We start from the raw sequence: 115,343 nt of genomic DNA, 5'->3' as shown, positions 1-115,343 counted from the left end.
AATCATCGTTTAAGGAGGTGATCCAGCGCCAGGTTCCCCTAGCGCTACCTTGTTACGACTTCACCCCAGTCATGAACCACAAAGTGGTAAGCGTCCTCCCGAAGGTTAAACTACCTACTTCTTTTGCAGCCCACTCCCATGGTGTGACGGGCGGTGTGTACAAGGCCCGGGAACGTATTCACCGTGGCATTCTGATCCACGATTACTAGCGATTCCGACTTCATGGAGTCGAGTTGCAGACTCCAATCCGGACTACGACGCACTTTTTGGGATTCGCTCACTATCGCTAGCTTGCTACCCTCTGTATGCGCCATTGTAGCACGTGTGTAGCCCTACTCGTAAGGGCCATGATGACTTGACGTCGTCCCCACCTTCCTCCGGTTTATCACCGGCAGTCTCCCTGGAGTTCCCGACATTACTCGCTGGCAAACAAGGATAAGGGTTGCGCTCGTTGCGGGACTTAACCCAACATTTCACAACACGAGCTGACGACAGCCATGCAGCACCTGTCTCAGAGTTCCCGAAGGCACCAATCCATCTCTGGAAAGTTCTCTGGATGTCAAGAGTAGGTAAGGTTCTTCGCGTTGCATCGAATTAAACCACATGCTCCACCGCTTGTGCGGGCCCCCGTCAATTCATTTGAGTTTTAATCTTGCGACCGTACTCCCCAGGCGGTCTACTTAACGCGTTAGCTCCGAAAGCCACGGCTCAAGGCCACAACCTCCAAGTAGACATCGTTTACGGCGTGGACTACCAGGGTATCTAATCCTGTTTGCTCCCCACGCTTTCGCATCTGAGTGTCAGTATCTGTCCAGGGGGCCGCCTTCGCCACCGGTATTCCTTCAGATCTCTACGCATTTCACCGCTACACCTGAAATTCTACCCCCCTCTACAGTACTCTAGTCTGCCAGTTTCAAATGCTATTCCGAGGTTGAGCCCCGGGCTTTCACATCTGACTTAACAAACCACCTGCATGCGCTTTACGCCCAGTAATTCCGATTAACGCTCGCACCCTCCGTATTACCGCGGCTGCTGGCACGGAGTTAGCCGGTGCTTCTTCTGTCGCTAACGTCAAATAATGCAGCTATTAACTACACTACCTTCCTCACAACTGAAAGTGCTTTACAACCCGAAGGCCTTCTTCACACACGCGGCATGGCTGCATCAGGCTTGCGCCCATTGTGCAATATTCCCCACTGCTGCCTCCCGTAGGAGTCTGGACCGTGTCTCAGTTCCAGTGTGGCTGATCATCCTCTCAGACCAGCTAGGGATCGTCGCCTTGGTGAGCCATTACCTCACCAACTAGCTAATCCCACCTAGGCATATCCTGACGCGAGAGGCCCGAAGGTCCCCCTCTTTGGCCCGTAGGCATTATGCGGTATTAGCCATCGTTTCCAATGGTTATCCCCCACATCAGGGCAATTTCCTAGGCATTACTCACCCGTCCGCCGCTCGACGCCGTTATCGTTCCCCGAAGGTTCAGATAACTCGTTTCCGCTCGACTTGCATGTGTTAGGCCTGCCGCCAGCGTTCAATCTGAGCCATGATCAAACTCTTCAATTTAAGATTTTGTTCGGCTCAATGAATACTGAACATTACATAATGTAATGTTTGAATTGACTGTGCTGAATCTTTCGATTCAATGGTCACTTCGTTTCATTGAAACCTAATTTGATACCGAAGTATCTAATTGGATTATCATCAACGAGTGCCCACACAGATTGATAGGTCTATATTGTTAAAGAGCTTTCCTATTGAGCTTTGCTCAAATCGGACGGCCATTTTAGCGAGTTAAAGTTTAGTGTCAATCACTTTTTTCAAACTTTTTTCAAGCGTTTCCGCTTGGCTAATTGGCTTGCTAACTTGGCTTTCGTTTCTTTCGAAGCGTTGCCGTGTCAGCGAGGTGGCATTATAGAGATTGCGATCACATTGGCAAGCCCTTTTTCTCGTTTTTTTTGATTTTTTTATCGTTTGAATGTTTTTTATTCTAAAAGGCGAGTTTTTGCTACTCTTCTCACCAGATATCACCGTTATTAACGCTTTATAAGGAGTAAAGATGAGTTCAATGAGAAGTTATAAAGGTATACGTCCTCAGTTGGGCGAACGTGTATATGTCGACTCAACCTCTGTTTTAGTCGGTGATATCCGAATTGGCGATGATTCTAGTATCTGGCCATTGGTCGCAGCTCGGGGGGATGTAAACCACATCCACATCGGAGAGCGAACCAACATTCAAGATGGCAGCGTACTTCATGTAACTCATAAGAACGCAGAAAATCCCAATGGCTACCCACTCCTCATTGGCAATGATGTCACCATAGGTCACAAAGTGATGTTGCATGGCTGCGAGATCCACGATCGCGTATTAGTCGGTATGGGCGCTATTGTCTTAGACAACGTGGTGGTGGAATCAGATGTGATGATTGGTGCAGGAAGTTTGGTGCCACCAGGGAAGGTATTAGAAAGTGGTTATTTATATGTTGGAAGCCCTGTTAAGCAAGCTCGCCCTCTATCAGATAAAGAACGAGCTTTCTTGCAAAAGTCTGCCAACAACTATGTGCAGAACAAAGACGACTACATGAACGAAGTAGAAGACATCAAAGAGTAGCCAGGAATCGTCAGCTAATCGATAATGATATGGCCTTCTTCATCGAAGGCTTCATCTTCTATTAGCTCTTCGGCGATTTCTTCTAGATCGAATCGGTAATCAGTAAACACTTTGATTGCCGCTTGCTCAGTTTCAATCAGAGAACCACTAAGCTTTTCTAGCTTTTGTTTTGTTACATAGCACTCAATCAACGCACCAGATTGCTGCGCAGCAAAATTTACCGATTGCGAGGCTTCATCCCAAGACTGCATGTCAGGGAATAGGATAGATTGATTCATTGATTACTGACCTTCAAGATTCTTTCTTAGTTCTCTGAGAATTTGTTTGGCACCAGGACGTAAGCCACGCCAGAGCATGAAGCTTTCTGCAGCCTGCCCAACTAGCATTCCAAGACCGTCATACGCATGAGCGGCACCATTTTCTCTTGCCCATAAGTTAAAGCTCGTCACCCCTTTTCCATAAATCATGTCATAACTTGTGCTGTTGGCGGCAAAGATAGAGGAAGAGATTGCAGGCAGTTCACCACTAAGAGAAGCGGAAGTGGAGTTAATGATGACATCATACTCTTCATCAATACTTTCCATCTCTCTCGCTACGATAGGGCCGTGAGAGACAAACAACTCTGCAAGCTCCTGTGCTTTACTAAAGGTACGGTTGGTAATGGTTAAAGAAGTCGGCTTTTGATCGAGTAGTGGCTTAATAACACCACGAGCAGCACCACCAGCACCAATAATTAGGATTCGTGCACCTTCCAATACAACTTGGTGTTGAAGCAGATCTTGCACTAGACCTGCCCCATCGGTGTTGTCACCAATGATTTCACCATCATCTAACTTCTTGAGAGTGTTCACTGCGCCCGCCAACTGAGCACGCTCAGTCAGACGGCTAGCAAATTGATAAGCGTCTTCTTTAAATGGCATGGTAATGTTGCACCCCTTGCCACCTTCAGCAAAAAACACCTTCGCTGCGTCAATAAAGCCATCAACAGGTGCACTTTCTGCGGTGTACACCAAAGACTGATTGGTTTGACGGGCAAACAAGGTGTGAATGAATGGCGACTTACTGTGTCCGATAGGGTTACCAAACACGGCATAGCGATCAATTTGCTGAGTCATTTCCTTACCTTTATTCCTTACTTATATAGAAAAAACAGGGCCACCTGATTACAGATGACCCTATCACTATCTATCTATATAGAAAAGGAGATTCAGCGCTTACCACTCTCGGGGCGTTAGGTATTGCTCGTAAAGCTCTGCCTCTGGTGAACCAGCTTGCGGCTCATAGCTGTATTCCCAACGCGCAAGTGGTGGCATCGACATTAGAATCGACTCGGTACGACCACCACTTTGCAAACCAAACAGAGTGCCACGGTCATACACTAGGTTGAACTCTACGTAACGACCACGTCGGTACAGTTGGAACTCGCGCTCACGCTCACCAAATTCAATGTCTTTACGACGAGAAACGATCGGAAGGTAAGCTTGACAGTATCCCTCACCAACCGCTTTGATGTAGTCAAAGCACTTATCAAATTCCCATTGGTTTAGGTCATCAAAGAACAGACCGCCGACACCGCGAGTTTCATTACGATGTGGTAGGAAGAAGTATTTGTCACACCACACTTTGTGCTCTGAGTAAACGTCGTCACCAAATGGTGCACAAAGCTGTTTTGCAGTGTCGTGCCATGATTGGCAATCTTCTTCAAATGGGTAGAAAGGCGTTAGATCAAAACCACCACCAAACCACCAAATTGGGTCTTCACCGTCTTTCTCTGCAATAAAGAAGCGGACATTAGCGTGCGAAGTCGGTACATAAGGGTTTTTAGGGTGAATAACCAAAGAAACCCCCATCGCTTCAAAACGACGACCCGCTAGCTCTGGACGATGTGCTGTCGCTGATGCTGGCATTTCATTACCTTCTACATGAGAGAAGTTCACTCCTCCTTGCTCGAAGATATGACCATCGCGCAATACGCGAGTACGGCCACCGCCACCAAGACGCTCTCCTTTTTCACGTTGCCAAGCATCTTCGACAAAGACGGCCTTTCCATCTTCTTGTTCTAGTTGCTGACAAATGGAATCCTGAAGTGACATCAAGAACTGCTTTACGGCGTGCTTATCGATTGCTGACATACGTGTAGTACCTATTGATTGCTGACTAGCAGGGTTAGCCCTGTCTTAATATTTGCGAGGTTTTAGCATCACGGATTTCACTAGGCTTGTCACGACCACTGGTTTCACCACGTAAGATCGCCACAAGTCGGTCACCTAACTGTTCTTCAACTTCTTCCGTCGTCATACAAGGAGGCAGACCAGTAAGATTCGCGCTGGTAGAGGTTAGCGGCTTTCCGAATGCATTACACATCTTTTGTACTAAAGGATGATCAGTCACACGTACTGCAATCGAATCAAATTGACCCGATACCCAGTGAGAGACTTTGTCACTCGCTGGCATGATCCACGTGTATGGCCCTGGCCACGTCGCATGGACTTTATCTAACTGCTCTTGAGTCAACTGAGATTCATCAACATAAGGCAAAAGCTGCTCGTAACTAGCCGCAATAAGTATGAGCCCCTTCTCTACTGGGCGCTGCTTTAGCTCTAGCAACTTTTGAATCGCTTCTGGGTTATCTGGATCACAGCCGACACCAAATACGCCTTCTGTTGGATAGGCAATCACTTCGCCTTTTTGTAGTGCTTCAAGCACCTGTTCAAAGTTATCCACCAATTACTTCCTGATAGTCTTATCTGTTGTGTTTGCACTAAGTGTACAAATATTCATTCTCAGAGACTAAATCAATTTGTTTATAAAATGTATCAATACCATTTACAAACACACGCAAACGTTTGCTTGAGGTAAAAATCCCCGTATAATGCGCACAAATTTATCAGCTCACCTAATTTTGCAGCTTGAAGGAGTTTGAGATGAAAGTCGGTATCATCATGGGTTCTAAATCAGATTGGCCAACCATGAAACTAGCAGCAGACATGCTGGATCAATTTGGCGTGTCTTACGAAACAAAGGTGGTGTCAGCTCACCGTACTCCTCAATTGTTGGCTGATTACGCAAGCAGCGCGAAAGAACGTGGCATTAAAGTCATCATTGCGGGTGCTGGCGGTGCCGCTCACCTACCAGGCATGGCAGCAGCGTTTACCAGCGTACCTGTACTTGGCGTTCCAGTTCAGTCTCGTGCACTGAAAGGCATGGATTCACTGCTTTCTATCGTACAAATGCCAAAGGGTATTGCGGTTGGTACATTGGCGATTGGCGAAGCAGGCGCAGCAAACGCTGGCATCCTAGCAGCTCAAATCCTTGGTACACATGATGAAGCGATCATGGCAAAAGTCGAAGCGTTCCGTAACGAACAAACGGAAACCGTATTGGCGAACCCAAACCCTGCTGAGGATTAATCAGATGCATGTACTGGTTCTTGGTGCGGGTCAACTAGCTCGTATGATGTCTCTGGCTGGTGCGCCACTGAATATTCAAATATCAGCTTACGATGTGGGCAGCGGTAACATCGTTCATCCACTGACTCAGCACGTACTAGGCAACGGCTTAGAGAATGCAATTGAACAAGTCGACGTCATTACTGCTGAGTTCGAGCATATCCCACATGACGTGCTCGATGTTTGCGAAGCGAGCGGTAAGTTCTTACCAAGTACGCAAGCCATCAAAGCAGGTGGTGATCGCCGCCTTGAAAAGGCATTGCTTGATGATGCTGACGTGCGTAACGCGAAATACTACGTAATCGAAACTCGTGAAGACTTTGACCGCGCAATTGAACACGTTGGTATGCCAATGGTTCTGAAAAGTGCATTAGGTGGTTACGATGGTAAAGGCCAGTGGCGCTTAAAAGAAACTTCTCACGTCGAAGACATTTGGGCTGAGATGGCAGAGTGCATTGCCGCAACACCAACTCAAGCGATTGTTGCTGAGGAATTTGTCCCTTTTAACCGCGAAGTTTCACTGGTTGGTGCCCGTGGTAAAGATGGCAGCGTTGAAGTATACCCTCTGGCAGAGAACGTCCACACCAATGGTGTATTGAGCCTTTCTACCGCGATTGATGCACCAGAGTTGCAAGAGCAAGCAAAACAGATGTTCACGGCCGTTGCCAACAGCTTGAATTACGTTGGTGTGCTAGCGCTGGAGTTCTTCGACGTTGACGGCACTTTGCTAGTTAATGAAATCGCACCACGCGTACACAACTCTGGTCACTGGACTCAACAAGGTGCAGAAACCTGTCAGTTTGAGAACCACCTACGCGCCGTGTGCGGCATGCCTTTGGGTAGCACTAAGCTGGTTCGTGAGACCTCGATGATTAATATCCTTGGTGAAGACACATTACCAGAAGCATTGCTAGCGATGGATGGTTGCCACATTCATTGGTACGGCAAAGAAAAACGTGCGGGTCGCAAGATGGGTCACATCAACGTATGTGGTGACTACACTGGCGAACTTAATCGCAAGCTTTGTGCATTAGCAGATGTTTTGGATGAACAGGCTTTCCCTGCCGTACATGAATTTGCCAAGCAGTGGCAAGCCTAGAAAAGCAGCGGAATAAATAGCAAAAGGGTCGCATGATGCGGCCCTTTTTAATTCGTACTGAAGGTTATTGTGATTGGGTATGCTGGCACTTACGACTCGCGCATTGTAGCTTAATCCCACTGGCCAGTTTCTTTTCTACCAACAAGGTAAATCCACATTCCTCGCAGCGACCCCTTACCGGTGGTAAGTTCACTGCAAACTTGCACTTCGGATAGTTATCACACGCGTAGAATGTTTTACCAAATCGGGTTTTACGCTCAACCAAATGCCCTTTACCACATTCAGGGCAAGCGTGTTGCTCTTTCGCTTGCTGCTCTGGCTCAGGTTGGTTAATCGACTCAATATGATGGCATGCTGGGTAATGGCTACAACCAACGAACATACCGAAGCGCCCTTGGCGGAGTACCAATTCATTGCCACACTCAGGGCAAGGCACACCCAACTCTTTCACGATGTGACCGTCATTGCTGTGTAGCGGCTTAATGTAATCGCAACTTGGGTATTGGCTACAACCTAAAAAAGGACCGTGTTTACCGTGCTTAAGCGAAACTTCCCCACCGCATTTAGGGCAAGGTTCGCGCTCAAGCGCATGCTCGTGTGCCGAGAAAAGGTTGTGATCGATTTTACTACTCATACTCACCGCTCAAGCGAAGATATTAATGAAGAATACCTTGTTCCTTGGTGTACAGCAGCTCTTCCATCAGCGTGTAGGCGTTTTCGTTGCCTGGAACATTAAACAGCACCATAAGGATGATCCATTTAAGGTCCTCAAGCTCAAACTCATTGGTTTCAAGCCCCATTACACGGTCGATAACCATCTCACGTGTTTCGGTGGTCAGAACATTGATTTGCTCTAGGAACAACAAGAACCCACGACATTCGAGGTCCAGTCGCTGCATCTCAGATGCGGTATAGATACGTGTCGATGCCGATGCAATGCAGGTTGAAATGGCTGAATGTTCATCGCTTTGTTGCAATGCCGCCAGCTCTTCTAACCAGACAAGGGCTTTGTAGATGTCTTTTTGCTGGAAGCCTGCACGAAGCAATTCATCTTCCAATTCGTCTTGTTCGACTTGTAACTCTGCATCGCTATGGATGTAGGTTTCGAATAGATACATAAGTATATCCATCATCATAGCTAGCCCCTCCCCTTTCGAATATAGCCACCGGATACTGCAACAACATGCCCTGAAAGCTCAAGCTCTAAGAGCTGCATCATGACTTCTTGGACAGGTATATTGGTCCTGCTTACAAGAATATCAACTGGTGTAGCCTCATTTCCTACGTTAGCTAACAGCTGAGGAAATGGCAATTCTTCTTCATCAATTGGCGCAGAAAATAAATCTAAGCTCTGATTAATAGACCAGTCGAGTAAAGACTGTATTTCATTCAGCACCTCTTGAGTATTTTGTACGAGGCAAGCTCCGTTACGAATCAATTGATTACCACCACTGGCGTTAGGAGCATTAATCGAAGCTGGCAGAGCGAAAACTTCTCGACCTTGCTCAAGGGCATAGCGAGCAGTGATTAAGGAACCACTTTTTTCAGCGGCTTCCACCACCAAAACACCCAGCGACAAACCACTGATAATTCGATTACGACGTGGGAAGTTTTCTGCGCGAGGTTTAGTATCAGGACGAAACTCAGAGACAAGCGCACCATTTTCCATCACTCGCTGCGCTAAACCTCGGTGTCTTGCTGGGTACACTTGTTCCAACCCAGAACCAAGCACTGCGATGGTTTTACCGCCAGCTAAAAGCGCGCCATCATGAGCATGACCATCAATACCTAATGCTAAACCACTGGTGACAATCAGATCGTGTTGTACCAAGTCTGATGCAAAGCCTCTTGCATGTTGTAGTCCATCCACGCTGGCATTACGACTGCCAACCATGGCTATTTGTGGCTGAGACAAGCAGCTCGCGTCTCCCTTTACGAATAATAAAGGAGGCGGTGCGACGGTTTGTTTGAGAAGTGGCGGATACAAAGCATCCGCAAAAGTAAGAATATGATGATGAGAAGATGCAGCAGCCCAAGTCAGACAAGCATCGACTTCTTTATCGACCTTCGACCACGCTTGCAGTTGTTTCGCCGTTAAACCTAAAAGCTGAAGCTGCTCCGTGGAATATTGGACAATATTACTCGGCGTGTCTTTGCTCAGTAGCTTACTCAGCTTGACCCCGCCAATACCTGGCAAGCAACTCAGCTTTAACCAGGCGGCGAGATCCGTATCATTGTGTGGTTTCATTGGTGGTTGATTCCTCTACCAGAGGAGAAACCACAGATACCTCTTTATTGATTGGTTTGGTGCTATTGGTGATCAAAGCAAGGCTGAAATATTTATAAGGGCGAATCACGAGTAACTCACCAACTTTACTCTGTGGCAAGGTGATCTTGGAATCGAGAAAGCCGTTGTCCTTGGCAAAGTCATCGCCATCTTTATAAACAGGATGCGCATCTTCTTTAAGATCGAACACACTGCCTTGGCGAAGTTCGTCCGATGTGCCTTTATCGATCACCACCACTTGGTTAGTCGAACTAAAACGAATGCCTTCAATATTCCCCAATAACTTAGCAGAACTGCCTTGCGGCGAAGGTAATGGATAGAAGGTGGCCGTGAAATCCCCGTTTTCTAATGCTTGAACCGGCAAAGCAATATCATTACGGATAATCTCTTGCAGTTGAGTGGTGATTTTCAGTCCTGAAAATTCATCCGACGCCTCGATCAACTCACCTTTGGCAATCAAACGTAATGCCGTGATTTGTTGTGATACATCATCTCGAGAGAAAGTTTCCACAGGTCGATAGATTGCCCAATCTGTCCATGCTTGCTTGCCACTGATATACAGCGTGTCTTCTGCGGTCAGGTATTTACTGCCTTTACTGCTACCCATCACCTTCGCCGCGTTTTCTAATGTCTCATCATCCACTAAGCGATCGGATTTTAAGTACGGCATCACCAAACCTTCGGCTACGGTAGGTACCGCTTTCTTTTCAGTGATGCGAGCTTTAGGGCTGAGTTTTTTGACGGGTTTTAAGCTCAAGACTGGCTGACCGTTAATCCACACCAGCGATAACTTGTCTCCCGGATAAATCAGGTGCGGGTTATCGATTTCTGGGTTCACTTGCCACAAACGAGGCCACAACCAAGGGCTATCAAGGTACATCGCTGAAATATCCCAAAGCGTATCACCTTTCACCACAACGTAAGTTTTGGGTGCATCATCTTTAACGGTAAGTGGTTGGGAGTCCGTATTTGCTACAACATTGAAAGAGAAAAGTAACGGCAACGTAATACGAGAAACGTTGCGGAAAATTCGATTCATGACCCTCGTCCTTGGTCTATTAGGCAGTTACCAGAATGGAAATTGGTATCAGGATGCTGTCATTTAGGTCATAAAATGTCTAGAATTGAGCCAACAAGGTTTGTGCTGTTACGGCACAGTTCAATATTTCGAGTGAATATGTCTGTATTACAAGTATTAACATTCCCAGATGATCGCCTGCGTACCGTTGCAAAACCTGTAGAAGAGGTGACACCTGAGATTCAAAAAATCGTCGATGACATGATTGAAACCATGTACGACGAAGAAGGTATTGGCTTGGCTGCAACGCAGGTTGATATCCACAAACGTATCGTAGTTATCGATATTTCAGAGACTCGCGATGAGCCGATGGTGCTTATCAACCCTGAGATTCTGGAAAAGCGTGGCGAAGACGGCATCGAAGAAGGCTGTCTATCGGTACCAGGTGCTCGCGCACTTGTGCCTCGCGCTGCTGAAGTTACGGTTAAAGCCCTAGATCGCGACGGCAAAGAATACACATTTGACGCTGACGATCTGCTAGCAATCTGCGTTCAACACGAACTAGACCACCTAATGGGTAAACTGTTCGTTGATTACCTATCGCCACTTAAGCGTAAGCGTATTCAAGACAAGCTAGCGAAAATCAAACGCTTTAACGAGAAACAGCAAAACGCTTAATCTCGATACAATTTAATTAGAAGGAAGCCTACCTTGAGTCAGTCTTTACGTATTGTCTTTGCAGGTACTCCGGATTTCGCCGCCCGTCACTTGGCGGCGTTGTTGTCTTCGGAGCACGAAGTAATTGCGGTATACACTCAACCAGACCGCCCAGCAGGTCGTGGTAAGAAGCTTACTGCCAGCCCAGTGAAAACCATCGCGCTTGAGCACGATATTCCGGTATACCAGCCAGAAAACTTCAAATCAGATGAAGCCAAGCAAGAGCTTGCTGATCTGAACGCCGACATCATGGTGGTTGTGGCTTACGGTCTATTGCTTCCACAAGTCGTGCTAGATACGCCTAAATTGGGCTGTATTAACGTGCACGGTTCGATTCTTCCTCGCTGGCGTGGTGCAGCTCCTATCCAACGCTCAATTTGGGCTGGTGATGCAGAAACAGGTGTAACCATCATGCAGATGGACATTGGCTTGGATACAGGTGACATGCTGAAAATCGCAACATTGCCGATTGAAGCAAGTGACACCAGCGCATCTATGTACGAAAAACTTGCAGGCTTAGGCCCTGATGCACTGATTGACTGCCTAGCAGACATCGCAACAGGTAAAGCTGAGCCAGTGAAGCAAGATGACGAGCTTGCAAACTACGCGAAGAAGCTAAGCAAAGAAGAAGCGCGCATTAATTGGAATGACGACGCGGCACACATTGAGCGTTGCGTTCGCGCATTCAACCCATGGCCAATGAGCCACTTTGAAGCGGCTGAAAACAGCATCAAAGTATGGCAAAGCCGTGTGGCGGAACAAACCAGTGACAAGCCAGCGGGCACTATTGTGCAAGCAGATAAAACTGGTATTTATGTTGCGACAGGCAATGGCACACTGGTACTGGAACAACTGCAAGTTCCGGGTAAAAAAGCCATGTCAGTTCAAGATATTCTGAACTCACGTGCATCTTGGTTTGAAGTTGGCACCCAACTGGTTTAAAAAGCCAGACAATAGTGTCAAAGACCAATAATACGAACTTTTAGAGGGCAGAGATGCCCTCCTTTACTTTAAGGTACTCATCATGAATGTTCGCGCTGCGGCTGCCAACGTCTTGTATCTTGTCGTCGACAAGGGCCACTCACTTTCAAGCGCTCTTCCAGCGGCTCAACAAAACGTACGACCACGTGACCACGCTCTTCTTCAAGAGATCTGTTACGGCGCTCTACGTTACCTCCCTCGCCTAGAAATGATTGCAAACCAGTTGATGGATAAGCCGCTAAAAGGCAAACAACGCGTTTTCCATCACCTTATTTTGGTAGGCATTTATCAGCTAAGCTTCATGCGTATTCCTGCGCACGCTGCAGTCGGTGAAACAGTTGAAGGTACTAAAGAGCTGAAAGGCCCTCGTCTGCGCGGTCTTATCAACGCGGTATTGCGTAACTACCAACGCAACCAAGAAGAACTAGACCAAATGGCGGTCAGCAACAATGCGGGCAAGTATGGCCACCCAAGCTGGTTACTTAAACTGCTGCAAGAAGCTTACCCAGAGCAGTGGGAAAGCATTGTTGAAGCCAACAACCAAAAAGCGCCAATGTGGCTGCGTGTAAACCACCAGCACCACACTCGTGATGAATACCTAACGCTACTCAAAAATGAAAACATTGATAGCACGCCACACACACAAGCAATGGACGCCCTAAAATTGGCCGCGCCATGCGATGTGATGAAACTGCCGGGCTTTGAAAAAGGTTGGGTATCGGTGCAAGATGCGGCAGCACAGCTGTCGATTAACTATCTTGAACCAAAAGATGGCGAACTGATCCTAGACTGCTGTGCAGCACCGGGCGGTAAGACGGCGCATATTCTTGAGCGTACGTCTGGCAGCGAAGTGGTAGCGATTGACTGCGACGACACACGTCTTAAGCGTGTGCACGAAAACCTGAAGCGTCTCAACCTTCAGGCAAAAGTGGTTTGCGGCGATGCGCGTAATCCTCAAGAATGGTGGCAAGGTGAACAATTTGATCGCATTTTGCTGGACGCACCATGTTCTGCAACGGGCGTAATTCGTCGTCATCCAGACATCAAATGGCTACGTCGTGCTGATGATATTGCCGCACTGGCGGAACTACAGAGCGAAATTTTTGATGCAATGTGGACGCAACTGAAACCGGGCGGCACCATGGTTTACGCGACTTGCTCAATCACACCACAAGAAAACGTGGAGCAAGTAAAAGCGTTCTTAGCACGTACTGCGAATGCGCAACTAGTGGACTCGGATCCCGAACAACCTGGTCGTCAAATTCTACCAGGTGAAGAAGATATGGATGGTTTCTACTACGCAGTGCTAACGAAAAAACACGCGTAACAGCATGCTAAATAGGGCGATTGAAGCGAATTCAATCGCCTTTTTCAGATAACGAGTAAAGAGTATGAAAATCATTATTCTTGGTGCTGGTCAGGTTGGCGGCACATTGGCAGAAAACCTCGTTGGTGAGAATAACGACATCACCATCGTCGACAAAAATGGCGACCGACTGCGAGAGTTGCAAGACAAGTACGATCTTCGTGTTGTTAATGGTCACGCGAGTCACCCAGATGTGTTGCGTGAAGCAGGTGCACAAGACGCCGACATGCTAGTTGCGGTGACCAACACCGATGAGACCAATATGGCCGCGTGTCAGGTTGCCTTCACTCTGTACAATACCCCAAACCGTGTTGCACGTATTCGTTCTCCAGAGTATCTGGCAGAAAAAGAAGCGCTATTCAAATCTGGTGCAATCCCTGTCGATCACCTTATCGCACCAGAAGAGCTGGTAACCAGCTACATCGAACGCCTCATTCAATACCCTGGCGCATTGCAAGTAGTCAGCTTTGCCGAGCAAAAAGTCAGCCTAGTCGCAGTAAAAGCCTACTATGGTGGCCCACTGGTTGGTAACGCTCTATCCGCTCTGCGTGAACACATGCCACACATCGATACTCGTGTTGCTGCAATTTTCCGTCAAGGTCGCCCTATTCGCCCACAAGGCACCACCATCATAGAAGCCGATGATGAAGTCTTCTTTGTTGCAGCAAGTAACCACATTCGCTCGGTAATGAGTGAACTTCAGCGCCTTGAGAAACCTTACCGCCGCATCATGATTGTCGGTGGTGGTAACATCGGTGCCAGCTTAGCAAAACGTCTTGAGCAAGCTTACAGTGTGAAGTTGATTGAGCGTAACTATCAGCGTGCAGAAAAACTGTCTGAGCAGCTAGAAAACACCATCGTCTTTTGTGGTGATGCCGCGGATCAAGAACTGCTGACCGAAGAAAACATCGACCAAGTAGATGTGTTCATCGCGTTAACCAACGAGGATGAAACCAACATCATGTCAGCGATGTTGGCAAAACGCATGGGCGCGAAGAAAGTGATGGTGCTGATCCAGCGCGGCGCTTATGTCGACCTAGTACAAGGCGGCGTGATTGATGTGGCGATCTCACCACAACAAGCGACGATTTCTGCTCTACTCACGCACGTTCGTCGTGCTGACATCGTTAACGTATCTTCTCTGCGTCGTGGCGCGGCAGAAGCCATCGAAGCCGTTGCGCACGGTGACGAAACCACATCGAAAGTGGTGGGTCGCGCGATTGGTGATATCAAACTCCCACCAGGAACCACCATTGGTGCTATCGTTCGTGGCGAAGAAGTTCTTATCGCACACGATCGTACCGTCATCGAACAAGATGACCACGTAGTGATGTTCCTGGTCGACAAAAAGTACGTACCAGACGTCGAAGCGCTGTTCCAGCCGAGTCCATTCTTCCTCTAGGATTTTCCTATGGTCAACTTACGTCCCGTACTGTTTGTTATCGGGCTGGTTTTATCCAAACTGGCCCTTTTTATGTACGTGCCGACTTTGGTCGCGTTTTTCACAGGTACGGGCGGATTCCTCGATTTCGCCCAAGCCGTTGTGATCACCCACCTAGCCGCTTTCATCTGTTTGACGATTGGCCGAACCGCCAAGTTCAAACTCAGTGTGCGTGATATGTTCCTTATCACCAGTTTGGTATGGACCATCGCCAGTGCGTTTGCTGCATTGCCGTTTGTGTTTATCAACCACATTAGTTTTACCGACGCCTATTTCGAAACCATGTCTGGCATCACCACCACAGGCTCTACTGTACTCAGTGGTTTAGACAACATGGCGCCGAGTATCTTGTTGTGGCGTTCCATCTTGCAATGGTTGGGTGGTATTGGCTTTATCGTGATGGCGGTAGCTATCCTACCAATGCTTAACGTTGGTGGTATGAAGCTGTTCCAAACCGAATCGTCTGATTGGTCTGATAAGAGCAGCCCGAGAGCCAAGACCGTCGCGAAGAACATCGTATTGGTGTATCTGATGCTGACAGGCTTGTGTATTGTGGGTTATTTGCTGACTGGCATGAACCTGTTTGAAGCAATCAACCACGCGTTTACAACCCTGTCTACGGGCGGATACTCAACGTCTGATGGTTCGATGAACCACTTCTCTAATGGTGCGCACTGGGTCGCAACCACCTTTATGTTTCTTGGTGGCCTGCCATTCCTGTTGTTTGTTGCCGCGCTACGCAAGCGCAGTGTCGAAGTATTGATAAGAGATGCTCAGGTACGCGGTTTTGCCTACCTGTTCTTATTCTCTAGCTTAGTGGTTTCTGCTTGGTTGGTGATTCGCGATGGTTACACCATTTTGGATGCACTGCGCGTTTCAATGTTCAACATCGTATCGGTGGTGACGACAACTGGGTTTGGTCTAGAAGACTTCACCGCATGGGGCGCTCTACCTACCACGCTGTTTGCTTTCTTAATGATGGCGGGCGCGTGTTCGGGCTCGACCTCCGGCGGGATTAAAATCTTCCGCTTCCAGATCGCGATGACGCTGCTTAACAAGCAAATCATGAAACTGATTCATCCATCTGGCGTGTTCGTTCAGCGCTACAACCAACGCCCAGTGAATGACGATATTGTTCGTTCAGTGGTGGCATTTGGTTTGATGTTCTTTATCACCATCATCTTTATCGCAGGCTGCTTAAGTGCACTTGGCCTAGATCCTGTGACCAGTATTTCTGGTTCCATTACCGCAGTAGCGAACGTGGGTCCGGGTATGGGCAGCGTGATTGGCCCAACTGGTAACTTTGCACCTTTACCAGACGCAGCTAAGTGGCTACTAAGCTTTGGTATGTTGATGGGCCGTTTGGAAATTCTGACTATTCTTGTACTGTTCTTCCCTGCGTTTTGGCGCCGTTAAACAGACTCAAATAAAAGGTATAACAATGAAAACATGGATCACTCTGGCGACCCTACTCGCCTCTTCATCGGTTTACGCAGCCGAAGTTGTGAAACTGGCGGATGGACGCGAAGTAAAACTGAACGACGACTTCACGTGGGAATATGTCGTGAAAAAGGCCACACCAAAAGCCGCAGAGACCACACTAGAGAAAGTTGAAGCAGTAGAAGCTGCGGCTGTCGTAGCCTCAACCACCGCCGTTGAAGCCGTGGCAACTTCAGCTTCTGCAACAACAGAGATGGCGACAATTCCAGTTGTGACCAAGAAAGTCGGTACCACCGTTGTTGTAAACGCGAAGAAGCCAACCATGCAGCTATCTGATTCAGGTGTGGATGTATTGATTGGCTCGGCAAGCTACGAGGATGGTGAACTGATCTTCCCTACTTCTATCACGAACCAAAGCTCACAATCGGTGATTCAGGTAGAAGTGGAAGTGCAGGTATTCGATATGTCCGGCAAACAATTGGCGAAAGAAAACATCACGGTTTGGCAATCTATCAAACGCATGGCAGATACCTACCTTCGCCCACAACAGGCCGAGCAAGGTAAAGCGATTAAACTGGCAGTACCACAGTCGCAGCAATACCAGTTCTCAGCAGAAGTATTAGAAGTGAAAACTCGCTAATACGATAAGACATGCTTTGTCGGGTTTATCTCTATCAGTTAGATAGGCTCGACAAAGTAATAAATCGCGAAGAAGTGACACACACAACCCGCCAACACAAATCCGTGCCAAATTGCGTGATTAAATGGGATTCGCTTGGCAACGTAGAAAATCACCCCGATCGAATACACCAACCCACCTGCAGCTAAAAGCGTCAAACCACCAATATCCAGATTTATCGCCAGTTGGTAAATCACGATCAACGATAACCACCCCATCACCAGATACGTCATCAAAGACAATTTTTTGAATCGATAGACAAACGCGACTTTCATGATGATGCCGATCAGCGCGATGGTCCAAATCACAATCATCAGCCCAATCGCCAATGGGGTGCGCAGGCTCACCAATAGAAACGGTGTGTAGCTACCCGCAATCAAAAGATAGATGGCGCAGTGGTCGAAGGTTTTCAGCCAACGCTTAGCTTTTGGATATGGGATCGCATGGTAGAGCGTAGAGGCCAGAAACAGGACAATCATGCTTAAACCATAGATCGCCATACTGGTAATGGTTAACGCGTCGGCTTGGTGATCGACGGCTTTAATCAATAGTAGTACCAAGCCAACAATACCGAAAATCATTCCGATACCATGGGTAATGGAGTTGGCCAGTTCTTCGCCCTGACTGTATTGTGCTTTCTGAGGTGAGGACATGAACGTGCCTATACTAGAGTTTTGAATATTCACTCTAGTATGGCACATTAAGCGTACACGTGTAAGCTTAAATTAAGACTCGTGTGCAGCCGTGGTTTGTTCGAGGTAATTCAGGATTAATGGACCAACGTCATCCAGTTTCGTGTTCACCGGAATGCTCAGTTCGCGTTTTAGTTTGCCACTCCCGAGTAAGCTCGCCAGCATGCCACTTGCTCCACTGCGGGTACGGTCTACTTCAAACCACAGTTTGAGGTTTTGCTCGTCGCGGTGAGCAACAAATTCCAACTCTCGCCATACGCCATGATATGGGCCATCGGTTGGCACCATTTCAAACTCTTGTACAAATGGTAGGTCGAAGCCTTTAACTTCTTCGCACTCTACTTGGCGAATGCGCAAACCTTGCGATTCAAAAGCAGACAAAACGGCATCCATAAGTGGGTCAGGTCTAACGGTGAGAATGTCTTTGTCGGTAGGATCGAGAGCCATCGCAACGTCCAAACCCGTTTCTAACCAGACTTTGGCATCACCGATGGTGACAGGGGTATTCCACGGCACATCGAGTTTAACTTCGAAGGTTCGATCTTCGCCGGGATGGATAGTAAATGCGTATGGGAGGTTCCACTTTGCCAGAACATGCGTTTGGGGTACGCGTCGCATGCTGTGCCCTTCTCTTGCTCCGCGATCGTCTGGCGCTTCCGCGATATAACGGCAACACAGCTTGAGATCGATGTTATCGATCGCTTGTTCGGTCGCTCCGCCATAAACGTGGATAGAAACATCCACACTCTGACCGGGAAACAGCACGTCTTGGTTTAGGATCGAATCGACCTTGGCACTGCCGATCCCAAAACTCGCAAGTGTCTTCTTCAAAAATGACATATGCACCTCCTTGGTAGAGATCTCATACTACTACTGCTGATCATGGGATCAAAACAAATTTTCGTCTCGAATTCGCACAGAAAACCATAAATTCCATACAATTCAACTGCTCAACTATCGACCAATTATGACAGGAGTGCTAACCTATACATGATATGCATGCATATCGTTATTCCTGATTCATTATTTGGATTGGCGAGAGCCAGAAGAGCCACCCTTCAAGCAGTTGAAGCTCAACTCATAGTGAGTTAGGCCATTACATTGGCAATGGATATGCCTGGCAGTTAGGTATCTAAATGCGCCCAACAACAGTCAGGTTCGCACATACAAATCGTAGTGCAATGCGCCGTCGCAGTGGTTTTACTACTGCGCCAAAGGCAAAACTAGTTGCGCCAGCAATGACTCTGGTTGAGAAGACAGCGATTGTGCCAAGTGTTCCAAACAAAGTTATCAAAGCAGCTTAATTAAAAAGCGCGGCAATCACCGCGCTTTTTTCTTTTCTCTCCGCCCTTTCCTATTTGGTGTTCGCCAAGCAATTTGATACCTTTAGTAGCAAATAACACCTATAAATTCTGTGGAGAAAGAAATGAAGTGTCATCGTATTGAAGAGCTGCTTGAGCTACTAGAGCCTGAGTGGCATAAAGACCAAGAAATGAACCTGCTACAGTTCATCATGAAACTGGCAAACGAAGCGGGTTACGAAGGTAAACTGGAAGATCTCACCGACGACGTGCTGATCTACCACCTAAAAATGCGCAACAGCGGCAAAGATGAAATGATCCCAGGTCTTAAGAAAGACCAAGAAGATGATTTCAAAACAGCGATCCTACGCGCACGCGGTATCATCAAGTAAGCCGCTCAACACCCAGCATTGATAAGCGACTCATTTGAGTCGCTTTTTTTATAACTAAATCAAACAGTTCAAAAAGGTATTTATAACTGTTCAGTCATTTATCAGGTTAACTGTACTGACTTTTGTTGTTAAACGTTGACTGCGTTAAAGAAACGGAATTGTTATTGATTGTATAATCGCCGTTCATCAGTATTTACTAAAATAATTATGTCCAGTCATGAATAATGATATGGGCGAAGCAGCAATGTCATCGAGTGACATCATTAGAAATGTCGCCGTACATTATAAGAAAGCCTAAAGAAGGATGAGTGCATGAGTCAGGATAAGATTGATATCAAAGATGTGACTCCAAAGACCTTTAACCCGAAAACCCACAAAGGGAACGGGGATCGTTTCAACCCAAGTAATCGAATCTATGTACGTGAGAGTAAAGGCACGTTCCAAAAGCTGCGTCGTTATGGCGGTTGGTTTTTGTTGCTGTTGTTTGCATTGGTTCCATGGATTCCTTACGGCGAGCGCCAAGCCATTTTGCTGGACATCGGTAACCAGCAGTTCAACTTTTTCGGCACAACGCTGTATCCACAGGACCTTACCCTACTCGCACTGCTGTTTGTAATCGCCGCGTTTGGGTTGTTCTTTATCACCACCTTCTTGGGGCGGGTTTGGTGCGGCTACTTGTGCCCGCAAACCGTGTGGACCTTCATTTATATTTGGTTTGAGGAAAAGCTCGAAGGCAGTGCTAATAAACGCCGTAAGCAAGACTCCAATAAGCTGACGGCCAATTTAGCGATGCGCAAAACCCTCAAGCACATAGCGTGGTTTGCGATAGCCCTCGCCACTGGCTTCACCTTTGTTGGTTATTTCGTGCCAATGAAGCAGCTGGTTATCGACTTCTTCACCTTTAATGCCAACTTCTGGCCAGTCTTCTGGGTGATGTTCTTTGCCATTTGTACCTACGGCAATGCAGGCTGGATGCGCTCTATCATGTGTATTCACATGTGTCCTTACGCGCGTTTCCAATCGGCGATGTTCGACAAAGACACCTTCATCGTGGGTTACGACACCAAACGTGGTGAAAAACGCGGCCCTCGTTCACGCAAAGCCGATCCAAAGCAGCTTGGTTTAGGTGACTGCATCGATTGTGACTTGTGTGTTCAGGTATGTCCGACCGGCATCGACATTCGTGATGGCTTGCAGTATGAGTGTATCAACTGCGGTGCATGTATTGATGCGTGTGACAACACCATGGAACGCATGGGTTACGAGAAAGGTCTTATCAACTACACCACGGAGCATCGTCTTTCAGGCAAGAGTACCAAGGTCATGCGTCCAAAACTGCTTGGTTATGGCGCAGTGCTCTTAGTCATGATTGGTCTGTTCTTCCTACAAATCGCATCGGTTGATCCAGCAGGCATGAGTGTTCTACGTGACCGTAACCAATTGTTCCGAGTGAACAGCTCTGGTGAAGTAGAAAACACCTATACCTTGAAAGTGATCAACAAGACCCAACAAGTTCAAGAGTACGACTTGAACGTCGAAGGTTTGAGTGATGTCAGCTGGTATGGCAAACAAACCATTCAAGTTGAACCAGGAGAAGTATTGAACTTACCAATGAGCCTTGGCGCAGATCCTGACAAGCTAGACTCTGCGATCACGACAATTCAGTTTATACTCACCGATAAGAGCAACGAATTCACCATTGAAGTGGAAAGCCGATTTATTAAGAAGCTATAACTTCGATGACCAATGGAAAAAGGCTCAGTAATGAGCCTTTTTATTTATATGTCCCAAGGTACTTTCAACTTTGATGCCCTCACACCTGACTTTATGTGGTACGCGCTAGAGAGCATCGGCATTCGAGCAGAATCGGGCTTTCTAGCACTCAACAGCTACGAAAACCGCGTTTACCAATTCACAGACGAAGAGCGTCAGCGCTACGTGGTGAAGTTCTACCGCCCTGAACGTTGGAGCAACGAGCAGATTCAAGAAGAGCATGATTTCACGCTTGAATTGATCGATAACGAAATTCCTGTCGCTCCACCCGTTCGCATTAATGGTCATACCTTGCATCATTATCAAGGTTATGGCTTTGCTTTGTTTGAGAGCGTGGGTGGCCGTCAGTATGAAGTCGACAACTTAGATCAGCTCGAAGGCGTAGGTCGTTTCCTTGGCCGCATCCACAAAGTCGGTAGCCGCCAAGCCTTCCAACACCGACCAACCATAGGCTTGCAAGAATACCTCTATCAACCAAGAGAGATTCTGCAAAACGCCAACATGATTCCGATGCATTTGGAGAACAGCTTCTTCAATGATTTGGATATGCTGATCAAGTCGATTGCAAGCCACTGGCAAGAAGGCTTCAACACCATTCGTCTGCACGGCGATTGCCACCCGGGTAACATCTTATGGCGCGATGGCCCAATGTTTGTCGATTTGGATGACTCACGTAACGGCCCAGCAGTACAAGACTTATGGATGCTGCTCAATGGCGAACGCCAAGACAAGCTAATGCAATTAGATATTGTTTTAGAAGGTTACCAAGAGTTTTGCGATTTTAACTCGGCAGAATTGAAACTAATCGAACCACTTCGCGGTCTACGAATGGTGCACTATATGGCATGGCTAGCAAAACGTTGGCACGACCCGGCATTTCCGCTCGCTTTTCCATGGTTTAATGAGCCAAAATACTGGGAAGGTCAGGTCCTGGCATTTAAAGAGCAGATTGCCAACTTAGAAGAAGCACCGCTATCTTTAATGCCTCAATGGTAAGTCAGGCCGAACAATTCAAAATGGAGATAATTAAATGAAAAAGCTGTTCGCACTGTTTTCTATGCTGATGCTAAGCCTTTCGGCACATGCAGCGCAATTCAAAGAAGGTGAACATTACAAAGTATTGGATCTAGAGGCATCGAAAAAGCCTGTAGTAACTGAGTTCTTCTCTTTCTACTGCCCACACTGTCATTCTTTCGAGCCGATCATTCAGCAACTGAAGAAGCAGCTACCTGAAGGTGTGAAACTGCAAAAGAACCATGTGTCATTCATGGGGGGCAATATGGGTCCTTCAATGAGCAAAGCATACGCGACCATGGTTGCGCTTAAAATTGAAGACAAGATGGTGCCTGTGATGTTTAACCGCATTCACAACATGCGTAAAGCACCACGTGACGATGCAGAACTTCGTCAAATCTTCCTAGATGAAGGCGTAGATGCGAAGAAATTCGATGCTGCATTCAAAGGCTTCGCGGTTGATTCAATGGTTCGCCGTATGGACAAGCAATTTGAAAACAGCGGCCTAACTGGTGTTCCAGCGGTTATCGTTAACAACAAATACCTAGTTCAAGCACAGGGTATTAAGTCTACTGACGAGTACTTTGCGCTAGTGAACTACTTGCTGACACTGAAGTAATTCAGACCATCATTAAAAAGGGGAGCACATTGCTCCCCTTTCTATTTATGAATCTCTTGCAGCACTTGGTCTTTCTCTTGCCAAACATCGCCTAACCATTGTTGAAACTGACGTTTGTACGGCTTGTCATTGAAATAATCACCCAACACTCGCTCATCGACTGGCAGAACCTTCACTCGCACCACAATTTTAGTCATACGCCCCATAAGCATATCTTTAAAGGGTTTATTGGTGTTTTCTGGGTACGCTAAGGTCACATCTATGATGTTCTCAAACTGATCCCCCATGGCCGCTAACGTATAAGCAATGCCACCAGATTTAGGTTGTAATAAATGTTGATAACCCGCTCGGCTCTTACGTTGCTTATCTTGGGTAAAGCGTGTGCCCTCTACATAGTTCACCACTGTGGTTGGCGTATGTTTAAACTTGGCACATGAACGGCGCGTGGTTTGCAGATCTTGCCCACGTTTGTCTGGATTACGAAGCAAATACTCTCGCGAATAGCGACGCATGAACGGCATATCTAACGCCCAACATGCCATTCCGATAAAAGGCACATATAATAGCTGCTGCTTTAGGAAAAATTTTGGCATCGGAATACGATCTTTAAACACGCAACACAGTACAACAATGTCAGTCCAACTAAGATGATTACTGATCAGTAAGTACCAGCCGTCTTTCTTTAGGTTTTCACCGCCTTGAACATCCCATTCAACGCGATTAGAGAGCGCAAGAATACCGGCGTTGACCGTTGCCCACACCCACATCATTTTGTTGGCAGCCTCGGTGCCTTTGGCTTTGAGCTTCGCAGTTGGAAGCAACAGCTTAAAAATGGCGATGATACAAATTGCGATGGAACAAACCGCAGAATTTATAATCACAAAAGAAGCGTTAAAAATGAGTAACAAATATGCCAACATGGTAACCAATCAGTAACTATAGCGCGTGAGTAATAAAACAGCGTGTAATTATACGAATCCGTTGCCACATTGAAACATTTGTAAGAATGGTCAGATTTGTTTCACTGTAAAACTGGACCAACGCTCAAATAACATCTTTCATTCGACAAACAAGGAGAAAGCGAATGAATCCAAGGCTAACCTTACTGCCTTTGGCCTTTATCGTCAGTTCAGCACAAGCTCAACTTGCAGAAACAGCAGGTTTTAGCGGTGAGATTTCGTTGAACGCAGGCTTCGTCTCATCAGAATCCAACTTCAATACAGACAGCAACAGCACGATCACATCATTGAATCAGCGTGCCGAAAGTGATGAATCTTTTATCGTCGCACCGCTAGGCAGCGCAGCGTATACCTTTGGTAACAAACTCAATCACCAAGTGTATGCCGGTACCACTCGTTCCGATATTGCGATCGGTACTCTCGCCTTCCAACTTGGTTACAAATACCAACTGGCTTCGGGCACTGTGCTCGACTTTTCCTACTTGCCAACCATCTTGGAGGGAGAAACTTGGCAAGATCCGTACTTAACGGGACAGTCGAGAAAAACCACCGATGAAGGCGGCAATGCGTTTCGTCTCCAAATCAATCGCTTCTTAGACGACAACTTTAATCTTGATTTGGCGTACGCAGATAAAGACGTAGAGAAAGATACCGTGACCGATTCATCTTTACTGCGTGATGCAAAGATCTACCACATCAAAGGCGACTACCGTATCCCGCTTAGCCGCACATCGATGCTGCAACCCGCATTTACTTATGTCTACCAAGATGCAGATGGCGAAGCGGAATCCTTCGACTCTTACCGATTCGAATTAAGCTGGTTCCAGTTCGTGAATCGCCATCGTTTTGCAGTTACAGCAGGCTACACGCTGAAAAACTACGAAGCAGCCAGTGACACATTCGATAAGACACGTGATGACGGTAAGCTCAGCTTGTTTGCGGCCTACGAGTACAAGAATGTATTCGATTGGCAAAACTGGTCACTCATATCTCTGGCAGGTTACGGGAACAACGACTCCAACATCACCTTCTACGATGAGAAAGAGTACCTACTGTCTGTCGGTTTGAACTACGACTTCTAGACACGTTAATCGCAGTGAGCAAAGCCGCTCACTGCGATTTCTTTATTCCTTATACCGCTTGAGCCGTCAACTGCTTGAGCAGCCTATCCATTGCTCGATAACCCAAAGCTTCTGCAAGATGCGTTCGCTCAATTTGCGGTGAGCCTTCCAGATCAGCAATAGTACGCGCGACTTTGATGATGCGATGGTAAGCACGAATCGATAATCCAAGGCGATGCAGCGCATTTTCTAAAAACTCAGCGTCGCTTTTTTGCAGCGGGCAAAAGGCTTCAATCTCTCGACTACCCAATAATGCGTTCACTTTACCACTGCGTTGCACCATGCTTTCTCTGGCCTGATTGACTCTTTGCTTAACCACAGCGGTAGGCTCTCCTCGATCGCCCCCTTCAGCAAGTGTGCCTTTTGGCAAAGCAGGAATCTCTAACGACATATCAAAGCGGTCAAGAAGCGGGCCTGATAACCGACCAAGGTAACGCAGGATGGCTTGCGGGTTTGTCCGAGCTTGATTGCCCTCGTAATACCCTGTCGGGCTTGGATTTAATGCGCCAACCAATTGGAATCGAGCTGGAAAGCGGGTTTTACCCTGCGCGCGAGAGATAATGATTTCACCAGACTCCAATGGCTCACGTAAAGAGTCGAGCACCTTACGGTCAAACTCAGGCATCTCATCGAGGAACAGTAACCCATTGTGCGCTAATGAAATCTCACCCGGCCTAGGCACAGAACCGCCCCCTACAAGCGCTGCCATTGAGCTTGAATGGTGCGGCGCGCGAAACGGTCGCGTCTTCCAGTTGTGCTCATTGATTTCACTTTGGGTTAGTGATGCCACAGAAGCCGTTTCCATTGCCTCTTCAACATTCATCTCAGGTAACAAGTCACACAGGCGTGATGCCAGCATGGTTTTCCCCGTACCAGGCGGGCCAAGAAATAATAGATTGTGATTGCCTGCTGCAGCGATTTCTAGAGCGCGTTTACCTTGCTGTTGGCCGATGATGTCTTGCAAATCTCGGCCGTGTTTTTTGATCTCTTTTTTCTTCGGGGTTTGATACAAATTCAATTGATGCTGACCACAAAGTTCGGCACACACCTCAAGCAGTGATTGGGCTGATTTATGCTGCTCTTTACCCACTAATGCCGCTTGATCACCATTGGCATGAGGCACCACTAAACGGCGCTGTTTTTTGTTCGCAGCCAACGCCGCTGGCAGCACGCCTTTTACAGCTCTTAGTCCACCTGAAAGGGCTAATTCACCAACAAATTCGTAGTTTTTGAGCTTATCTGTCGCGATTTGTTCTGAAGCTGCCAAAATCCCTAATGCAATCGGCAGATCGAAGCGTCCACCTTCTTTGGGCAGATCCGCAGGTGCCAAATTTACCGTAATTCGCTTGGCAGGGAATTGAAAGTTGGAATTGACGATCGCACTGCGGACGCGATCTTTGGATTCTTTTACTGTAGTTTCCGGTAGACCTACTAGCGTAAAGCCCGGCATCCCATTACTGATGTGGACTTCCACGCTTACCGACGGCGCTTGCACACCCACACTTGCTCGACTATGAATGATTGCCAGCCCCATAATTTCCTCAAATTTTTGTACGTTATATAACCAGATGTTTTCTATATGGATATGTTATATAGCCTGTCCAGATTGGTACTTAATGTGAAAAAAGAATGACTTTTTGCTTGTCATGCAGCAGATTTGTGTGTTACCACTAGTGACGCAAACATTTTCGTAGAACATTACACAATACTTATTAACGAAAACAGAACGACAGACAGATGAACTTATTCGCTCACATCAACTCACTGCTAGCCCTGATTATCGTGGTCATTATTGGCACCGCGCGGGGGATTGTGGGCGAAAAATAACCACAAATTACAAAAAACCCCCGCACTGAGAAGTCCGGGGGTTTTTTTACAACTACAAGTTGTCATCTGTCTAACCCTTAGACAGCTTAACGGGAAGAATGGGAGTGCACATGAAGTGCAAAACACATGGCGATAGCTACGAGCCACAACGTAGCAAAGGAGGTTTACGATGACCGGTGCAGAACTAGTCGTAGCCGCTTTAAGACAGCAAGGCATCGAGACGGTGTTTGGGTATCCTGGTGGAGCCATCATGCCAATCTACGATGCGTTGTATGACGGAGGTGTAGAACACATCTTATGCCGTCATGAGCAAGGGGCTGCAATGGCCGCCATCGGGATGGCTCGAGCGACGCAAGACGTTGCCGTTTGTATGGCCACTTCAGGCCCAGGCGCCACCAACCTTGTTACTGGCCTTGCCGACGCCTTCCTCGATTCCGTTCCTCTAGTAGCCATCACAGGTCAGGTTGCTAGCTCTCATATCGGTACCGACGCGTTCCAAGAAATGGATGTGATCGGAATGTCTCTAGCCTGTACCAAACACAGTTACCTAGTGACTGAGATTGAAGACCTTGCCCCAACGCTGGCCGAAGCGTTTGAAGTAGCAAAAACAGGTCGTCCTGGCCCGGTGATTGTTGATATCGCCAAAGACGTTCAGCTTGCTCAAGCACCAACCGAATTACTGCCTCCTTTTGTTCCACCAGTTGCACCTTTAGTCACTGATGCTGATATCCAGCGCGCTCATGAAGTGCTTGCCGCTTCAACTCGTCCAGTTTTATACGTCGGTGGTGGCGTACAGATTGCCAAAGCGACAGATTCAGTACGCGAGTTCCTACGTTTAAACCCAATGCCAGCGGTAAGCACGCTAAAAGGTTTGGGCACTATTGAACGTCACGACCCACACTACCTAGGTATGCTGGGCATGCATGGCACCAAAGCCGCAAACCTTGTGGTTCAAGAATGTGACCTTTTGATTGTAGTTGGGGCACGTTTTGATGACCGCGTGACCGGTAAGCTCGACACATTTGCGCCAAACGCGAAAGTCATTCATATCGACATCGATGCCGCTGAAATCCATAAGCTTCGCCACGCCAATGCACCTCTTCGTGGTGAGATCAGCAAGATTCTTCCTCAATTAGAGCTAACTCAAGATATCACCCCTTGGGTACATCACAGTGAAAGCCTGCGCAGCGGATTCAAATGGCGTTACGACCACCCGGGCGAGTTGATCTACGCTCCGCTGCTACTTAAACAGTTGTCAGACATGATGCCGGATAGCTCAATTGTCTCGACTGACGTCGGCCAGCATCAGATGTGGGCAGCACAACACATCCAACCGCGCGACCCGCAAAACTTCATCACTTCTGCTGGCCTTGGTACTATGGGCTTTGGCCTACCGGCGGCGATGGGCGCTGCAGTCGCACGTCCTGATGATCAGTCTATCCTTATTACAGGTGACGGTTCATTTATGATGAACGTGCAGGAATTGGGCACGCTGAAGCGTCGTCAGATTCCAGTGAAGATTGTCCTTCTTAATAACCAACGTCTTGGCATGGTTCGCCAATGGCAGTCATTGTTCTTTGACGGCCGCCACAGCGAAACCATTCTTGATGACAACCCAGACTTCGTGATGCTTGCCAAAGCGTTCGATATCCCGGGCAAAACCATCACCAAGAAAGAAGAAGTCGAACCGGCTCTCAAAGAGATGCTAGAAAGTAAGACTTCTTACATGCTTCACGTTTTAATCGACGAAGAAGAGAACGTGTGGCCACTTGTACCACCTGGTGCATCAAACAGTGATATGTTGGAAAACACTTAGGAGACAATCGCATGGACAGATATTTACTCGACATCAAAGCCGACGATAAACCGGTATTGTTGGAGCGCGTTCTTCGTGTGATTCGTCACCGAGGCTTTGTGATCAAACAAGTCGCGGCTACCCAAAACCACGAAAGCAAAGTAGCCAGCGTAGAGATCATCGTCGACAGCGATCGACCTATCTCGTTTTTGGTCAATCAAATTGAGAAGTTGTGGGACATTCGTACCGTTGAGGTACTTAAGATCCGCAACGATGAACTCCCAAATCACAACTTACAACAACACGTGAGTGCATAAGGAAGGCAATAAATGGCAACGAAAACTGCAGATTTCATTTGGTTTAATGGCGAGATGGTTCCGTGGGCAGAGGCGAACGTTCACGTTCTGACTCACGCAATGCACTACGGCACCTCTGTATTTGAAGGCGTACGCTGCTACAACACGCCAAAAGGACCAATTGTCTTCCGTCACCGTGAGCATGCACAACGTTTAAAAGACTCTGCCAAGATTTACCGCTTCCCGATTCCATACACAGTGGAAGAAATCATGGAAGCAACACGCGAAACACTGCGCCAGAACAAGCTCGACAGCGCTTACATTCGTCCATTGGGTTTTGTCGGTAATGTGGGCTTGGGCGTGTGCCCACCGGTTGGTACTGAGATGGACCTGATCATTGCCGCATTCCCTTGGGGCTCTTACCTCGGTGAAGAAGCGCTAGAAGCTGGCGTTGATGCCATGATCTCTAGTTGGAATCGAGCTGCGCCTAACACCATTCCAACTGCAGCTAAAGCAGGCGGTAACTACCTATCTTCACTGCTCGTTGGTGGTGAAGCCCGTCGTCACGGCTATGACGAAGGTATCGCATTGAGCGTAGATGGTTACCTATCGGAAGGCGCCGGTGAAAACATTTTTGTTATCAAAGACGGCGTGATCACGACACCACCAGCAACCAGCGCGATTCTGCCGGGCATCACTCGTGATTCGATCATGACTATTGCACGCGATAAAGGTTATGAAGTGCGTGAAGCCAATATTGCACGTGAAGCGCTTTACCTTGCCGATGAAGTCTTTATGACAGGTACCGCAGCTGAAGTTGTGCCAGTCGCAACCATCGACAAAATTGAAGTGGGCACCGGTAAACGCGGCCCAATCACTAAAGAACTACAAGCGGCCTACTTTGGCCTATTTAACGGCACCACGGAAGATAAGTGGGGCTGGTTAGACTATGTGTACCCAGAACAGAAGTAAGAAGGATTAGGAAATGCCAAAATATAGATCAGCAACCACAACACATGGTCGTAACATGGCGGGTGCACGAGCACTATGGCGTGCAACGGGTGTGAAAGAAGAAGACTTCGGTAAACCAATCATCGCCGTCGTAAACTCGTTTACTCAATTTGTTCCGGGTCACGTACACCTAAAAGACATGGGTCAGCTTGTAGCACGTGAAATCGAAAAAGCCGGCGGCATCGCAAAAGAATTCAACACCATCGCGGTTGATGATGGTATCGCAATGGGTCACGGCGGCATGCTGTACTCACTGCCTTCACGTGAACTGATCGCAGACTCAGTAGAATATATGGTCAACGCGCACTGTGCCGATGCCATGGTATGTATCTCTAACTGTGACAAAATCACTCCGGGAATGTTGATGGCATCTATGCGTCTTAACATCCCTGTTATCTTTGTTTCTGGTGGTCCAATGGAAGCGGGTAAAACCAAGCTTTCTGATCAGATCATCAAGCTAGACCTTGTTGATGCAATGATCCAAGGTGCGGATCCAAAAGTGTCTGACGAGCAAAGCGAGCAGATCGAACGTAGTGCATGTCCAACGTGTGGATCGTGTTCAGGCATGTTCACTGCAAACTCAATGAACTGTCTAACGGAAGCACTGGGTCTTTCTCAACCGGGTAACGGTTCTATGCTGGCAACACACGCTGACCGTGAACAACTGTTCCTCAATGCAGGTCGTCGTATCGTTGAACTGACTCGTCGTTACTACGAGCAAGATGACGAATCAGCACTACCTCGCAACATCGCTACGTTTGATGCGTTCGAAAACGCAATGGCGCTGGATATTGCAATGGGTGGCTCGACCAACACCATTTTGCACCTATTGGCTGCAGCGCAAGAAGGCGAAGTGGATTTCGATATGGAAGATATCGATCGCCTGTCTCGCCAAGTACCACACTTGTGTAAAGTGGCACCATCTACCCAGAAATATCACATGGAAGACGTACACCGCGCTGGTGGCGTAATGGCGATTCTTGGTGAGCTTGACCGTGCAGGTCTACTGCACAATGATGCGCGCACCGTACTTGGTCTTTCGATGAAAGAGCAGCTAGCAAAATACGACATCATCCAAACTGAAGACGAAGACGTACTGAAGTTCTACCGCGCAGGCCCTGCGGGTATTCGTACTACTCAAGCGTTCTCACAAGATTGCCGCTGGGATCGCCTTGATGACGACCGTGCAGAAGGTTGTATTCGCACCAAAGAAAATGCCTTTAGCCAAGAAGGTGGCCTAGCCGTTCTATCAGGCAACATCGCACTGGATGGTTGTATCGTTAAGACAGCTGGTGTTGATGAGAGCATTCATAAGTTCACTGGCCCAGCCGTAGTATTTGAAAGCCAAGAAGACGCCGTAGAAGGCATCTTGGGTGGCAAAGTAAAAGCTGGCGACGTGGTAATTATCCGCTACGAAGGTCCTAAAGGTGGCCCGGGCATGCAAGAAATGCTGTACCCAACCACTTACCTAAAATCGATGGGCCTTGGCAAAGAGTGTGCACTTCTGACTGACGGCCGTTTCTCTGGCGGTACATCTGGCCTGTCTATCGGCCACGCCTCTCCTGAAGCAGCAAACGGCGGTGCGATTGGCTTGGTGAAGCAAGGCGACATTATTGCGATTGATATTCCAAACCGTTCAATTTCACTTCAAGTGTCTGAACAAGAACTTGCAGAGCGCCGTGCGAAACAAGATGAGTTAGGCTGGAAACCGGTAGACCGCCAACGCGAAGTTTCATTTGCACTCAAAGCTTACGCAAGTATGGCGACCAGTGCTGACAAAGGTGCAGTACGAGACAAATCTAAGCTCGAGGGCTAGCTTTATGAGTCAACCCTTTCCCTTAAAACAGGAAAACCAATCTGGTGCAGATTATCTGCGCCAGATCTTGCGTGCTCCTGTATATGAAGTCGCGACTGTCACACCTTTGCAAGAGATGCCTCGTCTTGCTGCTCGTATTGGCAACAATGTGCAAATTAAGCGCGAAGATCGCCAACCCGTGCACTCGTTCAAATTGCGCGGTGCATACAACATGGTGGCAAGCCTATCTGAAGAGCAAAAAGCCGCAGGTGTCATCGCTGCATCCGCAGGTAACCACGCTCAAGGCATGGCGCTTTCTGGTACTAAGTTGGGCATCAAGACCACTATCGTGATGCCAAAAACCACACCAGACATCAAAGTCGATGCGGTACGTGGCTTTGGTGGCAACGTGGTGCTGCACGGCAGTAACTTTGATGAGGCCAAAGCCGAGGCTGAGCGCCTATCCGAGTTAAACGGGTACACCTTTGTCCCTCCCTTCGATCATCCACTGGTGATTGCAGGTCAAGGCACCATCGGCATGGAAATGCTACAGCAAAATGGTCACCTGGATTACATCTTCGTACCTGTTGGTGGTGGCGGTTTAGCCGCAGGCGTAGCGGTGCTTGTGAAGCAGTTAATGCCAGAAATCAAAGTAATTGCGGTCGAGCCAGAAGATTCGTCATGCTTAAAAGCAGCATTGGATGCTGGTGAGCCAGTGGTACTAGACCAAGTCAGTATGTTTGCCGATGGCGTCGCTGTAAAACGCATTGGCGAAGAGACTTTCCGTCTGTGCCAGAAGTACATTGATGGCCATATTGCGGTCTCTAGCGATGAAATCTGCGCAGCAGTAAAAGACATCTTTGAAGACACTCGCGCAATTGCTGAGCCTTCGGGTGCGCTTGCTCTGGCGGGTTTGAAGAAGTTTGCTGAGCAAAACAAACTGCAAGGCAAGAATCTAGGTACTGTACTGTCTGGTGCCAATACTAACTTCCATGGCTTACGTTATGTTTCTGAGCGTTGCGAGCTTGGTGAGAAACGTGAAGGTTTGCTTGCTGTCACCATTCCTGAGCGTCAAGGTGCCTTCTTTGAGTTCTGCAACCTCATTGGCGGCCGCGCCGTAACGGAGTTTAACTATCGTTACAATGATGACGCCCTGGCGAATATCTTTGTCGGTGTTCGTTTGCAAGGCGGTCAGGAAGAGCTAGAAAACATCATTCATGATTTACGTGATGGTGGCTACCCTGTGGTTGACCTGTCTGATGATGAAATGGCGAAACTGCACGTGCGCTACATGATTGGTGGTAAGCCGTCTAAGCCGCTTAAAGAGCGCCTCTACAGCTTTGAATTCCCAGAATATCCGGGAGCGCTACTTAAGTTCTTAAGCACACTCGGTACTCATTGGAATATCAGCTTGTTCAACTACCGTAACCACGGCGCTGACTACGGACGCGTTTTATGTGGTTTCGAGTTAGATGAAAGCGACTTAGCTCAGTTTTCTGCGCATTTGCGCGAACTTGGCTATCAATGCAAAGACGAAACAGACAACCCGTCTTACAAGTTCTTCTTGTCGTAACCAGTATCATGCAATAAAAAATCCCTCGTTTGACGAGGGATTTTTTTTATCAACTTTGAATCAACGCAATCTCTGCGGTTTCCGGCTCTGGCGCCTTGAACTCACTGTATTGCTGATAGTTGACGACACGGTCTCGGCCTTGGTCTTTCGCAAGGTACAGCGCCTTATCCGCCATCTTCACCAGTCCCTCAATATCCGAAGCCGGTTCTGGATACGTTGCAACACCAATCGACACACTTAACTGCCCTAACGACAAACCTTTGTGCTCAAGATGCAACGCTCTAATCTGGTCAACAATGTTTTGCGCATAATCGGTCGCAGACGCCATATCGCAATGCGGTAGAATCACGGCTAGCTCTTCCCCACCGAGACGACACGCCGTTTCATCTTCTGACACAGTACGCTTCAGCAATGCACTGATCTCTTTCAGCACGTAATCACCGGCATCATGGCCGAAATTGTCGTTAAATCGCTTGAAATGGTCGAGATCGAGCATCAATAGAGACATATCTTCTGTACTGGTTGCCGAGTTGTTCACGTGTTCAGTCAGCTTCTGCTCGAAGAAGCGACGATTGTACAAACCTGTCAACGGATCGCTCAGTGCTTGCGAGCGCAGTTTTTCTTGCAGACTCAAGTTAGCCAATGCCAAACCAAGGTGCTCCGCTACACTATAAGCAAGCTGCATGGTCATCTCATCAACTTTGATATCACCTTGGCCAAAGTACAAATGCATAATGCCAATAGTGTTACCATGTGCTGTCAGAGGAATACACAACGTCTGGTTATTCTCAACCGATGCCATGTGCTCACACGTTAGGTTATGGAAAGATTCAATCGACAAGTGACTGCGACCTTTGCGCAATGACCAGCATTCATCCGGAGCGAAAGAACGACTGCCCGGCCAACTCTCTCCCCAATCAAGTTGAGTAACCAACTGGTTGCGCGAAGAGCGCATCAGGGAAATACTGCCATTCACTTTACCGAGGATACGCGGCACTATGTCTTCCACCACCATTTGCGCTTCGACTAGGTTATTACAAGCTGCCAGCATATTCGCTAGGCGATGCATCAGCTCAATTTCTAGAGTGCGTTGACGAATACGCTCGTCCTGCTTTTTCTGCTCTTCAGAGACTTTATGGATAATTTGGCGGTGACTGAAGATCGAGGTCGCAATAAGAAAACCAATACTCAACACAACCATCACACCTAAGATTGCCATTAACTCCGAAGTCATGGTTTTAAGGTGATGCATCGGTACGGACAACACGACCACAAATTCCTGAGCATCAAATTCAATCTTGCGTGAAACGTAGAATAGGTCGACCGACAGCACTTCACTAAAGCGCACATCGTAGCCAGATCCGTTTTCCCAAGCCTGAATAAACTCAGGGCGATCACTGTGACTCTCCAAGCCAATCAGAGCACGATCAGAAAGTGCGGTATCGCCTACCACCGTCCCTTGCTGATCTATCACTTGAATACGAGCGTCCGCATCCGCTTGCGTGAGATCGCCAATGTAGTCGTCGATATCCGACTCACTAGCAAAGTGAGGGTTGTCTTCCTTAATTTCATAAATAACGTCAGTGAGCAATGACTCGGTAGTGCGCTGAACTGAATCATGCACAGAACGCTCAAGCGTCATATAAAAACCGTAAAGCCCCACCAACATAAACACAGACAATGCAATGATCGGTAAGATTTGCCATTTTCGATCCACTAGCTTTGACATAATCCTTCATCCTAAATTTACCGAACTTTGTTTTGATTGTTAATAAATTGACCATGTTGTCAACAGGTGTTTAAAGCAATTTCCATTTTTATGAATGTTGTAGCCAATCTCGATGTAGTTGACTTGACGAACCAAGATAATCCACCATCCATTGAATCAACTTGTGATTATCGTCTTTACGCCATACCAAGCAGCATTGGCTCAATGGCTTATCATCCTGCAGAACTTTTTCCACCAGCACGCCTTCATGAATAAGAGGCATCGCAATATGGCGTGGCATGTAACCCACTCCGACTCCGTTTTTTAGACATTCAATTGCGCTGTACCAGTTAGGCAGCAATAAGCGTCTCTGTTTGGGGTAGTGCCCTGTGTGACGTTTTGGCAACACGTTAGAGGTATCATCGAGGCAGATCGCCGGAAATTGACTGACAAACTCTTCTGTTAGGGTTTGTTGGCGAACACAAGGATGTGCAGGAGACATTACAAATGCCCAGTCCAACATCCCCATATCTTTGACTTCAAAATCACCGCCTACCGGGATGGCTGACGTGGCTCCAACAACAATATCAGCACGCCCTTGAGCAATCGCTTCCCAAGAGCCGTTAAACACTTCCATATTGATTTGTAGCTCTGCAAATTCAAATTCTCGATAGAAATCCTCAACCAGAGGCTTGAGCTTATCGAGCTTAACCACGTTATCCAGTGTGAGCTTGAGTGTTGATTGCCAACCATGTGCCGCGCGGCGAGTTTGCGCTTTTACTTCCGCCATTTGCCTGAGCAATAAACGCGCCTCTTCGATAAACAACTCACCTGCCGGCGTCAATTCAACCTTTCTCGGTAATCGACGAAACAAAACCACATCTAACTCTTGCTCGACTTGGCGCACACCATAGCTGATTGCAGAAGGCACTTTATGCAGCACCTCTGCTGCCGCAGTAAAACTACCCAAACGAGCAACGGTATCGAGCATTTCCAGTGAAGACTTGGAGAACATGATGTCGACCTTTCAAAAAATTTGATTGATAACCAACAATTTTAGCGTTTTATTTTCTCAAAATCGAAAAATAGAATGGCGAGGTAAATAAATCAGGGTTGGCGCCAACTGATACTGAACAAAAAATGATTAAATAATTTGATTGGTTGAATCATGAAAATATCAAAACTACAGCTTGTTTATCTAGCAGCCCTATCTATGCTCGGCTTTATCGCCACCGATATGTACTTACCTGCCTTCAAAGCGATGGAAATCGACTTTGCTACAGGTCCAGAACAAATCGCACTTTCTCTGACCGTCTTTCTTGTTGGTATGGCTTTTGGTCAGTTGATGTGGGGTCTGGCTTCAGACAAATTTGGTCATCGTAATACCCTAGCCGCAGGTTTAGCGCTGTTTACTGTTGCTTCATTCGGTCTCGCATTCAGTGAGCAAGTATGGCAATTATTAGCACTGCGCTTTGTACAGGCTATCGGTGTATGTGCACCAGCCGTTATTTGGCAAGCGATGGTAATCAAACGCCACTCTAGCCAAAGCCAACAAATCTTTGCCACTATCATGCCGCTTGTAGCACTGTCTCCAGCACTAGCCCCTCAGCTAGGTGTGTTGTTGGCAAACAACTTCGGTTGGCACAGTATTTTTGTTGCATTGACGCTGATGGGCGTACTGCTTGTCGTTGCGACAATGGCGCAAAAAGATGAAAAAGTAGAAGTGAAACAAACCAGTATGTCTTCAGACATAAAATCACTACTAGGTTCTAAAACTTACCTAGGTAATGTGTTTATGTTTGCTACTGCGTCTGCGGCTTTCTTTGCTTACCTAACTGGTATGCCAGAGATCATGTCTCAACTCGGCTATGAAGCAAAAGACATCGGTTTGAGCTTTATCCCACAAACTATTGCTTTCATGGTTGGTGGCTACTTAGGTAAGGTTGGCGTTCGTAAATATGGTGATGAAAAGATTCTGCGTCAGTTGATTGGCCTATTTAGTGTTGCTGCACTGCTTATCTTCGCAGCGTCACAATGGCAATTGACCTCGATCTGGCCAATCCTAGCACCATTCTGTTTGATTGCAGTTGCTAACGGTGCTCTTTACCCAATCGTAGTAAACCGCGCATTAGCAAGTGCTCAGCAAAGTCCAGCGACGGCTGCAGGCCTACAAAACAGTCTACAGATTACCGTGAGCAGCCTATCAAGCGCACTGGTTGCAGCAATGGCGAGCCAAGCGCAAATGGTGACAGGTGTTGCGATTGTGATTTGTATGGGTGGTCTGTGGATGGGTTACATTCTATCTAACCGTGAACTGTCTCAGCACTTCACAACACCTGACAATGCTCGAGTGGTAAGTGAAGACGAGCTTTAAGCTCAGTCTAAAAAACAATAAACAAAGAGCCGCACTATGCGGCTCTTTGTTTTTTTAGGATAGCGATGAATAAGAGCTTACATACTCTTCAAACCCCATTTTTCAGCGGTTTGCTTAAAGAAGCCTTGAGTCTTCTTAAGCTCAACCCAGTGGTTGATGTAGTTAATCCATACTTGATCATCTTGCGGCAAAAGCATCGCAATTGGAGTTGGTTTACGCGGCTCTTTAACTGGAACAATCGCCAACTGTTTAAACTTCTCCACCAGCGTAGCCGCTTCTACGTTTGATGTAACCGATACGTCGGCACGGCGAGCTAGCAATTCTTGGAAGTCACGGGCTGGCGCTTCAATCACAATATGCTGCGCAGATGGAAAGAAATCTTTGACCAACTTCTCTTGAACCGTTCCCAGCGTTGCCGCTACTTTCACATCTGGCTTATCGAAATCAGCCCAATCAGAGAATTTTGCTAGGTCTTTCTTTTGCACCACAGGTACAAACGCTAGATAGAAATACGGTTGGCTATAACCTGCTACTTTTGCACGTGACATGTTCAATGATGCGCTACCAGTAATATCGTATTTGTTGGCCGTAATACCGTTGACCAGTGTTTTCCAATCGGTCGCAACGAATTCCACCTTAACGCCCAGATCTTTAGCAAGCTCAGTGGTGACATCGATATCAAAACCACGATAACTATTGGTCGCAGGATCTTTCATCGTCATCGGGTTCCAATCCCCTGTCGTCCCGACACGCAACACACCTTTATCCAAGATCTCTTGTAGACGACTTTCTGCGTGAGCGACTTGAGTCATCGCAAGCAGACACATTCCTAGCGCAAACAACGTTTTTTTCATTTTCTATTCCCTTAAAAGAATGACGGTAGGAGATATTCCCTTTAATTATTAACCATTAGTACAGCTTCATTGATAACATAGCAGCAACAAAGGAAGTTTTTTAGTCAGTTCAGGGAGTAAATGTGAACTATCGACATCTATGCCTCGTTTCATTGCTTTTTCTCACCGGTTGCTCCGACTACCAATGGGGCTGGTATGTTCTTGATCCATCGACTGAGCAAGGGCTAACAAACATCAAGTTTCTGATCGCCGGTTTTAATGACACGATCCAAGTATCACTGCTAAGTATGCTCTTTGCGATGACGATTGGTTTGATCATTACCCTACCAGCCCTTTCAGACTCTCCAGTGCTCAAGTGGATCAACCGTGTTTATGTGGAAGTGATCCGCTCCATTCCTGTCTTGGTATTGCTGCTTTGGGTATATTACGGAATGCCAACGCTACTCGATGTGTCCCTAAACCACTTTTGGGCAGGTGTGATTGCGCTAACCATTGCAGAGAGTGCCTTTATGGCGGAAGTCTTTAGAGGGGGAATCCAAGCCATCAGTCGTGGACAACACGAAGCAGCGGAGTCACTCGGGTTGAACTACTGGCAAAAAATGCGCTTAGTTATTCTTCCCCAAGCATTTCGCCAAATCTTGCCGCCGCTGGGGAATCAATTCGTTTATATCCTTAAGATGAGTTCGTTGGTCAGCGTGATAGGTTTAAGTGACTTAACGAGACGAGCGAATGAGTTAGTCGTGAATGAGTACTTACCATTAGAGATCTATACATTTCTCGTCTTAGAGTATTTGGTGTTGATTCTTTTGGTCTCTCAAGCGGTGCGCTGGCTAGAGAAGCGCATAGCGATCCCAAGTCACTAAACTCTCTCTTTCACAGCACTAGATACAACAAAGCCGCTCATCTGAGCGGCTTTGGTTTATTTCGGTTAAAGGCTTACTTTTGTTTTACCGGGCGTTGCCAACCGGTAATTTTGCGCTCTTTCGCGCGAGTAATCACAAGCTCACCTTCTGCAACGTCTTTGGTTAATGTCGTACCAGCACCAATCGTTGCACCATCAGCAATCGTCACTGGCGCAACAAGCTGGCTATCTGAGCCAACGAAGACGTCGTTACCAATGATGGTCTTAAACTTGTTCGCACCATCGTAGTTACAAGTGATGGTACCTGCACCGATGTTAGTACGTTGACCGATCTCAGCATCACCTAGGTAAGTCAGATGGTTCGCTTTAGAGCCTTCGCCGATACGTGCGTTTTTCACTTCTACGAAGTTACCTACGTGAGAATCGTTACGCATTTCTGCGCCAGGGCGTAGGCGTGTGAATGGACCAACTGTACATTCTTCACCAACTGTTGCACCTTCAATCACACTGTAAGGACGAACCACCGTGTTATCATCGATTTCACAGTCTTTCAGTACGCAACCAGCACCGATTACGACGTTATCACCCAGTGATACTTTACCTTCGATGATCACGTTTGCATCGATTTCACAATCCATACCGCATTGCAGTTCACCGCGTAGGTCGAAACGTGCTGGATCACGCAGCATTACGCCTTGCTCTAATAGCTTCTGTGCTTGCATTGATTGGAATGCACGCTCAAGACGAGCCAGTTGAGCACGGTCGTTAACGCCTTCTACTTCAATCGCGTTTACTGGGTGCACAGCCTCAACCGCGCGACCTTCATCGTGTGCTGCCGCGATAACGTCTGTTAAGTAGTATTCGCCTTGTGCGTTTTCATTATTTAGACCAGCAAGCCAGCGTTTCAGGTCACCACCTGTCGCCACCAGCACACCGGTATTACATTCTTTGATGAGCTTCTGCTCTTCTGTTGCGTCTTTTTGCTCGACGATCGCCACTACTGGACCATTTTTGCGAATGATACGACCGTAACCCATTGGGTTGTCTAGCATCACTGTTAGTAGTGCAATACCGCCTGTTGGTTGTGCATCTAATAGGTTTTCAATCGTTTCAGCTGAAATCAGTGGAACATCACCGTAAAGCACCAGTACTTTTTCATCGTCTTCAAACTTCGGAGACGCTTGATCAACCGCGTGACCTGTACCTAGTTGCTCCGCTTGCAGTACCCAATTAACCGGCTCTTCTGCTAGCGTTTGCTGCATTTGATCACCACCGTGACCATATACTAGGTGGATGTTTTGTGCACCAAGACCTGTACATGTATCGATAACATGTTTTGCCATTGGCTTCCCTGCCAAAGTGTGTAGCACTTTAGGCATGTTTGAATACATACGGGTACCTTTACCCGCAGCAAGGATCACAGCACTGAATTTCATTAATAACCTATTGACGTTCTATTTTAATTGGGCGTTATTTTAAACACCTTGGAAGGATTAGTTAATGGTGAGATGTAAATTTCCAACTAAAATTAATCAAAAAGGCGACCAATTGGCCGCCTTTTTTCATGCAACGTTGCTAATTGAGCTTAGCGACGCTTTTTGGTCAGCTCGATAACTCGTAGCTGAGCAATGGCTTTAGCCAGTTCACTGGCCGCTTGTGCGAAGTCCATGTCACCATGCTGATTCTGGATTTGCTCCTCAGCGCGGCGCTTGGCTTCTTCTGCCTTCGCTGCGTCTAGATCTTCACCACGAATCGCAGTATCAGCCAGTACTGTAGCAGTACCAGGCTGAACTTCGACCATACCACCAGAGACATAAATGAACTCTTCGTGGCCGTGCTGTTTCACAATACGCACCATACCAGGCTTAATAGCGGACAGCAGCGGAGTGTGACCGTGGAAAATACCCAGTTCACCTTCGCTACCGGTCACCTGAAACGTTTCTACACGACCAGAGAAAATACGTTTCTCAGCGCTTACTACGTCTAGGTGAAAGGTTATTGGTGCCATATCGCCTCCTAGTTAGCCTTATAGCTTCTTCGCATTCTCGATAGCATCGTCAATCGTACCGCAGTACATGAACGCTTGCTCTGGAATGTCATCGTATTCACCAGCTAGTAGACCTTTGAAGCCACGTAGTGTCTCTTTAAGAGGTACGTAAACGCCTGGGTCACCTGTAAATACTTCCGCTACGTGGTAAGGCTGAGTTAGGAAACGCTCAATCTTACGTGCACGAGATACAACTTGCTTATCTTCTTCAGATAGCTCGTCCATACCTAGAATCGCGATGATATCTTTCAGCTCTTTGTAGCGCTGAAGTGTCTGCTGAACGCCACGAGCTGTGTCGTAGTGCTCTTGACCAACTACTAGTGGGTCTAGCTGACGAGAAGTCGAATCTAGTGGGTCGATCGCTGGGTATAGACCCATAGCTGCGATGTTACGGTTAAGTACAACCGTTGCATCCAAGTGCGCGAACGTTGTTGCTGGAGACGGGTCAGTCAAGTCATCCGCAGGTACGTATACCGCCTGTACAGACGTGATAGAACCTTGCTTAGTTGACGTGATACGCTCCTGTAGTACACCCATCTCTTCTGCAAGAGTTGGCTGGTAACCTACCGCAGAAGGCATACGACCTAGAAGTGCTGATACCTCAGTACCTGCAAGCGTGTAACGGTAGATGTTATCAACGAACAGAAGTACGTCACGACCTTCGTCACGGAAACGTTCTGCCATTGTTAGGCCAGTCAGTGCAACACGTAGACGGTTACCTGGTGGCTCGTTCATCTGACCGTAAACCATCGCTACTTTAGATTCTTCAGGCTTCTCAACGTTTACAACGCCCGCTTCCTGCATCTCGAAGTAGAAATCGTTACCTTCACGAGTACGTTCACCAACACCAGCAAATACTGATAGACCTGAGTGTTGAAGTGCGATGTTGTTGATAAGTTCCATCATGTTAACGGTCTTACCTACACCTGCACCACCGAATAGACCGATTTTACCACCCTTAGCGAATGGACAAACCAAGTCGATTACTTTAACACCAGTTTCTAGAAGTGCTGTTTCGTTTGATTGCTCTTCGTAGCTTGGTGCTTCACGGTGAATAGAGTAAACCTCTTCTGCACCGATCTCACCACGCTCATCAATCGCGTCACCTAGGACGTTCATGATACGACCTAGAGTTTTAGTACCTACTGGTACTGAAATTGGAGCGCCAGTGTTAACCACTTCAACGCCACGACGTAAACCATCAGAGCTACCCATTACGATACAACGAACTACGCCACCGCCTAGCTGTTGTTGAACCTCAAGAACTAGACGCTCTTTAGATTCTGTAACGTTTAGAGCGTCATATACACTTGGTACTTCGCTCTGTGGGAACTCTACGTCGACTACCGCACCGATGATCTGTACGATCTTACCTGTAGCCATCGTTAATCCTCTAAACTATTTCGTTTTACCTAAGCTTAAACCGCAGATGCACCACCAACGATTTCCGATAGTTCTTGTGTGATCGCAGCCTGACGGGCTTTGTTGTACACAAGTTCTAAATCTTCAATCAAGTTGGTTGCGTTATCCGTTGCAGCCTTCATCGCAATCATTCGAGCCGCTTGCTCACAAGCAAGGTTCTCAACCACACCTTGGTATACCTGAGACTCTACGTAACGCACTAGAAGTGTGTCTAATAGAGGTTTTGGCTCAGGCTCATAGATGTAGTCCCATGAGTGCTCACGCTGCATCTCTTCGCTGTCCGATTTAGGCAAAGGTAGCAATTGATCGATCGTTGGTTGCTGAATCATAGTGTTCACAAACTTGTTGAACACCACATATAGACGATCCAGTTCACCTTCATCGTATTTCTTAAGCATTACGCCAACAGAACCGATTAGGTCTTCTAGGCTTGGGCTATCACCCAGACCAGAAACCTGTGCCGCAACTTTTGCGCCACCATGTTTGAAGAAAGCTGTTGCTTTTGAACCAATTACAGCCAGTTCAACTTCAGCACCTTTCTCTTTCCATGATTGCATGTCTGTAACGGCTTTTTTGAACACGTTAATGTTCAAACCACCACACAGACCACGGTCTGTCGAAACGATGATGTAACCAACACGTTTAGCTTCACGCTCTTCTAGGTACGGATGACGGTACTCTAGATTTGCATTAGCCACATGACCGATCACTTTACGCATTGTTTCAGCGTATGGACGAGAAGCTTCCATTGCGTCTTGAGAACGACGCATTTTTGAAGCTGCTACCATTTCCATCGCTTTCGTAATTTTCTGAGTGCTTTTAACACTACCGATTTTATTACGTATCTCTTTTGCGCCGGCCATCGTTACTCTCCGTTAGTTGGTGGCAGAAGCTGCCACCGACCTAATTACCAAGTTTGGGTTGCTACGAAGTCGTCAGTCAGTTTCTTCAACTGAGCTTCAACTTCATCGTTGTATGCACCCGTCTTGTCGATCTCAGCTGCGAATTCAGCGTATTGACCGCGAGCGTACGATAGTAGAGACGCTTCGAAATCTAGCAGTTTGCTTAGTTCAACATCTGCTAAATAGCCGCGCTCTGCCGCGAAGATTACTAGTGCTTGGTCAAATACAGACATTGGAGCGTACTGCTTCTGCTTCATTAGTTCTGTAACTTTTTGACCATGGTCTAGCTGTTTCTTCGTCGCTTCATCAAGGTCAGACGAGAACTGTGCGAATGCCGCTAGTTCACGGTACTGAGCTAGTGCAGTACGGATACCGCCAGATAGCTTCTTGATGATTTTCGTCTGAGCTGAACCACCTACACGAGATACTGAGATACCTGGGTCAACCGCTGGACGTACGCCCGCGTTGAATAGCTCAGTTTGTAGGAAGATCTGACCATCGGTAATCGAGATTACGTTAGTCGGTACGAATGCTGAAACGTCACCTGCTTGAGTTTCGATGATAGGAAGAGCAGTTAGAGAACCAGTCTTACCTTTCACTTCACCGTTAGTGAAACGCTCTACGTACTCTTCGTTTACACGAGCTGCACGCTCTAGTAGACGCGAGTGTAGGTAGAATACGTCACCTGGGAATGCCTCACGGCCTGGTGGACGTTTTAGTAGTAGAGAGATCTGACGGTAAGCTACCGCTTGCTTAGATAGATCATCGTAAACAATCAGTGCGTCTTCACCGCGATCGCGGAAGTATTCACCCATCGCACAACCTGCGTATGGCGCTAGGTATTGTAGCGCTGCAGATTCAGAAGCCGATGCAACAACAACGATAGTGTTAGCTAGCGCGCCGTGCTCTTCTAGTTTGCGAACTACGTTAGCGATAGTCGATGCTTTCTGACCGATTGCTACGTAGATTGAGAAAATACCAGAGTCTTTCTGGTTGATAATCGCGTCGATCGCCATTGCTGTTTTACCAGTCTGACGGTCACCGATTACAAGCTCACGCTGACCACGACCGATTGGGATCATTGAGTCAACTGATTTGTAGCCAGTTTGTACAGGTTGGTCTACCGATTTACGGTCGATTACACCTGGTGCGATTACTTCTACAGGCGAAGTCAATTTAGCTTCGATTGGACCTTTACCATCGATAGGCTCACCTAGTGTGTTCACTACGCGACCTAGAAGTTCTGGACCAACTGGCACTTCAAGAATGCGGCCAGTACCTGTAACTTTCATGCCTTCCTTAAGGTCAGCATATGGGCCCATTACTACCGCACCAACCGAGTCACGCTCAAGGTTAAGTGCTAGTGCATAACGGCCACCCGGTAATTCAATCATTTCACCTTGCATCACGTCCGCTAGGCCGTGGATGCGGATGATACCATCGCTTACCGATACGATAGTACCCTCGTTGCGAGCTTCACTAACAACGTCGAAAGATTCGATACGCTGTTTGATTAGATCGCTAATTTCCGTGGAATTAAGTTGCATGCTCCAATCCCCATTAAGACTGCAATGCATCGCTCAGGCGGTTCAAACGACCTCGCGCTGAGTCATCGATGACTAGGTCTCCGGCTCGAATAATAACCCCACCAAGTAGGGTCTCATCTACGCTGCAATTCAGCTTCACTTTGCGTTCAAGACGCACTTCAAGTTTGCTGCCAATGTTTGCTAGCTGTTCATCAGAAAGTTCGCTTGCTGAAATGACTTCAACATCGATTTCTTTCTCATGTTCTTTCTTCAATAAGAAGAATTGCTCACAAACATCTGGAAGGGCCGTTAGACGACCATTCTCAGCCATAACCTTAATCAGGTTTTGACCGTGTGCATCAACTTGTTCACCACAAACTGCAACAAAAATCTCCGCCAACTTGTCAGCAGAGACAGAACCCGTTAGAAGTTCATTCATTTGTTCGTTTTTGGCAACTTCAGTAGCGAAAGACAACATTTGGCCCCATTGGTCCAATTGGTCTTTGTCTACAGCAAAGTCAAAAGCTGCTTTAGCATAGGGGCGTGCGATTGTAGTCATATCAGACATATGCGCCCCCAGACTTAAAGTTTTGCAGTAATGTTGTCGAGAATATCTTTCTGAGCGTCTTTATCGATAGTACGCTCAAGGATTTTCTCGGCACCAGCTACAGCCAGAGTAGCAACTTGTTTGCGCAGCTCATCGCGTGCACGATTACGTTCAGCTTCAAGTTCTGCTTCCGCTTGCGCTAGGATTTTCTGGCGTTCTGCCTGAGCTTCCTCGCGAGCTTCATCAATAATTTGAGACTTACGCTTGTTCGCTTGGTCGATGATCTCAGTTGCTGTGCGCTTCGCTTCTTTCATCTGATCAGAAGCGTTGGCTTGTGCTAGATCCAAGTCTTTTGCAGCACGTTCTGCTGCTTGAAGACCGTCAGCAATTTTCTTCTGACGTTCTTCGATCGCTTGCATCAACGGTGGCCATACATACTTCATGCAGAACCACACAAATAGTGCGAACGAGATTGCTTGACCTAGCAGAGTTGCGTTTATATTCACAACAGCTACTCCCTTTTAAGAATCAACTACAAAAATACAATTAACAGAGTTGTTAATTAGCCTGCTAGTTGACCCACAAATGGGTTTGCGAAAGTGAATAGTAGCGCGATTACGATACCGATCATTGGAACCGCATCAAGTAGACCTGCGATGATGAACATCTTAACTTGTAGCATAGGAGCCATTTCTGGTTGACGTGCTGCACCTTCTAGGAATTTACCACCTAGTAGTGCGAAACCAATCGCTGTACCAAGAGAAGCAAGACCGACGATAATACCTACGGCGATTGCAGAAAAGCTCAGTAAAGTTTCCATTACTATCTCCAATTTATAGTTGTTGGCTTAGTGCCCAAATAAAAAGCTTAAAAAATTAATGATCAGCGTCTTCGTGTGCCATTGACAGGTAAACAATTGTCAACATCATGAATACGAAGGCTTGAATCGTAATAACCAAGATATGGAAGATTGCCCACGGTAGTGAACCCATCCATTGTAAGTACCATGGTAGCATTGCCGCACAAAGAATGAATACAACCTCACCCGCGAACATGTTACCGAATAGACGCATACCAAGAGAAAGAGGTTTCGCTAGTAGCGATACCACTTCGATCAGTAGGTTAAACGGAATCATTAGTGGGTGATTGAATGGATGTAGTGCAAGTTCTTTTGCGAATCCACCTAGACCTTTCACTTTGATGCTGTAGTAAATCATCAATGCGAAAACGCCTAGAGCCATAGCCATGGTGATATTCACATCAGCAGACGGTACAACCTTAAGATAAGGGATACCTAGCCAATGCTCTGCTGGGTAAGGTAAGAAGTCGATCGGGACTAAGTCCATCACGTTCATCAAAAATACCCAACAAAAGATAGTCAGTGCTAAAGGCGCGATCAGTGGGTTGCGTCCATGGAACGTGTCTTTGACGTTTTCCGCGACAAATTCAACGATCATTTCTACAGCACACTGAAGCTTACCCGGTACACCCGCTGTTGTTCTCTTCGCTACTTTGTAAAAAATTCCGAGGAAGATTAAACCAGTAAACCAAGAAAAAAACAGGCTATCGATATGTACGTTCCAGAAACTTGCTTCATCCGCTACCAAGCCTAACTTAGCTAAAGAAAGGTTTGATAAGTGGTGGGCAATGTAACCGGACGATGTTAGCGCTTCACCTGGCGCAGCCATAACTCATCCTATTTTTTGTTGTTAATGAATAGCACTGGTGCACAGATATTAATACCTAGTACCAGCAAATAGGTTAGTTTGAGGGGAACAAGTTCCACCTGCATATACATGTAGGCTACGTAGAACAACACAACCGTGATGAGGATTTTCAGAACTTCGCCTGTATAGAAAGACGCCGCGATACGCTTGGCAGCGCGAGCCCCACTAAACATAAAAGCACATAGCGCAAAGACAGCATTGGCAACAACAAAGATGCCTCCACCTACCAGCGCTGAAATTCCCCATTCAGGATTCACGGCTATCGCCATTCCTGCAGCCACAAAAATAACCGCGCCAGACTGGATCATTAACAATTGCTTTGCGAGCTCTCGTCCTGGTCTAGCTAACGCAGCTACCATGTATTCGTACCTCTAGTAATATCCACTTTGCACTAAACTCTCTGTGCAGGGAAATTGGCGAAAATTATACGGTGCGAACAATTGAATGCAATTATATTGCATCAAAAACTTACAGTTTTGTTTACAATCCGACAACTTTCACACAAAATTCGATTATTTTAATTAATTGACCTAAATCAATTATCTCATTTAGGCCTCTAGCTTGGCAATCAGTTGATCCAATTTGTGAGGCTCATCAAGACTTATCGTCACTTTCGCTTTGCCGTTTGCAGAACGGACCAAAGAAACCTTAGCATCAAGCAGTTGACTCAATTTATGCGACATTTGCTCCGCTTCGGTATCTTCTTGTTGAGCTTTTTGCTCATTTTGTGGGGCTAAGCACTTTTTTACTAACTGTTCGGTTTGGCGAACGGTCATTTGCTTCTTAGCCACTTGTTGAGCCACTTCAACCTGCTGCTCGCCTTCCAAGGCTAACAGAGCTCGAGCATGACCCATTTCTAATTTTTTGTCTGCAACCAGACCTTTTACATCAATTTCTAACTGATTTAGACGTAATAGGTTACTTACTGTGGTTCTTGATTTACCAATCACATCGGCTACTTGCTGATGCGTTAGCGTGAATTCATCCTGTAGACGCTCAAGCGCTTGAGCTTCTTCAATCACATTCAAATCTTCACGTTGAATGTTCTCGATAAGAGCCATCGCAATAGCGGCACGGTCTTCGACCTTTTTCACCAAACAAGGTACTCGTTTTAGACCGGCTTGCTTTGCTGCGCGCCAACGGCGTTCACCAGCGATGATTTCAAACTGACCACTTGCAACTTGGCGAACCACGATCGGCTGAATGATGCCTTGCGATTGAATTGAAGCTGCGAGTTCTTCTAGCGCTTCTGGCGCCATATCTTTACGCGGTTGGTAAACACCTGGCTGCAATTGACCAATCGCCAAATCAGTCAGTTCACCGTCTGCCGATAATGCTTGGCTTTGCGATGCAATGTGCTGTTTTTCACGAGCCAACGAACTGGTCGACAACAACGCATCCAGTCCTTTTCCTAGACCACGCTTAGACATAGGAGGAATTCCTTAGGTTAGAGAGTTAAACTGGGATTTCTTCGCGGCGGAGCATTTCGCCCGCTAGAGCAAGATACGCTTTGGCGCCCGCAGAGTACTTGTCATAGTACATTGCAGGTTTACCGTGGCTCGGCGCTTCGGCCAAACGCACATTACGTGGGATCACAGTACGGTAAACTTTACTACCAAAGTGTTTTTTAAGTTGATCGGATACTTCATTAGACAGGCGGTTACGTGGATCGTACATGGTACGCAGTAAACCTTCGATTTTGAGGTTTTCATTGACCACGGCCGCTAACTTGCTGATTGTATCCATAAGAGCAGTTAAACCTTCTAACGCAAAGTATTCACATTGCATCGGCACCAGCACAGAGTCGGCTGCGGCCATAGCATTGATTGTAAGAAGGTTTAGAGAAGGAGGACAATCAATAAAGATGAAATCATAGTTATCGCGAACTGACGCAAGGGCGTTTTTCAGACGCACCTCGCGCGCGAATACTTCCATCAGTTTGATTTCTGCAGCAGTGACGTCGCCGTTCGCTGCAATCAGATCGTATTTCCCTGTGGTTTCAGTACAAACCACTTGATCAAACGGGGTATCTTCAACCAGAAGATCATACGCCGTCGCGTCAACCATGTACTTGTCGACGCCACTGGCCATCGTAGCATTGCCTTGAGGGTCGAGATCGATCACCAAAACCTTGCGCTTTGTTGCCGCCATCGAAGCTGCTAAGTTAATGCACGTTGTTGTTTTGCCGACCCCACCTTTCTGGTTGGCGATTGCTACAATTTTACCCACGATTACCTCGCTAATTTTCCTTGCGCGATAAGATTACTAGATGACGATCACCTTCCAACTCAGGAACAGCTAAAGATATGATCTCCGTCACACTACACCATTCAGGAAGCAGATCTATTTCATCTTTAGGGTGAAGACCTTTCAAAGCCAAGAACACCCCAGAATCTTGTTTAGGCAGATGATGACACCATTCCACCATGTCCGTCATTGAAGCAAAAGCTCGACTCAAAACGCCATCAAATTTTTCTTCTGGCTGGAATTCTTCGACGCGACTTTGAATTGCCGTCACATTTTTCAGCCCTAGCGTGTGCACAACTTGCTTGATAAAGCGGATGCGTTTGCCAAGGCTATCGAGCAAGAAGAAGGTCTTCTCTGGATTCATGATCGCCAATGGAATTCCTGGCAAACCTGGTCCTGTGCCAACATCGATAAAACGCTCACCTGGTAAGTGAGTGCTAACGACGATGCTATCAAGGATATGTTTCACTAGCATCTCAAGTGGGTCACGAACCGACGTTAGGTTGTATGCTTTGTTCCACTTGTCGAGCAGTTCGACGTAACCGACTAACTGCTCGCGTTGTTTTTCAGACACTTCCAAATCAGTTTGGGCGATCAGAGCATCCAATCTTGTGCGTAAAGCGCTCATTACTCTTCCTCACCTTTTTTCAGCAAGCCGTGCTTCTTCAGGTGAACAAGCAGAATCGAAATCGCAGCCGGCGTAATACCAGAAATACGTGATGCAATACCGATGCTTTCTGGTTTCGCTTCTGTCAGCTTAGCGACTACTTCGTTGGATAGACCTTTCACGTCTTTGTAATCCAAATCCGCAGGGAGCTTAGTGTGCTCATGGCGCAGTGATTTTTCGATCTCTTCTTGCTGACGCTTGATGTAACCATCGTACTTGACTTGAATTTCAACTTGCTCTGATGCTTGTTGATCTTCTAGAGCAGGAGCAAAAGCATCCAGTTGCGTCAATTGTGAGTATGAGATCTCTGGACGACGAAGAAGATCTTCACCGCTTGCTTCACGTGCCATTGGTGTTTTCAATAGCTTGTTCAGCTCATCGATACCCGCAGAGTTCGGGTTCATCCACGTCGATTTCAGACGTTGACGCTCGGTTTCCATGTTATCGATTTTTTCGTTGAAACGTGCCCAACGAGCATCATCAATCAAACCTAGTTCACGCGCTTTTTCCGTTAAACGTAGATCGGCGTTATCTTCACGCAGCAACAGACGGTATTCAGCACGAGATGTGAACATACGGTACGGTTCTTTGGTCCCCATGGTCGACAAGTCGTCAATCAGCACACCCATGTAAGCTTGGTCACGGCGTGGGCTCCAGCCTTCTTTGCCTTGACTGTGCAAACTTGCGTTCAAGCCTGCCATCAAACCTTGTGCTGCCGCTTCTTCGTAGCCAGTTGTACCGTTGATTTGACCCGCGAAGAACAGACCGCTGATGAACTTGGTCTCGTAAGTTTGCTTCAAATCACGTGGGTCGAAGAAATCGTACTCAATCGCGTAACCTGGGCGAACGATGTGTGCGTTTTCAAAACCTTTCATTGAACGAACGATTTGTACTTGCACGTCAAACGGCAAGCTGGTGGAAATACCATTCGGGTATAACTCGTGCGTGGTTAGGCCTTCTGGCTCAATGAAGATTTGGTGACTGTTTTTATCCGCAAAACGCATCACTTTGTCTTCGATAGACGGGCAGTAGCGCGGACCAATACCTTCGATCACGCCTGCATACATTGGGCTGCGATCAAGGTTATTGCGGATCACATCATGAGTTTGCTCATTGGTGTGAGTAATAAAACATGGGATTTGACGCGGCTGATGCTCACGTTTACCCATGAATGAGAATACTGGTGTTGGGTTGTCACCGTGCTGTGCTTCTAACACAGAGAAATCGACACTGCGAGCATCGATACGTGGTGGTGTACCCGTTTTCAGACGATCCACACGGAATGGAAGTTCACGTAATCGATCCGCCAATGCGATCGATGGTGGATCCCCAGCGCGACCACCTGAAGAGCTTTCCATACCAATGTGGATCTTACCGCCAAGGAATGTACCTACGGTTAAAACCACAGCTTTTGCATGGAATTTCAGACCCATTTGAGTCACAACGCCAACCACACGATCTTGGTCAACAATCAGATCATCAACCGATTGTTGGAACAGAGTTAGGTTTGGAGCGTTTTCTAGCGCGTTGCGTACGTACGCCTTGTACAATGCACGGTCAGCCTGCGCGCGAGTTGCACGAACTGCTGGACCTTTAGAGGCATTTAGCGTTCGGAATTGAATACCCGCATGGTCAATGGCTTCTGCCATCAGACCGCCCATAGCATCCACTTCTTTTACTAAGTGACCTTTACCGATACCACCAATCGCCGGATTACATGACATCTGGCCTAATGTATCGATGTTATGGGTAAGAAGGAGTGTTTTTTGTCCTGTGCGTGCAGATGCGAGCGCGGCTTCCGTTCCTGCGTGTCCGCCACCGACAACAATGACGTCAAAGTTTTCGTGATAAAGCATGAACTGACCTCAGGTATTCAAAGGATTTAATGGACAGATAAAAAAGAGCGGTATTTTACCTTTTTTCTCTGTGAGAGAGAATCGTTTTCTCGCTTTTCAAATTTTAGTCCCTAAGACTATATATATAAGATCTATATATATGATCTTTTATTGGATCTATTATTAGGATCGACCGTTTCTGTGGATAACTAGAAAATGATCAACAAGATCATGGATCTTCTTTGGATCACATCTTGTGATCATGACTTGATCAGATCGAGGATTTCCTGAGATCAAAATGCGGGGTTATGCACAGGGGGTAAAACGGATCAAAGTTGTTATTGGGATAACTAAAGGAAAGTCACCGGATCTTACCTTACTTATCCACAGCGAGTTTGGGTGTTTTTTGAGCGGTTGAACAAAAAGTTTTGTGGGAAGTTATTCACAAAGAGGAGAAACAGAGCCGCGATGCGACTCTGTAAGAGAGGTATTAAGCGGTAAAGCGTGCCAGATTCTCCTTCAACCACACCTCTGCGGCGTCTTCAGGTACATCATGGCTGAGTACATCAATCTTCAAGCAGTCTGTGATAGGCGTTGCACCAATGTCTTCTAACAGGTCATAAGCATGCTGACCTGCAGCGCAGAATGTATCGTAGCTTGAATCTCCAATCGCAATCACCGCGAACTTCACATCGGCCATCTTAGGCGGTGTGTTTTGTAATGCAGCAATAAAAGGTTGGATATTATCTGGGTATTCACCTGCGCCGTGAGTTGAAGTGATCACTAGCCAAGTGCCTTGGTTCCCGATCGATGACAACTCTGGTTGGTTGTGGATCGTCGTTTCTAAACCGTTTTCATTGAGCAGATCACTCAGGTGATCACCTACGTATTCTGCGCCACCTAACGTACTACCTGTAATAATGTGGATCATGTGTCTTCCTTTATTGAGCCATACTCACGCCTTGGGTAACCACTGTGCGTCAGTACAAAAAGAAACGCGGCGTTAAACTTATGCTTAACACCGCGCGTTTTGATTATTTACCGATACAGAATGAGGAGAAGATTCTGCCGAGGAGGTCATCAGAGTTGAACTCGCCAGTAATCTCATTCAAGTGCTGCTGAGTAATACGCAGCTCTTCTGCCAAGATTTCCCCCGCCATATAGCCTTCAAGCTGTTCTTGGCCGATTTGAAGATGCTGAGCAGCACGTTCTAGCGCATCTAGGTGACGACGACGAGCCATAAAGCCGCCTTCGGTATTGCCTGAGAAGCCCATGCACTCTTTTAAGTGAGTACGTAAAGCATCCACACCTGCGCCGGTTTTTGCAGAAAGGCGAATCAGTGTCGGATCGTTTACATGGCAGATCCCCATATCTTCGCCCGTTTGATCCGCTTTGTTGCGGATCACCGTCATGCCAATACTGTTTGGCAAGCGATCAACGAAGTCTGGCCAAATGTCTTTTGGATCCGTTGCGTCAGTTGTGGTGCCATCAACCATAAACAGAACACGGTCTGCTTGGGCGATTTCATCCCATGCACGCTCGATACCGATTTTCTCTACTTCATCAGAAGCATCACGCAGACCAGCGGTATCGATGATGTGTAAAGGCATACCGTCGATATGGATGTGTTCACGCAATACGTCACGCGTAGTACCGGCGATATCTGTAACGATAGCGGATTCTTTGCCAGATAGAGCGTTCAATAGGCTTGATTTACCAGCATTAGGTCGGCCTGCAATCACGACTTTCATGCCTTCACGCATGATCGCGCCTTGGTTGGCTTCTTTACGTACTGCATCGAGGTTATCGATGATTGTTTGTAGGTCACCAGACACTTTACCATCGGCCAAAAAGTCGATTTCTTCTTCTGGAAAGTCAATGGCCGCTTCCACATAGATACGCAAGTGGATCAGAGATTCCACCAGCGTTTGGATGCGTTGTGAGAACTGGCCTTGCAATGATTGCAGTGCTGATTTTGCTGCTTCTTCTGAGCTGGCATCAATCAGGTCGGCAATCGCTTCTGCTTGAGTTAGGTCCATCTTGTCGTTTAAGAAGGCGCGTTCTGAGAACTCACCAGGTCGAGCGGCACGTACGCCGTCGATACCCAAGATACGCTTAATCAGCATATCCATTACCACAGGGCCACCGTGGCCTTGCAGTTCAAGTACGTCTTCGCCTGTAAACGAATGTGGGTTAGGGAAGTACAGGGCAATGCCTTGGTCTAGCACGGTGCCATCTTCCGCTTGAAATGGCAGATACTCTGCGTAGCGAGGCTTTAGCGTCTTACCTGTGACTTCTAGCGCCACTTGATTGGCCTTAGGGCCAGAAACACGAATAATGCCGACACCACCACGACCGGGTGCGGTAGCCTGAGCGACAATCGTATCTGTAGTCATAATCTTGCCTTTTGAGCTGGGCTATAGGGTTTACACCCCTAGGGAGCCAGAACCAATTAATTAGCTGAATTGTAATCAGCCAAAAACAAAAAGGCGACCTTTTGGCCGCCTTTCTTATGCTTTTCTATCAAGGTTACTTAGTGTGTAAGCCTTTTTTCTCCAGCGCTTTGTAAATCAACGTTTGCTGGATAAGCGTAACGATGTTCGACACCAACCAGTATAGAACTAGGCCTGATGGGAAGAACAAGAAGAAGAAGGTAAACATAACCGGCATAAAGGTCATGATCTTCTGCTGCATTGGATCCGTTACTGTTGTTGGGCTCATCTTCTGGATTAGGAACATTGACGCACCCATCAGTAGAGGCAGGATGTAGTAAGGGTCCTGCGCTGAAAGGTCATGAATCCAACCGAAGAATGGAGAGTGACGTAGCTCAACCGATTCCATTAGTGCCCAGTAAAGCGCGATGAAGATAGGCATCTGTAGGATAAGAGGTAGACAGCCACCCAGTGGGTTCACTTTCTCTTTCTTGTACAGTTCCATCATTTCTTGGCTCATGCGCTGACGGTCATCACCGATGCGCTCACGCATAGCTTGCAGCTTAGGCTGTAGCATACGCATTTTCGCCATAGACGTGTATTGCGCTTTCGTTAGTGGGTACATTGCACCACGAACGATGAAGGTCAAACAGATGATTGCCACACCCCAGTTACCCACGAAGCTTTGGATGAAAGCAAGCAATGAGTGAAGTGGTTTAGCGATGAACCATAGCCAGCCGTAGTCCACTACTAGGTCTAGGTTTGGTGCTACTGCAGCCATTTCTTTTTGTAGCTTAGGACCAACCCATAGTGTTGCTTCAAACTTCGCTTGGTCACCCGTTGCGATAGTTTTGTTTGGCATACGTACGCCGATGTCACCTAGGTTACCAATCACGCGAGTGTACAGGTTAGTACCTGGTTCGTTGCGTGGGATCCAAGCTGCAGCGAAGTAGTGTTGGATCATTGCTGCCCAACCTTGGCCATCTGCTAGGTTGATAGACAGGTTACGATCCTGCATATCTTCAAAGCTGTATTTCTTGTAACGAACGTCTTCTGTTGAGTAAGCACCGCCACGGTAAGTCGGCATTGTGATGCTACCACCAGCGTCCATTAGGTTTTGACGCAAGTGAGCGTACATACCAAATGTTGCGTTGTTACCAGAGTTGTTCACAACATCGTATTCCACGTTCAGCGCGTAGCTGCCACGTTTGAATACGTAAGTTTTGATGTATTCGATACCGTTTGCAGTGAATGTCATTGGAACGCGTAGTTCGTCTTGACCGTCAGCTAGAGTAAAGCTGTCTGCGCTCACGTTGTAGTGAGGACGGTTAGTGCTGCTAAGGTCGATACCTTGAGGACCCACTAGACCGCTTTGTGCGATGAACTGGTGGCCTTTAGTGTCTTTTAGCAGAACGAATGGGTCTGATGAATCAAGTTCAGCAGCGTATTTGTTCAGGTCGGCATGTACCACATCGCCACCAACGGTGTCGATCGACAGAGTTAAAACATCAGTCGTTACTGTGATAGTTTTTGCAGAAGCTTGCTGTTGGCCAGGAACTGGATCCAAGTCATCAGCAAAAGATGGTGCAGGTAGAGTACTGCTTGATTGAGCCTGTTCAACCGCTTGAGGTGCTGGATTCTTTGCTACTTGCCATTGTTGAAACAGCAAGAAAGAAACCAGTGCCAGAGCGATAAGCAGGATATTACGTTGAGAATCCATCGTTAGTTATCTCTGTCTTGTTTTTGGACTGGTGGAACGGGGTCATACCCCCCTTCATTCAAAGGGTGGCATTTTAATAGACGTTTGCCTGATAACCAACATCCTTTTACAAAACCGTGAGCTCTCAAAGCTTCTAGCGCGTAAGTGGAACAAGTTGGAGTGAACCGGCAACGAGGACCAATCAGAGGGCTGATAAACCAGCGATATAGATTAATGAGCCCAATGGCTATCCACGTGAAGGGCGAGACAGGCGATGCCATAGCTTATCAAACAACTTAAATAATTCCTCATTGCTTAAATCTTGCGCGCTTTTCTTCGCAATCACAACAAAATCTTTATTTGGAAGTTGATGTTGATTGTTACGAAAGCTTTCACGAGCCAAACGCTTAAAGCGGTTACGACCAACAGCAGTTTTGATTTGCTTTTTCGGAACAGCTAAACCTAATCGAGGATGAGAAAGTTTGTTATTGCGTGCAATGATGGTGAAATGAGGCGAGCCAGCTCGATGAGCTTGCTGGAAGACGTTTTGATAATGCTCGGGAGTTAACAAGCGTAACTCCCGATTAAACGCGTACGTGTTCAAAATAAACTAGCGATTATTTTGATAGGCGCGCACGGCCTTTTGCACGACGTGCGTTGATAACTTTACGACCGTTCTTAGTTGCCATGCGAGCACGGAAGCCGTGAGTACGCTTGCGCTTTAGAACTGTAGGTTGAAAAGTGCGTTTCATGATAATTACCTTTACTGATCAGTAGTTTTAGGTTCTTGTTAAACCCGGCGTGGGCATTTTGCTTTCTTTATATAAAGAAGCTCTTTATTAAAGAAGAACAACCGACGCCTCTCAACAAAGAGGCGGAATTGTAATCACACTCACATAATGTGTCAATGACTCATGAGTACGAAATTCCGGCCGGGCGATTATACGTAGTGTGAGTAAAATCTCAAGGATCGATTGATCTTGATGCTTGATCTTTACTCTATTCCAACTTGATTAAGGAATTTTTTCAAACGAGGATCTTGTGGATTATCGAAGATATCTTGTGGAGAACCTTGTTCAACGATGTTGCCTTCAGCCATAAAGATCACTCTATCCGCCACTTCTTTGGCAAACAGCATCTCGTGCGTGACCACTAACATGGTTTGATGTTGATTGGCTAACTTCTTCATTAATGAGAGAACTTCTCCAACCCATTCCGGGTCCAACGCTGAAGTTGGCTCATCAAAAAGCAGCAATTCCGGTTGCAGCGCCATCGCACGGCCGATACCCACACGTTGTTGTTGGCCACCAGACAGAGCCGCTGGATAACTTTCCCCTTTATCGCCAAGGCCGATGTCATCCAGAATTTCTTGAGCACGCTTGAGAGCGTCTTCTTTTTTCCAACCGCGTACTGTGATCAAGCCTTCTGCGATGTTCTGACGCGCGTTCATATGAGCAAATAGGGCATAGTTTTGAAAAACAAACCCAGTTCGGCGGCGTAGAGCCAATACTTCGGCTTTAGTATGCTTTTGTGTATCGACGGAGATGTCATCGATGGTAATGCGACCTTCATCCGCTTGTTCTAAGAAGTTAACTGTGCGCAATAGGGTCGATTTACCCGTGCCACTTGAGCCAATAATAACGATGATCTCACCTTGTTTGATATCGAGATCAATACCTTTGAGGACTTCTGTTTCGCCAAAGCGTTTGTGGATATTTTCTAATTTGATCATCGTACGTACGCCTTATTCAATTTCGCCTCTGCCCAAATTTGTACTCGAGTCAGAATCACTACCACACCCCAGTAAATAAGAGCGACGGCAAGGAAAGCTTCGAAGAAGCGGAAGCTAGAAGAGGCTTCCATTTGCGCTTTAGCCATGATTTCAGCCACACCCAGTGTGAAGGCGAGGGAAGTGGACTTAATCATATCGATGAAATAGTTCATAAGAGAAGGCAGTGCGACGCGCGTTGCTTGTGGCAAAATCACCCGACGCATTGCTTGAGGTGTCGTCATCCCCACTGACAAGCTCGCTTCCATCTGACTGCGATCGATACCAATGATGGCGGCACGAATACTCTCTGCCATATAAGCGGCAAAGTGGAGCGTTAAGCCAATCACTGCCGCGGAAAAGGCATCAATGCCCACCATGAATGGGAAGATTTGCGGTAAGCCGTAGTAGAGCAAAAACAGTTGTACCAAAAGCGGAGTACCGCGGAAGAAGCTGATGTAAAGTTGGCTCAATTGGTCGAGAACTGGCAGCTTAAATACGCGAATGTTCGCTAAAATAACGGCTAGAATCAGTGAAAAGACCAATCCCCATGTGGCCATTTCCATGGTTGTGCCAAGATACTTGAGCAGTATCGGCAGCAGTTCCAACATGTAATTAAAATCAAATCCCATACGGCTTACCTTGAGAAAAGAAAAGGTGGAATACGAAGTTCCACCTTGTCATTGAGTTAAAAAAGGACGCGAGATAAAGCTCTGCGTCCTAAAAGAAGAGAAGTTTTACTTAGTGATGTCGGCACCAAACCATTTCACAGAAATCTTCTCTACTGTTCCGTCGGCACGCATCTCTTCAAGTGCTTTATTCACTTCTGCCTGTAGCTTACGACCTTTTTCGTTATCAACGAATGGCCAAGCGTTTTGAATCGTTTCAAATGGTTCACCCGCAAGTTGTAGCGGTAGACCGGTTTTCTTAATCAGTTCTAATGCAGACAGACGATCCATAACGAACGCATCAGCACGGCCTAGCGCTACATCGTGCTCAATACCAGTATCGTAAGTCTTGATGTTGATCTTGCCGTCTTTGTCGTAGCTGCGAAGCAACTGCTCAAAGTTAGAGCCTAGGTTAACCGCAACGGTTTTGCCTGCTAGATCTTCCACACCTTGAATACTGTCGTTGCCTTTACGTACCGTGATTTGTGCACCATCTACCACGTATGGGGCTGCAAATAGGTATTTCGCTTTACGTGCGTCTGTCATGGTGATCTGGTTTGAGATGGTATCAATACGGCCTGTCTCTAGAAGGCCAAACAAACCAGAAAAGTTCGCTGTTACGTATTCGATCTTGTAATCGTTACGTTTACCGATCTCATCCCACATATCCACTTCAAAGCCTTGCAGCTTATCTTGCTTCACAAAGGTGAATGGGAAGTAACGGCCAGACATGCCTACTTTTACTTCAGTAGCGGCTTGAACGGTCGCGGCAGACAAAGCGATGGCTGCAACGGCAACCTTAATCCAGTTTTTCATAATACATCTCCATACTTTTATGGTTGGAAATACTACTGTCAGTTAGCTCAATTAAAGAAATAACCAAGTGCAATAACCTAGACCTCAGAGTAATAAGATCTTATTTGGTATAGATAGTAGCCAAGATATAGGGATAAATGATGAAAAAACGATCGGAAAGAGCAGAAATGACGATCGAAAAAAATCGATGAACCAAAATTAATTCACAGAGTTATCACCAATTGCTCGATCTAGCTGATTTTGCCCAAATGTGGATCAATGTGTGGGCAAATTTGGGGCAAGATGTGTTGATCTCGCTTAGTTGGGCGAAATAATTGTGAATAACTTAGATCTTATTCACTGGATCGTCGATCAATTGCTGGCGATCTTGGTTATCAACAGGTAAAATTGCCAGTCTTTTCCGATAATTCAAATACTCAGTGGGGGCACCGTGTCATCTTCGCTTTGGTTGCAATGTTTGCAGCAGCTTCAAGAAGAGCTACCAGCTACAGAATTCAGCATGTGGGTTCGTCCGTTACAAGCGGAGCTCAATGACAATACTCTCACTCTGTTCGCTCCAAACCGCTTTGTTTTGGATTGGGTTCGCGACAAGTACCTGAACAGCATCAATCGTCTACTGCAGGAATACTGCGGTAACGACGTCCCTAGCTTACGCTTTGAAGTGGGCAGTCGCCCAGTTGCAGCTCCTAAGCCGGCACCGACACGTACGCCAGCTGATGTGGCTGCTGAATCTTCAGCACCAGCGCAATTGCAAGCTCGTAAACCTGTGCATAAAACGTGGGATGACGACGCTCAAGCGATCGCGAACATCAACCACCGCTCAAACGTGAACCCAAAACACAAGTTCAACAACTTCGTGGAAGGTAAGTCGAACCAATTAGGTTTGGCTGCAGCACGTCAGGTTTCAGATAATCCAGGCGCAGCCTACAACCCGTTGTTCCTTTACGGTGGCACGGGCTTAGGTAAAACGCACTTGTTGCATGCTGTGGGCAACGCGATTGTGGATAACAAGCCAAACGCGAAAGTGGTGTACATGCACTCTGAGCGTTTTGTTCAAGACATGGTAAAAGCACTGCAAAACAATGCGATTGAAGAATTCAAACGTTACTACCGCAGTGTTGATGCGCTTCTTATCGATGACATTCAGTTCTTTGCTAATAAAGAGCGTTCACAGGAAGAATTCTTCCATACCTTCAACGCGTTATTGGAAGGTAACCAACAGATCATTCTTACTTCAGACCGTTATCCAAAAGAGATCAGCGGTGTGGAAGATCGTCTAAAATCACGTTTTGGTTGGGGTCTAACGGTTGCGATCGAGCCGCCTGAATTAGAAACCCGCGTAGCGATCTTGATGAAGAAAGCCGAAGACCACCAAATCCACCTAGCGGATGAAGTGGCGTTCTTTATTGCCAAGCGTCTACGTTCTAACGTTCGTGAACTGGAAGGTGCGCTGAACCGCGTTATTGCAAACGCCAACTTCACAGGTCGCCCAATTACGATTGATTTTGTTCGTGAAGCGTTGCGCGATCTGCTTGCTCTACAAGAGAAGCTGGTAACGATCGACAACATTCAAAAGACGGTCGCGGAATACTACAAGATTAAAGTGGCGGACTTGCTGTCTAAACGCCGCTCTCGCTCGGTTGCTCGTCCTCGCCAATTGGCGATGGCGCTGGCAAAAGAGCTGACCAACCACAGCTTGCCTGAAATTGGTGATGCATTTGGTGGTCGTGACCACACCACGGTGCTGCATGCATGTCGCAAGATTGAGCAGCTGCGTGAAGAGAGCCACGATATTAAAGAAGATTACTCTAACTTGATTCGCACCCTGTCTTCGTAATCGGTTAGAATGACAGTATTCTAAGCAAACCATTAATTGAGCTGACAGCGTAAAGAGCCAAGCATGAAATTTACCATTGAACGTAGTCATTTAATCAAACCGCTACAACAGGTTTCGGGTGCACTAGGTGGCCGACCAACCCTACCAATTCTTGGTAACCTACTGATTAAAGTAGAAGAGAACGTGTTATCCATGACCGCAACCGATTTGGAAGTGGAATTGGTGAGCAAAGTGGCTCTAGAAGGGGACTTTGAAGCGGGCAGCATTACCGTTCCTTCTCGTAAATTTCTTGATATCTGCCGTGGTCTACCAGATGACTCTATCATCACCTTCGTACTAGAAGGCGATCGCGTACAAGTTCGTTCTGGCCGTAGCCGTTTCTCACTGGCGACGCTTCCAGCGAACGATTTCCCGAACATTGAAGATTGGCAGAGTGAAGTGGAAGTATCACTGACTCAGTCTGATCTGCGTACGCTGATCGAGAAAACACAATTCTCAATGGCGAACCAAGACGTTCGTTACTACCTCAACGGTATGTTGTTTGAAATCGACGGTACTACTCTACGTAGCGTGGCAACTGACGGTCACCGTATGGCGGTATCCCAAACACAACTCGGTGCCGATTTCGCACAGAAGCAAATCATCGTGCCGCGTAAGGGTGTGCAAGAACTTGTGAAGCTAATGGACGCACCAGAGCAACCTGTCGTGCTACAAATTGGTAGCTCAAATGTGCGTGCAGAAGTGAACAACTTTATCTTCACTTCTAAGCTTGTTGATGGTCGTTTCCCTGACTATCGCCGCGTAATGCCACAAAGTACGACCAAAACACTAGAAGCAAGCTGTGATGAATTACGCCAAGCGTTTTCTCGTGCAGCGATTCTTTCTAATGAAAAATTCCGTGGTGTTCGTGTGAATCTTGCGGGCAGTGAAATGCGCATTACTGCCAACAACCCAGAGCAAGAAGAAGCAGAAGAAATGCTAGACGTGACCTTTGAAGGTGATGCTATCGAGATCGGCTTCAACGTTAGCTATGTGCTTGATGTGCTTAATACACTGCGTTGCGATAACGTACGTGTGTCGATGTCAGATGCGAACGCAAGTGCGTTGATTGAAAACGCAGACGACGACAGTGCCATGTACGTGGTGATGCCAATTCGTCTATAAGCCATCTGAATGCCACTTTCTCGCCTCATCATTCAGCAGTTTCGAAACATTAAAGCCTGTGATATTGACCTATCAGCAGGCTTTAACTTTCTTATTGGGCCGAACGGCAGCGGTAAAACCAGTGTTCTAGAAGCTATTTACTTGCTCGGACATGGACGCTCTTTCAAGAGTTCGTTGACGGGTCGAGTTATCCAAAATGAGTGTGACGAACTGTTTGTTCATGGTCGTTTTTTGAACTCGGATCAATTTGAGCTACCTATCGGCATTAATAAGCAGCGTGATGGCTCAACAGAGGTTAAAATAGGCGGTCAATCTGGGCAAAAACTGGCACAACTCGCACAAGTTTTACCTTTGCAGTTGATACATCCGGAAGGGTTTGATCTACTAACGGATGGTCCAAAACATCGTCGTGCATTCATCGACTGGGGTGTGTTTCATACCGAGCCTGCTTTCTATGATGCATGGGGACGTTTCAAGCGTCTTAACAAGCAACGCAATGCACTGCTTAAAACCGCCAGAAGTTATCGCGAGCTCAGTTATTGGGATCAAGAGATGGCGCGTTTGGCTGAAAACATCAGTCAATGGCGAGCGCTTTACATCGAACAGATGAAAAGCGTAGCGGAAACCATCTGTCAGACATTTTTGCCAGAATTTGAGATCCAATTAAAGTATTATCGTGGATGGGACAAAGATACCCCTTATCATGAGATACTAGAAAAAAATTTCGAGCGTGATCAGTCGTTGGGCTACACCTTTAGCGGTCCGAACAAGGCTGATCTGCGCATTAAAGTGAACGGAACGCCCGTTGAGGACGTTTTGTCACGCGGTCAATTAAAACTCATGGTGTGTGCATTGCGTGTCGCGCAGGGACAACACCTTACCGAAATGACCGGAAAACAATGTATTTACCTAATTGACGACTTTGCGTCGGAATTAGACAGCCAACGTCGCAAGCGTCTTGCTGACTGCTTGAAAGAGACGGGCGCACAAGTATTTGTAAGCTCTATCACTGAAAGCCAAATCGCCGATATGTTGGACGATACGGGCAAATTGTTTCATGTGGAACATGGCAGGATAGAGTCAAACTAGAAGAGAGAAACTCATGTCTGAAAATTACGATTCATCGAGTATTAAGGTACTGAAGGGTCTGGATGCGGTACGTAAGCGTCCAGGTATGTACATCGGCGACACGGACGACGGCACTGGTCTTCACCACATGGTCTTCGAAGTGGTGGATAACTCAATTGATGAAGCGTTGGCAGGTCACTGTAAAGACATCGTTGTGACAATTCATGAGGACAACTCGGTTTCAGTTACGGATGATGGTCGTGGCATTCCAACAGAAATGCACCCAGAAGAAAAAGTATCAGCAGCAGAAGTTATCATGACGGTACTTCACGCTGGTGGTAAGTTCGACGATAACTCATACAAAGTATCGGGCGGTCTTCACGGCGTAGGTGTTTCAGTAGTAAACGCACTGTCTGAAAAAGTGGTTCTGACTATCCACCGCGGCGGTCATATCCATACGCAAACTTACCATCACGGTGAGCCTCAAGCGCCACTAGCAGTAATTGGTGATACTGACCAAACGGGTACACAGATCCGCTTCTGGCCAAGCGCTGAAACCTTCACAAATATCGAGTTCCATTACGATATCCTAGCAAAACGTCTACGTGAGCTTTCTTTCCTAAACTCAGGTGTTTCTATCAAGCTGGTTGATGAGCGTGAAGCAGACAAGAGTGACCACTTCATGTTTGAAGGTGGTATTCAAGCGTTCGTTGAGCACCTAAACACCAACAAAACTCCAATCATTGAGAAAATCTTCCACTTCGATTTTGAACGTGAAGATGGCATTGCTGTTGAAGTAGCAATGCAGTGGAACGACGGCTTCCAAGAGAACATCTACTGTTTCACTAACAACATCCCGCAACGCGATGGTGGTACTCACCTTGCTGGTTTCCGTGCTGCGCTGACACGTACGCTGAATACCTTTATGGATAAAGAAGGTTTCTCTAAGAAAGCGAAAACAGCAACATCTGGTGATGACGCTCGTGAAGGTCTAACTGCGGTTGTGTCAGTTAAAGTGCCAGATCCTAAGTTCTCTAGCCAAACGAAAGACAAACTGGTTTCTTCTGAAGTGAAGTCAGCGGTTGAATCAGCAATGGGTGAGAAACTGTCTGAGTTCCTGATTGAGAACCCGACAGAAGCGAAGATGGTTTGTTCAAAAATCATCGATGCAGCTCGTGCTCGTGAAGCAGCGCGTAAAGCTCGTGAAATGACTCGTCGTAAAGGCGCACTAGACCTAGCAGGTCTACCAGGCAAACTTGCAGACTGTCAAGAAAAAGATCCAGCACTCTCTGAACTATACATAGTGGAGGGTGATTCGGCAGGCGGCTCCGCAAAACAAGGCCGTAACCGTAAGAACCAAGCAATCCTACCGCTAAAAGGTAAGATTCTTAACGTAGAAAAAGCACGTTTCGACAAGATGCTATCTTCTCAAGAAGTAGCAACGCTGATCACTGCACTAGGCTGTGGTATCGGTCGTGACGAGTACAACCCGGACAAACTGCGTTACCACAACATCATCATCATGACCGATGCTGACGTCGATGGTTCGCACATCCGTACGCTACTGTTGACCTTCTTCTACCGTCAAATGCCAGAGCTTATTGAGCGTGGCTACGTGTACATCGCTCAGCCACCGCTTTACAAAGTGAAGAAAGGTAAGCAAGAGCAGTACATCAAAGATGAAGACGCGATGAACCAATACCAAGTTGCTTTGGCACTTGATAACGCATCGCTACACGTAAACGCAGAAGCGCCAGCATTGGCAGGCGAAGCACTAGAGAAGCTAGTTCAGCAATACAACGCAGGTATCAAGCTAGCGGATCGCATGAGCCGCCGTTACCCAAGCGCGCTAGTTCATGAGCTAATCTACACGCCGCGTCTAACGGCAGAGCAATGTCACGATGCTGCAGCAGTAGAAGCGTGGACAAAACAGCTAGTTGAACAGCTAAACGCAAAAGAAGCAGGCGCAAGCCAATACAGCTTCGAAGTTGAGCAACACGAAGAGCTAGGTCTAAACCTACCTAAGATCATCGTACGTACTCACGGTGTGACTCACGACTACGCACTAAGCATCGACCTACTGAACTCGAAAGAGTACGGCAAGCTAGCGGATCTATCTGAAGCGTTAGACGGTCTGCTAGAAGAAGGCGCTTACATCAAGCGTGGTGAGCGTACTCAACCAGTATCAAGCTTTGCATCGGCACTTGAGTGGTTAATCAAAGAGTCGCGTCGTGGTCTAAGCCTACAGCGCTACAAAGGTCTAGGCGAGATGAACCCAGATCAGCTTTGGGAAACCACAATGGACCCAGAGACACGTCGCATGATGCAAGTAACAATTGAAGATGCGGTAGGCGCAGACCAATTGTTCACAACGCTAATGGGTGACCAAGTTGAGCCGCGTCGTAACTTCATCGAAGAGAACGCGCTGAAAGTTGCAAACCTAGACGTGTAGTCGGACAGACTCAGTCAAATCATACTAAAAGCGCCATCTCGCAAGAGGTGGCGTTTTTTTATGGGGTAGAAACGAGATAAAAGAGTCGAGATAGGAGAACGGCTGCGCCCTATGGATATGGAAATGCTTCGAGAGGGAAGGATGACTTAGTCGGGGATCTAAAAATATTTTCACCGTAGCCCTTGAAAGCCCATTTTTCGACCTTATATCTAGTTATGAAGAGGGATGGCTAACTTGCTCAACAAGAGAAGAACAGCGCCTCAGGAATCGCTAAACGAGATCGCTCAGGAGAGGATACTCAGTATTAGCACACAACTTGACCCTAGATTCGACATCATGTCCCCGCACCTAAAGAGTAGGTCAGAGGAATGAATCATCGGATCCCTTAGCTCGGCGTTTTCTTGCATAAATGCGCCACGTGGATGACCCTCATCTGGGCTAAGACTATTGCTTAAAAGAGGATAGATTATGCGTAATGTAGATTTCTCACCACTATACCGTAATGCAATTGGCTTCGACCGTCTGTTTAACCTGATGGAAGCAAGCTCTGCGAAGAACACTTCTGGCGGTTACCCTCCATACAACATTGAGCAAAAAGACGAGCACAACTACCGTATTACTATGGCAGTCGCTGGCTTTGCTGAAGATCAGCTCGATTTGACTCAAAACGAAAACATGTTGATCGTGAAGGGCGAGCGTAAAGCAGAAGAAGGTAAAAACTACGTTTACCAAGGCATCGCAGAACGCGATTTTGAACGTAAATTCCAACTTGCGGATTACGTAAAAGTTGTCGGTGCATCAATGGAAAACGGTCTGCTTCATGTTGATTTAGTTCGTGAAATTCCAGAAGCAATGCAACCGCGTAAGATTGCTATCGGTGGTAACAACCTGATTGAAAACAACTAATCAGCTGATGACACTGCAGTTAACCACACGGTTATAGAATGAGAAAGAGCGCCTTCCATTATGGAAAAGGGCGCTCTTTTTAGTTTGGGGATTTCAAATCCACTATTTCAAAGCCGCAATTTCAAAGAGAAGCGGCTGAGTTTTATCGGTCTATTTACCTTCGCGATAAGCCTTTTCCACTTCTTCTGCGATAATCGCAATGCCTTTTTGCATCATCTCATCGTCTTGAACGTAGTTCATACGCAAGCATTGGTGTGCATGATCCCACTCGTTTTTCTGACCAATAAAGAAGTATTCACCCGGAACAATCAAGACCCCACGCGCTTTCAAGCGTTGGTACAGTTCCATTGTCGTAATTGGCAGGTCATCAAACCATAGCCACAAGAAGATAGCGCCTTCTGGTTTGTGAATACGGAAGCGCTCATCGGTAATCGCTTCTTGGAGTAGTTCAACTGCACGTAGCGACTTCTGCTTGTAGAACGGCTTAATCACCTCTGAACTCAGTTTAAGCAGGTCGCCTTTGCCAATGATGTGGTTTGCTAACGCTGGCCCAACACTGCCTGGAGCTAGGCTGATGATGCCGTTCATATTGGTTAATGCTTGAGTGATTTCTTCACTCGCAATCACAATGCCACAACGCACGCCCGGCAAGCCAAGCTTAGATAGGCTCATGCATAGGATGGTGTTTTCATTCCAGAACGGTTCGACATCTTCAAAAATGATATTCGGGAAAGGTAGACCGTAGGCGTTATCGATAATCAGCGGAATGTTGTTCTCACGTGCTAGCTTGTCCAACTTACGTACTTCTTCATCTGTCAGTACGTTACCCGTTGGGTTGGTTGGGCGAGAGGCGCAGATTGCCGCAATAGAGTCATCGACGGTGAGCTGCTCAAAATCGACGTGGTATTTAAACAGCCCGTTATCTAGCAGCTCGATTTCTGGGTGGTAAGAGACAAAGATATCTTCATCAATGCCCGCGTCACCATAACCTATGTACTCAGGCGCGATAGGCAGTAGCACTTTCTTGTGCGAACCGTCTGGCTGCTGACCTGCCAGTAAGTTGAACAAGTAGAAGAAGCCGCTTTGGCTGCCGTTAGTTAGGCTGATGTTTTTCTCGGAAATATCCCAGCCGTAAGTTTCACGGAATAACTGAGCCAACGCTTTAACGAACGCGTCTTTGCCTTGCGGACCATCATAGTTGGCGAGGGCGGCGACGAGCTCTCCACTGGCGAGCATTTCCTCACTGGCTTGGCGAAAGTAATCGAGCATGGCAGGGATGGCGGCAGGGTTACCTCCACCGAGCATGATGGCACCTGGTGTGCGCAGACCATCATTCAAATCGTCCATTAACTGCGTGATACCTGAATACTGATTAAATTTTTCACCAAACTTAGAGAACTGCATTTGTCGTTATACCTAATTCATTGTGATTGCTTTGTGTATGTTTGTGCCGATGTTTTATTGGCTTATCGAGTAATCCTTGACCTTACCTCAATGCGTAATTAACGCAAAGTGTGAATTAAGCCGAAAAAGAAAAAAGTGTGTCATCAGACCAGAGGTACGAGATAAAAAGGCAAAAAGAGCAATAAAAAAGGGAAGCTTATGCTTCCCTTGCTGGTGGAGAGAGTGTGATTTACTCACCGGTGTAAACAATCAGCACCTTGTCGTCTTGGTATTGGCGTTCGAATGCGTAGTAACCTTCCTGGTTGCGAGTGATGTGCTTACCTTGAGCAACTGCTGGGTGGCGTTTACGGAATTCACCCAACTTTTGCCAATGTTGCAGTAGATCTTCACGCTCGCCATGAATCTTATCCCATGGCATATCTGAGCGTGTGCCTTGGTGGGCATCTGAACCAGTAATACCAAAATCACGAGCTATCTCATCACCGTAATAGATCTGTACTGCTCCGGGAGCCAGCATCAGAGCATTTGCTGCACGTGCTTGGTCATCAAAGCTGCGGCTGCGCGCGGACCAAAACAGCTGTGTATCGTGTGAAGACAAGTAGCTCAACACGTTGAACTCAGGATCGGTATTGATGCGCTCTGCATAACGGTGGTAATCATTATCAAGTTGAGCGAAACACTTCAGCGCTTTTGGTGCTACATCAGATTGGAACTCGAAGTTGATGATGGAATCGAAGCCGTTATCGAAATACGGGCTCTTCACTACGCTGTGTGCCCACACTTCACCTGTCATCCAGAAAGGTAGGTCATCCAAGGCTTTGTCCGGGTTGTTTTGCTTCCATTGAGCAAGCGCTTGGGTGGTGCTGGCTTTCAACTCTGCCCACGCTTCCATTTCAACGTGTTTGGCTGTGTCAACGCGGAAGCCATCAATGCCATAGTCGCGCACCCAATCGGATAACCACGTAATCAGATGTTCACGTGGGGTTTGCAGCTCATCTTGCGCATTGGTGTCTTTATTGCGGAAGAAGTTTGGTAATCCGGTTTTCTGAGTCGATTCGGTTTTGAGATCCGGTAGGTAGTTCAAAGACATGGTGATGTCGTTGTAGCCCGGAGCATCGTAGTCACCAATGTCAGTGCGGATCCAATCTTTGCCCCACCATTTATCCCACGCTTCGCTATCACCGTATTTGATGTAGTCGTTGAAGCTGTGCCAGCTTTGTCCTGATTTTGGCTGCCAGTCGGTCCATTTTTCACCAAGGACTTCTTTAGCTTCTTGCTCATCTAGGTAAAGCTGACCAAAGCCGAATTCCTGCATGTCTGCTAACGTTGCGTAGCCTGTGTGGTTCATGACCACATCCCAAATCACGCGAATGCCTTTCTGATGCGCGGTATCGACGAAGGTTCTGAGTTCATCTTCGGTACCCATGTTGGCATCAAGCTTGGTCCAATCTTGGTGATAGTAGCCGTGGTAGCCGTAGTGTTTAAAATCGCCTTTATCGCCGCCGCCAACCCAGCCGTGGATTTGTTCCAGTGGTGAAGTTATCCAGATAGCATTGACACCAAGTGATTCGATGTAATCGAGTTTTTTCGTCAGACCCGCTAAGTCACCACCGTGGAAGGTACCAATCTCATATTTTCCATCTTTGCTGCGACCGTAGCTGTTGTCGTTGTCTGGGTTGCCATTGTAGAAGCGGTCGGTCATGACGAAGTACACCGTCGCATTATCCCAGCTGAATGGTTTATCGGCTTGCTGTTCAACTTCTTCTAGCAGCAATAGACCTTGGCTCATAGGACCCGGTTGCATGGTGACGCTGCCATTGGCGACAGTGGTTTCTTGTCCGGTTAAGGCGTCACGAACGACAGTGCCATCATTAAAGGTTTGAGCAACGTTGATGGTTTTTGGCGCGTCAGTTGCGACAGGGCAAGAGTAGGTGACGTCCTGACTCTGTTTTGGTTTGATTTTTACCGTCAGCTCGTTGGTGGTCGGATTGAGCGTAAATTGATAGGTATTGGCTTTGAAGATGCGCAGCGGCATTTGTGCATCAGTGGCGCAGTTATCCATTTTTAATGGACGATTGAACTTGATGCGATCTTCTTCTGCTAGGGCAAAGCTACTGCCACAACTTTGCTTGCTGTCAGCAATGGTAAAGGTATAACTGCCTTTTTCGAGTTTTTGCTCGGCGACAAGTAAGCCTTGTGAGTTTTCCTCAAAAACTGCGGTGTCATCACCAACGCTTAATACGATGGCATTTTCCGGAATCTGGCTGCAGGCGCTCAGTAGACCGATAGAGAGTGCAAGAATTGTTTTTTTCATTGTGTCCTTCCCCCGAATAAACAGTTCAGTTATAGCAAAACTGTGCCTCTACAATCCGAGCTCTACACCAACAAGTTAAACGCGTCTCACCCTACAAATTTTAGTCTTGTTCACAAAATGAATAATAAGCGTCACCTTCATCGGTTTGAAGGCAACAAAAAAGGGAAGCATCTGCTTCCCTTTTACTTATTTCTTAATCACTTCGAATAGTAATGAATTACTTTTGAAGCAAAGAAATGTCTGCGATCTGAAGGAACAGATTACGCAGGTTGTTCAGTAGTGTCAGACGGTTTTTCTTAAGTGCTTCGTCGTCTGCCATTACCATTACGTTATCAAAGAACGCATCAACTGGTTCACGTAGGTCAGCTAGCTTGCTTAGGGCTTCTTGGTAGTTACCTGTAGCAAATGCTGGCTCTAGCGCTTCCGTCATTACTTCAACGCTTTCTGCTAGTGCTTTCTCTGCGTCTTCTTGTAGAAGTGCTAGGTCGATGTCTGCTGCCAGTTCGCCGTCGAATTTCGCTAGGATGTTACCTACACGTTTGTTCGCTGCTGCTAGAGACTCTGCTGCTTCTAGTTCACGGAAGTGAGAAACCGCTTTAACTCGTTGGTCGAAGTCTGCTGGTTTCGTCGGACGACGAGCTAGAACCGCTTGGATGATGTCTACGCTGAAGCCTTCGTCTTGGTACCAAGCACGGAAACGACCAAGCATGAACTCGATAACGTCTTGCTCAACGTTGTCGTTGGTTAGGCGGTCGCCAAACAGTGACTTCGCTTTCGCAACTAGGTCAACAAGATCTAGGTTGTAGCCGTATTCAACGATGATACGTAGTACACCTAGAGATGCGCGGCGTAGTGCGAATGGATCGCTGCCTTTAGGTGCTTGACCAATACCGAAGATACCTACGATAGTGTCTAGCTTGTCTGCCATTGCAACTGCAGTTGAAACACCGTTTGATGGCAGTTCATCACCTGCGAAACGAGGCATGTATTGCTCGTTCAGTGCTACTGCAACTTCTTCTGCTTCACCGTCGTGGCGAGCGTAGTGCATACCCATAACACCTTGAGTATCCGTGAATTCGAACACCATTGAGGTCATTAGGTCACATTTTGCTAGTAGACCAGCACGCTTTGATTTCTCAACGTCAGCACCGATTTGCTCAGCAATGTAGCCAGCAAGCTCTGTGATGCGGTCTGTTTTGTCTTTGATCGTACCAAGTTGCTTTTGGAAGATCGCTTGCTCTAGTTCAGGCAGACGGTCGATAAGCGGACGCTTACGGTCTGTGTTGAAGAAGAACTCTGCGTCAGCAAGACGAGGGCGAACTACTTTCTCGTTACCTTCGATTACATAACGAGGTTCTTTTGATTCGATGTTCGATACGAAGATGAAGTTAGGTAGTAGCTTCTTGTTTTCATCGTAAACAGGGAAGTACTTCTGGTCACCTTTCATGGTGTAAACCAACGCTTCAGAAGGCACTTTTAGGAACTCTTCTTCAAACTTCGCTGTTAGTACCACTGGCCATTCAACCAGAGACGTTACTTCTTCTACTAGGTCATCTTCTAGGTCAGCGATACCGCCAACCGCTGCTGCCGCTTTTTGTGCGTCAGCTAGGATGATTGCTTTACGCGCTTCGTAATCTGCCATTACTTTACCGCGCTCTTCTAGAATCGCAGGGTATTGCTCAGCAGAATCGATAGTGAACTCTTGCTCACCCATGAAGCGGTGACCACGGATGGTGCGGTCAGAAGCGACACCAAGGATCTCGCCTTCGATTAGGTCGCTGCCCATTAGCATGGTTAGCGTCTTAACTGGACGGATAAATTGAGTCGTTTTGTTACCCCAGCGCATTGGTTTTGCGATAGGTAGGTTTGCTAGTGCTTTCGCTGCAAGTTCAACTACGATCTCAGACGTTGGCTGACCTTTCACTTCTTGTTTGAACAGTAGCCATTCACCTTTGTCTGTAACCATGCGCTCTGCTTGGTCAACCGTGATGCCACAACCGCGTGCCCAGCCTTGAGCCGCTTTTGTAGGGTTGCCTTCCGCGTCAAACGCTGCAGAAACCGCAGGACCACGCTTTTCAACAACTTTGTCAGACTGGCTGTCTGCTAGTGCTGCTACTTTAAGTGCAAGACGACGAGGTGCCGCGAACCATTTCACGCCTTCATGAGCAAGCTCAGCGCCTTTTAGTTCTGCTTCGAAGTTTGCTGCGAATGCTTCAGCTAGAGTGCGAAGTTGCGTTGGTGGTAGCTCTTCTGTACCTAGCTCGATTAGAAATTCTTTTGCCATGTTACTCTACCCCTTACGCTTGTTCTTTCTTACACATTGGGAAGCCAAGAGCTTCACGCGATGCGTAGTATGCTTCTGCAACTGCTTTAGTCAGGTTGCGGATGCGTAGGATGTAACGTTGGCGTTCAGTTACTGAGATCGCTTTACGTGCGTCTAGTAGGTTGAATGCGTGACCCGCTTTTAGAATGCGCTCGTAAGCAGGCAGTGGCAGTGGCTTTTCAAGCTCAAGCAGCTCTTTACACTCTTTCTCACACTGTTCGAAGAAACCAAATAGGAAGTCAACGTCTGCGTGCTCGAAGTTGTAAGTCGATTGCTCTACTTCGTTTTGGTGGAAGATATCACCGTAAGTCACTTTGCTGCCGTCTGGTGCGATGTTCCAAACTAGGTCGTAAACAGAGTCTACTTCTTGGATGTACATTGCTAGACGTTCGATACCGTAAGTGATCTCACCGGTTACTGGCTTACACTCAAGACCACCAACTTGCTGGAAGTAAGTAAACTGAGTCACTTCCATGCCGTTTAGCCAAACTTCCCAGCCTAGACCCCATGCACCTAGTGTTGGGTTTTCCCAGTTGTCTTCTACGAAACGGATGTCGTGAACAAGTGGGTCGACACCAAGAACCTCTAGAGAACCTAGGTACAACTCTTGGATATTGTCTGGCGATGGTTTTAGCGCTACTTGGAATTGGTAGTAGTGCTGAAGACGGTTAGGGTTTTCACCGTAACGGCCATCAGTAGGACGACGTGAAGGTTGTACGTAAGCTGTAGACATTGGCTCTGGGCCAAGTGCTCGTAGACAGGTCATTGGGTGAGAGGTACCCGCACCAACTTCCATATCTAGTGGTTGAACAATGGTACAACCATTTTGAGCCCAATAATCCTGCAGCGCGAGGATCATTCCCTGGAAGGTTTTGATATCGTATTTTTGCATAAGTCAGGTTCGCGCGATTCTCTTATTACTCGTGATTTCGTCTCTTTTTTGTTGGGTTTTCTTGCCTCAACAATGGCGATTCAAAGTAATTACGGTTGAATAAATTAACAATCAAGTATACCCAGATATTGAGCATGGGAGTAGAGCTAATCTTGATTAATTCGTGGGCAATTTTCTCCTTTAATGGATTTTTACCGCTTTATCTGCTGAATTTTTCCTAAAAGGGAGTTTTCACTGGCTTTCACTCTTGAGGTGATGAGGAAACATGGCTAGAATTGCGCCTGTCTTTGGGGAGTAGCTTACTCGATGAAATGTCTGTTTCATCCAGTTCGTTCGTCAACATAATTGGTGCAAAATCACCATGGCGTTCGAGACTCATCAGCCCGATGAGTTTAGCAAGACCTTAGACAAATCATCATGAACCGGGGTGGGGCGTGAGATTTGTCTTAGGTTAAAAAATAATTATCCCGCCCCAATGAGCATGTCGTGAGCGTTTTAGCTATTTCAATTACTACTGTAGCGTTAGCAGAAATTGGCGATAAGACCCAATTGCTATCTCTATTACTTGCCAGTCGTTACCGCAAGCCAATCCCTATTATTGCAGCAATCTTTTTGGCAACCATTGCCAACCACGCTTTGGCTGCATGGTTAGGTGTGGTGGTGGCCGATTATCTTTCGCCTGAAGTTCTCAAATGGGTGCTGGTGGTCAGTTTTGTCGCCATGGCGGCTTGGGTGTTGATCCCAGATAAACTGGATGACGACGAGCAGATCTCTAACCGTGGTCCATTCATTGCCAGCTTTATTGCTTTCTTCGTTGCGGAGATTGGCGACAAGACTCAGATTGCGACTTCTATCTTGGGTGCGCAGTACGCAGATGCGTTGAGTTGGGTGATTCTTGGCACCACGATCGGTATGCTGCTGGCGAATGTACCTGTGGTCCTGATTGGTAAATTGTCGGCCGATAAGATGCCTTTAGGGTTGATTCGTAAGGTGACCGCATTCCTGTTTATCGCGCTAGCTATTGGAGCGGCAATGTTCTGATTTGTTGCACGTAAAATGGTGTGAATTATCAATAACTAGAGCAGTAATACACAACGTCAAACTCTGACTCAAAATCGTTCAAGACCGTGACGGATGACATATTAGTGTCATACTTGTCATGGTAATTTAATGGTGTGAATGATAGCGAGAGGGCAAAGGTATGCTTACACGTTACATGGGGATGACCCCAAAGAGTCAGAGTTATTTATTCACCTTTGGTTTGGCACTTTGCTTACTAGCAATGGTGCTGACTGATATGTGGCTGCCGATTGTGGCAGGGTCCTTCATTCTTACTGGCTTAACGGTAGAAGCGTGGATTCGGGTGGCTCATATCATTCCGATGCATGAGGAAATGCGTGCAATGCGGAAACAATTAAACAAGCTACAATCTGAAGTTCGCACACTAGAATACGATGAATAAACAAACGGCAGCCTTTTGGGCTGCCGTTTTTGATCTTGCTGAGATTATTCCAAACCTTTCTTAATTAGGTACTGGTATGGAAGCTGCTCCGTTTGTGCCGCAATCAACTGGTGATCCATAAATCGGCAGAAGCTCGGGATATCTCGAGTAGTGGATGGGTCGTCCGCTTTAACCAGCAACACCTCACCATCTTGCATGTTTCGAATTGTCTTCCTGACCATCATCACTGGCTCTGGGCAGCGTAATCCTTCCGCCTCTAATGTCTTGGTCGCCAGTTCAGGATTAAAACTCATAATGTGATTCTCGTAACTAACTGAGCGGTGAATTTTACTTTCGTTGAAAAAATATTCAATAACCACTTGGCAAACCGAATTTTTTGATTTACCTTAAATTAACAATTTGGTAACAACTGGTAAGGAGACACGATGTTAACAGCGTTAGACAGACTAACCATCTATTCGGTTTTGTGTTTCATCTCGTTCTGCGCATTAGTACTCAGAACACCAGCTGAAACCTCATTGCTGCCTCTTGTAGGCATGAGTGCAACGATTATTGGGATTTGGATTGAGATGCACAAATGGTCAGGTGCATCTGAGCAAGAAAATTAGCGCTTCTTGCTGTAATCGGAACCTATTGATATACCGCTCACCAAGTTTAACGACACTTCATTCCGACACTATCCCCATTTTTCTTGGGCTTCCCCGCTGAAAGGCGGGATTTTTTTTGCCTGAAGAGTACAATTTACCTAAATCCCCTATATGGTAAGTGGCAAATCGTGGAATTAGAAGACATCTATCGTCGAGATCTGAACTTATTGGTCGCATTACGTGTGCTGATCGAAGAGAGCAGTGTCAGTAAAGCAGCAACGCGTCTCAATTTAAGCCAATCGGCCATGAGTCGTGTGCTAGGGCGTTTACGCGACCTGCTTGGTGATCCGCTGTTTACGCGTCAAGGTCAGCACTTGATCCCAACTCAAAAAGCGTTAGAAATTGATCGCTCTTTGGGTGAGCCTTTGGAGTCACTACGCCAATTGCTTTCTCCACGTGAGTTTGATCCACGCAGTTGCGATCAGACGTTTAATATCGCGACAACTGACTACGCGATGCAAACCATTCTGCCTTTTGCTCTGCCACGTATTTATCAAGAAGCACCGAACGTGTCGTTTAACTTCTTGCCGCTGCAACACGACCGCTTATCTGATCAACTAACATATGAAGGCGCGGACTTAGCGATTTGTCGCCCTACAGGCCCTGTAGAGCCACTACGCAGTGAAGTGTTAGGACGAGTCGGTGTGCTATGTATGCTCTCCAAGCAACATCCATTAGCCGAAAAAGAGATGAGTCTGGATGATTACCTCAGTCACCCGCATGCCATGATTGCCATCAGTGATGGGGTTAAGGCGCTGATTGAGCAAGCGCTGGTGGAGAAGCCGCAACGTCAGATGGTATTGCGCGCTTATCACTTGGAAGCGGCGCTGGCGATTGTCGATACTCTGCCCATTATCATTACCGTACCGGCCGATTTAGCGTACTTGGTTGCTGATCGCTATGACTTAGTAGTGAAGCCATTACCATTCCAATTCACGCCGTTTGAATATTCGATGATTTGGCATGCACGTTGCGAGCACTCTCCCGCTCAAGAATGGTTGCGCGCGGTAGTTCGTGAAGAATGTAGTCGTCTTATTGCCAAGCGAATTGAAGATATGGGATTGGACTGATTTTTCCGATAATCGAAATAGCAAAAAGCCGGGCAATGACCCGGCTTTGTTTATTCTATCGAAGAGTTAACGCTTATAACTTGATAACCACACGACCAGTTACTTGACCGTTTGTGATGTCTTCAGCGTATTTTGGTGCTTCTGCTAGTTCTACTTCAGTACAAGCTTGTTCGAAGTAGCTGTCTGGTAGTAGCTCAACCAATTTTTCCCATGCTGCAGTACGTTTTTCAAATGGGCATGAAACAGAATCCACACCTTGTAGACGAACGTTGCGTAGGATGAACGGCATCACTGTGGTTGGTAGATCGAAGCCACCGGCAAGACCACAAGCTGCGACTGCACTGTTGTAATCCATTTGCGCCAATACTTTTGCTAGTACTTTGCTGCCCACAGTATCAACGGCACCTGCCCATACTTGCTTTTCAAGCGGACGTGCTGGCTCTTCAAATTCAACGCGGTCGATGATGCGGCTAGCACCAAGTTTTTCTAGTAGTGGGCCGTTTTTCTCTACGCGACCTGTCACTGCAGCAACTTTGTAGCCAAGCTGTGCTAGAAGCGTTACTGCTACTGAGCCTACACCGCCACTTGCGCCAGTTACTAGGATTTCACCATTTTCAGGTTTGATGCCTGCATCAAGCAGTGCTTGAACACATAGCATGCCAGTGAAGCCAGCAGTACCCACCATCATTGCTTTCTTGCTGTCTAGACCTTTTGGTAGTGGAACTAGCCAATCCGCTTTTAGACGAGCACGCTGAGACATACCGCCCCAATGGTTTTCACCTACCCCCCAACCAGTAAGAACAACTTTGTCGCCTGCTTGGTAGCGGTCGTCTTCTGAGCTTACTACCGTACCTGCTAGGTCAATACCCGGCACCATCGGGAAGTTACGGATGATTTTACCTTTACCTGTAATTGCAAGACCGTCTTTGTAGTTCAACGATGAGTAATCAACGTCAATCAGAACGTCGCCTTCAGGCAGTTGTGTTTCATCGATTTGCTCGATGCTAGCGATAGTACGTTTGTCTTCTTGATTTAGAACTAGAGCATTAAACATAAGGTTCTCCGATTGTGCGGTAGCGTGACTCTGGGTCACATGCAGCAAGATATCAACTGCTGCTAAGTGTATGTCTTCTTTGTCTATGAATAAAATGAAACTTGAGCATTTAATGTATGCTTTTTGTGCATGTAAGCAATATTTGGCGCAAAACAAAGGGCGACATCAGATGCCGCCCTTAAGTGTAATACTAAAAATTTTCAGTATTGGTTCATTTGCTCGTGATTGTTGGATTGATCACTACAACCTAGCGTTTCTTAAACAAACTATGGTCGTTCAAATACCGTCGCAATCCCCTGACCTAAACCGATACACATGGTTGCCAGGCCGTATTTTGCGTCTTTCGCTTCCATTAGGTTGATCAGAGTTGTCGAGATACGTGAGCCAGAACAACCAAGCGGGTGACCCAATGCAATCGCACCACCGTTAAGGTTGACCTTCTCATCCATAACATCAAGCAGACCCAAGTCTTTAGCACATGGTAGAGATTGCGCAGCAAATGCTTCGTTTAGCTCAACCACATCCATGTCTTCAATTGAAAGACCAGCACGCTTGAGCGCTTTTTGCGTCGCAGGTACAGGACCGTAACCCATAATGGAAGGATCGCAACCCGCAATCGCCATGCCTTTAATACGTGCACGAATCTTCAAGCCAAGTTCATTGGCTTTCTCTTCGCTCATGATCAACATCGCTGATGCGCCATCAGACAGCGCTGATGATGTGCCTGCTGTTACTGTGCCGTTGGCAGGGTCGAAAACAGGGCGAAGTTGGGACAGACCTTCAACAGATGTTTCAGGGCGAATCACTTCGTCGTAATCCAGAGTGAACAGGGTGCCGTCTGCCGCATGACCTTCAATTGGTAGGATTTCGTTTTTAAAACGACCTTCTACGGTTGCAGCATGTGCACGAGCATGAGAGCGCGCAGCAAACTCGTCTTGTTGTTCACGGCTAATGCCATGCAGCTTGCCCAGCATTTCAGCGGTTAAGCCCATCATGCCTGCTGCTTTTGCAACCGTCTTTGACATACCAGGGTGGAAGTCCACGCCGTGGTTCATTGGTACGTGTCCCATGTGCTCAACACCACCAATTAGGCAAATTTCAGCGTCACCCGTCATGATGGCACGTGTACCATCGTGAAGCGCTTGCATTGATGAACCACACAAGCGGTTAACCGTCACGGCGCCAATCTCAATTGGCAGACCAGCAAGTAGTGCGGCATTACGTGCAACGTTAAAGCCTTGCTCTAATGTTTGTTGTACACAGCCCCAGTAGATATCTTCAATCTCGCTTGGGTTTACCTGTGGGTTACGCGCAAGAATACCCTTCATTAGGCGTGCGGATAGATCTTCTGCTCGTGTATGACGGAAAGCACCACCTTTAGAGCGACCCATTGGAGTACGTAGACAATCGACTACGACAACATTTCTTGTTTGATTAGTCATTTTAGAATCCCTCCTTAGATAGAACCTTGCTGTTGTGCACCGTAAAAGCTTTCACCTTTCGCCGCCATATCAATCAGCATCTGTGGTACTTGGTACATTGCACCGAGCTCTGAGTATTGTTTTGCCATTGCAACAAACTCAGCAATACCTACGCTATCTAGGTAGCGGAATACGCCGCCGCGGAATGGAGGGAAACCAAGACCGTAAACCAGTGCCATGTCCGCTTCTTGTGGAGTGGCAATGATGCCTTCTTGTAGACACAGTACCACTTCGTTGATCATTGGAATCATCATACGTTGAATGATGGTCTGATCGTCAAAGTCCTGCTTATCGGCACAAACGTCAGCGAGCACTGGCAAGATCTCTTCAGAGAAGGTTTTCTTCGGCTTACCTTTTCTATCTATGGTGTAGCTGTAGAAGCCACTGCCATTCTTCTGACCGTATTTGCTTGCTTCGAATAGTGCATCGATCGCGTCACGACCTTGTTTGCCCATACGCTCAGGGAAGCCCTGCGCCATAACGGCTTGTGCGTGGTGAGCTGTATCAATACCAACAACATCGAGCAAGTATGCAGGTCCCATTGGCCAGCCAAACTTGCGCTCCATGATTTTGTCAATTTTCGTAAAGTCAGCACCATCGCGAAGTAGCATGCTGAAGCCACCAAAGTATGGGAACAACACGCGGTTTACAAAGAACCCAGGGCAGTCATTAACGACAATTGGTGATTTGCCCATTTTCGCTGCGTACGCAACAACGCGATTGATGGTTTCATCAGAGGTGTGTTCACCACGGATGATCTCAACAAGAGGCATGCGGTGCACTGGGTTGAAGAAGTGCATGCCACAGAAGTTTTCTGGGCGTTTGAGCGATTTTGCCAACAGGTTGATAGGAATTGTCGAGGTGTTTGAGGTGATAACCGTGTCTTCACCGACATGTGATTCGACTTCACTCAGCACTGCTGCTTTTACTTTCGGGTTTTCTACTACGGCCTCAACAATCACGTCTGATTCTTCGATGCCTGCGTAATGTAGGCTTGGTGTGATAGACGCTAAAATACCAGCCATCTTAAAGCCATCAATGCGACCACGAGATAAGCGTTTATTTAGCAGCTTAGATGCTTCAGTCATGCCTAAATCGAGTGAAGGTTGCGCGATGTCTTTCATTAACACCGGTACGCCTTTTAATGCAGATTGGTAGGCGATGCCACCGCCCATAATGCCCGCACCAAGCACAGCCGCACGTTGCGTATCTTTACTTGCTGACTTAGCTGATTTTTTCGCAAGCCCTTTGATGTATTGGTCGTTAAGGAACAAACCAACCAGTGATTTTGCTTCTTCAGACTTAGCCAGTTTTACAAAGTGCTTACGTTCAATGTCGAGTGCTTCGTTACGAGCAAAGCGAGCGCCTTCTTCAATAGTAATAACGGCTGTCATTGGAGCTGGGTAGTGAGGACCCGCTTTTTGTGCCACCAGACCCTTCGCCATGGTAAAGCTCATCATGGATTCAAGCTTACTTAGCGTTAAAGGTGATGTCTTTTGCTTGCGACGAGCTTGCCAATCCAACTTCTCGTTGATTGCCGAGGTCAGTGTCTTGAGTGCTGACTCGTAAAGTGCGTCGCTATCAACAACTGCATCCAGAAGACCAATCTTTAATGCCTCATCTGCACGACACGCTTTACCTTGAGTGATCACCTCCATTGCGCTGTCGGCACCAATAACACGTGGCAGACGCACACAACCACCAAAGCCCGGCATGATACCGAGTTTCGTTTCTGGTAGACCGATGCTGGTGGTCTTGTCACCAATTCTCATGTCAGTTGCAAGCACACACTCACAACCGCCACCTAACGTGTGGCCTTTTAGTACCGAGATAGTTGGGACCGGTAAGTCTTCCAGCTTGTTGAAGATGCTGTTAGCAAATTGCAGCCACTGATCGAGCTCAGCGTCTGTCTTAGCAAAAAGACCTAAGAATTCGGTGATATCAGCGCCAACAATGAACGCGTCTTTATCTGAGGTGAGCATCAAGCCCTTCAGTCCTTGGTGCGCTTTTAGTGCATCAAGGGCTTTGTCGAGTGACTCTAGTGTCGCTAGATCGAGCTTGTTAACGGATTTTGGAGAGCAGAAGCTTAGTTCTGCAATACCATCTTGTACTTCCTTTACCTGTAGGGTTTCGGCTTGGTAAATCATTGTCTATCTCCATGACATACAATCTTGGATTGTCTGTATACCAATTTGTTGCGGGCTGAGCGCCTATAAGGCAGCAAATAGATATAGAGGAAAGTCGTTTTATTTATTGTTCTGGTTAGACCAGTGAAGTTAGTTTGGACTTCGGATTGGTTAATTTCAATACATTTTTTAAACAAGTGTTTAACATTGTGCGCTAAGGCAGATCTTATGCGACTCACAATTACCTCTCGTGATAGACTCTGAACAAAGAGAAAAGTGACCTAATCCTATGAATGACCTGCCTTATCTGATTCCTGCTCAGCCTGCTCAATTTGAAGAAGAGATCAAAAAGAGTGTCTTTATTACTTACTTAGCACACACGCCAAGCGTGGAAGCGGCGAAAGCATTCGTTGAGCAGATCAAAACCAAGCATGCAGATGCAAGACATAACTGCTGGGGATTTGTTGCAGGTCGACCAGAAGATTCGATGAAGTGGGGCTTTAGTGATGATGGGGAACCTTCAGGGACGGCAGGTAAACCGATCCTTGCTCAGCTGTCTGGCTCCGGAGTTGGAGAGATTACAGCTGTAGTGACTCGATATTCTGGCGGCATCAAGCTCGGTACAGGTGGTTTGGTTAAAGCTTATGGCGGCGGCGTGCAACAAGCGCTCAAGCTGCTTCAAACAATTGAGAAAAAAATAACCACAAAACTCCGACTAGAGTTAGACTATGGGTTTATGCCTATCGCACAGTCGCTTATGCCCCAGTTTGGTGCGGTTGAAGTGGATGCTGAATACAGCGATCAGGTGGTATTAGTGGTGGAAATTGAGCTACGTGAAGTGAGCGCGTTTACCCAAGCTATCATCAACAAAAGTGGTGCAAAGGCAATTGTCACCCCACTAGACGGACAATAATGAAAAATAGGAAGCCACAGGGACAGCTTCGCTAGTCAATCAATCCATGCAATTTCGTTCAATTATTCGAATCGTCGGGCTATTGCTTGCACTTTTTAGTGTCACAATGCTCGCGCCTGCGCTGGTTGCGCTTATCTATCGAGATGGTGCGGGTGTACCTTTTGTCACGACTTTCTTCGTACTTCTTGTATGCGGTGGGATCTGTTGGTTCCCAAACCGCAGGCACAAACACGAGCTTAAAGCGCGTGATGGCTTCCTTATTGTTGTTCTTTTCTGGACTGTACTTGGCAGTGCGGGCTCTATCCCTTTTCTGATCTCAGATAACCCCAATGTGTCTGTGACTGACGCCTTTTTTGAGTCCTTCTCTGCTTTAACAACAACGGGTGCGACGGTGATTGTCGGGCTCGACGAGTTGCCAAAAGCGATTCTCTTTTATCGCCAGCTGCTACAGTGGTTTGGCGGTATGGGTATCATCGTGTTGGCGGTAGCCATTCTTCCTGTTCTTGGTATCGGTGGTATGCAGCTTTATCGAGCTGAAATACCAGGACCAGTAAAAGACACTAAGATGACCCCACGCATTGCTGAGACGGCAAAAGCACTGTGGTACATCTACTTGAGTTTGACTATCGCATGTGCCGTGGCATTTTGGTTGGCTGGTATGACGCCATTTGATGCCATTAGCCATAGCTTCTCCACCATTGCTATCGGTGGCTTCTCTACGCACGATGCCAGCATGGGCTATTTCGATAGCTATGCCATCAACATGATTACCGTTGTCTTCTTGTTAATCTCGGCATGTAACTATTCTTTGCACTTCGCCGCGTTTGCATCCGGCGGCGTGCATCCTAAATACTATTGGAAAGATCCAGAGTTCCGCGCGTTCATCTTTATACAAGTTGTTTTGTTCTTGGTGTGCTTCTTATTATTGTTGAATCACCATTCTTACGACTCAACTTATGATGCATTCGATCAAGCGCTTTTTCAGACCGTATCCATCTCAACTACGGCTGGCTTTACCACAACCGGCTTTGCTGATTGGCCATTATTCTTACCAGTGCTGTTGTTGTTCTCTTCTTTTATAGGTGGTTGTGCTGGTTCGACTGGCGGCGGCATGAAAGTGATCCGTATTCTGCTACTGACGTTACAAGGTGCGCGTGAGCTGAAGCGTTTGGTGCACCCTCGTGCGGTGTATACCATCAAAGTGGGTGGTAGTGCGCTACCGCAAAGAGTCGTTGATGCGGTTTGGGGATTCTTCTCTGCTTACGCTTTGGTGTTCGTGGTTTGTATGTTGGGCTTGATTGCTACAGGGATGGATGAGCTAAGCGCGTTTTCTGCAGTTGCAGCAACGCTCAACAACTTAGGTCCAGGCTTGGGTGAAGTTGCGCTTCACTTTGGCGATGTGAACGACAAAGCAAAATGGGTATTGATTGTTTCTATGCTGTTTGGACGTTTGGAAATCTTTACCTTACTTATTCTACTTACGCCGACGTTTTGGCGTAGCTAAGGGGAAATCGTGGCAAAAGCATTATTTCTATATTCCTCCCGTGAAGGGCAGACTAAAAAAATTCTCCACTATATAGATGAGAAGCTAACAGGCTTCGAATGTGAGCTGGTGGATTTACATAATGTTGAGACGATTGATTTTAGCCAATACGACAGGGTACTGATTGGAGCGTCTATTCGTTATGGTCATCTTAATAAGAAGCTGTACCAGTTTATTGAGCGAAACCTCAATCAACTTGAACAAAGTAAAGTAGCGTTTTTCTGCGTAAACCTAACTGCTCGTAAAGAAGACCAAGGAAAGGATACGCCAGAAGGCAGCGCTTACATTCGTAAGTTCCTAATTAAGTCGCTTTGGAAACCAACCTTAATCGGTGTTTTTGCTGGTGCTCTTTATTACCCACGTTACGGATGGTTCGACAAAACGATGATTAAGTTCATTATGTCGATGACAGGTGGTGAAACCGATACGACCAAAGAAGTGGAATACACCAATTGGGAAAAAGTGGCTCTTTTCGCAGATAAATTCAAAGAACTGTAGAAATAACGTGCTCTTTTGACCGCTTTTGACGCAAATTTATCCGAACGATAAAAAAATCAAAAAAAACGAGAAAAAGGGCTTGCCAATGTGATCGCAATCTCTATAATGCCACCTCGCTGACACGGCAACGCTTCGAAGCTTAGGTTTCGAAAGTAAGAAGCCAAGTTAGCAAGCCAATTAGCCAAGCGGAAACGCTTGAAAAAAGTTTGAAAAAAGTGATTGACACTAAACTTTAACTCGCTAAAATGGCCGTCCGATTTGAGCAAAGCTCAATAGGAAAGCTCTTTAACAATATAGACCTATCAATCTGTGTGGGCACTCGTTGATGATAATCCAATTAGAAGCTTCGGCTTCAAATTAGGTTTCAATGAAACGAAGTGACCATTGAATCGAAAGATTCAGCACAGTCAATTCAAACATTACTTATGTAATGTTCAGTATTCATTGAGCCGAACAAAATCTTAAATTGAAGAGTTTGATCATGGCTCAGATTGAACGCTGGCGGCAGGCCTAACACATGCAAGTCGAGCGGAAACGAGTTATCTGAACCTTCGGGGAACGATAACGGCGTCGAGCGGCGGACGGGTGAGTAATGCCTAGGAAATTGCCCTGATGTGGGGGATAACCATTGGAAACGATGGCTAATACCGCATAATGCCTACGGGCCAAAGAGGGGGACCTTCGGGCCTCTCGCGTCAGGATATGCCTAGGTGGGATTAGCTAGTTGGTGAGGTAATGGCTCACCAAGGCGACGATCCCTAGCTGGTCTGAGAGGATGATCAGCCACACTGGAACTGAGACACGGTCCAGACTCCTACGGGAGGCAGCAGTGGGGAATATTGCACAATGGGCGCAAGCCTGATGCAGCCATGCCGCGTGTGTGAAGAAGGCCTTCGGGTTGTAAAGCACTTTCAGTCGTGAGGAAGGTGGTGTAGTTAATAGTTGCATTACTTGACGTTAGCGACAGAAGAAGCACCGGCTAACTCCGTGCCAGCAGCCGCGGTAATACGGAGGGTGCGAGCGTTAATCGGAATTACTGGGCGTAAAGCGCATGCAGGTGGTTTGTTAAGTCAGATGTGAAAGCCCGGGGCTCAACCTCGGAATAGCATTTGAAACTGGCAGACTAGAGTACTGTAGAGGGGGGTAGAATTTCAGGTGTAGCGGTGAAATGCGTAGAGATCTGAAGGAATACCGGTGGCGAAGGCGGCCCCCTGGACAGATACTGACACTCAGATGCGAAAGCGTGGGGAGCAAACAGGATTAGATACCCTGGTAGTCCACGCCGTAAACGATGTCTACTTGGAGGTTGTGGCCTTGAGCCGTGGCTTTCGGAGCTAACGCGTTAAGTAGACCGCCTGGGGAGTACGGTCGCAAGATTAAAACTCAAATGAATTGACGGGGGCCCGCACAAGCGGTGGAGCATGTGGTTTAATTCGATGCAACGCGAAGAACCTTACCTACTCTTGACATCCAGAGAACTTTTCAGAGATGAATTGGTGCCTTCGGGAACTCTGAGACAGGTGCTGCATGGCTGTCGTCAGCTCGTGTTGTGAAATGTTGGGTTAAGTCCCGCAACGAGCGCAACCCTTATCCTTGTTTGCCAGCGAGTAATGTCGGGAACTCCAGGGAGACTGCCGGTGATAAACCGGAGGAAGGTGGGGACGACGTCAAGTCATCATGGCCCTTACGAGTAGGGCTACACACGTGCTACAATGGCGCATACAGAGGGCAGCAAGCTAGCGATAGTGAGCGAATCCCAAAAAGTGCGTCGTAGTCCGGATTGGAGTCTGCAACTCGACTCCATGAAGTCGGAATCGCTAGTAATCGTGGATCAGAATGCCACGGTGAATACGTTCCCGGGCCTTGTACACACCGCCCGTCACACCATGGGAGTGGGCTGCAAAAGAAGTAGGTAGTTTAACCTTCGGGAGGACGCTTACCACTTTGTGGTTCATGACTGGGGTGAAGTCGTAACAAGGTAGCGCTAGGGGAACCTGGCGCTGGATCACCTCCTTAAACGATGATTATACACGATGAGTGTCCACACAGATTGATACGGTTTATAAGTAAAAGAGACGAAGATATCCCAATATCTTCAATCCAGTGTCCCGTTCGTCTAGAGGCCTAGGACACCGCCCTTTCACGGCGGTAACAGGGGTTCGACTCCCCTACGGGATACCATTGGGTCGTTAGCTCAGTTGGTAGAGCAGTTGACTTTTAATCAATTGGTCGCAGGTTCGAATCCTGCACGACCCACCATTCTTCTCCACGAAGAATCAAAACTTATGTGGGCGATTAGCTCAGTTGGGAGAGCACCTGCCTTACAAGCAGGGGGTCACTGGTTCGAGCCCGGTATCGCCCACCATTCTCTAAGTATTTTTGGATAGGAATTCCAAACCACTTCAGTAAAACGTACGTGGTTAGAATCTTCGACTCTGAAAGTCTTTAGAAAATGACTTCTTAGGAAGTGATTAGCTCTTTAACAATTTGGAAAGCTGACAAAACAATCTTTAAGATTGTTTGTAAAGTTCTCAATGTTTGTCTTTAAGACAAACACCAAAAAACACATTCAAGTGTTCTTGGGAATATCACTTTACAGTGATTATTCGAAATTGAGTCCGGCAAAATCGAAATGTCTCTCGCTCATTCAAATAATGAGAGACAACTTTGGTGATTTGAACATCAACTCGAAACTCCTTCGGGTTGTATGGTTAAGTGACTAAGCGTACACGGTGGATGCCTTGGCAGTCAGAGGCGATGAAGGACGTATTAACTTGCGATAAGCCCAGATTAGGTAGTAAAAACCATTTGAGTCTGGGATTTCCGAATGGGGAAACCCACTTACATAAGTAAGTATCGCTGCGTGAATACATAGCGCAGCGAGGCGAACCGGGGGAACTGAAACATCTAAGTACCCCGAGGAAAAGAAATCAACCGAGATTCCGAAAGTAGCGGCGAGCGAAATTGGACTAGCCCTTAAGCTTTTTATGCGTCAGGTGAAACTTCTGGAAAGTTGTGCGATACAGGGTGATAGCCCCGTAACCGGCAACGCATTTAAAGTGAAATCGAGTAGGGCGGGACACGTGATATCCTGTCTGAATATGGGGGGACCATCCTCCAAGGCTAAATACTACTGACTGACCGATAGTGAACCAGTACCGTGAGGGAAAGGCGAAAAGAACCCCTGTGAGGGGAGTGAAATAGAACCTGAAACCGTGTACGTACAAGCAGTAGGAGCACCTTCGTGGTGTGACTGCGTACCTTTTGTATAATGGGTCAGCGACTTATATTCAGTGGCAAGGTTAACCATCTAGGGGAGCCGTAGCGAAAGCGAGTGTTAACTGCGCGACTCAGTCGCTGGATATAGACCCGAAACCAGGTGATCTAGCCATGGGCAGGTTGAAGATTGAGTAACATCAATTGGAGGACCGAACCGACTAATGTTGAAAAATTAGCGGATGACTTGTGGCTAGGGGTGAAAGGCCAATCAAACCTGGAGATAGCTGGTTCTCCCCGAAAGCTATTTAGGTAGCGCCTCGGACGAATACTACTGGGGGTAGAGCACTGTTAAGGCTAGGGGGTCATCCCGACTTACCAACCCTTTGCAAACTCCGAATACCAGTAAGTACTATCCGGGAGACACACGGCGGGTGCTAACGTCCGTCGTGGAGAGGGAAACAACCCAGACCGCCAGCTAAGGTCCCAAATTACTACTAAGTGGGAAACGATGTGGGAAGGCTCAGACAGCCAGGATGTTGGCTTAGAAGCAGCCATCATTTAAAGAAAGCGTAATAGCTCACTGGTCGAGTCGGCCTGCGCGGAAGATGTAACGGGGCTAAGTAGTAAACCGAAGCTGCGGCAATGCACTTTAGTGCATTGGGTAGGGGAGCGTTCTGTAAGCGGTTGAAGGTGTGTGGTAACGCATGCTGGACGTATCAGAAGTGCGAATGCTGACATGAGTAACGATAAAGGGGGTGAAAAACCTCCTCGCCGGAAGACCAAGGGTTCCTGTCCAACGTTAATCGGGGCAGGGTAAGTCGACCCCTAAGGCGAGGCCGAAAGGCGTAGTCGATGGGAAACGGGTTAATATTCCCGTACTTCTTACAATTGCGATGGGGGGACGGAGAAGGCTAGGTGGGCCTGGCGACGGTTGTCCAGGTTCAAGTGCGTAGGCTGAGAAATTAGGTAAATCCGGTTTCTCTTAAGGCTGAGACACGACGTCGAGCTACTACGGTAGTGAAGTCATTGATGCCATGCTTCCAGGAAAAGCCTCTAAGCTTCAGATTGTAAGGAATCGTACCCCAAACCGACACAGGTGGTCGGGTAGAGAATACCAAGGCGCTTGAGAGAACTCGGGTGAAGGAACTAGGCAAAATGGTACCGTAACTTCGGGAGAAGGTACGCTCTTGATGGTGAAATCCCTTGCGGATGGAGCTGACGAGAGTCGCAGATACCAGGTGGCTGCAACTGTTTATTAAAAACACAGCACTGTGCAAAATCGTAAGATGACGTATACGGTGTGACGCCTGCCCGGTGCCGGAAGGTTAATTGATGGGGTTAGACTTCGGTCGAAGCTCTTGATCGAAGCCCCGGTAAACGGCGGCCGTAACTATAACGGTCCTAAGGTAGCGAAATTCCTTGTCGGGTAAGTTCCGACCTGCACGAATGGCGTAATGATGGCCACGCTGTCTCCACCCGAGACTCAGTGAAATTGAAATCGCTGTGAAGATGCAGTGTACCCGCGGCTAGACGGAAAGACCCCGTGAACCTTTACTACAGCTTGGCACTGAACATTGACCCTACATGTGTAGGATAGGTGGGAGGCTTTGAAGCAAGTACGCCAGTATTTGTGGAGCCGTCCTTGAAATACCACCCTTGTAGTGTTGATGTTCTAACGTTGACCCCTAATCGGGGTTGCGGACAGTGCCTGGTGGGTAGTTTGACTGGGGCGGTCTCCTCCCAAAGAGTAACGGAGGAGCACGAAGGTGGGCTAATCACGGTTGGACATCGTGAGGTTAGTGCAATGGCATAAGCCCGCTTGACTGCGAGAATGACAATTCGAGCAGGTGCGAAAGCAGGTCATAGTGATCCGGTGGTTCTGAATGGAAGGGCCATCGCTCAACGGATAAAAGGTACTCCGGGGATAACAGGCTGATACCGCCCAAGAGTTCATATCGACGGCGGTGTTTGGCACCTCGATGTCGGCTCATCACATCCTGGGGCTGAAGTCGGTCCCAAGGGTATGGCTGTTCGCCATTTAAAGTGGTACGCGAGCTGGGTTTAGAACGTCGTGAGACAGTTCGGTCCCTATCTGCCGTGGGCGTTGGAAGATTGAAGGGGGCTGCTCCTAGTACGAGAGGACCGGAGTGGACGAACCTCTGGTGTTCGGGTTGTGTCGCCAGACGCATTGCCCGGTAGCTAAGTTCGGAATCGATAACCGCTGAAAGCATCTAAGCGGGAAGCGAGCCCTGAGATGAGTCTTCCCTGATACTTTAAGTATCCTAAAGGGTTGTTCGAGACTAGAACGTTGATAGGCAGGGTGTGTAAGCGTTGTGAGGCGTTGAGCTAACCTGTACTAATTGCCCGTGAGGCTTAACCATACAACACCCAAGGGGTTTTGATGGACTCAATGCAAGAACATTGAATGTGTAAATAGAACGAAAAACAGCTTTCCAGATTAAAGAATTTGCTTGGCGACCATAGCGATTTGGACCCACCTGATTTCCATTCCGAACTCAGAAGTGAAACGAATTAGCGCCGATGGTAGTGTGGGGTTTCCCCATGTGAGAGTAGGACATCGCCAGGCTTTAAATTTAGACTTAAATGTCTAACCAGTGCGGAGCGGTAGTTCAGTTGGTTAGAATACCGGCCTGTCACGCCGGGGGTCGCGGGTTCGAGTCCCGTCCGCTCCGCCAAACCATTGAAGAAAGACGTCTTAGGACGTCTTTTTTTATACCTGAAATCCAGTGTTCACAAGGCTTGTCTGACGCTTTACGGCGAATGAAGACGCTCTGTGACTTGGTTTCAATGGTACACCATTGGGTACATTGTCACTGTCTTTTATTTAACGGTGTACCATCATGGCAAAACAAGTAAAACCACTGACTGAAACTCAAATCAAAAACGCTAAGCCTCAAGCAAAGGAATACATCCTTTCTGACGGCAACGGCCTGCGTCTTCGTGTTAAAACGAATGGCAGCAAAACATGGCTCCTTAATTATACCCACCCTATTCTATCTAAACGTGTTAATTTCACGTTAGGTACTTATCCAAATACTTCTCTAAAAGTTGCTCGCGAAAAAACACGTGAAGCTCGTGAACTCATTGAACAAGGCAAAGATCCAAAGACATGTCGTGACCAGAGCATCCAGCAAGAGCAACGTCGATTAACGTCTACATTAGAAAGCGTTATGCATCTCTGGCTTGAGGTTAAGCGTGACTCGGTCTCTGAAGATCATGTTTATGACATTCGACGTTCTCTAGAATTGCATGTTCTCCCATCATTAGGACAAGTTCCTATCTCTGATATTACTCCGCAGCTTGCAATACAAACACTGAAACCACTAGAGCGTAAAGGCAACTTAGAAGCCTTGCGCCGTCTATGTCAAAGACTGAATGAAATCATGAGGTTTGCTCGTAATAATGGCCTGATCACTTTTAATGTGCTCACTGATATTAAAGATGTATTCAAAAAGCCTAAAGTTGAGAATATGAAAACCATTTCTCCTGAAGAGTTACCTACGTTCTTGTCTGTGCTTTCTCGTGCCCGCATTCACTTCACAACGCGTTGTTTGATTGAATGGCAGCTTCATACCATGGCTCGTCCCGGAGAGGCAGCAGGCGCGCGTTGGGATGAAATTGATTGGGAACATCAGCTTTGGTGTATTCCTGCTGAGCGTATGAAGAGAAAGCGCGATCATGTTGTACCGCTGACCAAGCAAACGCTCTCCATTTTAGAAGAGATGAAAGCCATCAATGGGCATGGTGTGAGTGAGTTCATTTTTGCTTCTTATAAAGACGCCACGCGTCACTGTTGCAGTGAAACAGCCAATATGGCGATCAAGCGTATGGGTTATAAAGGAAAGATGGTTTCTCACGGATTGAGAGCATTAGGGAGCACTATTCTAAACGAACGGCCTCAGTTTGCCGGTGATTTGGTGGAAGCTGCACTTGCGCATGTGGATAAAGATAAAGTGAGGGCTGCTTACAACCGCAGTCAGTATATCGAGCAGCGTCGAGAAATGATGCAATGGTGGAGTGAGCACATTGAGTTAGCAGGAAGAGGTCAAGTGTCTTATTTAGCCGCTTAGGTGGCAGTATGTAGCTTAAAGAAAAACGCCCTTTGCTTTTAAACAAAGGGCGTCTCTCAATCGTCCATGATTTTCGTAGTGATGTCTCGATAGGATGCAACAAAGACACCTAAACAAGATAATCAAAAACGGCATTGATAGGTTAGTTATACGTCAGAGGTTTGTCAGTTTTTATAAAGAGTGTATTGGGGGGATAGTAAAGGTTCAACCAATCTTTTGCTTGGCTCAACGCTGAAAGCTTTACATTTCTTCTTCCATCGACTCTTCACAGTTGACATCCTTCATTAAAGCACATTCATCATATATTACTTTAGCGTTATCTAAATCATCATTATGATTTGGAGTCAGAGTAGAGGTTGAACAACCAGAAATTAGAGCGACAACCAGTGTATAAAGAACAATACCTTTCATTATTTACCAAGCCTTAATGCATCTAAAGTTTCATCGATTAAAGGGGAGTTCTATCAATAATATTATCCCCTTGAGCGCCCAGTCACTCTACGTTAAACGGTTATTCGCTACGACCGCGGATATCGATGCCGTTTACAACAGCATTTGGGTCAACATCCTTATGCGTATTTTCAACGTCTTTCAACTTTATGTCTTCAAGAGCGTGGTCATTGCGTCCTTTTAACGTCGGTTTTTCTTGGGTGTGCGTAATTTCTATTTGGTTGTTATCAAGCTTCTGAGGTGCTATTTCCCCTGTATATGAACCATCTCCCGCATGAGCCATACTTACCGTCAACATCATAGTAGAGAAAATCAATAGTTTTTTCATATCAATGCCTATATATAATCTGTGTCTATTTGCTTGAGTTTAATGTATGTATGCATCGTATGTGGTTATGTGCAATATTTTACATGCCATTTCAACCTACACCCTCAATGTTCTTTTGGGGTTAGAAAAGTGTTAGAAAAGTAAAGCGAAATAAATTAACCCAGAACGGTGTTAGGCCATCAATGCTGACTATTAGTATTGATGACCTTGGTTTTTCTGGTTTAGGTGATAAGCCATTCATCCAACGAGTAAATCCTGCGTAAGTTATGTAGGCAACGACGAACGCTTTACTTGGGGAATGGAATTAAATGAACCATTGCTAGTGAAAGGTTTGTCTTGAAAGCTCAATGAATATTAACGCGCCATATCTTATTGTACCTCTCGTTCTGCAAGTACTTCTTTTAATGCAAACATGCCATTTAAAGCAGATGGGAAGCCTGCATAAACGGACATTTGAAGTATGACTTCTTTTATTTCTTCTTCGCTACAGCCAACGTTAAGTGCGCCATTCAAATGTACTTTAAGTTGAGGCGTGCAATTACCTAGCGCGGTTAATGCAGCTACAGTTGCAATCTTTCTGTATTTTACGTTTAAGTTGGTGCGTGCATAAATATCACCAAACGGATATTCAATGATATATTTCGCTAAATCAGGGCAAATGTCTTGTAAACTATCGATAACATTTTGACCTGCTTTACCGTCTATACTTGTTAAGAGTTCTAATCCTGTATCAAAACGTGACTTTTCCATTGATATATTCCTGTCTTTAATGGGGGAGGGAACAGTCTACAAGTTAGAGTCGGCTCTAAGTCAATTAATGTTTCCGTTTTTATAAAGGTTAATTTTGTCTTCTAAAGCGGTTAAATGCGCTTGCTGTTGAGCAATATGAATTTTTAAGTTTTCTTGATGTTGCTCCAGTAACTTTTGGCGTTGCAAGACTGTATTTGTTCCGATTTCTCTTAACCTTGCATACTTCAATATATCTTCTAAGGGCATTGCGGTTTCCTTTAAGCGTTTTACGAACGTGATCCATTTTAAGTCTTTCGATGTATAGGTTCGATTACCGCTACTAGTTCTGTGAATGTTTTTCAACAAACCAATTTTTTCATAATACCGAAGAGTATGAGGTGATAAATCGACCAAGGTTGAAAACGCTTTAATGTTCATGAGCTAACTCCTGATATTACTCCGTGGTTTGTGTTTAGTAGTCACCTTTCTTGTCCGATGGCTCTTTGTTGTTTTGAATGCGTTCTGCACTTTCATTGGTGAATACGTTTAGCCAGTTGCGCAAGGCTGATGTGACAAGGTGCTTCTTGGGTTCTTTGATTTTTCGCTTCCTGCCATTGTCTTTGAAGTTCAAGCGTTGTCAGTGTTGTCGGTTCATAATGGATGTTCTGCCAATTGAACGCCCTTATCTCTGTCAGTTTTTGCTGATAGAGTTGGTCGAAAGATGCATTGCAAGGGTAATAGAATTGTCCTTGATGTTTGAGCCGAAAATGTGCGCTAGGGCATTCACGTTGAAATCGCACAGTCCTTTGTTTAATTAGCACGATACCAGTTAACGGGGGAAGGGACAGTCTTTCACAAAATTCCATGATGTAAGAAAGCGGATAATTCAAATGGCGAGGACTTATCTCTACTTCACGAGCGAGTTCGTGGAGAAAGAGTTGTTGATTGTCTCTATGGGCAACCAGGTGTTGCCAAACTCTCCGTGAGTGTGAGCGCCAGTCTATAGCGGCCTCTCTTTTTTCATTAGGTAGGTGGTCGGTATGGTTTGACATCGAGCAAAATAAGCTTTTGGTGAAAAAAAATGGGCAAAAAAACTCCACACAAACCGAGAGTTGAACATGTGTGGAGAACATGGAGTAAGTGATAGCTTACGCTTTAGTGCTATCAAAATGTTGGGATGCAATACAACGCTATGGCGGAGGCCATATTGCAATAATAAGATACCTCTTAAGGTGCCACCGTTTTGTTAGAGAATAGTCAGCAAGTTTCTAAGTGAGAAGTTGTGTAGTGAAAGGTAAGTTTGTGAAATTATGGCGACCATTGTCGCGTTCTCACTATTGTCGCTAAGTCGTTCGTGAATTAGAGGCACTACCAGTCCAAACGATATACGTTAGAGATATGGATTGATTGAAGGCCGCACTATTGCTTTTCTTAGTGCGCAGAAGGCAAAACAAAAAAGCATTGAATTTTTCATTTCAACGCTCTACCATCCGTTTCACGTTAGCAAAATCTAACGTCGAGTTCGTACCTCGTTTCAACCACTGCCACCATTTCTTCGCGTAAATGGTGGAGCTTTGCTGTACTCAAATTATGGCAAGCTGGATGAGACTCCCTCGGGAGGCCGTTTCTTTGGTTGCGGTAGTACGAATCTTGTTCAGTTTGCCACCATTCGAGATTCGTACCTCTTTGGTGGTGATTTCTATATCAAAACCAAAGGATACCGAACATGTCGTTTTTTTATTCGAGCTCCGCCTTGTTGATGTCTCAGTGCTTTACTCTTTTTAACGAGGAGAAAGTATCATGAGCCACTATGATCCCCAATTAAATCCTGTTCTTGAAGCTGCTTCTGATGAAGAGTTAGATTTTCTCGTTGAACTGCTCAAAACCAAACTCTCCGAATCGCTTACTGATAATGAGCGCTTCAAGGCGTGCGCGCCTCAGCACAGTGCCTATCCAGAAGTGATCGCCTCAGAGGTTCGTCGAATGGGCGGAAATTCCTTGATGAATCTTTATCGTTCCCATGGGCCAAGTTACAAAACACTGGTTCGAGAGGTCGCAAAGCAAGTTAAAGCGCCTTATAACGACAGTCATGATGTTGAACGAATGGAAAAGAACATCCTTGAAACGGTACTAACAGAAACGATTGAGAAAATGAAACCTCGTGAAAAAGAGGCGTTTTTTAAAAGTATTGGTGGGGAATATTCATCACTACCTATTGGTCCTGCTTCTGCTGCGGCCTTCATTCGATTGTTCCAGCTTGGCGGTTTTAAGTCATACCAAATATTAATTACGTTTGCCCACACTATCGCAAGAGAAGTGTTTAAGAAAACACTACCGTTTGCTGCTGGACCTATTCTTGCTCAAGCCGCTAAAGTTTTGGTTGGACCGGTAGGGTGGGTGTTGACTGGAGCATGGGCTGCAGTCGACATCGCGGGGCCTGCGTATCGAGTGACCGTTCCAGCGGTGATTTATATTGCTATCTTGCGTCAAATACAAGCGATACCGGAAGAAAGTAAATCAAGTGAGTCTGATGATACATCAGCAGGGGTTGATGTTGCTTACGTATCGTAATATCAAAAAATTACAGGTCTATATTACCTAGGTGTATTTCTATCTTTAATCGCCCGTATTGCTTTATGCAGTGCGGGCTTTTTTACGTTTGAACCTTAGGAGATTGAACCTATGTCAACTCAACTGCCCACCATTACCTACGAGTTTTCAGAACCTGTCACCGCTCTGCAAATTCTCGAGAAAGCCGCTGAAATTCTTGAGCAAAGCTTTAGTCAAGGTGATGTCTACACCAACCCTAATCTTGTTAAGTCTTTCCTTAGCTGCAAACTTGCGCGTCATGAGCGCGAGGTCTTTGGCGTAATGTTCTTAGACAACCAACACCAATTGATTGCTTTTGAAGAGCTATTCCAAGGCACTATTGATGCTGCCTCGATTTATCCGCGTGAAGTGGTCAAAGCGGCGCTTAAGCACAATGCCGCTGCGGTGATTTTTGCACATAACCATCCCTCTAAAGTCGCAGACCCTTCCCAATCTGACAGACGCATTACACGACGTTTGGTTGATGCGCTGGCGTTGGTGGACATCCGAGTGCTCGACCACATTGTGGTAGGCGGAGAATGTGTGTCTTTTGCAGAAAAAGGGTGGCTGTGATGAACGTGAAACAAACTTATGGTTGTGAAGCCATGTTGCTGTCACCGGCTTTTATCGGTGAATTGAATGTCGTGATATCTGAAGCGAGTATTCCGGAGCGTGTTAAGCAAGTGTCGGTGCATTTTCGAGCATCCGCTTATGATGCGTCACGCCAAGGGCCTCATCCCGTTGAAGTGCGCTTAGAGCGACTTGAAACGTGCTGGAGCGTGGTGTTTATCGCCAGCTTTGCGCATCTCAGTGACGCGTATTCGTCTTTATCCCCAGAGTTGTATTTTAATCTCAAGCGAGGTTGGTTCTATCAACCTGATATTCAGACGTGTGAATTAAACCGCCCTGAAGTGGCTTCTTTACTGGCGAGTTGGAGTCAAGCATTTTGCTCAGCGCTCTATCATGGTCAGTTCGATACCATTGGGGTTACGGCCGTGAAATTATGACGTTGATTCATCAAGCGACATTTCTATCTGGAGCGTCGCTTTTCTTTTATCTGTAATAGGAGAAATTACCATGTCTTATGACATTGTTTACGAACAGTTGGCTTTGCGTGTGCCACTGGCTGACGTTGAAGCGCAGATGCGTCAGTTCTTAATGCGTTTGGATTTTAAAGAGGTCGATGTCATGACACTCTCTCGCTTAAATCAGCGCTTGTATGAGCGTTACCAGTGTACGTTAAGTGCTGACCTCTACCTGCTGCATCAGTTGATTGGGTCAAGTAACTTGTTTGATACCGAAACGCAAAAGCGTGCGCGCAGTTGGCAGTTTTGCGGTGTTGATACGTTTCATCACCTGTTGATTCAATTTGGGTGTGATTGGGCATCAAGTGCGGAGTCTGGATGCATCAAGCTGTATGGGCGCAACGTTAAAGGCGAAGGGTGGATACGTTCTATGCGTCAGTTATTGATTAACGCTGACGATTTTCATCGAATGCCGTTTTGCTCTCGATTAGAGGTTTGGGTTCGAGCGCCGCAAGAGGATGCAAGACAAGTGGCATTTGATGCGTTAAAGCGAATGTTATCAGACTTAGACGCTAAGTGGTGTGAAAAGACGCGACTTGATGAGGCGGGGTATGAGGTGAGTATCAGACCTCGCTCTGCGTTTGAGATGTGGCTATTTCAGCAACTTATTTACCGCTACCAAGGGAAGTGCTGGATAAATGGCACAGAGCCACCTTACGGTGTGGTGAAAAAGCACGCAATCTAGTGGTGTGCCATCTTGAACTTTTCCATCATCTTCATCGTTTACTTGTTCTGATTATTTCTCTGCATCGCTTTTAAGCGATGTCTTTTCTTTACGTCGGTTTTCTTAATCGAAACGTTTAGGTCAAAACCGAAATCATACCGTCAGTATGACGGATATCCTTTATCTACCTTTATTTAATCTTACGTCCGTAGGAGGACTCACTGTGTCTAAACAATCTGCTATCCGAACTCAAATCGGGTTCTTAACCCACCACATTTCAGGAAAGGCGTTTCCGGTGTCGGATTTATTAACCACCCGCTTGGTTGAAACGCTAGCCAATCAAATCACGCTGAATGCGTCGCTTGCTGACGCTTTGGTTTCTTGTCGCACCATTGTGTTTAATTTTCGCGATAAGGATTACAGCGCAGAGCAAGGCGGGTTCCATCCGGTTGAAATCTGCCTAGTGAAACACTCAAGTGGGGAGTGGCATTATCAGTACGTCACGGATTTTGCCTACATGGGGAATTATTACCCTGAGCTTGAGAAAGCCTTGGATTTTGATTTTGAAAGTCATGGCGCTTACTCGTGTGGCATTCCAGAGCGCACTCGGCAAAGTGCACATGAGCTTTATCAACTCTGGGAGCGCAACTTTCTGGCGTACCTTGAGATGGACGTGTATGACGATATCGGTGTGCAGGTGTAACTATCATGCGGCAGAACGTCACACTTTAGTAAAGCAGGAAAAGACGTGGACGTTATTTGTCCATGTCTTGATTAGGCTTCGACATTATTTGTCATTGGGTGTGATGAGGTCTTTATGAGCAACAAAAGTTCACTCGAAGGACTGTCTGCACTATTGCATACCTTGATGTTCATTCCCTATCAACGATGGACCGATGTCAAAGCATTGCAACATGCGCTTGCTCAAGTTGGGATTGAACGTAGTACGCGCAGCATCAAACGTTACCTCGATGAGGTGATTGTTGAGCTATTTAATGTGGAATGCGATGACTCATCGCAGCCGCATCGATACCGAAAAATGTCCCATCACTTATTAAAGTACGACCAGAAGGAAACCGTTAGTCAGAAAATCTTGAGTCGATACCTTGGCTCCGCATTGCCTGATGAATTACTTGGATTACCAACACCTGACGGTGCGCCCTCTCTGATGTTTGGGAGTTCGCGCTCAAAGGTGATTGCTTGGTTAAACAAGGTGCACGTTGATGTGGTCGACATTCAACATTGGAGTGAAGCGCAGCGCCATGTCTTAAAGCAAGTGCATTCTGCCTTGTTTCATGAGCGTTTGTTAACGCTATCGAGTCCAGTTTTGCAGCAAGAGCGTCTTCAGGTTGAACCTCTGGGACTCTTGGTTTTACGTGATACGCTTTTGCTGCTCTTTCGAGCATCAAATCACGCTCCGGTACGTTCTTTGGCGTTGCCTTTAATTGAGGACGCGAACGTTTCCACCCTCTCTTTTACCTACCCTTCTGATTTTAAAGCAGAAGATTATTTTACTACCCACAAAGACCATCACCTTTCCCCAGAAGTTGATGGCTTTTAATCTCAAAGGATAAAACATGAAACTGACAACCCTTATACATATTTCTGTGTTGATGATAACTTCGCCAGTCGCTCTTGCGGGCGGTACGCTCGGAGGTAATCCTGCCGTCGATTCTGGCGCGGTGAATTCGCAGATAGGAAAATGCGTGACCTATGCGCAAGCAGTGAAAGAAGCCAAACAAAAAGGAGCAGAGCCATCCGATATTCCCACTCCCAAAGGCTGCCAAGCCAAATCGTAAAAACGAGTCAACAACAATCTGTATTGACATCTAAGGCCATCTCATTGCGAGGTGGCCTTTTTACTATCACTCAAACAACAAAAGGAGACAAATATGTCTTGGTATCAAACTGTAGGTAAGGCCGTCGCAGGAACAGCCAGTGTCGCAGGCGTCATTACGGCTGCGCCAATTTTTGGAGCGATTGGCACCATCACCGCAGGCGGATTTATGGTGTCCGCTTTTGTCGGTACTACCGCAGCTCTCATTGATAAAGCGATTGATGAGGAGCAACCCACTACAACGTTACCTTCCCACCCAGAGCATCATCCTTTGATTACGTACGAGAACTACGACGAAGCGTAATCGTCATCACCACCAGCCGCAGCAGAAATGTTGCGGCTTTTTCTTTGTAACAGGAGAACAATAACATGTCATTTTCAAATATAGAGGCGGTCTTTCGATTACTTGCTCAGCTTCCTAGCCGCTATACAAAGTCCCTCGATAGCTTGTGTGAACAAGCAGAACATATGGGGATTGAAAAGTCTCCCGATACCATAAGGCGCTGGCTCAATGTACTTGTAGACTTGGGATTTGCAGAGCGTGAAATGTATCAAGGACAGCATGCGTTTAAACGCGCCTCAACACTGCCATGGTTAACCAAACCACAAGATGCCCTATTACTGGTTTTACTTCATGACCATTTATTGCCCGTGCTCCCTTCTTCTATTACCAAGCAATACCAAGCCAGTTTTGAAAGTGCCTTGCTTGAACTTTCATCTAAAGAGCAGCAGTGGCTATCTAAGATAGACATTGACCTACCAACCCTGAATCCAAATAGCGTCCCTCACTTGGAGCGCATTAAGCAAGCTATCGAATCGTCGAGCGTAATGCGCTTAACACTCATCGGGCAGTGCTTACACGTCAAGCCTGAGCGTTTGCGACTTGCTTCTGATGGTGTGTTTATTGGCTACAGCAACCTTGCCCACCAGCCGCAATATATCTCATTAACACACGTACTCGGCACGCATTAGACGACAGGAGAGGCAAATATGAATGAGGTTAGTTCAGTACTCTCTACCGGAGTGAAAATCAAACCGATATCGGTCAAAGTGCATTGGTCAGAGTCACCAGAGTTTAAAGAAGAGACGATGTATGACTTTATGGACTTTGAGCGCAAAGCGCTAGAGGTCGCCAAGACCAATCCGCGAGGTGGCTATGATAAAACCAAGGTCACGGTGCACTTTGATAATGAAGAGACGTACGAATGCCGCTTGGATTTAGGTTGTGGTGGTAATGATGTGGGATTTGCAGAGCATTGCTTAAGCATGCTGGCTTATTATCTGCGCCACCAATACGACTTAGATAAACCATGGTTGCATGACCAGCACCACCTATCACTTATCGAGGCCATTCACAGCTACGAGTTCGATAACACGTTTGTAGAAAAAGCCAGACAAAACATTCAACAAGTGGAAATGAACGCCAAAGCGGAAGATGAAGCGATAGCGCGAGCAGAGCAACTAGAATGGGAACGACAAAACAGAGAGCAGCAAGAGAAGGAGAAAGCGTTTCAAGCATCATTGATTATTCCACCGTGGGCAAAGGCGGTCATTGTTGCCACCTACACGGATTATGATGCCCAGTGCAGTGACTCACGTTCAGGTTACCATGCAACAAAAACGGTCAGAACCTTGATACTGGCGTGGTCCAGACACTCCCGTAACTTGTTTTCTGAACTTCGCAAGGCGTGCTTGAATCATCCGTCCACGGCGTTTTTAAATGACCCAGCCCAAAGCAATGAACACCGCGAAACGCATTGGTCGGGGGATGGTTATTACCTGACGGACACCAAGTACATTCGTTATGGTTGGTCGGTTCGAAAGCATGTCTTTTATAATGATGAGCAAAAGGCGCGTAATGTGCCAATGGGGGAACTGGTGATCCCAGACTAACAGAATATTGAGATAGAGCGCGAAAAGCTCTATCTCAATACTCCTTTTTCTTTTTCTTTTTCTTCGTTTTTCCTTTCTGTCAGCAGAGAGCGCTCGTTTGTTTCTTAAATAGCTGGATCTACACAATGAGAGTCATCCGTCCTCTATAAAAGTAATACTGTACTGATGCAATCTGCTGCATTTACAGAACAAGCAGAACATTATTCGTCCCGTTTCTTTACTTCGTATGCTTCTTATACAACACTTAACGCATTGAATTGAAATATTCTTTCATGTTTAGGAGTCGCCGTTGTACAGTAAACAACAAGACACGATAAGCTTACATTACAGTCAAGCTAAAAAAATTTTAGTCATGAACCAAAAAGGTGGTGTCGGTAAGTCAACGTGCGCGGCGGCATTAATTAGCCATCTAATCCACCTTGGATATAACGTTGAGGTGATTGACTTTGACAGACAACGATCATGCCACGACTGGGCAAAAGAAGTGCTTCCGGGCCGTTCCCTGCCCTATAATCCTTCACTGCGAAGCTTATCTAATATTGCTACAACACTTAAAGTAAAACGCGATACTGATTTTGTTGTGATTGACTCAGGGATATTAAGCTCTCGCAAGGTTGCATTGGCGTTTGTATTGAACCGCTGCTTTGTGTATGACGATAGAGTTGAAAGAACTCACCAACTGTTACAACACTTTCGGCAATATCCGACACTCGGTAAGATTTCTGAAGATACTCAATATCAAGAAGCCTTTTTCTATAAACAAGCAATACCTGCCACTGTCGATCCGCAGCTTTGGCGGCAAGTTATTGGATGGTTACAGAAACAATAAGCTTGGTGGAGTGGAGGGGGGAAAGCACTAAAAGTGGGTGTCAAACTTACAGACGACAGACACTTAGCGTTAGTGACGAGGTGGTTTCAAGTAGGGTGAACTAAGATATGGGCTTGATGCGTTTGTGCATTCCATTCTTTCATTTCAGCAGTAAATAGCCCATGAGCGTTTATTACGTTAGGAAGTTCAGTTGCCTGCTCTAGTTGGATGAGCATGGACAGAGGGGCAACTTGTTTATGCTCTTGATCAAAGCCGTGTTCGATCTGCTCGGATAGCATGTAGAGAATGCCGGGCTCTGCTTCGCTACCTTCTTCAAATAAGCGTGATTCTATCCCTTCCTCATCATACAGATGGACCAACAGATTATAGAGCTTTTCTGCTCCGACAAGCTGAGTTCGGTTCGCTTGTGAGTTTAACTCATACAAGCGCATTTCTAAGTTGCTGCCTTGTTTTCTCGCTACATTGAGCATCAACTTCATGTCTTTTTTGATGTTTGACAAAGATTTATCAGCGAGTTTAGGTTTGAGGTACTTTATGAGTATTTCATTGCGTTTGGGGACGGGCATAAAACGCGGAGAAGTTGATATTTTGCACAATAAGTGGAGTAAAGCATGAGTGACCACGTTATGGAGATTGTGGTAATAATCGAAGTCTTTCTTGATCTGCATAGTGGTTGCGAATGTTCTAATGCCATGGAACGGTATGTCAGCGGTTTACAATCCGATTTTACACTAAAGAAGTAGGAAAATAGAGAGCGTCACTCACAAAGCTCTCATTCTTCTTTGGCTTCCACATCGTTGTATCGAAACCGCTTGATACCTTTTGCGGTGAGTGACGTTCGTTCAGCCGACACCTCTTCCTTTGCTTTATCTAATCACCATCGCCGCCGCCATCATCCGAGGAAGGCGCTTTTTCGGCAATCTTGTGCGCGGGCGCTTTCTGTTGAGGTTCCATTGCTTCAATTTTTTTGTCTGTCTCATAATTCATTAGTGCGTACACAGACCAAATAGCGGCAGGGATCCAACCGATAAGAGTCAGTTGAAGTAGCAAACAAAAAACACCAGCCCACGGTCGGCCTATCGTGAAAAACTGAAGCCATGGGATCAAAATGGCGAGTAATAATCTCATAAACAATCATCTCCTAAATGATAAGTAGCTTGTACTAATTAATTACTTTCTTCGTCGTATTTTTTATTGGCTGAGGCTCGTTATCTGGCGTCACAATATCGACAGCTTTTCCAGCTGCGCCTTCATCTGGAAGCGCCTCTTCTGCGGTCCTTTTAGCTGTATCGGTTGCTGCTTCTTGTGGTGAGCAGCGCCCACCGACACCAACGGTCGCTTTTGCCGCAGTACTCTTTGCCGCTTTCTCAGCCGTACACTCAGGATCAAGTACGCCAGCATGTACGGTCATACTGATCATCGCTAAAATCGGTAGGGTAATTTTCCACATGTTAAGCTCCTGTATTTTATTTCCAATGGTGTTCTAGTTGAGTTTGGGATCGTTTTTGAGATTTTTCACTTTCGAAAGGGATTTATTGCTACCCTAACGCTTTAAAAACATCAGATATGGAGCTTTTAAAACCAATGTCCGTGCCACCTCTTCGTAAGTGTTCACTGTGGCGTATTGAGGCATTTACTTTTTTGATAAGAATGAGTTGACGTTGTTCTTTCGTTCTACTAGGAAGGTCTTGGTTATTCTCAAAAGACAAAGCAAATTGAGTGTTCTCATTGGCGCTCATCGTAAAAATATCAGCAACATAAGCATGATAAGATGAGTAAACAGAGCTTTTGAAAGCTTCGATAAGTTGTTGGCTGTATTCCTGCGAATTGGACATCCCCTCCATTAGAAGCGCCGTGTTCATAAGTTCCCTTTTTCAGTGAATGGGCAGGAAAATTATCACAAAGATGGTTATAGCAAGAGAGCACCACTTCGATTTTTCAATCTGGTGGTGCTATATGGAATATAAGAAAGAGATGGCCTAGTTTGCAGTAGTGGATTGATAGAGAATAAATCGTCGGCAGGAGAGGAAGCCTTTCTTCCTTACCCTGCTCGAACTTTGGCATTCAGCGTTAAATCGCATGGCCTTTTACCCTATTTGTTTGGTAGTGGGAAACGAGATCATCTTGAGCAGCAAGCGCGGCTTCAACACGTTGTTCAAAGTTATCCGGCTTTTTATCCTTGCGTAAGAAGTATTTTGCTGGCTCCCTTGTAAATGACTCACCTGTAATCACTGCTTCTTTACCATGCTCCATAAACGCTAAGATTTGAGCTAATGGGTAAGTCATATCGCTTTCTCGATGAAAAGAAAGCTTTCCGATATCGATGCCCACGATCCCCATCGGTCTATAGCCCGTTTGTTTTTTGTTCTCAAACTGCAATACGATATTTAAGCCAAGGTGATTTTCTAATATCCCCATTTTGTCAAATGACGCAGCGCCAACCCTTCCATGTCGCCACGAGTAGACAATCTGTCGGTTTCTATCAAAGTAAACTTCCGCGTCTTGAGGTTTCAACAAGAAAAGCAACCACATACCTAAAGATAAAGCGCCCATGAAAGAAAAAAGGCCGATACCGAAAAGGAAATGATCTAGCTCTCCAAGTTGCTTCAGCGCTCTCATGTGTGTAAACAATGACACATCACCGTCTTGCTCAAAATAGATACTGTAGCCTTTAATGGCATTATCGGCGAGAGCTATCCCCCGCCGAAAAATATCCTCTTCTTCTTTATCCCCTTCCTTTTGAGCGTCGGAAAGGTAGCTTATGTATCTGGCTTTGTTTTCACTATAACTTTCGATCATACGCCCTGCCTGAGCCTTGTGAGCTTCAAAATCATATTGGTAGCGAGAATCGTAGATAAAATACAGGGTCAACACGGTTAGCATCAGCATCCATGGCACGACAATGGTATTACGGCGAGTATGATAGCCAGTCCTTAACGTCAACAGGTTATCATTGACCTTCATAAAAGGTTCGAGTGGGTCTTCCATCGGAACAACGATCACTTCTGCTCGAAATTGCGCCCACCACTTTGAAAAAGGTTGCGCTTTTGTTGTAAATATTCCTTTAGAGCCGCGATTCATTTATTTTCCCCAAGGTGTAGTGTTTGGTTTTTCATCAAGCATGCCTATTTGACTCGTGCTTATGTAGCCGCTGTTGGTTAAATAGCGTTTTGGTACAACAGTGTTTGGTGTCGGTTCGTAACACCAGATCAGACGAGTCGGATGCGAAAACTCGACATTAACCGTGACATGCAGACCGTCTTCTTTGGCGATACATAACGTCCTATCTTCAAATGCCGCCGCCAACGCACTCCTGAAATTTTCGGTCATGGCCTTATCGGGCTCAGGTACTGAGTAAGCCGCGTATTTGGCATCATTCAGTTCACGATAAATCGAGCCATGCAGTTGAGATACGTTCATTTTAAAATCCGGCAAGACGAATACGTAACTGAGCTTGTATCGATACGGCTCTGAGCCATATGGACGAATACTGCTGTCCACAATAGTGAGTTTGGGCGCGTAAAAATAGTTTAAAAACTCCTGAGACTCGATGTTCAATGCCGCATCAAAGTATTTAATGTTATCAGATGTCACAGCCTTGTTGTTATTAGATGCCACAGCGGTGATAACATCCAGCCTCTCTTGAACAGTATTAATGTCTTCTTGCTTTTTAAAATCACTCCAAAACGGATAATACTCACTTGTTCCCCAGAAAGAGCTGTAGAGCAAGTTTTCGAAACTATTTTTGCCATATCGGCCAATCTGATATGCACTAAATAAAAGTCCTGTAAGACCAACGGCGAGTAATACGGCTCCAACAGGGCCCCCGACGGCCGAAAATGCAACCAATAGACTGGAGACGCCACCGGCCAGATAGCCCAGAGAAGCTTGTTTATTGCCTGACCGATAACTAGTAAAAACATCCCAGAAGTAAACAAATGACATTGCCACGTTTGCACCGACAACAAGTCCTTTTATCGGCGCTGCCGATAGACGCGCATCTAAACGCTGACTGTAAGCTTGTAAACTGCGCACTCCGAGCTTTTCAGCTAACTGCTTACTCATATTCGGTAACTGCTTTTGAAGAGCAAGAAGTGCCCTCTCAGCTTCACGTGCTGCAATATTTACTCCCTTGGCGCTGAACTGACTGAGAGTAATACTGTCTGCGGTGATCGCCGCGAGCGTGGACAACATTTTCACCGTACGATACGCATATTCTTTGTCATCATTGACGGGGTCGAGTGTATCGAATTGTGTTTGAGCCAAAAGATCATTGATGGTATTCACATTTGCTTGATACGACCAATAGGTCAGCCCTAAACCTGCACTTTCTTGTGCGAAATGGAGAAGTGTTTTGGTAGGGAGCCTATCGGCCAGCTTTTTGAGCCATTCAGGCGCTGATGCTGTTGGCTCTGCTTCCAGTAATTCGAAAATACGTTGCTCTGATTGGTTTGCTTTCATTTCAGACCAATTGAGCAGCTTTTCGCCAAAGTGCACGTTTGATTTGATTGACCTTTTTTGACCTGTTTGTTTATCGATTAAGTTTTCGATGTCATCGATCGCCATGTTGAGTCGATTCCCCGTAAACCGAACCCCTAATAAGGCATCAAATAAGGATGGTAAGGTTGCTCTATAAAAGCACTCTAACCCAGAATTTCCCAGTAACTTAGTGCCATAAGTGAACTCAGCTTGTATACGAGCCAAGTAATTGCCTATCGAAGTTAATACTGGCGGAACAGCATGATGCCAATTTATTTGTTCTTGAGGCTGAAGAAATACGATCTGAATGGCCTTTAAAGAAACTCCCCACACCTTATCTAATGGGGTGAGCTCTTCTGTATGAAAGGCTTCACCAACCCATCTATCCATGTTTTCAATGCCTTCTTCACTTGCGGTCACGCCTTCAAAAAGCGATCCAAGAAGGAGCAGCAATTTACCCATCTCAGCAGCAGGATCGATAATGCCTTGCTGACGAATATCAAAGTAGTGTCTTAGATAACAAGTAAGCGAACCAACCTCATCTTCAGCACCTTTACCCGCAACAAAGTAGTCCATTAGAGCGAGCAACTTCTTACGTTCTTTCTTCTTATTATGGATTTCTCTTTGATAAGCTTTCAAAAATATTGGGAGCCTTTCCGTATTAAGGTTTTCCTCCGCTGCTTTTTTGACTTCTGGAATATCGCTTTCAAGACATGACTGTGCGTACTGACCAATCGTCAAAGGGTATTTGTTGACATTGACATAGGCTTGTTGCTCTGCGACATTTTTCGAGATAACTTTTGAGATATCACGCTGACGACCAACTGGGTCAAACAAAGCCACTAAAGCGCCGTCTTTATGCTCGCTATGGCTTTTTTGCATGGTTTCTACAATGCCTTCAGCCGTAAGGTGATAACTTACTGTGGAGGTCGCCAAATCAAGGCCATGAGGCATCGGCTTCGCGCTGTCTTTATCAGCCAACCACTTTTCATCGTTATTGCGGTAATCTTCCACCAAGGCGCTAAGGTTTTCTTTTGTTGCCGCTTGGCTAAACTCGGTTTGCGGCGCTGTCAAATCCACCTGCTGCATCGCCTTTTTACGCAGCTCTTCGTCGCTGTTCATGTTATCAATGATGGCCGCAGACCATTCGTGCTCTGAGTAGACGATGGAGATTTTTTTCGCTTTCGGCGTCACAAACGCAAAAGGATAGAACGTGGCGCCCGATGAGGTATCGAGCGTTAAACCACCTTGGGCGTTTTCTTCATTGGTGAAATGGTATTTCTCAAACTTTTCAATCACTCCTGTCGCAGTTTGGGTTTGCGCGTATTTGAAGATGTGAAAAGGCGCAGTGTCTTCTTCGCTCTCTTCTTTGATGTACAACCAGCCCTCGCGTAGAAGGCGAAGCAGATAGCCGCCGGTGTCTTTCAGCCCGGTCGCGCTACTCATTTCTGTCATGTTCGGCGGGGCTTGCGCAGGCATCACTTCGTCGAAGAAATTCGCGTAGCCATAACGCACCGGATAAATCGGTATGACATTGTCAATCACGCCAGCCACTTCGTTCATGAATGGCTCGACCGTGTCGATGGTTTTGGTGGTGTTAACAACGGCTTCAATCGACTCACTCTCTATCGAGTGCACGTCGTCTGCCGCTTTGATGACCTTTACGTTATCCGTGTTCGCTAACAGTTCGCTGGTTTTGGCTTGCATTTTACTGAACACGCCAGAAATAAGTTCAGGCAGCTGCTTCATGTACGAGCTTAACGTATCGATATGCTTATCGAACACATCCTCAGACAGGTACGCGTATTGCAGTTTACTGGCCTCATCACGTAAGAAGGTTAAACGACTTTTCAGCTTATTCAACAGTGCATCAACTTCACTATTGACGCTCTTTTCTGCCGCTTGCCAATCGTAGTCAGCCAAATAGGTTTGTGGGTTGCCTTTTCCTCGCGCACGCATGTACGCCAGCATTCGGTCAGTGGTCTCGTGTGGGGCTAACCTCAGCAGTACCGACAATAGCTCCCCTTCTTCTAGTACTTGAGGCAAGGTATAAGCGAGCAGCGATTCGGTGGTATGTGGCAAGGGTTGATCAAGGTTGCCAATAAGAGCCTCACAGGTCTTTGATACATCGAACGTTGTATCAGGGTGATAATGGGTAAAGTGCTGAATGACCTCGGTACTGACCATGTCTTGGAAGTAGCGATCGCTACTCAACGTTTGGCCTATACTGCCCCAAGCCGCGCCAACAGTCTCAATTCTGGTTGGCTGCCAAAAACCGCGCTGGCCTTTGGAGGCGATATTGAAAAAATCCTCATCCGACTGGCTGTCTACATGGCGAGGGTTCTCACGACGAACCGGAGTCACCACAAACGGGTCTTGACTCTCTTCGACCAACAGTTTGACTTTCCCTCCCTTGAGCGGGTCGGCATCACTGCGTCCTTTTTCATCCAACGTGGCCTCATACACCGTCGAACCTTGCTCATCACTGAGCTTAAATGGCGCATTCACCAAACGTTGACCGTTGGGATGTCGAACACAAACATCCATGATAAAGGTCTCTTCTAAATCTTCCTCTACGGTGACCGATGGATTTTGCACGCCAAAGCACATGGTATTGCCATTGTTCATGGTCATTTGGTCACTTTGACGTGCTACGCCTCGACCTTCAATCAGCACGTTAGGCGATGACGTCACAAACTGCGCTTCACCGTTGATGGTTCCTGAGCTGACGCCTTTCTTGTCCCCGCCTTCATCACCCGTGCTGGTGCTAAACTTGCTGCCTTGCAGCGCGATGCTGTTACCGCCATCGGCGGTGACACTGGTTGAGCCATCGACTAAATCAGATGATTTTGCGTTGTTACCGTAGGGAATTTCTTTTGTCGCTTTGCCTACTGTAGTGAGACAAACATCGGGGACCGACGCGGTGGCTTCACCGCCTGAGCCTTTATGAACGATACTAAGACCATTTGCGCCAATTGTTGCTGCCATTGTGCTTTCCTCAACCTCAGTTTAAGCGTACTTTCGTCGCTTGAATTTTTTGTAGTTTATCCGCCGATGTATTGATGTTCTGGGCGGTGGTTTTTACCGTGCCACTTTTCGCAGCCATTGATACTTGCGCCTCTCCTGAGCGCAAAGTGATACTTTCTTCACCCAGAATAACCATGTTTTTAGCTCGAAGTATCAATAGGTCTTCATCTAATAAAGAGGTGAAGATATCAACAAGGATAGGAAGGCTCAGATCGCCATCCATAAAGTTAATTTGGCAGTTCAATTGGTTATCAATAGCGAGATCTATGTCAGAAGCTTTAAACGCTCGGCCTATGACCGCCCATATAGGCTGACCGATTGGGTTCCCATGAAAACTGACCTTAACGCGAGTTTTGTCTGAGTGGATTTCGTGAATTTTACCAATTCGAGGATAAACTTGTACTGAGTGCTCTTGTTGCAGGGGATTCATTGCTGCCGTTTCCTTGACCAAATAACAGGAGATTCTAGCAATTAAGTGAACCAAGGCGCTTATTCTCATGTCCGTGAAGAAGGGGAGGTGGTGGTGTTAGTTGGTCGTAATTGGTCGTTTTAGTGCCGGTAATGGTGGTTTTTAAGAAAGATAAGACTGGTAATGTGAGGGTTTAGGTAGGTATGTCAAGTGCTGTAAAAGTGAGGGGGAATATCGCAAATAAAGTCATACGAAAATACTGAAGCAGAGTAGTGGCTCCACTTCAACAAAAAGTTCATTATTTGAAAGATCTATTTAGGCCAATACACTTTTGCGAGTGGTAGTAATACACGTGTATCAATATCAAAATCATCATAATGTGAAATGATAAGATTGAGCAATGCATCAAGATCTATTAGCATAACCGGAACATTTGCTCTATCGGCCTCATACTTTGCTTCTTTAGTAAAGCCACCAGTGCTAACGTACAACGCTCTGTCATCAGATCTTAGACCACCAATAAAGCTCCGGACCTCAGGAGCGCCGACTGCTCCCTTGCGATGTTTCACTTCGACTTTTATCCGTGGTGACTCTAGGCCTAACCCATCAGGAGAAGCGACAATATCAACACCTCGGTCTACTCCTTTCGGTGACACTATTGTTCGGTATCCCATTGCTCGAAGTACTCCGGCGACTAACTCTTCTATACCTTCTGGGGAAGTTTTTACGACGCGATCTTTTATCAGCTCTCTTGATTGCTCTATAACGTCTTCACGAGACTGATTGATTTCTTCTTCTTGCAAGTCATCAGGTTCATCGTTTTGAATAATGTGGGGTTGTCGTCCTGATTTAAGAATGAGTTCAAAGTTCTTAGTAACCTCATGATTTACTGTAAACAAAGCCAAAGTACTGCCTAGCGTGTTTCTTGTGCTGATGGATAAGTCATCTCGACTTACTTCGCCAATCCATTCTACCTTGCGTATATGATTAAAATCGCTATCATCAATTTCCGATTTCTCATAACGGTAATCACTTGTGATATTTCCGACTAAGTATATACGCCTTGCTGGATCGTAAGAAATTGTCCTGTCGCCAACTTTTATATCAAATCGAAATTTCTTCACCATAGCAATGGCGTTACTTGATTTTGATGAGTGTTGATCTGGATACTCTGCTAAATATTTAGCTCTTAATTCAGCTTCATTTGTAACTTCAGACAGGTCACCAAGCTCACTCCATCCTATACTCACACAACCTTGTTCTTTGAATGTGTCAATTAAATAGGCACGTTCACCCGCTAGGATCATCCACATACCTTACACCCTCTACAACTACTCATGACTTTGAAAATACCTCTGCGGCTGAGACTTGACTTGATCTTACACCTAAATGTGCCCGCCAACGCCTTTGTACTTATCGACAAACGCAGCAATTCTTCGAAATACACTCTGTTTTTTTGTTTTATACTCAGGATTTAAAGGACTCATCTTCGGAAGAGCTGCGTTTAAATCCGTACCATTTTCACTTGCATACTCTCGCTTTAGAGATGTAAGTATATATCGTTTAGCTTCTTCAACATTTAACCCTTCAGATTGAATGATGTCTTTAGCTTCTTGTTGCTGCTTGGCTTGTGCGAAAGCAAAGAAGGCATCAATGATGCTTGGTTTGTCGAGAATGTCATCAAGGTTTGTGTTATTAATAAAATCCACGAGCAAGCTTTCTTTTGCTCGGTTGCCTAGACTAGCTCGGATGAGTCGACGCACTTCATCGATAAGTTCTGCTTTGCTACGATTCTTTTTGTTGTGTTCGAATATCAACTCAAGGATGTAATCAAGGTTGATTTCTTGAGACTTCAGTAGGTCTACTTCAAACACAACATCATCCCAATCTATCGTGGACTTTTCTGTCTCTGCTGCTGCTTTTTCTTTACGCTGCCAATCTCGAATGTCATTATAGATAGAGCGATAGTCTTGAATTTGACGTTCAGATAGCATCCGGATCTTTTGTAGAGTTGCAATACTCTCATCATCGATGCTATTGCTTGATTTGAAGCTTTCTAGCGCACCTTCATCACTCGGGTTAATGAGTTGCAATGCTTTTAAGTGTGTGAATTCATCGTAGTTTTGTAATAGGTTCTCAACTCGAAGGTATTCACCAAAAAGCTTGGTAAATGCTTTTTTATCGGCTTCCGTTTCAATTTCCTCAGAAGTAGGGAATCGCTGTTCGAGTTCAGCGACTATCTCAACAAACCCTCGTCTTGCTTGCCCTGTGATGACGTCGGTGAAGCCTTGCATATATTCATCGTAGCTTTTTTCAAGGACGATATTTTTTGTATTTTTGTCACCAAATATTTTTAAGGCTTCCACCGTTGCTTGCTCTAGGTCTCTAAAGGTAACGATATTACCGAATGTTTTAGTTACGTTGTAAATACGGTTGGTTCGTGAGTAGGCTTGAATTAACCCATGGTAGCGCAGGTTTTTATCCACAAATAATGTATTCAATGTTGGAGCATCAAAGCCAGTCAGAAACATACCAACAACAATCAACAGATCGACTTCTTGAGCTTTTACTCGTTTCGCTAAGTCACGGTAATAGTTTTGGAAGCTATTATTGTCAACACTGTAGTTAGTTTTGAAAGCGGCATTGTAGTCTTCAATCACTGAGGTCAAAAACTCTTTAGAAGTCAGGTCTAATGCTGTTGCATCGAAGCTTTCGTCGGTAACATCGCCAATGGCGTCTTGTTCTTCATTCGGTACAAATGAGAAGATAGTTGCAACTTTTATTGGACGTTCACTGTTTTTTTGAAGCTCTTTAAAAGCGTCATAATACGATTTTGCAGCATCAATACTACTGACGGCAAACATGGCATTAAAACCCTGCCCACCTACTTGTAACCGGTGCGTCTTTTGTCGGAAATGCTTGAGAATGTATTGTGATATTTCGTTGATACGCTCTGGATGCAGTAGCGCTTTTTTATTCTCTGCCGCCTTTAGTTTTTCTTCATCTTGCTCCATTTCAAGAGATTTGAACTTAGGTCTGACATCGTTGTAGTCAACTTTAAACTTTAGTACTTTTTCATCACGAATAGCATCAGTAATCACATAGGAGTGTAACTCTCGCCCAAATACGCTCGCTGTAGTATCTGCACCCGAAGCATTTTGTGGAAAGATTGGAGTTCCAGTAAAACCGAACTGGCAGTACTTTTTGAATTTATTCGTCAGCAGAGTTTGAGCTTTGCCAAACTGGCTGCGGTGACACTCGTCAAAAATAAAAATGACATGCTTATCATAAATCGTAAGGTTTGCTTCCGACTTCATTAGCTTGTGAAGCTTCTGAATTGTCGTAACAATAATTTTATTATCGTCTTTCTCTATATTACGTTTAAGTCCAGCCGTATTTTCCGAACCATTGACACTATCTGGAGAAAAGCGTTGATATTCCTTCATCGTTTGGTAGTCAAGATCTTTTCTGTCAACGACAAAGAACACTTTATTGATGTAAGGTAATTCCGTTGCTAGACGAGCCGCTTTAAAGCTGGTTAACGTTTTACCTGAGCCTGTGGTGTGCCAAATGAAGCCGCTACTGTCTGTGGAACTCCATTTGTTCGACTTATTTGCGTACTCAATTTTCCAAAGAATGCGTTCGATAGCGGCTATCTGGTATGGGCGCATGACTAACAAGGTGTCGCTGACGTCAAACACAGAGTAATTGAGTAATACCTTAAGTAGTGTTCTAGTTTGGAGGAACGTGGCGGTAAAATCTTTCAAGTCACGGATCCGACTATTATCAGACTTAGCCCAATTTATCGTGAAGTCATAACTGTTTTTGTTACGCTTTGTCGTGTTTGCAAAATAGCGGCTGTCAGTACCGTTGGTGATAATGAATAACTGTAAGTATTTATACAGTGAATTCGTACTATTGAAGCTTTCTTTACTGTATCGATGTACTTGGTTAAACGCCTCACGGATAGCGACCCCACGTTTTTTGAGCTCAATCTGAACTAATGGAAGTCCATTGACTAAGATGGTGACATCATAGCGGTTTGCAAGTGAGCCTTTTTGTTCAAACTGCTTGATAACTTGTAGCTTGTTACGAGATACATGTTTTTTGTCGAATAAGGCGATATTCTTTATGTGTCCATCATCAAAGATAAAATCGTGAATGTAGTCATCATGAACTTTACGTGTCTTATCTACGATGTTTTCGCTCGGTTTATCTAGGTACGCCTCTACGAAACGTTGCCATTCACCATCAAGAAATGTGACATCATTGAGCGCCTGTAGTTGTTTACGCACATTCTTGAGCATTGCTTCTGGTGTCTTGATTTCAGGCTGGAATTCATACCCTTGGCTCACGAGGTCTTGGATAAGCTCTCGCTCCAAATCACTTTCGCTTTGGTAGCTATCTGTTGTTTCCCAGTTTTTAACATATTTGTCAAGGACGATAAAATTCTGAGATTCTGCGATGGTTTTATGATCAGTCATTTTGAGCTTCCTGCTGCCAGTAACTATAGTTATTAACCAAATTATCCAATAATAGCTTGACCATTTGCTTTTCTTGTGTACTTGGAGCTGAAAAGGTATCGTTTGATAACGTACTGTGGCTTGTGAATTGAATAATACGATGCATGTAAGCTTGTTTAGAACCTTCTACAGAATCCAGTAGATCTGTCCAGTGTGGGTAACCTAAAAAACTTGCCGTTTTTTCATACAAGTTTCTCAGCAAAGTGAAGTGATAACGTTCAACTTTATTCTGTTCTGTAGCTAGTTCCAAGATTTGCTTCAAGTGCAGGTGGTAAGAAAAGCTCTTATTAGAATCACCAAACTTAACGTTCAAGTCAAAAGTCCCATCTTCTAGGCGTTCTAGAAGATAGCAACCGTCTTTTTTCCTTTTATTACTTAACCCAAGCTCGTTGTGTAAGACATTATAAAATAATGGGTTATGAGTGGTTATAATGAACTTCAACCCCTTTCCATTGGTAAAGTCACTCGTTTTGATTAGCCCCGCTAGGTCAACAGCCAGTTGAATAAGGTGGTTATCATCCAATGAACTGACGGGGTCATCGATGAAAACATACGCCAAATTATCAAAAGCGTTTGTACTTCTTTCGCCTGCATCTAAAGTGTTTCGTTCCGCGATCACTTGCTCAAGTAAGCTGTAGAATATGCTCCAAATAAGATTGCTTTCTTCACCTTTAGATATTTTT

Annotated in this window: 107 protein-coding genes, 4 tRNA genes and 4 rRNA genes (1 of these 115 cut by a window edge); 53 read left to right on the top strand and 62 right to left on the bottom strand. The window is 46.3% G+C overall.

Annotated elements, in window-relative coordinates; all coding sequences use genetic code 11:
- Nucleotides 1-10 precede the first annotated feature (10 nt).
- Nucleotides 11-1,563 (bottom strand): 16S ribosomal RNA (locus ACLIIY_RS15595).
- 493 nt (nt 1,564-2,056) lie between these two features.
- Here ACLIIY_RS15595 and ACLIIY_RS15590 point away from each other — a divergent pair.
- The gene (locus ACLIIY_RS15590; protein WP_180825992.1) at nt 2,057-2,608 is read left to right on the top strand and encodes a gamma carbonic anhydrase family protein; all 552 of its coding nucleotides are present in this window, start codon (nt 2,057-2,059) and stop codon (nt 2,606-2,608) included.
- 14 nt (nt 2,609-2,622) lie between these two features.
- Here ACLIIY_RS15590 and ACLIIY_RS15585 read toward each other — a convergent pair whose 3' ends face one another.
- The 4 genes from ACLIIY_RS15585 to ACLIIY_RS15570 form a co-directional block, all read right to left on the bottom strand.
- Entirely contained in the window at nt 2,623-2,886 is a 264-nt protein-coding gene (locus tag ACLIIY_RS15585; protein WP_009708001.1) for a DUF1488 domain-containing protein, read from the bottom strand.
- A 3-nt stretch (nt 2,887-2,889) separates the two neighbouring features.
- Nucleotides 2,890-3,723: a shikimate dehydrogenase gene (gene aroE, locus ACLIIY_RS15580; RefSeq protein ID WP_042523879.1), complete on the bottom strand. Its 834-nt coding sequence runs from the start codon at nt 3,721-3,723 to the stop codon at nt 2,890-2,892.
- Nucleotides 3,724-3,822: 99 nt separating this feature from the next.
- Complete coding sequence (gene hemF / locus ACLIIY_RS15575; protein ID WP_434527879.1) at nt 3,823-4,740, bottom strand: oxygen-dependent coproporphyrinogen oxidase; 918 nt, start codon at nt 4,738-4,740, stop codon at nt 3,823-3,825.
- A gap of 34 nt (nt 4,741-4,774) precedes the next feature.
- Entirely contained in the window at nt 4,775-5,332 is a 558-nt protein-coding gene (locus ACLIIY_RS15570) for an L-threonylcarbamoyladenylate synthase (RefSeq protein ID WP_020196744.1), read from the bottom strand.
- Between the two features lie 200 nt (nt 5,333-5,532).
- On the opposite strand from ACLIIY_RS15570, the gene purE reads away from it, so the two are divergent.
- Both purE and ACLIIY_RS15560 read left to right on the top strand, forming a co-directional pair.
- Complete coding sequence (purE, locus tag ACLIIY_RS15565) at nt 5,533-6,018, top strand: 5-(carboxyamino)imidazole ribonucleotide mutase (RefSeq protein ID WP_005440742.1); 486 nt, start codon at nt 5,533-5,535, stop codon at nt 6,016-6,018.
- 4 nt (nt 6,019-6,022) lie between these two features.
- A complete protein-coding gene (locus ACLIIY_RS15560; protein ID WP_434527878.1) occupies nt 6,023-7,156 on the top strand; it encodes a 5-(carboxyamino)imidazole ribonucleotide synthase in 1,134 nt (377 codons plus the stop codon).
- Between the two features lie 64 nt (nt 7,157-7,220).
- Here ACLIIY_RS15560 and ACLIIY_RS15555 read toward each other — a convergent pair whose 3' ends face one another.
- From ACLIIY_RS15555 to ACLIIY_RS15540, 4 genes are read right to left on the bottom strand one after another with little or no spacing between them, the layout of a single operon-like run.
- On the bottom strand, nt 7,221-7,790 hold the full coding sequence (locus ACLIIY_RS15555; RefSeq protein WP_434527877.1) for a DNA topoisomerase family protein: 570 nt from the start codon (nt 7,788-7,790) through the stop codon (nt 7,221-7,223).
- A 22-nt stretch (nt 7,791-7,812) separates the two neighbouring features.
- A complete protein-coding gene (locus ACLIIY_RS15550; protein ID WP_005429833.1) occupies nt 7,813-8,292 on the bottom strand; it encodes a DUF494 family protein in 480 nt (159 codons plus the stop codon).
- Between the two features lie 2 nt (nt 8,293-8,294).
- The gene (gene dprA / locus ACLIIY_RS15545) at nt 8,295-9,404 is read right to left on the bottom strand and encodes a DNA-processing protein DprA (protein WP_434527876.1); all 1,110 of its coding nucleotides are present in this window, start codon (nt 9,402-9,404) and stop codon (nt 8,295-8,297) included.
- Nucleotides 9,388-10,482 (bottom strand): LysM peptidoglycan-binding domain-containing protein, encoded by a 1,095-nt coding sequence (locus ACLIIY_RS15540; RefSeq protein WP_334544226.1) that lies wholly within the window; start codon nt 10,480-10,482, stop codon nt 9,388-9,390. The genes dprA and ACLIIY_RS15540 overlap by 17 nt, the downstream gene beginning before the upstream one ends.
- A gap of 138 nt (nt 10,483-10,620) precedes the next feature.
- Between ACLIIY_RS15540 and def the strand changes: the two genes are divergently transcribed.
- The 6 genes from def to ACLIIY_RS15510 all read left to right on the top strand — a co-directional run bounded on the left by def (nt 10,621) and on the right by ACLIIY_RS15510 (nt 17,046).
- Complete coding sequence (gene def, locus ACLIIY_RS15535) at nt 10,621-11,139, top strand: peptide deformylase (RefSeq protein ID WP_045498040.1); 519 nt, start codon at nt 10,621-10,623, stop codon at nt 11,137-11,139.
- Between the two features lie 33 nt (nt 11,140-11,172).
- Entirely contained in the window at nt 11,173-12,120 is a 948-nt protein-coding gene (gene fmt, locus ACLIIY_RS15530; RefSeq protein WP_038896195.1) for a methionyl-tRNA formyltransferase, read from the top strand.
- Nucleotides 12,121-12,202: 82 nt separating this feature from the next.
- The gene (gene rsmB / locus ACLIIY_RS15525) at nt 12,203-13,486 is read left to right on the top strand and encodes a 16S rRNA (cytosine(967)-C(5))-methyltransferase RsmB (RefSeq protein ID WP_005440762.1); all 1,284 of its coding nucleotides are present in this window, start codon (nt 12,203-12,205) and stop codon (nt 13,484-13,486) included.
- A 64-nt stretch (nt 13,487-13,550) separates the two neighbouring features.
- Entirely contained in the window at nt 13,551-14,927 is a 1,377-nt protein-coding gene (trkA, locus tag ACLIIY_RS15520; RefSeq protein ID WP_005440765.1) for a Trk system potassium transporter TrkA, read from the top strand.
- Between the two features lie 9 nt (nt 14,928-14,936).
- Complete coding sequence (locus ACLIIY_RS15515; RefSeq protein WP_005440768.1) at nt 14,937-16,382, top strand: TrkH family potassium uptake protein; 1,446 nt, start codon at nt 14,937-14,939, stop codon at nt 16,380-16,382.
- A 25-nt stretch (nt 16,383-16,407) separates the two neighbouring features.
- Nucleotides 16,408-17,046, top strand: coding sequence for a DUF3157 family protein (locus ACLIIY_RS15510; protein WP_434527875.1), 639 nt, complete (start codon nt 16,408-16,410; stop codon nt 17,044-17,046).
- A gap of 38 nt (nt 17,047-17,084) precedes the next feature.
- Here the strand turns inward: ACLIIY_RS15510 and trhA are convergent, their stop codons facing one another.
- Nucleotides 17,085-17,738 (bottom strand): PAQR family membrane homeostasis protein TrhA, encoded by a 654-nt coding sequence (gene trhA / locus ACLIIY_RS15505; protein ID WP_434527874.1) that lies wholly within the window; start codon nt 17,736-17,738, stop codon nt 17,085-17,087.
- Nucleotides 17,739-17,810: 72 nt separating this feature from the next.
- Entirely contained in the window at nt 17,811-18,617 is an 807-nt protein-coding gene (locus ACLIIY_RS15500) for a sporulation protein (protein ID WP_020196732.1), read from the bottom strand.
- 296 nt (nt 18,618-18,913) lie between these two features.
- Between ACLIIY_RS15500 and ACLIIY_RS15495 the strand changes: the two genes are divergently transcribed.
- The 5 genes from ACLIIY_RS15495 (at nt 18,914) to ACLIIY_RS15475 (ending at nt 22,876) form a co-directional block, all read left to right on the top strand.
- Nucleotides 18,914-19,081 carry a hypothetical protein gene (locus tag ACLIIY_RS15495; RefSeq protein WP_020196731.1) on the top strand — a complete coding sequence of 56 codons (168 nt, stop codon included), beginning with the start codon at nt 18,914-18,916 and terminating at the stop codon, nt 19,079-19,081.
- Nucleotides 19,082-19,203: 122 nt separating this feature from the next.
- Nucleotides 19,204-19,470, top strand: coding sequence for a YihD family protein (locus ACLIIY_RS15490; protein ID WP_005429763.1), 267 nt, complete (start codon nt 19,204-19,206; stop codon nt 19,468-19,470).
- Between the two features lie 312 nt (nt 19,471-19,782).
- Entirely contained in the window at nt 19,783-21,204 is a 1,422-nt protein-coding gene (ccoG, locus tag ACLIIY_RS15485; protein WP_020196730.1) for a cytochrome c oxidase accessory protein CcoG, read from the top strand.
- A 48-nt stretch (nt 21,205-21,252) separates the two neighbouring features.
- On the top strand, nt 21,253-22,239 hold the full coding sequence (locus ACLIIY_RS15480) for a serine/threonine protein kinase (RefSeq protein ID WP_434528559.1): 987 nt from the start codon (nt 21,253-21,255) through the stop codon (nt 22,237-22,239).
- Between the two features lie 34 nt (nt 22,240-22,273).
- Nucleotides 22,274-22,876, top strand: a complete 603-nt coding sequence (locus tag ACLIIY_RS15475) for a thiol:disulfide interchange protein DsbA/DsbL (protein WP_005440776.1) — start codon at nt 22,274-22,276, stop codon at nt 22,874-22,876.
- Between the two features lie 41 nt (nt 22,877-22,917).
- On the opposite strand, the gene ACLIIY_RS15470 is transcribed toward ACLIIY_RS15475, so the two are convergent.
- A complete protein-coding gene (locus ACLIIY_RS15470) occupies nt 22,918-23,796 on the bottom strand; it encodes an acyltransferase (RefSeq protein ID WP_050567195.1) in 879 nt (292 codons plus the stop codon).
- 164 nt (nt 23,797-23,960) lie between these two features.
- On the opposite strand from ACLIIY_RS15470, the gene ACLIIY_RS15465 reads away from it, so the two are divergent.
- Entirely contained in the window at nt 23,961-24,917 is a 957-nt protein-coding gene (locus tag ACLIIY_RS15465; protein WP_009708022.1) for a DUF2860 domain-containing protein, read from the top strand.
- 49 nt (nt 24,918-24,966) lie between these two features.
- Here ACLIIY_RS15465 and ACLIIY_RS15460 read toward each other — a convergent pair whose 3' ends face one another.
- Entirely contained in the window at nt 24,967-26,490 is a 1,524-nt protein-coding gene (locus tag ACLIIY_RS15460) for a YifB family Mg chelatase-like AAA ATPase (protein WP_171358688.1), read from the bottom strand.
- Between the two features lie 462 nt (nt 26,491-26,952).
- Here ACLIIY_RS15460 and ilvG point away from each other — a divergent pair, with 462 nt between their 5' ends.
- From ilvG to ilvA, 5 genes are read left to right on the top strand one after another with little or no spacing between them, the layout of a single operon-like run.
- Nucleotides 26,953-28,599, top strand: coding sequence for an acetolactate synthase 2 catalytic subunit (ilvG, locus tag ACLIIY_RS15455; protein WP_434527873.1), 1,647 nt, complete (start codon nt 26,953-26,955; stop codon nt 28,597-28,599).
- 11 nt (nt 28,600-28,610) lie between these two features.
- The gene (gene ilvM / locus ACLIIY_RS15450) at nt 28,611-28,895 is read left to right on the top strand and encodes an acetolactate synthase 2 small subunit (RefSeq protein WP_005440786.1); all 285 of its coding nucleotides are present in this window, start codon (nt 28,611-28,613) and stop codon (nt 28,893-28,895) included.
- A gap of 12 nt (nt 28,896-28,907) precedes the next feature.
- The gene (gene ilvE / locus ACLIIY_RS15445) at nt 28,908-29,846 is read left to right on the top strand and encodes a branched-chain-amino-acid transaminase (protein ID WP_009708024.1); all 939 of its coding nucleotides are present in this window, start codon (nt 28,908-28,910) and stop codon (nt 29,844-29,846) included.
- A gap of 13 nt (nt 29,847-29,859) precedes the next feature.
- Complete coding sequence (gene ilvD, locus ACLIIY_RS15440) at nt 29,860-31,701, top strand: dihydroxy-acid dehydratase (RefSeq protein ID WP_020195188.1); 1,842 nt, start codon at nt 29,860-29,862, stop codon at nt 31,699-31,701.
- Between the two features lie 4 nt (nt 31,702-31,705).
- Complete coding sequence (ilvA, locus tag ACLIIY_RS15435; protein ID WP_005440790.1) at nt 31,706-33,253, top strand: threonine ammonia-lyase, biosynthetic; 1,548 nt, start codon at nt 31,706-31,708, stop codon at nt 33,251-33,253.
- Between the two features lie 49 nt (nt 33,254-33,302).
- On the opposite strand, the gene ACLIIY_RS15430 is transcribed toward ilvA, so the two are convergent.
- Both ACLIIY_RS15430 and punR read right to left on the bottom strand, forming a co-directional pair.
- Entirely contained in the window at nt 33,303-34,982 is a 1,680-nt protein-coding gene (locus ACLIIY_RS15430; protein ID WP_045421089.1) for a sensor domain-containing diguanylate cyclase, read from the bottom strand.
- A gap of 88 nt (nt 34,983-35,070) precedes the next feature.
- Nucleotides 35,071-35,976, bottom strand: a complete 906-nt coding sequence (gene punR, locus ACLIIY_RS15425) for a DNA-binding transcriptional activator PunR (RefSeq protein WP_009708028.1) — start codon at nt 35,974-35,976, stop codon at nt 35,071-35,073.
- A gap of 153 nt (nt 35,977-36,129) precedes the next feature.
- Between punR and punC the strand changes: the two genes are divergently transcribed.
- On the top strand, nt 36,130-37,335 hold the full coding sequence (gene punC, locus ACLIIY_RS15420) for a purine nucleoside transporter PunC (protein ID WP_020195192.1): 1,206 nt from the start codon (nt 36,130-36,132) through the stop codon (nt 37,333-37,335).
- A 77-nt stretch (nt 37,336-37,412) separates the two neighbouring features.
- Here the strand turns inward: punC and ACLIIY_RS15415 are convergent, their stop codons facing one another.
- Complete coding sequence (locus ACLIIY_RS15415) at nt 37,413-38,189, bottom strand: transporter substrate-binding domain-containing protein (RefSeq protein WP_434527872.1); 777 nt, start codon at nt 38,187-38,189, stop codon at nt 37,413-37,415.
- A gap of 122 nt (nt 38,190-38,311) precedes the next feature.
- Here ACLIIY_RS15415 and ACLIIY_RS15410 point away from each other — a divergent pair, with 122 nt between their 5' ends.
- Nucleotides 38,312-39,052, top strand: a complete 741-nt coding sequence (locus tag ACLIIY_RS15410) for an amino acid ABC transporter permease (protein WP_434527871.1) — start codon at nt 38,312-38,314, stop codon at nt 39,050-39,052.
- Nucleotides 39,053-39,125: 73 nt separating this feature from the next.
- On the opposite strand, the gene glmU is transcribed toward ACLIIY_RS15410, so the two are convergent.
- From glmU to ACLIIY_RS15295, 23 genes are all read right to left on the bottom strand, one after another.
- Entirely contained in the window at nt 39,126-40,487 is a 1,362-nt protein-coding gene (gene glmU / locus ACLIIY_RS15405) for a bifunctional UDP-N-acetylglucosamine diphosphorylase/glucosamine-1-phosphate N-acetyltransferase GlmU (protein WP_017191013.1), read from the bottom strand.
- A 149-nt stretch (nt 40,488-40,636) separates the two neighbouring features.
- Nucleotides 40,637-41,059: a F0F1 ATP synthase subunit epsilon gene (locus tag ACLIIY_RS15400; protein WP_005429758.1), complete on the bottom strand. Its 423-nt coding sequence runs from the start codon at nt 41,057-41,059 to the stop codon at nt 40,637-40,639.
- Between the two features lie 18 nt (nt 41,060-41,077).
- Nucleotides 41,078-42,481, bottom strand: a complete 1,404-nt coding sequence (atpD, locus tag ACLIIY_RS15395) for a F0F1 ATP synthase subunit beta (RefSeq protein WP_039840091.1) — start codon at nt 42,479-42,481, stop codon at nt 41,078-41,080.
- A gap of 35 nt (nt 42,482-42,516) precedes the next feature.
- On the bottom strand, nt 42,517-43,383 hold the full coding sequence (atpG, locus tag ACLIIY_RS15390) for a F0F1 ATP synthase subunit gamma (RefSeq protein ID WP_005440806.1): 867 nt from the start codon (nt 43,381-43,383) through the stop codon (nt 42,517-42,519).
- A 44-nt stretch (nt 43,384-43,427) separates the two neighbouring features.
- Complete coding sequence (gene atpA, locus ACLIIY_RS15385; protein WP_009708033.1) at nt 43,428-44,969, bottom strand: F0F1 ATP synthase subunit alpha; 1,542 nt, start codon at nt 44,967-44,969, stop codon at nt 43,428-43,430.
- 13 nt (nt 44,970-44,982) lie between these two features.
- Nucleotides 44,983-45,516: a F0F1 ATP synthase subunit delta gene (gene atpH / locus ACLIIY_RS15380; RefSeq protein WP_005440809.1), complete on the bottom strand. Its 534-nt coding sequence runs from the start codon at nt 45,514-45,516 to the stop codon at nt 44,983-44,985.
- A 14-nt stretch (nt 45,517-45,530) separates the two neighbouring features.
- On the bottom strand, nt 45,531-46,001 hold the full coding sequence (gene atpF / locus ACLIIY_RS15375; protein ID WP_005451032.1) for a F0F1 ATP synthase subunit B: 471 nt from the start codon (nt 45,999-46,001) through the stop codon (nt 45,531-45,533).
- Nucleotides 46,002-46,057: 56 nt separating this feature from the next.
- Nucleotides 46,058-46,315 (bottom strand): F0F1 ATP synthase subunit C, encoded by a 258-nt coding sequence (gene atpE, locus ACLIIY_RS15370; RefSeq protein ID WP_005372317.1) that lies wholly within the window; start codon nt 46,313-46,315, stop codon nt 46,058-46,060.
- A gap of 55 nt (nt 46,316-46,370) precedes the next feature.
- Nucleotides 46,371-47,183: a F0F1 ATP synthase subunit A gene (gene atpB, locus ACLIIY_RS15365; RefSeq protein WP_009708035.1), complete on the bottom strand. Its 813-nt coding sequence runs from the start codon at nt 47,181-47,183 to the stop codon at nt 46,371-46,373.
- 8 nt (nt 47,184-47,191) lie between these two features.
- Nucleotides 47,192-47,581 carry a F0F1 ATP synthase subunit I gene (locus ACLIIY_RS15360; RefSeq protein ID WP_005440813.1) on the bottom strand — a complete coding sequence of 130 codons (390 nt, stop codon included), beginning with the start codon at nt 47,579-47,581 and terminating at the stop codon, nt 47,192-47,194.
- Nucleotides 47,582-47,770: 189 nt separating this feature from the next.
- Nucleotides 47,771-48,652, bottom strand: coding sequence for a ParB/RepB/Spo0J family partition protein (locus ACLIIY_RS15355; RefSeq protein ID WP_005451035.1), 882 nt, complete (start codon nt 48,650-48,652; stop codon nt 47,771-47,773).
- 25 nt (nt 48,653-48,677) lie between these two features.
- Nucleotides 48,678-49,451 (bottom strand): ParA family protein, encoded by a 774-nt coding sequence (locus ACLIIY_RS15350; protein ID WP_005440815.1) that lies wholly within the window; start codon nt 49,449-49,451, stop codon nt 48,678-48,680.
- A gap of 10 nt (nt 49,452-49,461) precedes the next feature.
- The gene (gene rsmG / locus ACLIIY_RS15345) at nt 49,462-50,097 is read right to left on the bottom strand and encodes a 16S rRNA (guanine(527)-N(7))-methyltransferase RsmG (RefSeq protein WP_005440819.1); all 636 of its coding nucleotides are present in this window, start codon (nt 50,095-50,097) and stop codon (nt 49,462-49,464) included.
- Nucleotides 50,097-51,992 (bottom strand): tRNA uridine-5-carboxymethylaminomethyl(34) synthesis enzyme MnmG, encoded by a 1,896-nt coding sequence (gene mnmG, locus ACLIIY_RS15340; RefSeq protein WP_258491059.1) that lies wholly within the window; start codon nt 51,990-51,992, stop codon nt 50,097-50,099. Before mnmG ends, rsmG begins: the two co-directional genes overlap by 1 nt.
- A gap of 469 nt (nt 51,993-52,461) precedes the next feature.
- On the bottom strand, nt 52,462-52,902 hold the full coding sequence (mioC, locus tag ACLIIY_RS15335; protein ID WP_434527870.1) for an FMN-binding protein MioC: 441 nt from the start codon (nt 52,900-52,902) through the stop codon (nt 52,462-52,464).
- A 103-nt stretch (nt 52,903-53,005) separates the two neighbouring features.
- A complete protein-coding gene (gene mnmE, locus ACLIIY_RS15330) occupies nt 53,006-54,367 on the bottom strand; it encodes a tRNA uridine-5-carboxymethylaminomethyl(34) synthesis GTPase MnmE (RefSeq protein ID WP_434527869.1) in 1,362 nt (453 codons plus the stop codon).
- A 133-nt stretch (nt 54,368-54,500) separates the two neighbouring features.
- Entirely contained in the window at nt 54,501-56,123 is a 1,623-nt protein-coding gene (gene yidC / locus ACLIIY_RS15325) for a membrane protein insertase YidC (protein ID WP_009708036.1), read from the bottom strand.
- 2 nt (nt 56,124-56,125) lie between these two features.
- A complete protein-coding gene (gene yidD, locus ACLIIY_RS15320) occupies nt 56,126-56,383 on the bottom strand; it encodes a membrane protein insertion efficiency factor YidD (protein ID WP_078608021.1) in 258 nt (85 codons plus the stop codon).
- Nucleotides 56,350-56,673, bottom strand: coding sequence for a ribonuclease P protein component (rnpA, locus tag ACLIIY_RS15315; RefSeq protein ID WP_009699098.1), 324 nt, complete (start codon nt 56,671-56,673; stop codon nt 56,350-56,352). The genes yidD and rnpA overlap by 34 nt, the downstream gene beginning before the upstream one ends.
- A gap of 46 nt (nt 56,674-56,719) precedes the next feature.
- Nucleotides 56,720-56,854 (bottom strand): 50S ribosomal protein L34, encoded by a 135-nt coding sequence (rpmH, locus tag ACLIIY_RS15310; RefSeq protein WP_005378825.1) that lies wholly within the window; start codon nt 56,852-56,854, stop codon nt 56,720-56,722.
- A gap of 242 nt (nt 56,855-57,096) precedes the next feature.
- Nucleotides 57,097-57,834, bottom strand: a complete 738-nt coding sequence (locus tag ACLIIY_RS15305) for an amino acid ABC transporter ATP-binding protein (protein WP_434527868.1) — start codon at nt 57,832-57,834, stop codon at nt 57,097-57,099.
- The gene (locus tag ACLIIY_RS15300) at nt 57,831-58,502 is read right to left on the bottom strand and encodes an amino acid ABC transporter permease (protein WP_005440833.1); all 672 of its coding nucleotides are present in this window, start codon (nt 58,500-58,502) and stop codon (nt 57,831-57,833) included. The genes ACLIIY_RS15305 and ACLIIY_RS15300 overlap by 4 nt, the downstream gene beginning before the upstream one ends.
- Nucleotides 58,503-58,607: 105 nt before the next feature.
- Nucleotides 58,608-59,354 carry an amino acid ABC transporter substrate-binding protein gene (locus tag ACLIIY_RS15295; RefSeq protein ID WP_434527867.1) on the bottom strand — a complete coding sequence of 249 codons (747 nt, stop codon included), beginning with the start codon at nt 59,352-59,354 and terminating at the stop codon, nt 58,608-58,610.
- A 430-nt stretch (nt 59,355-59,784) separates the two neighbouring features.
- Here ACLIIY_RS15295 and dnaA point away from each other — a divergent pair, with 430 nt between their 5' ends.
- From dnaA to ACLIIY_RS15270, 5 genes are all read left to right on the top strand, one after another.
- Nucleotides 59,785-61,191: a chromosomal replication initiator protein DnaA gene (dnaA, locus tag ACLIIY_RS15290; protein ID WP_005440837.1), complete on the top strand. Its 1,407-nt coding sequence runs from the start codon at nt 59,785-59,787 to the stop codon at nt 61,189-61,191.
- A 63-nt stretch (nt 61,192-61,254) separates the two neighbouring features.
- On the top strand, nt 61,255-62,355 hold the full coding sequence (dnaN, locus tag ACLIIY_RS15285; protein ID WP_005440839.1) for a DNA polymerase III subunit beta: 1,101 nt from the start codon (nt 61,255-61,257) through the stop codon (nt 62,353-62,355).
- A gap of 9 nt (nt 62,356-62,364) precedes the next feature.
- Nucleotides 62,365-63,444, top strand: coding sequence for a DNA replication/repair protein RecF (gene recF / locus ACLIIY_RS15280; protein ID WP_005440847.1), 1,080 nt, complete (start codon nt 62,365-62,367; stop codon nt 63,442-63,444).
- A 13-nt stretch (nt 63,445-63,457) separates the two neighbouring features.
- Nucleotides 63,458-65,875: a DNA topoisomerase (ATP-hydrolyzing) subunit B gene (gyrB, locus tag ACLIIY_RS15275; protein WP_434527866.1), complete on the top strand. Its 2,418-nt coding sequence runs from the start codon at nt 63,458-63,460 to the stop codon at nt 65,873-65,875.
- Between the two features lie 468 nt (nt 65,876-66,343).
- The gene (locus tag ACLIIY_RS15270) at nt 66,344-66,781 is read left to right on the top strand and encodes an Hsp20 family protein (protein WP_039840096.1); all 438 of its coding nucleotides are present in this window, start codon (nt 66,344-66,346) and stop codon (nt 66,779-66,781) included.
- A 150-nt stretch (nt 66,782-66,931) separates the two neighbouring features.
- Here the strand turns inward: ACLIIY_RS15270 and ACLIIY_RS15265 are convergent, their stop codons facing one another.
- From ACLIIY_RS15265 to glyQ, 4 genes are all read right to left on the bottom strand, one after another.
- The gene (locus tag ACLIIY_RS15265; protein WP_434527865.1) at nt 66,932-68,185 is read right to left on the bottom strand and encodes a valine--pyruvate transaminase; all 1,254 of its coding nucleotides are present in this window, start codon (nt 68,183-68,185) and stop codon (nt 66,932-66,934) included.
- Between the two features lie 229 nt (nt 68,186-68,414).
- Nucleotides 68,415-70,499, bottom strand: coding sequence for an alpha-amylase (locus ACLIIY_RS15260; RefSeq protein ID WP_434527864.1), 2,085 nt, complete (start codon nt 70,497-70,499; stop codon nt 68,415-68,417).
- 217 nt (nt 70,500-70,716) lie between these two features.
- The gene (gene glyS, locus ACLIIY_RS15255; RefSeq protein WP_005378875.1) at nt 70,717-72,783 is read right to left on the bottom strand and encodes a glycine--tRNA ligase subunit beta; all 2,067 of its coding nucleotides are present in this window, start codon (nt 72,781-72,783) and stop codon (nt 70,717-70,719) included.
- 13 nt (nt 72,784-72,796) lie between these two features.
- A complete protein-coding gene (gene glyQ, locus ACLIIY_RS15250) occupies nt 72,797-73,714 on the bottom strand; it encodes a glycine--tRNA ligase subunit alpha (protein WP_009842813.1) in 918 nt (305 codons plus the stop codon).
- Nucleotides 73,715-74,200: 486 nt separating this feature from the next.
- On the opposite strand from glyQ, the gene ACLIIY_RS15245 reads away from it, so the two are divergent.
- Both ACLIIY_RS15245 and ACLIIY_RS15240 read left to right on the top strand, forming a co-directional pair.
- A complete protein-coding gene (locus ACLIIY_RS15245) occupies nt 74,201-74,755 on the top strand; it encodes a TMEM165/GDT1 family protein (RefSeq protein WP_009708060.1) in 555 nt (184 codons plus the stop codon).
- Nucleotides 74,756-74,915: 160 nt separating this feature from the next.
- Complete coding sequence (locus tag ACLIIY_RS15240) at nt 74,916-75,176, top strand: hypothetical protein (protein ID WP_009708061.1); 261 nt, start codon at nt 74,916-74,918, stop codon at nt 75,174-75,176.
- 44 nt (nt 75,177-75,220) lie between these two features.
- Here ACLIIY_RS15240 and tusA read toward each other — a convergent pair whose 3' ends face one another.
- Nucleotides 75,221-75,469: a sulfurtransferase TusA gene (gene tusA, locus ACLIIY_RS15235; RefSeq protein WP_005426051.1), complete on the bottom strand. Its 249-nt coding sequence runs from the start codon at nt 75,467-75,469 to the stop codon at nt 75,221-75,223.
- A 132-nt stretch (nt 75,470-75,601) separates the two neighbouring features.
- Here tusA and ACLIIY_RS15230 point away from each other — a divergent pair, with 132 nt between their 5' ends.
- Together ACLIIY_RS15230 and ACLIIY_RS15225 are read left to right on the top strand one after the other, a co-directional pair.
- The gene (locus ACLIIY_RS15230; RefSeq protein ID WP_009708062.1) at nt 75,602-75,784 is read left to right on the top strand and encodes a hypothetical protein; all 183 of its coding nucleotides are present in this window, start codon (nt 75,602-75,604) and stop codon (nt 75,782-75,784) included.
- A 167-nt stretch (nt 75,785-75,951) separates the two neighbouring features.
- Entirely contained in the window at nt 75,952-76,893 is a 942-nt protein-coding gene (locus tag ACLIIY_RS15225; protein ID WP_009699107.1) for a LysR family transcriptional regulator, read from the top strand.
- 73 nt (nt 76,894-76,966) lie between these two features.
- Here ACLIIY_RS15225 and acuI read toward each other — a convergent pair whose 3' ends face one another.
- From acuI to fadB, 3 genes are all read right to left on the bottom strand, one after another.
- Entirely contained in the window at nt 76,967-77,947 is a 981-nt protein-coding gene (acuI, locus tag ACLIIY_RS15220) for an acrylyl-CoA reductase (NADPH) (RefSeq protein ID WP_009708064.1), read from the bottom strand.
- Between the two features lie 266 nt (nt 77,948-78,213).
- Nucleotides 78,214-79,389, bottom strand: a complete 1,176-nt coding sequence (gene fadA / locus ACLIIY_RS15215) for an acetyl-CoA C-acyltransferase FadA (protein WP_005426042.1) — start codon at nt 79,387-79,389, stop codon at nt 78,214-78,216.
- Nucleotides 79,390-79,403: 14 nt separating this feature from the next.
- On the bottom strand, nt 79,404-81,575 hold the full coding sequence (gene fadB / locus ACLIIY_RS15210; protein ID WP_045451465.1) for a fatty acid oxidation complex subunit alpha FadB: 2,172 nt from the start codon (nt 81,573-81,575) through the stop codon (nt 79,404-79,406).
- Between the two features lie 268 nt (nt 81,576-81,843).
- Between fadB and ACLIIY_RS15205 the strand changes: the two genes are divergently transcribed.
- The 11 genes from ACLIIY_RS15205 (at nt 81,844) to ACLIIY_RS15155 (ending at nt 91,818) form a co-directional block, all read left to right on the top strand.
- Nucleotides 81,844-82,467: a YigZ family protein gene (locus tag ACLIIY_RS15205; RefSeq protein ID WP_005440863.1), complete on the top strand. Its 624-nt coding sequence runs from the start codon at nt 81,844-81,846 to the stop codon at nt 82,465-82,467.
- 46 nt (nt 82,468-82,513) lie between these two features.
- On the top strand, nt 82,514-83,971 hold the full coding sequence (locus ACLIIY_RS15200; RefSeq protein ID WP_005440865.1) for a TrkH family potassium uptake protein: 1,458 nt from the start codon (nt 82,514-82,516) through the stop codon (nt 83,969-83,971).
- Nucleotides 83,972-83,980: 9 nt separating this feature from the next.
- Nucleotides 83,981-84,508 carry a menaquinone-dependent protoporphyrinogen IX dehydrogenase gene (hemG, locus tag ACLIIY_RS15195; RefSeq protein WP_434527863.1) on the top strand — a complete coding sequence of 176 codons (528 nt, stop codon included), beginning with the start codon at nt 83,981-83,983 and terminating at the stop codon, nt 84,506-84,508.
- Between the two features lie 463 nt (nt 84,509-84,971).
- A 16S ribosomal RNA gene (locus ACLIIY_RS15190) occupies nt 84,972-86,524 on the top strand.
- Between the two features lie 89 nt (nt 86,525-86,613).
- Nucleotides 86,614-86,689: transfer RNA gene (locus ACLIIY_RS15185), tRNA-Glu, on the top strand.
- Between the two features lie 2 nt (nt 86,690-86,691).
- Nucleotides 86,692-86,767: transfer RNA gene (locus ACLIIY_RS15180), tRNA-Lys, on the top strand.
- 30 nt (nt 86,768-86,797) lie between these two features.
- Nucleotides 86,798-86,873: transfer RNA gene (locus ACLIIY_RS15175), tRNA-Val, on the top strand.
- Between the two features lie 344 nt (nt 86,874-87,217).
- A 23S ribosomal RNA gene (locus ACLIIY_RS15170) occupies nt 87,218-90,108 on the top strand.
- An 89-nt stretch (nt 90,109-90,197) separates the two neighbouring features.
- Nucleotides 90,198-90,314, top strand: a 5S ribosomal RNA gene (gene rrf / locus ACLIIY_RS15165).
- A 32-nt stretch (nt 90,315-90,346) separates the two neighbouring features.
- A tRNA-Asp gene (locus tag ACLIIY_RS15160) sits at nt 90,347-90,423 on the top strand.
- 165 nt (nt 90,424-90,588) lie between these two features.
- Complete coding sequence (locus ACLIIY_RS15155) at nt 90,589-91,818, top strand: integrase arm-type DNA-binding domain-containing protein (protein WP_406977448.1); 1,230 nt, start codon at nt 90,589-90,591, stop codon at nt 91,816-91,818.
- A 240-nt stretch (nt 91,819-92,058) separates the two neighbouring features.
- Here ACLIIY_RS15155 and ACLIIY_RS15150 read toward each other — a convergent pair whose 3' ends face one another.
- The 5 genes from ACLIIY_RS15150 to ACLIIY_RS15130 all read right to left on the bottom strand — a co-directional run bounded on the left by ACLIIY_RS15150 (nt 92,059) and on the right by ACLIIY_RS15130 (nt 93,956).
- Entirely contained in the window at nt 92,059-92,229 is a 171-nt protein-coding gene (locus ACLIIY_RS15150; RefSeq protein ID WP_406977447.1) for a hypothetical protein, read from the bottom strand.
- A gap of 100 nt (nt 92,230-92,329) precedes the next feature.
- Complete coding sequence (locus ACLIIY_RS15145) at nt 92,330-92,596, bottom strand: hypothetical protein (RefSeq protein ID WP_270052069.1); 267 nt, start codon at nt 92,594-92,596, stop codon at nt 92,330-92,332.
- A gap of 369 nt (nt 92,597-92,965) precedes the next feature.
- Nucleotides 92,966-93,346 (bottom strand): carboxymuconolactone decarboxylase family protein, encoded by a 381-nt coding sequence (locus ACLIIY_RS15140; RefSeq protein WP_406977446.1) that lies wholly within the window; start codon nt 93,344-93,346, stop codon nt 92,966-92,968.
- A 60-nt stretch (nt 93,347-93,406) separates the two neighbouring features.
- Nucleotides 93,407-93,763: a MerR family transcriptional regulator gene (locus ACLIIY_RS15135; RefSeq protein WP_406977445.1), complete on the bottom strand. Its 357-nt coding sequence runs from the start codon at nt 93,761-93,763 to the stop codon at nt 93,407-93,409.
- 34 nt (nt 93,764-93,797) lie between these two features.
- Complete coding sequence (locus ACLIIY_RS15130) at nt 93,798-93,956, bottom strand: hypothetical protein (protein WP_406977444.1); 159 nt, start codon at nt 93,954-93,956, stop codon at nt 93,798-93,800.
- Nucleotides 93,957-95,125: 1,169 nt separating this feature from the next.
- Between ACLIIY_RS15130 and ACLIIY_RS15125 the strand changes: the two genes are divergently transcribed.
- The 11 genes from ACLIIY_RS15125 (at nt 95,126) to ACLIIY_RS15075 (ending at nt 102,222) form a co-directional block, all read left to right on the top strand.
- On the top strand, nt 95,126-95,896 hold the full coding sequence (locus ACLIIY_RS15125; RefSeq protein WP_406977443.1) for a YaaW family protein: 771 nt from the start codon (nt 95,126-95,128) through the stop codon (nt 95,894-95,896).
- A 111-nt stretch (nt 95,897-96,007) separates the two neighbouring features.
- A complete protein-coding gene (radC, locus tag ACLIIY_RS15120; RefSeq protein WP_406977442.1) occupies nt 96,008-96,487 on the top strand; it encodes a RadC family protein in 480 nt (159 codons plus the stop codon).
- Nucleotides 96,487-96,921: a DUF2787 family protein gene (locus tag ACLIIY_RS15115; protein ID WP_406977441.1), complete on the top strand. Its 435-nt coding sequence runs from the start codon at nt 96,487-96,489 to the stop codon at nt 96,919-96,921. Before radC ends, ACLIIY_RS15115 begins: the two co-directional genes overlap by 1 nt.
- Nucleotides 96,922-96,991: 70 nt before the next feature.
- A complete protein-coding gene (locus tag ACLIIY_RS15110) occupies nt 96,992-97,684 on the top strand; it encodes a hypothetical protein (RefSeq protein ID WP_406977440.1) in 693 nt (230 codons plus the stop codon).
- 253 nt (nt 97,685-97,937) lie between these two features.
- Entirely contained in the window at nt 97,938-98,366 is a 429-nt protein-coding gene (locus ACLIIY_RS15105; protein ID WP_406977449.1) for a DUF2787 domain-containing protein, read from the top strand.
- Nucleotides 98,367-98,480: 114 nt separating this feature from the next.
- Nucleotides 98,481-99,224 carry a transcriptional regulator gene (locus ACLIIY_RS15100; protein ID WP_434527862.1) on the top strand — a complete coding sequence of 248 codons (744 nt, stop codon included), beginning with the start codon at nt 98,481-98,483 and terminating at the stop codon, nt 99,222-99,224.
- Nucleotides 99,225-99,240: 16 nt separating this feature from the next.
- Nucleotides 99,241-99,462, top strand: a complete 222-nt coding sequence (locus tag ACLIIY_RS15095; protein ID WP_267419002.1) for a hypothetical protein — start codon at nt 99,241-99,243, stop codon at nt 99,460-99,462.
- A 93-nt stretch (nt 99,463-99,555) separates the two neighbouring features.
- Complete coding sequence (locus ACLIIY_RS15090; protein ID WP_267419003.1) at nt 99,556-99,804, top strand: hypothetical protein; 249 nt, start codon at nt 99,556-99,558, stop codon at nt 99,802-99,804.
- A 65-nt stretch (nt 99,805-99,869) separates the two neighbouring features.
- Nucleotides 99,870-100,472, top strand: a complete 603-nt coding sequence (locus ACLIIY_RS15085) for a hypothetical protein (protein WP_434527861.1) — start codon at nt 99,870-99,872, stop codon at nt 100,470-100,472.
- Nucleotides 100,473-100,490: 18 nt separating this feature from the next.
- On the top strand, nt 100,491-101,393 hold the full coding sequence (locus tag ACLIIY_RS15080; RefSeq protein WP_434527860.1) for an LPD25 domain-containing protein: 903 nt from the start codon (nt 100,491-100,493) through the stop codon (nt 101,391-101,393).
- 289 nt (nt 101,394-101,682) lie between these two features.
- Nucleotides 101,683-102,222, top strand: coding sequence for a ParA family protein (locus ACLIIY_RS15075; RefSeq protein WP_434527859.1), 540 nt, complete (start codon nt 101,683-101,685; stop codon nt 102,220-102,222).
- 86 nt (nt 102,223-102,308) lie between these two features.
- On the opposite strand, the gene ACLIIY_RS15070 is transcribed toward ACLIIY_RS15075, so the two are convergent.
- From ACLIIY_RS15070 to ACLIIY_RS15025, 10 genes are all read right to left on the bottom strand, one after another.
- Nucleotides 102,309-102,890, bottom strand: coding sequence for a DUF2913 family protein (locus ACLIIY_RS15070; protein ID WP_434527858.1), 582 nt, complete (start codon nt 102,888-102,890; stop codon nt 102,309-102,311).
- Nucleotides 102,891-103,092: 202 nt separating this feature from the next.
- Nucleotides 103,093-103,350: a YqaE/Pmp3 family membrane protein gene (locus tag ACLIIY_RS15065; RefSeq protein WP_434527857.1), complete on the bottom strand. Its 258-nt coding sequence runs from the start codon at nt 103,348-103,350 to the stop codon at nt 103,093-103,095.
- A 34-nt stretch (nt 103,351-103,384) separates the two neighbouring features.
- Nucleotides 103,385-103,672, bottom strand: coding sequence for a hypothetical protein (locus tag ACLIIY_RS15060; protein ID WP_434527856.1), 288 nt, complete (start codon nt 103,670-103,672; stop codon nt 103,385-103,387).
- An 88-nt stretch (nt 103,673-103,760) separates the two neighbouring features.
- A complete protein-coding gene (locus ACLIIY_RS15055; protein ID WP_434527855.1) occupies nt 103,761-104,084 on the bottom strand; it encodes a hypothetical protein in 324 nt (107 codons plus the stop codon).
- A 208-nt stretch (nt 104,085-104,292) separates the two neighbouring features.
- A complete protein-coding gene (locus tag ACLIIY_RS15050) occupies nt 104,293-105,303 on the bottom strand; it encodes a hypothetical protein (protein WP_434527854.1) in 1,011 nt (336 codons plus the stop codon).
- Nucleotides 105,304-109,689: a PAAR-like domain-containing protein gene (locus tag ACLIIY_RS15045; RefSeq protein WP_434527853.1), complete on the bottom strand. Its 4,386-nt coding sequence runs from the start codon at nt 109,687-109,689 to the stop codon at nt 105,304-105,306.
- Between the two features lie 16 nt (nt 109,690-109,705).
- Nucleotides 109,706-110,158 carry a hypothetical protein gene (locus ACLIIY_RS15040; protein WP_434527852.1) on the bottom strand — a complete coding sequence of 151 codons (453 nt, stop codon included), beginning with the start codon at nt 110,156-110,158 and terminating at the stop codon, nt 109,706-109,708.
- 290 nt (nt 110,159-110,448) lie between these two features.
- Nucleotides 110,449-111,450, bottom strand: coding sequence for a restriction endonuclease (locus ACLIIY_RS15035; protein ID WP_434527851.1), 1,002 nt, complete (start codon nt 111,448-111,450; stop codon nt 110,449-110,451).
- A 72-nt stretch (nt 111,451-111,522) separates the two neighbouring features.
- Nucleotides 111,523-114,621 carry a type I restriction endonuclease subunit R gene (locus ACLIIY_RS15030; RefSeq protein ID WP_434527850.1) on the bottom strand — a complete coding sequence of 1,033 codons (3,099 nt, stop codon included), beginning with the start codon at nt 114,619-114,621 and terminating at the stop codon, nt 111,523-111,525.
- Nucleotides 114,614-115,343, bottom strand: the 3' portion of a protein-coding gene (locus ACLIIY_RS15025) for an AAA family ATPase (RefSeq protein WP_434527849.1). The gene runs 359 nt beyond the window's last position; 730 of the gene's 1,089 nt are visible here — the last part of the coding sequence; the start codon falls outside the window, past its right edge; its stop codon occupies nt 114,614-114,616. Before ACLIIY_RS15025 ends, ACLIIY_RS15030 begins: the two co-directional genes overlap by 8 nt.

The sequence above is a fragment of the Vibrio sp. K4 genome (genome assembly GCF_051122595.1).
GTDB classification, from domain to species: Bacteria; Pseudomonadota; Gammaproteobacteria; order Enterobacterales; family Vibrionaceae; genus Vibrio; species Vibrio owensii.
The sequence above is the reverse complement of the archived record's forward strand: the minus strand, read 5'-3'. Positions and strand labels throughout refer to the sequence as shown.

Coding starts and splice junctions, on each gene's coding strand:
- ACLIIY_RS15360 (WP_005440813.1), bottom strand. CDS start 47,581: ATGGTAGCTGCGTTAGCTAGACCAGGACGAGAGCTCGCAAAGCAATTG.
- yidD (WP_078608021.1), bottom strand. CDS start 56,383: ATGGCATCGCCTGTCTCGCCCTTCACGTGGATAGCCATTGGGCTCATT.
- ACLIIY_RS15560 (WP_434527878.1), top strand. CDS start 6,023: ATGCATGTACTGGTTCTTGGTGCGGGTCAACTAGCTCGTATGATGTCT.
- ACLIIY_RS15510 (WP_434527875.1), top strand. CDS start 16,408: ATGAAAACATGGATCACTCTGGCGACCCTACTCGCCTCTTCATCGGTT.
- ACLIIY_RS15265 (WP_434527865.1), bottom strand. CDS start 68,185: ATGCAGTTCTCTAAGTTTGGTGAAAAATTTAATCAGTATTCAGGTATC.
- ACLIIY_RS15400 (WP_005429758.1), bottom strand. CDS start 41,059: ATGGCACCAATAACCTTTCACCTAGACGTAGTAAGCGCTGAGAAACGT.
- ACLIIY_RS15550 (WP_005429833.1), bottom strand. CDS start 8,292: ATGATGATGGATATACTTATGTATCTATTCGAAACCTACATCCATAGC.
- ACLIIY_RS15495 (WP_020196731.1), top strand. CDS start 18,914: ATGCGCCCAACAACAGTCAGGTTCGCACATACAAATCGTAGTGCAATG.
- ACLIIY_RS15100 (WP_434527862.1), top strand. CDS start 98,481: ATGAGCAACAAAAGTTCACTCGAAGGACTGTCTGCACTATTGCATACC.
- ACLIIY_RS15270 (WP_039840096.1), top strand. CDS start 66,344: ATGCGTAATGTAGATTTCTCACCACTATACCGTAATGCAATTGGCTTC.
- mnmE (WP_434527869.1), bottom strand. CDS start 54,367: ATGACTACAGATACGATTGTCGCTCAGGCTACCGCACCCGGTCGTGGT.
- ilvD (WP_020195188.1), top strand. CDS start 29,860: ATGCCAAAATATAGATCAGCAACCACAACACATGGTCGTAACATGGCG.
- fadB (WP_045451465.1), bottom strand. CDS start 81,575: ATGATTTACCAAGCCGAAACCCTACAGGTAAAGGAAGTACAAGATGGT.
- atpA (WP_009708033.1), bottom strand. CDS start 44,969: ATGCAACTTAATTCCACGGAAATTAGCGATCTAATCAAACAGCGTATC.
- atpD (WP_039840091.1), bottom strand. CDS start 42,481: ATGGCTACAGGTAAGATCGTACAGATCATCGGTGCGGTAGTCGACGTA.
- ACLIIY_RS15555 (WP_434527877.1), bottom strand. CDS start 7,790: ATGAGTAGTAAAATCGATCACAACCTTTTCTCGGCACACGAGCATGCG.
- mioC (WP_434527870.1), bottom strand. CDS start 52,902: ATGATCCACATTATTACAGGTAGTACGTTAGGTGGCGCAGAATACGTA.
- ilvG (WP_434527873.1), top strand. CDS start 26,953: ATGACCGGTGCAGAACTAGTCGTAGCCGCTTTAAGACAGCAAGGCATC.
- ACLIIY_RS15080 (WP_434527860.1), top strand. CDS start 100,491: ATGAATGAGGTTAGTTCAGTACTCTCTACCGGAGTGAAAATCAAACCG.
- ACLIIY_RS15230 (WP_009708062.1), top strand. CDS start 75,602: ATGTTAACAGCGTTAGACAGACTAACCATCTATTCGGTTTTGTGTTTC.
- ACLIIY_RS15150 (WP_406977447.1), bottom strand. CDS start 92,229: ATGAAAGGTATTGTTCTTTATACACTGGTTGTCGCTCTAATTTCTGGT.
- ACLIIY_RS15480 (WP_434528559.1), top strand. CDS start 21,253: ATGTCCCAAGGTACTTTCAACTTTGATGCCCTCACACCTGACTTTATG.
- ACLIIY_RS15030 (WP_434527850.1), bottom strand. CDS start 114,621: ATGACTGATCATAAAACCATCGCAGAATCTCAGAATTTTATCGTCCTT.
- tusA (WP_005426051.1), bottom strand. CDS start 75,469: ATGAGTTTTAATCCTGAACTGGCGACCAAGACATTAGAGGCGGAAGGA.
- ACLIIY_RS15085 (WP_434527861.1), top strand. CDS start 99,870: ATGTCATTTTCAAATATAGAGGCGGTCTTTCGATTACTTGCTCAGCTT.
- dprA (WP_434527876.1), bottom strand. CDS start 9,404: ATGAAACCACACAATGATACGGATCTCGCCGCCTGGTTAAAGCTGAGT.
- ACLIIY_RS15040 (WP_434527852.1), bottom strand. CDS start 110,158: ATGAATCCCCTGCAACAAGAGCACTCAGTACAAGTTTATCCTCGAATT.
- ACLIIY_RS15585 (WP_009708001.1), bottom strand. CDS start 2,886: ATGAATCAATCTATCCTATTCCCTGACATGCAGTCTTGGGATGAAGCC.
- ilvM (WP_005440786.1), top strand. CDS start 28,611: ATGGACAGATATTTACTCGACATCAAAGCCGACGATAAACCGGTATTG.
- glmU (WP_017191013.1), bottom strand. CDS start 40,487: ATGAAATTCAGTGCTGTGATCCTTGCTGCGGGTAAAGGTACCCGTATG.
- ACLIIY_RS15415 (WP_434527872.1), bottom strand. CDS start 38,189: ATGAAAAAAACGTTGTTTGCGCTAGGAATGTGTCTGCTTGCGATGACT.
- ACLIIY_RS15110 (WP_406977440.1), top strand. CDS start 96,992: ATGTCTTATGACATTGTTTACGAACAGTTGGCTTTGCGTGTGCCACTG.
- ACLIIY_RS15135 (WP_406977445.1), bottom strand. CDS start 93,763: ATGAACATTAAAGCGTTTTCAACCTTGGTCGATTTATCACCTCATACT.
- ACLIIY_RS15300 (WP_005440833.1), bottom strand. CDS start 58,502: ATGGGATTTGATTTTAATTACATGTTGGAACTGCTGCCGATACTGCTC.
- ilvA (WP_005440790.1), top strand. CDS start 31,706: ATGAGTCAACCCTTTCCCTTAAAACAGGAAAACCAATCTGGTGCAGAT.
- ACLIIY_RS15090 (WP_267419003.1), top strand. CDS start 99,556: ATGTCTTGGTATCAAACTGTAGGTAAGGCCGTCGCAGGAACAGCCAGT.
- atpH (WP_005440809.1), bottom strand. CDS start 45,516: ATGTCTGATATGACTACAATCGCACGCCCCTATGCTAAAGCAGCTTTT.
- ACLIIY_RS15200 (WP_005440865.1), top strand. CDS start 82,514: ATGCAATTTCGTTCAATTATTCGAATCGTCGGGCTATTGCTTGCACTT.
- ACLIIY_RS15355 (WP_005451035.1), bottom strand. CDS start 48,652: ATGTCTAAGCGTGGTCTAGGAAAAGGACTGGATGCGTTGTTGTCGACC.
- glyS (WP_005378875.1), bottom strand. CDS start 72,783: ATGGCAAAAGAATTTCTAATCGAGCTAGGTACAGAAGAGCTACCACCA.
- ACLIIY_RS15125 (WP_406977443.1), top strand. CDS start 95,126: ATGAGCCACTATGATCCCCAATTAAATCCTGTTCTTGAAGCTGCTTCT.
- rsmG (WP_005440819.1), bottom strand. CDS start 50,097: ATGAGCGCTTTACGCACAAGATTGGATGCTCTGATCGCCCAAACTGAT.
- ACLIIY_RS15070 (WP_434527858.1), bottom strand. CDS start 102,890: ATGCAGATCAAGAAAGACTTCGATTATTACCACAATCTCCATAACGTG.
- ACLIIY_RS15140 (WP_406977446.1), bottom strand. CDS start 93,346: ATGGAAAAGTCACGTTTTGATACAGGATTAGAACTCTTAACAAGTATA.
- ACLIIY_RS15465 (WP_009708022.1), top strand. CDS start 23,961: ATGAATCCAAGGCTAACCTTACTGCCTTTGGCCTTTATCGTCAGTTCA.
- ACLIIY_RS15460 (WP_171358688.1), bottom strand. CDS start 26,490: ATGGGGCTGGCAATCATTCATAGTCGAGCAAGTGTGGGTGTGCAAGCG.
- ccoG (WP_020196730.1), top strand. CDS start 19,783: ATGAGTCAGGATAAGATTGATATCAAAGATGTGACTCCAAAGACCTTT.
- aroE (WP_042523879.1), bottom strand. CDS start 3,723: ATGACTCAGCAAATTGATCGCTATGCCGTGTTTGGTAACCCTATCGGA.
- ilvE (WP_009708024.1), top strand. CDS start 28,908: ATGGCAACGAAAACTGCAGATTTCATTTGGTTTAATGGCGAGATGGTT.
- ACLIIY_RS15060 (WP_434527856.1), bottom strand. CDS start 103,672: ATGTGGAAAATTACCCTACCGATTTTAGCGATGATCAGTATGACCGTA.
- rsmB (WP_005440762.1), top strand. CDS start 12,203: ATGAATGTTCGCGCTGCGGCTGCCAACGTCTTGTATCTTGTCGTCGAC.
- ACLIIY_RS15065 (WP_434527857.1), bottom strand. CDS start 103,350: ATGAGATTATTACTCGCCATTTTGATCCCATGGCTTCAGTTTTTCACG.
- punR (WP_009708028.1), bottom strand. CDS start 35,976: ATGTTCTCCAAGTCTTCACTGGAAATGCTCGATACCGTTGCTCGTTTG.
- ACLIIY_RS15205 (WP_005440863.1), top strand. CDS start 81,844: ATGAATGACCTGCCTTATCTGATTCCTGCTCAGCCTGCTCAATTTGAA.
- ACLIIY_RS15590 (WP_180825992.1), top strand. CDS start 2,057: ATGAGTTCAATGAGAAGTTATAAAGGTATACGTCCTCAGTTGGGCGAA.
- atpB (WP_009708035.1), bottom strand. CDS start 47,183: ATGGCTGCGCCAGGTGAAGCGCTAACATCGTCCGGTTACATTGCCCAC.
- glyQ (WP_009842813.1), bottom strand. CDS start 73,714: ATGCAAAAATACGATATCAAAACCTTCCAGGGAATGATCCTCGCGCTG.
- mnmG (WP_258491059.1), bottom strand. CDS start 51,992: ATGCTTTATCACGAAAACTTTGACGTCATTGTTGTCGGTGGCGGACAC.
- ACLIIY_RS15145 (WP_270052069.1), bottom strand. CDS start 92,596: ATGAAAAAACTATTGATTTTCTCTACTATGATGTTGACGGTAAGTATG.
- recF (WP_005440847.1), top strand. CDS start 62,365: ATGCCACTTTCTCGCCTCATCATTCAGCAGTTTCGAAACATTAAAGCC.
- punC (WP_020195192.1), top strand. CDS start 36,130: ATGAAAATATCAAAACTACAGCTTGTTTATCTAGCAGCCCTATCTATG.
- ACLIIY_RS15055 (WP_434527855.1), bottom strand. CDS start 104,084: ATGAACACGGCGCTTCTAATGGAGGGGATGTCCAATTCGCAGGAATAC.
- hemF (WP_434527879.1), bottom strand. CDS start 4,740: ATGTCAGCAATCGATAAGCACGCCGTAAAGCAGTTCTTGATGTCACTT.
- fadA (WP_005426042.1), bottom strand. CDS start 79,389: ATGACTAATCAAACAAGAAATGTTGTCGTAGTCGATTGTCTACGTACT.
- dnaN (WP_005440839.1), top strand. CDS start 61,255: ATGAAATTTACCATTGAACGTAGTCATTTAATCAAACCGCTACAACAG.
- def (WP_045498040.1), top strand. CDS start 10,621: ATGTCTGTATTACAAGTATTAACATTCCCAGATGATCGCCTGCGTACC.
- ACLIIY_RS15035 (WP_434527851.1), bottom strand. CDS start 111,450: ATGTGGATGATCCTAGCGGGTGAACGTGCCTATTTAATTGACACATTC.
- yidC (WP_009708036.1), bottom strand. CDS start 56,123: ATGGATTCTCAACGTAATATCCTGCTTATCGCTCTGGCACTGGTTTCT.
- ACLIIY_RS15155 (WP_406977448.1), top strand. CDS start 90,589: ATGGCAAAACAAGTAAAACCACTGACTGAAACTCAAATCAAAAACGCT.
- purE (WP_005440742.1), top strand. CDS start 5,533: ATGAAAGTCGGTATCATCATGGGTTCTAAATCAGATTGGCCAACCATG.
- ACLIIY_RS15115 (WP_406977441.1), top strand. CDS start 96,487: ATGAACGTGAAACAAACTTATGGTTGTGAAGCCATGTTGCTGTCACCG.
- radC (WP_406977442.1), top strand. CDS start 96,008: ATGTCAACTCAACTGCCCACCATTACCTACGAGTTTTCAGAACCTGTC.
- ACLIIY_RS15515 (WP_005440768.1), top strand. CDS start 14,937: ATGGTCAACTTACGTCCCGTACTGTTTGTTATCGGGCTGGTTTTATCC.
- trkA (WP_005440765.1), top strand. CDS start 13,551: ATGAAAATCATTATTCTTGGTGCTGGTCAGGTTGGCGGCACATTGGCA.
- ACLIIY_RS15475 (WP_005440776.1), top strand. CDS start 22,274: ATGAAAAAGCTGTTCGCACTGTTTTCTATGCTGATGCTAAGCCTTTCG.
- atpE (WP_005372317.1), bottom strand. CDS start 46,315: ATGGAAACTTTACTGAGCTTTTCTGCAATCGCCGTAGGTATTATCGTC.
- atpG (WP_005440806.1), bottom strand. CDS start 43,383: ATGGCCGGCGCAAAAGAGATACGTAATAAAATCGGTAGTGTTAAAAGC.
- ACLIIY_RS15490 (WP_005429763.1), top strand. CDS start 19,204: ATGAAGTGTCATCGTATTGAAGAGCTGCTTGAGCTACTAGAGCCTGAG.
- ACLIIY_RS15260 (WP_434527864.1), bottom strand. CDS start 70,499: ATGAAAAAAACAATTCTTGCACTCTCTATCGGTCTACTGAGCGCCTGC.
- ACLIIY_RS15095 (WP_267419002.1), top strand. CDS start 99,241: ATGAAACTGACAACCCTTATACATATTTCTGTGTTGATGATAACTTCG.
- ACLIIY_RS15240 (WP_009708061.1), top strand. CDS start 74,916: ATGCTTACACGTTACATGGGGATGACCCCAAAGAGTCAGAGTTATTTA.
- ACLIIY_RS15540 (WP_334544226.1), bottom strand. CDS start 10,482: ATGAATCGAATTTTCCGCAACGTTTCTCGTATTACGTTGCCGTTACTT.
- ACLIIY_RS15305 (WP_434527868.1), bottom strand. CDS start 57,834: ATGATCAAATTAGAAAATATCCACAAACGCTTTGGCGAAACAGAAGTC.
- ACLIIY_RS15470 (WP_050567195.1), bottom strand. CDS start 23,796: ATGTTGGCATATTTGTTACTCATTTTTAACGCTTCTTTTGTGATTATA.
- gyrB (WP_434527866.1), top strand. CDS start 63,458: ATGTCTGAAAATTACGATTCATCGAGTATTAAGGTACTGAAGGGTCTG.
- ACLIIY_RS15050 (WP_434527854.1), bottom strand. CDS start 105,303: ATGAATCGCGGCTCTAAAGGAATATTTACAACAAAAGCGCAACCTTTT.
- trhA (WP_434527874.1), bottom strand. CDS start 17,738: ATGTCCTCACCTCAGAAAGCACAATACAGTCAGGGCGAAGAACTGGCC.
- ACLIIY_RS15430 (WP_045421089.1), bottom strand. CDS start 34,982: ATGTCAAAGCTAGTGGATCGAAAATGGCAAATCTTACCGATCATTGCA.
- ACLIIY_RS15500 (WP_020196732.1), bottom strand. CDS start 18,617: ATGTCATTTTTGAAGAAGACACTTGCGAGTTTTGGGATCGGCAGTGCC.
- ACLIIY_RS15045 (WP_434527853.1), bottom strand. CDS start 109,689: ATGGCAGCAACAATTGGCGCAAATGGTCTTAGTATCGTTCATAAAGGC.
- ACLIIY_RS15295 (WP_434527867.1), bottom strand. CDS start 59,354: ATGAAAAACTGGATTAAGGTTGCCGTTGCAGCCATCGCTTTGTCTGCC.
- rpmH (WP_005378825.1), bottom strand. CDS start 56,854: ATGAAACGCACTTTTCAACCTACAGTTCTAAAGCGCAAGCGTACTCAC.
- acuI (WP_009708064.1), bottom strand. CDS start 77,947: ATGTTTAATGCTCTAGTTCTAAATCAAGAAGACAAACGTACTATCGCT.